The sequence below is a fragment of the Flavobacterium aquatile LMG 4008 = ATCC 11947 genome, assembly GCF_000757385.1.
GTDB classification, from domain to species: domain Bacteria; phylum Bacteroidota; class Bacteroidia; order Flavobacteriales; family Flavobacteriaceae; genus Flavobacterium; species Flavobacterium aquatile.
Map to the genome: position 1 here is coordinate 346,028 of NZ_JRHH01000002.1, position 115,343 is coordinate 461,370.

106 protein-coding genes and 1 tRNA gene (2 of these 107 running past the window's edge) are annotated in these 115,343 nt (G+C 33.0%); 49 read left to right on the forward strand and 58 right to left on the reverse strand.

The genetic code is table 11. The annotated features are described in order from the left end of the window. The 3 genes in view from LG45_RS04525 to LG45_RS04535 are tightly spaced (each overlapping or abutting the next) and all read left to right on the forward strand, a layout consistent with a single transcriptional unit that may run on beyond the window. Positions 1 to 380: the 3' portion of a DUF2752 domain-containing protein gene (locus tag LG45_RS04525; RefSeq protein WP_035124839.1), read on the forward strand. 25 nt of this gene lie to the left of the window's left edge; the window shows 380 of its 405 coding nt (coding positions 26–405); its start codon lies off the left edge, out of view; it ends in the stop codon at positions 378 to 380. Then, positions 377 to 817, forward strand: coding sequence for a magnetosome magnetite crystal formation protein family (locus tag LG45_RS04530; RefSeq protein WP_035124840.1), 441 nt, complete (start codon positions 377 to 379; stop codon positions 815 to 817). Before LG45_RS04525 ends, LG45_RS04530 begins: the two co-directional genes overlap by 4 nt. Next, entirely contained in the window at positions 807 to 1,613 is an 807-nt protein-coding gene (locus tag LG45_RS04535) for a M48 family metallopeptidase (RefSeq protein WP_035124841.1), read from the forward strand. The genes LG45_RS04530 and LG45_RS04535 overlap by 11 nt, the downstream gene beginning before the upstream one ends. Before the next feature lie 55 nt (positions 1,614 to 1,668). Here the strand turns inward: LG45_RS04535 and LG45_RS04540 are convergent, their stop codons facing one another. Beyond that, complete coding sequence (locus tag LG45_RS04540; protein WP_035124843.1) at positions 1,669 to 3,471, reverse strand: GNAT family N-acyltransferase; 1,803 nt, start codon at positions 3,469 to 3,471, stop codon at positions 1,669 to 1,671. A 165-nt stretch (positions 3,472 to 3,636) separates the two neighbouring features. On the opposite strand from LG45_RS04540, the gene LG45_RS04545 reads away from it, so the two are divergent. The 3 genes from LG45_RS04545 to LG45_RS04555 all read left to right on the forward strand — a co-directional run bounded on the left by LG45_RS04545 (position 3,637) and on the right by LG45_RS04555 (position 6,814). Next, on the forward strand, positions 3,637 to 4,398 hold the full coding sequence (locus LG45_RS04545; RefSeq protein WP_035124845.1) for an exodeoxyribonuclease III: 762 nt from the start codon (positions 3,637 to 3,639) through the stop codon (positions 4,396 to 4,398). Positions 4,399 to 4,698: 300 nt separating this feature from the next. Further along, positions 4,699 to 5,664: an OmpA family protein gene (locus LG45_RS04550; protein WP_035124847.1), complete on the forward strand. Its 966-nt coding sequence runs from the start codon at positions 4,699 to 4,701 to the stop codon at positions 5,662 to 5,664. A 109-nt stretch (positions 5,665 to 5,773) separates the two neighbouring features. Continuing rightward, entirely contained in the window at positions 5,774 to 6,814 is a 1,041-nt protein-coding gene (locus LG45_RS04555) for an aldo/keto reductase (protein ID WP_035124848.1), read from the forward strand. Positions 6,815 to 6,926: 112 nt separating this feature from the next. On the opposite strand, the gene LG45_RS04560 is transcribed toward LG45_RS04555, so the two are convergent. The 11 genes from LG45_RS04560 to panC all read right to left on the reverse strand — a co-directional run bounded on the left by LG45_RS04560 (position 6,927) and on the right by panC (position 18,540). Then, positions 6,927 to 7,310: a hypothetical protein gene (locus tag LG45_RS04560; RefSeq protein WP_052087485.1), complete on the reverse strand. Its 384-nt coding sequence runs from the start codon at positions 7,308 to 7,310 to the stop codon at positions 6,927 to 6,929. A gap of 6 nt (positions 7,311 to 7,316) precedes the next feature. Continuing rightward, positions 7,317 to 8,711: a PQQ-dependent sugar dehydrogenase gene (locus LG45_RS04565; protein WP_035125383.1), complete on the reverse strand. Its 1,395-nt coding sequence runs from the start codon at positions 8,709 to 8,711 to the stop codon at positions 7,317 to 7,319. A 138-nt stretch (positions 8,712 to 8,849) separates the two neighbouring features. Beyond that, positions 8,850 to 10,466, reverse strand: a complete 1,617-nt coding sequence (locus tag LG45_RS04570; protein ID WP_035124850.1) for a DUF4139 domain-containing protein — start codon at positions 10,464 to 10,466, stop codon at positions 8,850 to 8,852. A gap of 6 nt (positions 10,467 to 10,472) precedes the next feature. Continuing rightward, complete coding sequence (locus LG45_RS04575; RefSeq protein WP_035124852.1) at positions 10,473 to 11,234, reverse strand: hypothetical protein; 762 nt, start codon at positions 11,232 to 11,234, stop codon at positions 10,473 to 10,475. Between the two features lie 93 nt (positions 11,235 to 11,327). After that, a complete protein-coding gene (locus LG45_RS04580; RefSeq protein WP_035124853.1) occupies positions 11,328 to 13,274 on the reverse strand; it encodes a transglycosylase domain-containing protein in 1,947 nt (648 codons plus the stop codon). Beyond that, a complete protein-coding gene (locus LG45_RS04585) occupies positions 13,271 to 13,735 on the reverse strand; it encodes a gliding motility lipoprotein GldH family protein (RefSeq protein WP_035124855.1) in 465 nt (154 codons plus the stop codon). The genes LG45_RS04580 and LG45_RS04585 overlap by 4 nt, the downstream gene beginning before the upstream one ends. A gap of 43 nt (positions 13,736 to 13,778) precedes the next feature. Then, positions 13,779 to 15,137: a DNA repair protein RadA gene (gene radA, locus LG45_RS04590; RefSeq protein ID WP_035124857.1), complete on the reverse strand. Its 1,359-nt coding sequence runs from the start codon at positions 15,135 to 15,137 to the stop codon at positions 13,779 to 13,781. Further along, the gene (locus LG45_RS04595; RefSeq protein ID WP_035124859.1) at positions 15,137 to 16,291 is read right to left on the reverse strand and encodes an alpha/beta hydrolase; all 1,155 of its coding nucleotides are present in this window, start codon (positions 16,289 to 16,291) and stop codon (positions 15,137 to 15,139) included. Before LG45_RS04595 ends, radA begins: the two co-directional genes overlap by 1 nt. A 58-nt stretch (positions 16,292 to 16,349) precedes the next feature. Further along, positions 16,350 to 17,312, reverse strand: a complete 963-nt coding sequence (locus LG45_RS04600) for a lysylphosphatidylglycerol synthase transmembrane domain-containing protein (protein WP_035124861.1) — start codon at positions 17,310 to 17,312, stop codon at positions 16,350 to 16,352. Between the two features lie 4 nt (positions 17,313 to 17,316). Then, positions 17,317 to 17,667, reverse strand: a complete 351-nt coding sequence (gene panD, locus LG45_RS04605) for an aspartate 1-decarboxylase (protein WP_035124862.1) — start codon at positions 17,665 to 17,667, stop codon at positions 17,317 to 17,319. Between the two features lie 27 nt (positions 17,668 to 17,694). Further along, positions 17,695 to 18,540, reverse strand: a complete 846-nt coding sequence (panC, locus tag LG45_RS04610) for a pantoate--beta-alanine ligase (protein ID WP_035124864.1) — start codon at positions 18,538 to 18,540, stop codon at positions 17,695 to 17,697. 106 nt (positions 18,541 to 18,646) lie between these two features. Between panC and LG45_RS04615 the strand changes: the two genes are divergently transcribed. From LG45_RS04615 to LG45_RS04645, 7 genes are all read left to right on the forward strand, one after another. Beyond that, positions 18,647 to 19,450, forward strand: coding sequence for a glycogen/starch synthase (locus tag LG45_RS04615; protein WP_035124865.1), 804 nt, complete (start codon positions 18,647 to 18,649; stop codon positions 19,448 to 19,450). An 18-nt stretch (positions 19,451 to 19,468) separates the two neighbouring features. Next, on the forward strand, positions 19,469 to 21,124 hold the full coding sequence (locus LG45_RS04620) for a BamH family beta-barrel-assembly machinery protein (protein WP_035124867.1): 1,656 nt from the start codon (positions 19,469 to 19,471) through the stop codon (positions 21,122 to 21,124). Positions 21,125 to 21,139: 15 nt separating this feature from the next. Beyond that, positions 21,140 to 22,990: a glutamine--fructose-6-phosphate transaminase (isomerizing) gene (glmS, locus tag LG45_RS04625; protein ID WP_035124869.1), complete on the forward strand. Its 1,851-nt coding sequence runs from the start codon at positions 21,140 to 21,142 to the stop codon at positions 22,988 to 22,990. A 287-nt stretch (positions 22,991 to 23,277) separates the two neighbouring features. Further along, entirely contained in the window at positions 23,278 to 26,139 is a 2,862-nt protein-coding gene (locus LG45_RS04630; RefSeq protein ID WP_035124870.1) for a TonB-dependent receptor, read from the forward strand. A gap of 31 nt (positions 26,140 to 26,170) precedes the next feature. After that, positions 26,171 to 27,709: an SGNH/GDSL hydrolase family protein gene (locus LG45_RS04635; RefSeq protein WP_035124872.1), complete on the forward strand. Its 1,539-nt coding sequence runs from the start codon at positions 26,171 to 26,173 to the stop codon at positions 27,707 to 27,709. A 228-nt stretch (positions 27,710 to 27,937) separates the two neighbouring features. Beyond that, positions 27,938 to 29,449, forward strand: coding sequence for a F0F1 ATP synthase subunit beta (gene atpD / locus LG45_RS04640; RefSeq protein ID WP_035124873.1), 1,512 nt, complete (start codon positions 27,938 to 27,940; stop codon positions 29,447 to 29,449). Between the two features lie 76 nt (positions 29,450 to 29,525). Further along, positions 29,526 to 29,807 (forward strand): F0F1 ATP synthase subunit delta/epsilon, encoded by a 282-nt coding sequence (locus LG45_RS04645; RefSeq protein WP_035124875.1) that lies wholly within the window; start codon positions 29,526 to 29,528, stop codon positions 29,805 to 29,807. 225 nt (positions 29,808 to 30,032) lie between these two features. Here the strand turns inward: LG45_RS04645 and LG45_RS04650 are convergent, their stop codons facing one another. Both LG45_RS04650 and LG45_RS04655 read right to left on the reverse strand, forming a co-directional pair. Further along, positions 30,033 to 30,239: a helix-turn-helix domain-containing protein gene (locus tag LG45_RS04650; RefSeq protein ID WP_035124877.1), complete on the reverse strand. Its 207-nt coding sequence runs from the start codon at positions 30,237 to 30,239 to the stop codon at positions 30,033 to 30,035. Between the two features lie 4 nt (positions 30,240 to 30,243). Next, entirely contained in the window at positions 30,244 to 30,756 is a 513-nt protein-coding gene (locus tag LG45_RS04655) for a DUF2975 domain-containing protein (protein WP_035124878.1), read from the reverse strand. Between the two features lie 122 nt (positions 30,757 to 30,878). Between LG45_RS04655 and LG45_RS04660 the strand changes: the two genes are divergently transcribed. The 5 genes from LG45_RS04660 (at position 30,879) to LG45_RS04680 (ending at position 35,936) form a co-directional block, all read left to right on the forward strand. After that, positions 30,879 to 32,036 carry an aminotransferase class I/II-fold pyridoxal phosphate-dependent enzyme gene (locus LG45_RS04660; RefSeq protein ID WP_035124880.1) on the forward strand — a complete coding sequence of 386 codons (1,158 nt, stop codon included), beginning with the start codon at positions 30,879 to 30,881 and terminating at the stop codon, positions 32,034 to 32,036. Positions 32,037 to 32,215: 179 nt separating this feature from the next. Continuing rightward, the gene (gene bioD, locus LG45_RS04665) at positions 32,216 to 32,833 is read left to right on the forward strand and encodes a dethiobiotin synthase (RefSeq protein ID WP_035124881.1); all 618 of its coding nucleotides are present in this window, start codon (positions 32,216 to 32,218) and stop codon (positions 32,831 to 32,833) included. A 6-nt stretch (positions 32,834 to 32,839) separates the two neighbouring features. After that, entirely contained in the window at positions 32,840 to 33,295 is a 456-nt protein-coding gene (locus LG45_RS04670; RefSeq protein WP_035124883.1) for a GNAT family N-acetyltransferase, read from the forward strand. Positions 33,296 to 33,364: 69 nt separating this feature from the next. Further along, positions 33,365 to 34,636 carry an adenosylmethionine--8-amino-7-oxononanoate transaminase gene (gene bioA, locus LG45_RS04675; protein ID WP_035124885.1) on the forward strand — a complete coding sequence of 424 codons (1,272 nt, stop codon included), beginning with the start codon at positions 33,365 to 33,367 and terminating at the stop codon, positions 34,634 to 34,636. Between the two features lie 139 nt (positions 34,637 to 34,775). Then, positions 34,776 to 35,936, forward strand: a complete 1,161-nt coding sequence (locus LG45_RS04680) for a beta-ketoacyl synthase N-terminal-like domain-containing protein (RefSeq protein WP_035125385.1) — start codon at positions 34,776 to 34,778, stop codon at positions 35,934 to 35,936. Positions 35,937 to 36,026: 90 nt separating this feature from the next. Here the strand turns inward: LG45_RS04680 and LG45_RS04685 are convergent, their stop codons facing one another. Together LG45_RS04685 and LG45_RS04690 are read right to left on the reverse strand one after the other, a co-directional pair. Continuing rightward, entirely contained in the window at positions 36,027 to 36,557 is a 531-nt protein-coding gene (locus tag LG45_RS04685) for a DUF1648 domain-containing protein (protein WP_081932039.1), read from the reverse strand. A gap of 266 nt (positions 36,558 to 36,823) precedes the next feature. Continuing rightward, a complete protein-coding gene (locus LG45_RS04690; protein ID WP_240471806.1) occupies positions 36,824 to 37,261 on the reverse strand; it encodes a regulatory protein RecX in 438 nt (145 codons plus the stop codon). Between the two features lie 171 nt (positions 37,262 to 37,432). Here LG45_RS04690 and LG45_RS04695 point away from each other — a divergent pair, with 171 nt between their 5' ends. Continuing rightward, on the forward strand, positions 37,433 to 42,340 hold the full coding sequence (locus LG45_RS04695; RefSeq protein WP_035124890.1) for a choice-of-anchor D domain-containing protein: 4,908 nt from the start codon (positions 37,433 to 37,435) through the stop codon (positions 42,338 to 42,340). A 70-nt stretch (positions 42,341 to 42,410) separates the two neighbouring features. Here LG45_RS04695 and bioB read toward each other — a convergent pair whose 3' ends face one another. The 4 genes from bioB to LG45_RS04715 all read right to left on the reverse strand — a co-directional run bounded on the left by bioB (position 42,411) and on the right by LG45_RS04715 (position 47,253). Then, complete coding sequence (gene bioB / locus LG45_RS04700; RefSeq protein ID WP_035124892.1) at positions 42,411 to 43,496, reverse strand: biotin synthase BioB; 1,086 nt, start codon at positions 43,494 to 43,496, stop codon at positions 42,411 to 42,413. A gap of 84 nt (positions 43,497 to 43,580) precedes the next feature. Next, positions 43,581 to 44,039 (reverse strand): hypothetical protein, encoded by a 459-nt coding sequence (locus LG45_RS04705; RefSeq protein ID WP_035124894.1) that lies wholly within the window; start codon positions 44,037 to 44,039, stop codon positions 43,581 to 43,583. 117 nt (positions 44,040 to 44,156) lie between these two features. Further along, on the reverse strand, positions 44,157 to 45,086 hold the full coding sequence (locus tag LG45_RS04710) for a bifunctional riboflavin kinase/FAD synthetase (RefSeq protein ID WP_035125387.1): 930 nt from the start codon (positions 45,084 to 45,086) through the stop codon (positions 44,157 to 44,159). 88 nt (positions 45,087 to 45,174) lie between these two features. Further along, a complete protein-coding gene (locus LG45_RS04715) occupies positions 45,175 to 47,253 on the reverse strand; it encodes a M43 family zinc metalloprotease (RefSeq protein ID WP_052087486.1) in 2,079 nt (692 codons plus the stop codon). Between the two features lie 264 nt (positions 47,254 to 47,517). Between LG45_RS04715 and LG45_RS04720 the strand changes: the two genes are divergently transcribed. Further along, positions 47,518 to 50,214 carry a zinc-dependent metalloprotease gene (locus LG45_RS04720; RefSeq protein ID WP_052087487.1) on the forward strand — a complete coding sequence of 899 codons (2,697 nt, stop codon included), beginning with the start codon at positions 47,518 to 47,520 and terminating at the stop codon, positions 50,212 to 50,214. Positions 50,215 to 50,338: 124 nt separating this feature from the next. Beyond that, a complete protein-coding gene (locus LG45_RS04725; RefSeq protein WP_035124895.1) occupies positions 50,339 to 53,599 on the forward strand; it encodes a zinc-dependent metalloprotease family protein in 3,261 nt (1,086 codons plus the stop codon). A 52-nt stretch (positions 53,600 to 53,651) separates the two neighbouring features. On the opposite strand, the gene LG45_RS04730 is transcribed toward LG45_RS04725, so the two are convergent. From LG45_RS04730 to LG45_RS04745, 4 genes are all read right to left on the reverse strand, one after another. Continuing rightward, complete coding sequence (locus LG45_RS04730) at positions 53,652 to 54,197, reverse strand: hypothetical protein (protein WP_035124896.1); 546 nt, start codon at positions 54,195 to 54,197, stop codon at positions 53,652 to 53,654. 40 nt (positions 54,198 to 54,237) lie between these two features. Further along, on the reverse strand, positions 54,238 to 54,858 hold the full coding sequence (gene pth, locus LG45_RS04735) for an aminoacyl-tRNA hydrolase (RefSeq protein ID WP_035124897.1): 621 nt from the start codon (positions 54,856 to 54,858) through the stop codon (positions 54,238 to 54,240). Positions 54,859 to 55,062: 204 nt separating this feature from the next. Continuing rightward, positions 55,063 to 55,665 (reverse strand): 50S ribosomal protein L25/general stress protein Ctc, encoded by a 603-nt coding sequence (locus LG45_RS04740; RefSeq protein WP_035124898.1) that lies wholly within the window; start codon positions 55,663 to 55,665, stop codon positions 55,063 to 55,065. 67 nt (positions 55,666 to 55,732) lie between these two features. After that, positions 55,733 to 56,674 carry a ribose-phosphate pyrophosphokinase gene (locus LG45_RS04745; RefSeq protein ID WP_035124900.1) on the reverse strand — a complete coding sequence of 314 codons (942 nt, stop codon included), beginning with the start codon at positions 56,672 to 56,674 and terminating at the stop codon, positions 55,733 to 55,735. Between the two features lie 237 nt (positions 56,675 to 56,911). Between LG45_RS04745 and LG45_RS04750 the strand changes: the two genes are divergently transcribed. Beyond that, a tRNA-Leu gene (locus LG45_RS04750) sits at positions 56,912 to 56,991 on the forward strand. Here the strand turns inward: LG45_RS04750 and LG45_RS16725 are convergent. The 3 genes from LG45_RS16725 to LG45_RS04760 all read right to left on the reverse strand — a co-directional run bounded on the left by LG45_RS16725 (position 56,945) and on the right by LG45_RS04760 (position 59,694). Further along, the gene (locus LG45_RS16725; RefSeq protein ID WP_422717884.1) at positions 56,945 to 58,603 is read right to left on the reverse strand and encodes a recombinase family protein; all 1,659 of its coding nucleotides are present in this window, start codon (positions 58,601 to 58,603) and stop codon (positions 56,945 to 56,947) included. The two genes, LG45_RS04750 and LG45_RS16725, sit on opposite strands and share 47 nt — an antisense overlap. Further along, positions 58,560 to 58,751 (reverse strand): hypothetical protein, encoded by a 192-nt coding sequence (locus tag LG45_RS04755; protein WP_035124902.1) that lies wholly within the window; start codon positions 58,749 to 58,751, stop codon positions 58,560 to 58,562. The genes LG45_RS16725 and LG45_RS04755 overlap by 44 nt, the downstream gene beginning before the upstream one ends. Positions 58,752 to 58,815: 64 nt before the next feature. Continuing rightward, a complete protein-coding gene (locus LG45_RS04760) occupies positions 58,816 to 59,694 on the reverse strand; it encodes a hypothetical protein (protein ID WP_035124904.1) in 879 nt (292 codons plus the stop codon). Between the two features lie 72 nt (positions 59,695 to 59,766). Here LG45_RS04760 and LG45_RS04765 point away from each other — a divergent pair, with 72 nt between their 5' ends. After that, entirely contained in the window at positions 59,767 to 60,123 is a 357-nt protein-coding gene (locus LG45_RS04765; RefSeq protein ID WP_035124905.1) for a hypothetical protein, read from the forward strand. After that, the gene (locus tag LG45_RS04770) at positions 60,110 to 60,301 is read left to right on the forward strand and encodes a hypothetical protein (RefSeq protein WP_035124906.1); all 192 of its coding nucleotides are present in this window, start codon (positions 60,110 to 60,112) and stop codon (positions 60,299 to 60,301) included. The genes LG45_RS04765 and LG45_RS04770 overlap by 14 nt, the downstream gene beginning before the upstream one ends. Positions 60,302 to 60,880: 579 nt before the next feature. Here the strand turns inward: LG45_RS04770 and LG45_RS04775 are convergent. From LG45_RS04775 to LG45_RS04845, 15 genes are all read right to left on the reverse strand, one after another. After that, on the reverse strand, positions 60,881 to 61,093 hold the full coding sequence (locus LG45_RS04775; protein WP_035124908.1) for a hypothetical protein: 213 nt from the start codon (positions 61,091 to 61,093) through the stop codon (positions 60,881 to 60,883). 11 nt (positions 61,094 to 61,104) lie between these two features. Continuing rightward, positions 61,105 to 61,506 (reverse strand): hypothetical protein, encoded by a 402-nt coding sequence (locus LG45_RS16030; RefSeq protein WP_052087488.1) that lies wholly within the window; start codon positions 61,504 to 61,506, stop codon positions 61,105 to 61,107. Positions 61,507 to 61,574: 68 nt separating this feature from the next. Then, positions 61,575 to 62,384, reverse strand: a complete 810-nt coding sequence (locus LG45_RS04785; protein WP_035124910.1) for an endonuclease/exonuclease/phosphatase family protein — start codon at positions 62,382 to 62,384, stop codon at positions 61,575 to 61,577. Beyond that, positions 62,359 to 63,387 carry a hypothetical protein gene (locus LG45_RS04790; RefSeq protein ID WP_035124912.1) on the reverse strand — a complete coding sequence of 343 codons (1,029 nt, stop codon included), beginning with the start codon at positions 63,385 to 63,387 and terminating at the stop codon, positions 62,359 to 62,361. The genes LG45_RS04785 and LG45_RS04790 overlap by 26 nt, the downstream gene beginning before the upstream one ends. An 11-nt stretch (positions 63,388 to 63,398) precedes the next feature. Further along, positions 63,399 to 65,333: an ATP-dependent nuclease gene (locus LG45_RS04795; RefSeq protein WP_165570795.1), complete on the reverse strand. Its 1,935-nt coding sequence runs from the start codon at positions 65,331 to 65,333 to the stop codon at positions 63,399 to 63,401. A gap of 4 nt (positions 65,334 to 65,337) precedes the next feature. After that, on the reverse strand, positions 65,338 to 65,556 hold the full coding sequence (locus tag LG45_RS04800) for a hypothetical protein (protein ID WP_035124915.1): 219 nt from the start codon (positions 65,554 to 65,556) through the stop codon (positions 65,338 to 65,340). Between the two features lie 2 nt (positions 65,557 to 65,558). Beyond that, positions 65,559 to 65,849 (reverse strand): hypothetical protein, encoded by a 291-nt coding sequence (locus LG45_RS04805; protein ID WP_035124917.1) that lies wholly within the window; start codon positions 65,847 to 65,849, stop codon positions 65,559 to 65,561. A gap of 30 nt (positions 65,850 to 65,879) precedes the next feature. Continuing rightward, a complete protein-coding gene (locus LG45_RS04810) occupies positions 65,880 to 66,605 on the reverse strand; it encodes a GYF domain-containing protein (protein ID WP_035124919.1) in 726 nt (241 codons plus the stop codon). An 84-nt stretch (positions 66,606 to 66,689) separates the two neighbouring features. Continuing rightward, entirely contained in the window at positions 66,690 to 67,814 is a 1,125-nt protein-coding gene (locus tag LG45_RS16565) for a hypothetical protein (RefSeq protein WP_052087489.1), read from the reverse strand. An 83-nt stretch (positions 67,815 to 67,897) separates the two neighbouring features. Continuing rightward, positions 67,898 to 68,107 (reverse strand): KTSC domain-containing protein, encoded by a 210-nt coding sequence (locus LG45_RS04820; protein WP_035124921.1) that lies wholly within the window; start codon positions 68,105 to 68,107, stop codon positions 67,898 to 67,900. A gap of 242 nt (positions 68,108 to 68,349) precedes the next feature. Next, positions 68,350 to 69,360 (reverse strand): PorP/SprF family type IX secretion system membrane protein, encoded by a 1,011-nt coding sequence (locus LG45_RS04825; RefSeq protein WP_052087490.1) that lies wholly within the window; start codon positions 69,358 to 69,360, stop codon positions 68,350 to 68,352. A gap of 10 nt (positions 69,361 to 69,370) precedes the next feature. Then, positions 69,371 to 76,015 carry a PKD domain-containing protein gene (locus tag LG45_RS04830; RefSeq protein ID WP_035124922.1) on the reverse strand — a complete coding sequence of 2,215 codons (6,645 nt, stop codon included), beginning with the start codon at positions 76,013 to 76,015 and terminating at the stop codon, positions 69,371 to 69,373. Between the two features lie 82 nt (positions 76,016 to 76,097). Continuing rightward, the gene (locus LG45_RS04835; protein ID WP_035124925.1) at positions 76,098 to 76,766 is read right to left on the reverse strand and encodes a response regulator transcription factor; all 669 of its coding nucleotides are present in this window, start codon (positions 76,764 to 76,766) and stop codon (positions 76,098 to 76,100) included. An 11-nt stretch (positions 76,767 to 76,777) separates the two neighbouring features. Further along, the gene (locus tag LG45_RS04840; protein ID WP_035124927.1) at positions 76,778 to 78,436 is read right to left on the reverse strand and encodes a tetratricopeptide repeat-containing sensor histidine kinase; all 1,659 of its coding nucleotides are present in this window, start codon (positions 78,434 to 78,436) and stop codon (positions 76,778 to 76,780) included. 50 nt (positions 78,437 to 78,486) lie between these two features. Then, the gene (locus LG45_RS04845) at positions 78,487 to 78,696 is read right to left on the reverse strand and encodes a hypothetical protein (protein WP_035124929.1); all 210 of its coding nucleotides are present in this window, start codon (positions 78,694 to 78,696) and stop codon (positions 78,487 to 78,489) included. A gap of 343 nt (positions 78,697 to 79,039) precedes the next feature. Between LG45_RS04845 and LG45_RS04850 the strand changes: the two genes are divergently transcribed. The 20 genes from LG45_RS04850 to LG45_RS04945 all read left to right on the forward strand — a co-directional run bounded on the left by LG45_RS04850 (position 79,040) and on the right by LG45_RS04945 (position 96,285). Continuing rightward, a complete protein-coding gene (locus LG45_RS04850) occupies positions 79,040 to 79,915 on the forward strand; it encodes a hypothetical protein (protein ID WP_035124931.1) in 876 nt (291 codons plus the stop codon). 376 nt (positions 79,916 to 80,291) lie between these two features. Next, positions 80,292 to 80,918, forward strand: coding sequence for a TetR/AcrR family transcriptional regulator (locus LG45_RS04855; protein ID WP_035124932.1), 627 nt, complete (start codon positions 80,292 to 80,294; stop codon positions 80,916 to 80,918). After that, positions 80,908 to 82,158: a TolC family protein gene (locus tag LG45_RS04860; RefSeq protein WP_035124934.1), complete on the forward strand. Its 1,251-nt coding sequence runs from the start codon at positions 80,908 to 80,910 to the stop codon at positions 82,156 to 82,158. The genes LG45_RS04855 and LG45_RS04860 overlap by 11 nt, the downstream gene beginning before the upstream one ends. Before the next feature lie 17 nt (positions 82,159 to 82,175). Continuing rightward, positions 82,176 to 83,054, forward strand: a complete 879-nt coding sequence (locus tag LG45_RS04865) for an HlyD family secretion protein (RefSeq protein ID WP_035124936.1) — start codon at positions 82,176 to 82,178, stop codon at positions 83,052 to 83,054. Between the two features lie 20 nt (positions 83,055 to 83,074). Beyond that, positions 83,075 to 83,443 carry a cupin domain-containing protein gene (locus LG45_RS04870; RefSeq protein WP_240471807.1) on the forward strand — a complete coding sequence of 123 codons (369 nt, stop codon included), beginning with the start codon at positions 83,075 to 83,077 and terminating at the stop codon, positions 83,441 to 83,443. Next, complete coding sequence (locus tag LG45_RS04875) at positions 83,443 to 84,339, forward strand: ABC transporter ATP-binding protein (protein ID WP_174799558.1); 897 nt, start codon at positions 83,443 to 83,445, stop codon at positions 84,337 to 84,339. The genes LG45_RS04870 and LG45_RS04875 overlap by 1 nt, the downstream gene beginning before the upstream one ends. A gap of 99 nt (positions 84,340 to 84,438) precedes the next feature. After that, on the forward strand, positions 84,439 to 85,173 hold the full coding sequence (locus LG45_RS04880) for an ABC transporter ATP-binding protein (RefSeq protein ID WP_052087491.1): 735 nt from the start codon (positions 84,439 to 84,441) through the stop codon (positions 85,171 to 85,173). 47 nt (positions 85,174 to 85,220) lie between these two features. Continuing rightward, positions 85,221 to 86,327 (forward strand): ABC transporter permease, encoded by a 1,107-nt coding sequence (locus tag LG45_RS04885; RefSeq protein WP_035124940.1) that lies wholly within the window; start codon positions 85,221 to 85,223, stop codon positions 86,325 to 86,327. 96 nt (positions 86,328 to 86,423) lie between these two features. After that, positions 86,424 to 87,545 carry an ABC transporter permease gene (locus LG45_RS04890; RefSeq protein WP_035124942.1) on the forward strand — a complete coding sequence of 374 codons (1,122 nt, stop codon included), beginning with the start codon at positions 86,424 to 86,426 and terminating at the stop codon, positions 87,543 to 87,545. Between the two features lie 160 nt (positions 87,546 to 87,705). Beyond that, positions 87,706 to 88,320 carry a class I SAM-dependent methyltransferase gene (locus LG45_RS04895; RefSeq protein ID WP_035124944.1) on the forward strand — a complete coding sequence of 205 codons (615 nt, stop codon included), beginning with the start codon at positions 87,706 to 87,708 and terminating at the stop codon, positions 88,318 to 88,320. A gap of 361 nt (positions 88,321 to 88,681) precedes the next feature. Then, on the forward strand, positions 88,682 to 89,014 hold the full coding sequence (locus tag LG45_RS04900; RefSeq protein WP_035124946.1) for a four-helix bundle copper-binding protein: 333 nt from the start codon (positions 88,682 to 88,684) through the stop codon (positions 89,012 to 89,014). Positions 89,015 to 89,163: 149 nt separating this feature from the next. After that, entirely contained in the window at positions 89,164 to 89,640 is a 477-nt protein-coding gene (locus LG45_RS04905; RefSeq protein WP_035124948.1) for a c-type cytochrome, read from the forward strand. A gap of 57 nt (positions 89,641 to 89,697) precedes the next feature. Next, positions 89,698 to 91,683: a Sec-dependent nitrous-oxide reductase gene (gene nosZ / locus LG45_RS04910; RefSeq protein WP_035124950.1), complete on the forward strand. Its 1,986-nt coding sequence runs from the start codon at positions 89,698 to 89,700 to the stop codon at positions 91,681 to 91,683. 49 nt (positions 91,684 to 91,732) lie between these two features. Next, positions 91,733 to 92,317 carry a hypothetical protein gene (locus tag LG45_RS16350; RefSeq protein WP_035124951.1) on the forward strand — a complete coding sequence of 195 codons (585 nt, stop codon included), beginning with the start codon at positions 91,733 to 91,735 and terminating at the stop codon, positions 92,315 to 92,317. After that, positions 92,318 to 92,737, forward strand: a complete 420-nt coding sequence (locus LG45_RS16355) for a nitrous oxide reductase accessory protein NosL (protein WP_035124954.1) — start codon at positions 92,318 to 92,320, stop codon at positions 92,735 to 92,737. 1 nt (position 92,738) lies between these two features. Next, complete coding sequence (locus LG45_RS04925) at positions 92,739 to 93,965, forward strand: nitrous oxide reductase family maturation protein NosD (RefSeq protein ID WP_035124956.1); 1,227 nt, start codon at positions 92,739 to 92,741, stop codon at positions 93,963 to 93,965. Beyond that, the gene (locus tag LG45_RS04930; protein ID WP_052087492.1) at positions 93,962 to 94,705 is read left to right on the forward strand and encodes an ABC transporter ATP-binding protein; all 744 of its coding nucleotides are present in this window, start codon (positions 93,962 to 93,964) and stop codon (positions 94,703 to 94,705) included. Before LG45_RS04925 ends, LG45_RS04930 begins: the two co-directional genes overlap by 4 nt. After that, a complete protein-coding gene (locus LG45_RS04935; RefSeq protein WP_035124958.1) occupies positions 94,702 to 95,469 on the forward strand; it encodes an ABC transporter permease subunit in 768 nt (255 codons plus the stop codon). Before LG45_RS04930 ends, LG45_RS04935 begins: the two co-directional genes overlap by 4 nt. Position 95,470: 1 nt before the next feature. Further along, entirely contained in the window at positions 95,471 to 95,842 is a 372-nt protein-coding gene (locus tag LG45_RS04940) for a group III truncated hemoglobin (protein ID WP_035124960.1), read from the forward strand. Further along, complete coding sequence (locus tag LG45_RS04945; protein WP_035124962.1) at positions 95,842 to 96,285, forward strand: hypothetical protein; 444 nt, start codon at positions 95,842 to 95,844, stop codon at positions 96,283 to 96,285. The genes LG45_RS04940 and LG45_RS04945 overlap by 1 nt, the downstream gene beginning before the upstream one ends. Here the strand turns inward: LG45_RS04945 and nadB are convergent. Further along, positions 96,253 to 97,809 carry an L-aspartate oxidase gene (gene nadB / locus LG45_RS04950; protein WP_035124964.1) on the reverse strand — a complete coding sequence of 519 codons (1,557 nt, stop codon included), beginning with the start codon at positions 97,807 to 97,809 and terminating at the stop codon, positions 96,253 to 96,255. The genes LG45_RS04945 and nadB overlap by 33 nt on opposite strands. Then, positions 97,809 to 98,738 carry a quinolinate synthase NadA gene (nadA, locus tag LG45_RS04955; RefSeq protein ID WP_035124966.1) on the reverse strand — a complete coding sequence of 310 codons (930 nt, stop codon included), beginning with the start codon at positions 98,736 to 98,738 and terminating at the stop codon, positions 97,809 to 97,811. The genes nadB and nadA overlap by 1 nt, the downstream gene beginning before the upstream one ends. A gap of 160 nt (positions 98,739 to 98,898) precedes the next feature. On the opposite strand from nadA, the gene ric reads away from it, so the two are divergent. Genes ric through LG45_RS04975 form a run of 4 tightly spaced genes read left to right on the forward strand, consistent with a single transcriptional unit; the run spans position 98,899 to position 102,605 of the window. After that, complete coding sequence (gene ric, locus LG45_RS04960; protein WP_035124969.1) at positions 98,899 to 99,627, forward strand: iron-sulfur cluster repair di-iron protein; 729 nt, start codon at positions 98,899 to 98,901, stop codon at positions 99,625 to 99,627. Between the two features lie 41 nt (positions 99,628 to 99,668). Next, positions 99,669 to 101,783, forward strand: coding sequence for a ribonucleoside triphosphate reductase (locus tag LG45_RS04965; protein ID WP_035124972.1), 2,115 nt, complete (start codon positions 99,669 to 99,671; stop codon positions 101,781 to 101,783). After that, the gene (nrdD, locus tag LG45_RS16695) at positions 101,767 to 101,931 is read left to right on the forward strand and encodes an anaerobic ribonucleoside-triphosphate reductase (protein WP_131494639.1); all 165 of its coding nucleotides are present in this window, start codon (positions 101,767 to 101,769) and stop codon (positions 101,929 to 101,931) included. Before LG45_RS04965 ends, nrdD begins: the two co-directional genes overlap by 17 nt. Further along, positions 101,925 to 102,605, forward strand: coding sequence for an anaerobic ribonucleoside-triphosphate reductase activating protein (locus LG45_RS04975; protein WP_081932040.1), 681 nt, complete (start codon positions 101,925 to 101,927; stop codon positions 102,603 to 102,605). The genes nrdD and LG45_RS04975 overlap by 7 nt, the downstream gene beginning before the upstream one ends. Here LG45_RS04975 and LG45_RS04980 read toward each other — a convergent pair. The 14 genes from LG45_RS04980 to LG45_RS05045 form a co-directional block, all read right to left on the reverse strand. Beyond that, entirely contained in the window at positions 102,576 to 103,898 is a 1,323-nt protein-coding gene (locus tag LG45_RS04980) for a cbb3-type cytochrome c oxidase subunit I (RefSeq protein WP_052087493.1), read from the reverse strand. The two genes, LG45_RS04975 and LG45_RS04980, sit on opposite strands and share 30 nt — an antisense overlap. After that, entirely contained in the window at positions 103,888 to 104,325 is a 438-nt protein-coding gene (locus tag LG45_RS04985) for a c-type cytochrome (RefSeq protein WP_052087494.1), read from the reverse strand. The genes LG45_RS04980 and LG45_RS04985 overlap by 11 nt, the downstream gene beginning before the upstream one ends. Positions 104,326 to 104,334: 9 nt before the next feature. Continuing rightward, on the reverse strand, positions 104,335 to 104,772 hold the full coding sequence (locus LG45_RS04990) for an OsmC family protein (protein WP_035124975.1): 438 nt from the start codon (positions 104,770 to 104,772) through the stop codon (positions 104,335 to 104,337). An 82-nt stretch (positions 104,773 to 104,854) separates the two neighbouring features. Then, positions 104,855 to 105,094: a cytochrome C oxidase subunit IV family protein gene (locus LG45_RS16730; RefSeq protein WP_035124977.1), complete on the reverse strand. Its 240-nt coding sequence runs from the start codon at positions 105,092 to 105,094 to the stop codon at positions 104,855 to 104,857. A gap of 2 nt (positions 105,095 to 105,096) precedes the next feature. Continuing rightward, on the reverse strand, positions 105,097 to 105,672 hold the full coding sequence (locus LG45_RS05000) for a cytochrome c oxidase subunit 3 (protein ID WP_052087495.1): 576 nt from the start codon (positions 105,670 to 105,672) through the stop codon (positions 105,097 to 105,099). Next, the gene (locus LG45_RS05005; protein WP_035124980.1) at positions 105,663 to 106,631 is read right to left on the reverse strand and encodes a PAS domain-containing protein; all 969 of its coding nucleotides are present in this window, start codon (positions 106,629 to 106,631) and stop codon (positions 105,663 to 105,665) included. The genes LG45_RS05000 and LG45_RS05005 overlap by 10 nt, the downstream gene beginning before the upstream one ends. Position 106,632: 1 nt before the next feature. Next, the gene (locus LG45_RS05010) at positions 106,633 to 108,372 is read right to left on the reverse strand and encodes a nitric oxide reductase activation protein NorD (protein ID WP_035124982.1); all 1,740 of its coding nucleotides are present in this window, start codon (positions 108,370 to 108,372) and stop codon (positions 106,633 to 106,635) included. Positions 108,373 to 108,444: 72 nt separating this feature from the next. Next, positions 108,445 to 109,224 (reverse strand): CbbQ/NirQ/NorQ/GpvN family protein, encoded by a 780-nt coding sequence (locus LG45_RS05015; RefSeq protein WP_035124983.1) that lies wholly within the window; start codon positions 109,222 to 109,224, stop codon positions 108,445 to 108,447. 12 nt (positions 109,225 to 109,236) lie between these two features. Continuing rightward, complete coding sequence (locus LG45_RS05020; protein ID WP_035124984.1) at positions 109,237 to 110,499, reverse strand: alginate export family protein; 1,263 nt, start codon at positions 110,497 to 110,499, stop codon at positions 109,237 to 109,239. 4 nt (positions 110,500 to 110,503) lie between these two features. Next, a complete protein-coding gene (locus LG45_RS05025; protein ID WP_035124985.1) occupies positions 110,504 to 111,082 on the reverse strand; it encodes an SCO family protein in 579 nt (192 codons plus the stop codon). Further along, positions 111,079 to 111,927: a formylglycine-generating enzyme family protein gene (locus LG45_RS05030; RefSeq protein ID WP_035124986.1), complete on the reverse strand. Its 849-nt coding sequence runs from the start codon at positions 111,925 to 111,927 to the stop codon at positions 111,079 to 111,081. Before LG45_RS05030 ends, LG45_RS05025 begins: the two co-directional genes overlap by 4 nt. 11 nt (positions 111,928 to 111,938) lie before the next feature. Then, positions 111,939 to 113,372 carry a copper-containing nitrite reductase gene (nirK, locus tag LG45_RS05035; RefSeq protein WP_035125410.1) on the reverse strand — a complete coding sequence of 478 codons (1,434 nt, stop codon included), beginning with the start codon at positions 113,370 to 113,372 and terminating at the stop codon, positions 111,939 to 111,941. Between the two features lie 4 nt (positions 113,373 to 113,376). Then, positions 113,377 to 114,717 (reverse strand): cbb3-type cytochrome c oxidase subunit I, encoded by a 1,341-nt coding sequence (locus tag LG45_RS05040; RefSeq protein WP_035124987.1) that lies wholly within the window; start codon positions 114,715 to 114,717, stop codon positions 113,377 to 113,379. An 11-nt stretch (positions 114,718 to 114,728) separates the two neighbouring features. After that, positions 114,729 to 115,163 (reverse strand): c-type cytochrome, encoded by a 435-nt coding sequence (locus LG45_RS05045; protein WP_035124988.1) that lies wholly within the window; start codon positions 115,161 to 115,163, stop codon positions 114,729 to 114,731. Between the two features lie 170 nt (positions 115,164 to 115,333). Between LG45_RS05045 and LG45_RS05050 the strand changes: the two genes are divergently transcribed. Next, positions 115,334 to 115,343 carry the 5' end (the start) of an RrF2 family transcriptional regulator gene (locus LG45_RS05050; RefSeq protein ID WP_035124989.1) on the forward strand. 425 nt of this gene lie beyond the right edge of the window, so only the first 10 of its 435 coding nucleotides appear in the window; its start codon is at positions 115,334 to 115,336; its stop codon lies off the right edge, out of view.

Genomic DNA, 115,343 nt, shown 5'->3' on the forward strand with positions numbered 1-115,343 from the left:
TATTGATAATTGCTTCAATAGTTGGATTTGCTTACCTTTTTTACAAAATAAAGTTTTCCGAAAGTGCTCATGTAACGTTTTGTGTGATTAAAAATGTGACAGGTTATGCTTGTCCTTCTTGTGGTACAACTCGCGCGGTGCAACTTTTTCTTCAGGGAGATATTGTTGCATCATTTTTAATGAATCCTTTCGGAATAATTGTTGCCTTACTTATGGTAATTGCTCCAATCTGGATTTTATTTGATACAATTACTAAAAAAGAAACCTTCTATTTTTGGTATATAAAAACAGAAAAAATCATCAGAAACAAATGGATTGCTATGCCATTAATTTTATTAGTTATTCTTAATTGGATTTGGAACCTATATAAAGGATTATGATATACGACACTACTTTTCCCTACAAACCGTCAGAACACGAATCTGAAAAAGCATCCAACAGTTATTTGATGTCTTTGGTTGCTTTAGTTGCTGGTTTGCCACTGCCAATAGTCAACTTGTTGGCCACTTTTTTCTTTTACTTAGCCAACAGAAAAGGAACTTACTTTGTAAGGTGGCATTGTCTACAGGCACTTTTTTCACAGATGGCATTGTTATGCATGAATAGTTTCGGATTTTGGTGGACGATTTCAATACTATTTGACGGAAAAAAACCAACTAACTATTATTTTGCTTACTTGTTTACCATTATTTTTTTCAACTTATTAGAATTTATTTCTACAATTTATAGTGCGGTTCAAACTCGAAAAGGAATTCACGTACAACAATGGTTTTTTGGAAGTTTAACTAATTTAATTTGTAAGCCAAATGATAAATAAAGCGTTAGTTCAAGGATTAATTATCCTAGTTTTATTCTTCGGAATGTTCTTTGGATTGTCAAGAATTGACTTTGTTTCACTATTTGAAATTAAAGAAAGAACAGCTTCGGCAGAGAATAATATTGGTGACTTAATTTGGAATCAAATTCAGGAAACCGAAGATGTAATTCTAAATGATTCTATTGTAAAAACATTGGATAAATTAATTCTTCCTATTTGTGAAGCCAATAATATCGAACGTGATTCATTGAAAGTTCATATTATCGATAAAGACGAAGTAAATGCGTTTGCTTTACCAAATAATCACTTAGTAGTTTACACTGGATTGATTGAAGACTGTAAAAAGCAAGAAGCGCTTCAAGGTGTTTTAGGCCACGAAATTGCTCATATCCAAAACAATCACGTGATGAAAAAACTATCCAAGGAAATTGGATTGTCAGTAATTCTTTCTGCTGCAACAGGAGGAAAAGGTGGCGAGATTTTGAAAGAAATTTTAAACACTTTATCATCTACAGCCTACGACAGAACATTAGAAAAAGAAGCCGATATGGAAAGTGTAAAATATCTACTGGAAGCCGATATCAATCCAGAACCCATGGCCGATTTTATGTATGAATTATCACAAGCCCACGACATGCCAAATGCATTAGAATGGATATCAACACATCCAGATTCTGAAGCAAGAGCCAAATATATTTTAGATTATCTAAAAGGAAAGAAATACAAAAAAACACAAACCCTAACCCAGAAAGAATGGGGAGATTATAAGGTTTTGATTAGAAATAATAAAGAATAAATAAAAAAGCTAAACTGAAAAGTTTAGCTTTTTTTATAATTTTGAACACTGAACATTACTCCTGTTTCTCGTTCAACTTTCTCTCTAATTCTGCTTGAAATTCTTCCATTACGGGTTTCATTGTGCTTTCTGGAATATCTGCAATTCTAATGTACATCAATCCGTCAATGGCGTTGTTGAATAAAGGATCAACGTTGAAGGCAACCAAACGCGCATTTTGTTTTATATATTTTTTGATAAGCACCGGAAGTCGTAAACTACCTGGTTCTAATTCATCAATGATTTTATCAAATTTATTCAAATCGGCTTCTGCTTCATCGAAGATAAAATCTTTATCAGCATCTTTTAATTTTACTTTAAATTCCTTTTTAGGATGAACATATTGAGCAATATACGGATCGTAATAATTAGATTTCATGAACTCAATCATCAACGACTTAGAAAAATCGGTAAATTGATTACTGATACTTACGCCACCAAGTAAAAATTTATGCTCCGGATAACGCAAAGTGGTATGAATAATTCCGCGCCACAGCAGGAACAAAGGCATCGGTTTTTGTTGGTATTCTTTGATGATGAAAGCGCGTCCCATTTCTATGGAATTTTGCATCATTTCATGCAATTCACTTTCAAAACGGAATAAATCATTCAGGTAAAAACCTGCCATTCCATATTTGGGAAAAATCTCCGAACCCAATCCCATTCTATATGCTCCAGCAATTTGTTTGGTTTCGTCATCCCATAAAAACATATGATAATAATAATTGTCATACTTGTCCAAATCAATAGACTCATTTGTCCCTTCGCCAACTTCTCTAAAAGTAATTTCTCTTAAACGACCAATTTCATGAAGTATATTAGGAATCATGTTTGGCTTTGTAAAAAACACTTCGTAGTTTTTACTTTGCAATAATCTACTATCGGTTTCACGTAATTTTGCAACTTCTTCAACCATCTTGTCTTGATTGGCTGGCGTTACAATTTTCTTCGGGCTTTTCGGAATTTTTAAATTTGGAACTGTCAACAGTTTGCTTTCTTCGTTAAAAGAATTGGCTAACATATAGGTTTTTTTTCTTAAAAATTCTGAGTATTCCTCGATGGTTTTATGTTCATTTTGTTCGGCAACCGAAATTGGTTTTCCAACACGAACTTTAATCACACGATCTTTTTGAGTCAATAATTCTGATGGTAATTTGGCAGTTCTTAATGTGTCTCCAATTTTAGAAAGCAAATAAAACAAGCGACTATTTTTTGCATGAAAATATATTGGAACAACAGGAACTTGCGCTTTTCTAATTACTTTAATTGCACCTTCTTCCCAAGCTTTATCAACAACCAATTTGCCGTCTTTGTAGGTTGAAACTTCTCCAGCAGGAAACATTCCAAGAGGTTTTCCGTCACTTAAATGACGTAATGTTTCTTTTATTCCAATCACACTAGATTTTGCATCTTTGTGATTTTCAAACGGATTTACCGGCATGATGTATTTCTTCATCGGCTCAATTCTATGCAATAAGAAATTGGCGATAATCTTGAAATTAGGTTCTTTTTCCAACATCAATTTTAATAATAAAATACCGTCAATTCCACCAAGCGGATGATTGGAAATTGTGATATAAGCGCCGTCTTTTGGTAAACGTTTAAAATCTTCTTCAGGGATTTCAAATTTTATTTGAAACTCATCCAAAATAGCATTTAGAAACTCTAAATCACTAAGGTGTTTGTTTCTGTCGTAAATCTTATTAAGCGTAGAAATTTTTAGGACTTTCATCAGCATCCAACCAGCGAAAGTGCCAAAAACTCCATATTTATCAGCATGTATTGCTTTTGCAACTTCTTTAGCAGTGACTAAACCCATTCAGTTTTTTTGTTTATTGAGCAAAAACAAAGATAGTAATTCTTTCAAACGAAATTTTAAAAAAGTAAGAATTACGAAAATGGTTAAAAAACTATTATAATTCTGAATAAAATCTTCAATTTTTGCCGTTTTTAATTACTTTTGAAAAAACTATAAAACGCTACCATGAGAATCATATCCTATAACGTAAACGGAATTAGAGCAGCAATTAACAAAGGTTTTCTAGACTGGTTACAGCAAGCCAATCCCGATGTAATTTGCCTTCAAGAAATAAAAGCAACACAAGATCAAATTCCGACCGAAGAAATTACTAAAGCAGGTTATCCTTATCAATATTATTTTTCGGCCGAGAAAAAAGGTTATTCTGGTGTAGCAATTTTGTCTAAAACCGAACCCAAAAATGTAGTTTTCGGAACCGGAATTCAGCACATGGATTTTGAAGGAAGAAATCTTCGTGCCGATTTCGAAGACGTTTCCATAATGAGTTTGTACTTGCCATCTGGAACCAATATTGACCGCTTGGATTTCAAATTTCAATATATGGATGAGTTTCAAAACTACATCAATCACTTAAAAAATGACATTCCCAATTTAATTATTTGTGGCGATTACAACATCTGTCACGAAGCAATTGATATTCATGATCCAATAAGAAATGCAACCGTTTCGGGCTTTTTGCCTTCAGAAAGAAAATGGCTTGATGGCTTCATGAAATCCGGATTTGTAGATAGTTTTCGTCATTTTAACAAAGAACCACACAACTATTCATGGTGGAGTTATCGCGCTGGAGCAAGAGGAAATAACAAAGGTTGGAGAATCGATTACAATTTAATTTCCGAAAATATCAAACACCGAATGACGCGCGCCGTAATTTTACCCGAAGCCAAACATTCAGACCATTGCCCAATTGTGATTGAGATTGATTAGAAGCTAATCGCGCTGTTCGCTTCAATCTTTTTTACAAAAATTGGGTTTTTCTAATTAAAAAAAGAGCTTCCGTTGGTCGCTTTTCTTCAATAACAAAAACCACAATTTTCGATAAAAAAGGATTTCCACTTCCATCACGGCTAAAAACTTGTAAGATTTAATAAACTTAAAGTTGCAAATAAAAAAAACCAACTCGCAACAGTATAATTGTCAATAACAATGTCAATAACAAATAAAATCAACAGACCAAAAACCAATTTGATACTTTAAATTTGATTCGATTCAATAAATACAAATAAAATGATTAAAAGAATTTCCTTAGGATTATTAGTTTTAGCACTATCAACATCTTGTGTTTCTAAAAAGATATACAATGATTTAGAAACTAAATTCGCCGATTTAAAAAAAGAAAATAGATCTTTAGCCGATAACAACGAAGAATTAACAAAATCCAAAAACCAATTGGAAGCTGATAAATCCAAGTTACAATCGGATTATGACAAAATAAAAGCAGAACGCGATAAACTTCTTGCCGATTTTACAGCAGCAGATAAAAACCTAAAAACGCTTCAAGCTTCTTATAATGCTTTAGAAAAAGACAGCAATGCTGCACTTTCATCTAATATTGATAAAAATAGAGAATTACTTGCAAAGTTAGAAGCAAAAGAAAAATCATTGGCTGCAGAGCAAGAACGTTTAAACAAATTGAAAGCCGATTTAGAAGCAAGTTCTAAACGATTAAATGAACTAGAATCTTACATTGCTGCGAAAGAAGCAAGTATGAATAAACTGAAAGAAACACTTTCAAAATCGTTAAAAGCATTCGAAGGAAAAGGCTTAACGGTAGAACAACGCAACGGAAAAGTATATGTTTCTATGGAAAATAAATTACTTTTTGGAACTGGTAGTTGGGCTGTTGGCGCAGAAGGAAAAACCGCAGTTGTAGCAGTTGGAAAAGTACTTGCCGACAATCCAGAAATTTCTGTATTGATTGAAGGTCATACTGATAATGATAAAATTCTTGGCGCTATTGGTGGCGGAATTGAAAACAATTGGGATTTATCTACAAAAAGAGCCACAGCAATTGTAAACATTCTTTCAGAAAACAAAGCCATCAATAAAGAAAACTTAACTGCTGCTGGACGTGGTGAATTTGCGCCATTAATGAGCAACGACACTGCAGAAGGAAAAGCAAAAAACAGAAGAATCGAAATTATTTTGACACCAAAATTAGATGAGATTTCTAAAATGTTGAACGAACTATAAAAATGGTTTAAAAGCTTATTAAGTTTAAAAGTTCAGAGATATTTCTTTGAACTTTTTTCTTTTTAAAACGTAACCTTACTTTGTATCTTTGCACTTTCAAATTCTTATGATGAAATACACTTTACTTCCAAATACCGACATAAAAATTAGTACAATTTGCTTAGGAACAATGACTTTTGGTAATCAAAATTCTGAAGCCGAAGCGCATTCTCAATTGGATTATGCCGTAGAAAGAGGAATCAATTTTATTGATACTGCCGAGATGTATCCAATTGGCGGAAATGCTCAAATCGTTGGAAGCACCGAACGTCATATTGGAACTTGGTTACAAAAAATCGGTTATTCTGAACGCGAAAAGTTGGTTGTTGCTACCAAAATCGCAGGGCCAAATCGCGGTTTAGAATACATTCGTCAACCGTTGGATTTTTCTAAAAAAAATATTCATGATGCAGTTGAATTGAGTTTGAAAAATCTTCAGACTGATTATATTGATTTATATCAAATGCATTGGCCAGAACGCGTGATGAACATGTTTGGTAAACGCGGAATTACCGAATTAGATACCAAATGGCAAGATAATTTTTTCGAAGTTTTATCGGTTTATGATGGTTTGATTAAGGAAGGGAAAATAAAACATATTGGTGTTTCTAACGAAAATCCGTATGGTGTAATGCGTTTTCTGCAAGAAAGTGAAAAGCATAATTTACCAAGAATTGCAACAATTCAAAATCCGTATTCGTTGTTGAATCGTCTTTATGAAGTTGGACTTTCAGAACTTTGTATGCGAGAAAATGTAGGATTGATGGCGTATTCTCCGCTAGGTTTTGGAGTGCTTTCAGGTAAATATTTAAAAGGAATAAATCCAGAATACCGAATGGCAAAATTCCCTCAATTTACTAGATATATTGGCGAAAATGCGACTAAAGCTACAAAATTGTATAACGAGTTAGCCGAAGGAAATGGCTTGACAATTTCGCAAATGGCATTAGCATTTGTAAATCAACAAAGTCTTGTAATGTCAACAATTATTGGTGCAACATCATTAGAGCAATTAAAAGAAAACATCGATGCGTTTGATGTAGTTTTATCAAATGAAATTTTATCTGAAATAGAAAAAATTCAAGAATTGATTCCTAATCCAGCACCTTAGTTTAGTGCTCAGTAATCAGTAATCAGTGTTCAGTTTTTAAATTGTCAGTACAAATCACATTAGAAATTTACTTTGTGCGATTTCTCCTTCGTCGAAATGACAAAAGTCTAATTTACAGCTTAATATGAATTGCTTCAAGCGATTCGTCGCCAATTACGCTTGCTTTGTGTCCGTGAATTTTACTCTCGAAAAGAATATTTTCGGGTAAATTATCTTTTGCTATAAAATATTCTCCTGTTGAAAATAGTTTGTAATCGCCGTTTTGCAATTCTATTTTGAGAGTTCCTTTTAAAATTACGATAAAAGTGGCATCGCCAGATAAATGAAAATCGGTTTCATAACCAAGATTACTTTTTCTAATTCTAAAATTTTTTGAAGCAATTTGATCGGTTAAAAACATACCGCCACGTTGATTTACATCAAATTCGATTTCGTCAAAAACAGAAATTCCACTATCATTAGTAGTAATTGTTGTTACTATAAAAGGTTTATTCATTTTTATTTATTCAATAATCAATTTAGTAGTATAGTTTGTTCCGTTTGTAGCTTCAAGAGAAATTAAATAAATTCCTTTAAAAAGTGATGAAGTTGAAATAGTGTTTTCTGGATTATTTTCTAATTTTTTTGTCAAAAGTAGCTTTCCGGTTAAATCAAACAAATCAATTTTTGATGCTAAAATTTCAGTCGAACTTTTAATTGTAAATGATTCTTTTGCAGGATTTGGATATACCGAAAAACCATTTTTTTCAAAATCTGAAATTGATAATGAGGAGTCAATAACTTTAGAAATAGTTCCAGATGAAATTCCAGCCACATACAATTCACCATTAATATCTTCTCCGAAAGTAGCGATATTACCGCTAAAAGAGGTTGTTGTAGTAATTACACCAGCAGCATTTACAGTTCTAATTTTGCTATCGCAATAATCGGAAAAAAAATATTTATTTTGAAAATTAGGATAAGTTGTCCCAGTGTAAAAATAGCCACCAGTAACAGAACAAGCTCCGCCAGAACGGGCATATTGTGCAAAAGGAAATGTCATTGTATTTGCTGGAGCGCAACCAGATAAATCGTAGGTAGAATTTCCTTCGTAGCATCTCCACCCAAAATTAATTCCGGTATTTGGTAACGGGCTAACTACTTTATCAACTTCTTCGATAGCACCTTGACCAACATCGGCAATCCATAAATCGCCATTTAATCTGTTGAATGAAAATTTCCAAGGATTTCGTAAACCAATTGCCCAAATTTGTTCTTTCCCAGCTTGACCTACAAAAGGATTTGTTGGTGGAATGGTGTAAAAAGGAGCGACAGTTGAGTTTACATCAATTCGAAGCATTTTCCCAAGAAAAACTCTCGATGGGAACGAAGCATTTACGGTCATATTTTGGGCATAACCTTGCGGGTCACCGCCGCTTCCGCCATCGCCCAAAGCAATATATAAATATCCGTCAGGGCCAAATTTTATACTTCCGCCATTGTGATTAGAATAGGGTTGATCGATAGTCATTAATATTGTTCCTGTCGTGTTGGCAACATTTGGATTTGCACTTACAGAATATCTTGCAATAACAGTATCTCCAGAAGTATTGGTGTAATTCACGAAGAAAAATCCATTGGTTGCATAATTTGGATGAAAAGCTAAGCCCAATAATCCTTGCTCGCCACCACCATTTGTTAACGTAGATAAATTTAAGAATGGTGTTGGGTTTACAACTCCTGTAGAAGATACAATACGAATTAATCCGCCTTGTTGTACTACAAATAATCTAGAATCGCCAGCATGAGTAATTTCAACTGGACTATCAAAACCTGTTGCGAAAGATTGCAATGCGATGGTCTGCGAAAATCCTATAAATGAATATAAGAACGTTCCTAATAGTAATATTTTTTTCATAGCATAGTAGTTTAGTTGTTGTAAATTTAATAATTTTTTTTCAAACTTATTCATTAATAACATGTTATAGTTTTTAAACAAAAAAGCGCAAAGATGTTTTACTTTCTTTACGCTTTTTCTCTGCTTGAGTTAGTTATGTTATAAATTATCGATTATTTTGTCTTTCGGATAGCGAACTTTGTAACTTATTCTAATTTTCTTAGTTTCATTTGGCGAAAGCTTTAAATCCCAAGTTAATATTCCGGTTTCTTTGTTTACTTTGGCATTTCCATCATCAAGTAATTCTATAGAAATTTCTTTGTCTGTACTCAATGGATATTGATCTTTTAGCAACATTTGAATCTCTTCTTTCTTGTTATTTCTAACCGTTAAATCATAAGTAAAAGTTTGTTCTTTGTATGCCGATAAAAATTTAGTTCCGCTTTTATCAACCACTTTTTCACGTTTAATATTGATTTTTTTGTCTCTTCCCATACTTAAATTTAAAGTATCAGTTGTTTGATTTGGATTTATAGTTGTTTTTCCAACATACATTCCTTCAAAAATAATATTCGCCTCGCCTGGCAACAAATTGTATTTAGAATAGTCTTTAATTTCTGCCAATAAAAACGCTTCTTTATCAACTCTTGGCGCAGCATAATATTTGTAAGTTGCTGGTAATTTTAATTCTTTCAACGCAACAGAATGTACTTTTCCATTAGACAAAATATCATATGGAATATCAATATCGAAGGAAACGTTGAGTTGGTTTTCGTTTATGGAAGTATGTCTGGAAATTCCACTTGAAACTACAACTACTTCGTCTAAAGATACATCATCATCTTCTTTAGCTTTTGCACTTTGTATCGAGTTCATCTTTTTATCTGCATTATTGAAGTAACCATACTGTTCGCCATATCGTAAAAACCATGCGCCTAAAATTGGTGCTTGATTGTTCTGATTTGGATTTCCGCTAGACAAAGTTAGTTTAACTTTTTTCCAGTCGATACCAGAGTTTTGAACAGCTTGCGCTTTGTACATCATATCGATTGGTTCTTTCACACTTTCGGCTCTTAAATCGTAAAATGGTGTCCAAGATGCGGTGTTTGTAATGTAATTGATTTCAAAATTTATATTTCCTGCAACTTCATTCATCACCTGAAGTACAAGCTTTCCATCGGATGCTTTTTCCTCTTTTTGCGTATTTAGTTGTAATTTTTTGTTGAGGTTTTGTACCTGTAAAATTATTTTGTAATTCTTTTCGTTTAAAGCTACAATATTGGCTAAGATTTCGTTATTTTTTTCTTTGTAATAATCCATTAATTTGGATAATTCTGCAACATTCAATCCAGTATTTGAACCTGCAACAATTTGATTTCTATCAAGTATAGCAATCGTTTTATTTTCGGTAGCAATTTGATTTTGAATTTTTTGAGATTCTTTATTTAAGTATGAAATACTATCGCGTACTTTTTTAATTGCTGGGTTGGTTTCGTCAATTTCATATTCCGACATGTAATCATCAGAAAATTGTGCTGATAAAACGGTTACAGTATTTGGTACACCAATTTGAATTGTATTTTCATTTAATGAATTGGCAACATTTTTTATCACAATTTCACTTGTTCCAATTGGTAAATTGACAGAGGTTGTTTGTTGTAATTCGGCAGCATTAAAATAAACCGTTGCGGATTTTACTTTAGCTGTGGTAAAAATGGGTTTTTGCGCAAATGAAATTGCCGAAACTAAAAAAGTTACTAGAATTAGTTTTTTCATGATTTGTTACGAGTTTGATTTTTTACTATCAATATAATTCACACCTAAACCGCCAGCAATATGCATTTTAGATAATTCTGAGATGTCAATGCGAATATCTTGTAAAAGCACATTTTTCTTTACCGATTTCATATTGAAAGGTATCATTTTTGACAAATAATAATCGTCGCTGTTAACGCTTATCATCAAGTTTTTGCTTCCTTCTGAAACTAAAATTGGAATTGAAAATTCACCAGTTTTCGGATTTATTTTTATGGTACTTTGCGAACCATTTATTGTAAGAATCAAATTAGGATAGGTTTTGCTATTTAAAGGCTTATTGGTTTTTTGATCTAATAATTTTCCTTTTACGGTTATTGAAATTACTTTTTCTACCGTCGAATTATAGGCTACTTTTCCAAGAATATTTTGTTGTGGATTTGGTTTTGGGCAATTAATTTCTGTTTTTGCTGGCTGTTTTTCTTGGCCAACTGCATTTGTTGTTAATAAAACGGTTGCTGCAATTGCTGCATATTTGAAATTAGAAATTTTTGAAAGGGTATTGATTTCAAATTCTTCTTCCAATTGCGAAGTTTTCAATCGTGCACAAATGTTATTTTGATCTTTAGTTTCTGACAAGAATTTAGCTACTTCCGAATTGGTTTTTCGGCTTAAATCAATTACGTTTTTAGCACATGAATCACAGAAAAATCCATTAGCATTGGTTTTCATATTGCTAATTTTTTCTTCGCAAGGATTTTTTATTTCTAAGGTGAATTTCTTTTTCATGATATTCTATTTAAAATTAATTACAACAAATCTGCTGATTAATTATATAGAGCGTTTTTTTATGAAAAAGGTTGGAAAGCGATGAAAATAAATTTAAAAATCAAAATCGTCAGTAGCTGTCGAGTCAATCATAACTTCTACTTTAGGTTTTAATAAATTCGTTGCTGGACCAATTAAAGCTACAGGAAATAATCCAATGGTGTCGGTTGGAGTAATGATATTTCGTCGTAACATCAACCTTGTTAAAAAATCATTTTGCTGTTTTGCATAAGACTTTAACTGATGTTGAGCATCAAATCGTGACATAAATCCTTTAGGTTTCGGAATAATTGTTGCCAAAAACAAACATTCATTCAACGATAAATCTATTGGTCTTTTTTGGAAATAATAGCCTGCAGCTTCCCCAATTCCATAAACATTTGGACCCCATTCTATAACGTTAAAATAGACTTCCAACATACGTTCTTTACTAGAAATTCTATTGTTTTCTAGAACATAAACTAGCAAAATTTCTTCCAGTTTTCTGGACAATGTTTTTTCACGAGTTAGAAACACATTTTTCACCAATTGCATACTAATTGTACTTGCTCCGCGAGCAAATTTTTTAGTTCGAATGTTTTTAGCAATTGATTGTTTGAATGCTTCATTTATAAACCCACGATGATTGAAAAAAGATGGATCTTCGCTAGTTAAAACGCATTTTTGCAAATAAGGTGAAATCTCCGCTAAAGGCGTAAAATAGGGATTTGCTGGTCCAACAACAATTGGTCGTTGTGGAACACCATTTTCAATTGCTTGATAAACGAATTCTGAGTTTAATTTGTTTAAATCAGCCTGACCATATCTAGTGATTTTTAAACCCTCAGGTTTTAGTTTGCTGTCGAAAATGATGTTGTTTGGCTTGCTTTTTTTGTACTCAAAATTTAAGTTGTAACTGAAATTTCCTTGCGCTTCCATTCCTTTAAAATGGCTGAATAATCCGTCGGGTAACGAGGTTATAAAATCTTGTGCTTTCATTTTTGGAATTTCCAATTTCAAGGCGTAAATTTTATCATCATCATTCGTATAAGAAATAAAAGGAGTACATTTTATATCATTTATTTGAGCTCTTGATGTGCTATCAATGGCAATAAATCGTTCTCCTAATAGAAAATGATAATCGAATCGCGCCTTCTTAATCAACACGTCTTTTTTAGCAATTTTCGCGTGATTTACAGTAAAGTCATCAATAGAAGCGAAACCTTCAATGTGCAATTCACCACTGCTCATATCAAGATTTTCTAAATTAAAATGAATCGATTTAAAACTGGTTTTTAAGTTGAATTTTTTATCTAAATACGGAATTAATATAGTGTCATTTTTGGTGTTAAAAAATTTCAAATCGGCTTTTCTGTCTCGTGGATCGGCAAAACCAGTAATACTCCAATCTTGTGAAAAATCATCGGATTTTACATTGATTAATGAGGCTAATTTTTTGTTTTCCAATGCCAATTGTTTGAAATCAAATACCACTTTGTTGCCCATATCGTCCATCCTAAATTCGAATCCTTTTACACTCATATCTGTGGGAACTAAATTTAGTGTCTGAGATAGAATTCTATAAGCTAATCTGGCATAACTTGGTTTGTCATCCGATTTTTTTTCGTCATTGTTTTTTAGGAAAGCGTCAAAGTTTTTACCTTTTTTATTCTTTACTAATTGAATAAATCCTTCATTAACCTCAAGTTTGCCAAGCTGAATGTTTCCAACAAATAACTGCCAAAAATTGACGCTAGTTTTCAAGTTTTCAATGCTAACTAAGGTATCTGCATCTTTTGGAACAAGTGTGATTTTTTGAAATTCTAAATTGGATAAACCAATAAATTCCGCTTTTTCTATTGAAAAATCACATTGATAATCGTGGTCTAGTTTGGTTTCAACTTTGGAAATAACATTTTCTAAAATCGAATTACGGAACGCAAATAGAGCAACAACTCCAAGGAAAAGTACAAGGAGCAATAGTTTTAAATATAAGAATATTTTTTGCTTTTTGGTTCTCATTTTATTGCATCAACATCTAATCCAATTCCTAAAACATTTGGTAGGTATTCTTGTTTGAAACCATTGGAAATTGTAATTTTATAAGTTCCTTTTTCAAGTTTAGAAGCTTCTTTAATTTTATATTTCAAATCGCAAATATCAACCGAACATTCACCAAGTTCTTTTCCAGAATCATCTTTTATCATTAAATCTATTGAAAAATTTTCGGTTTTTCCAGATGGATTTTCGATAATAAAATTTATCGGAATGCTATCAAATTGGTAATCATAAATATGACTGAATTTAAACTCTAAATTGTATAATTTCGAATCATCATCTATAGAAAATTCATAGCTTTTCACATCCGATTTTTGCCATCGATTATCAGTCGGCATTTTATCAAATTCACTAAAAACGCTCGATTTATTACATGAAATAAATAATAGTAGACTTACAATTGCGAGTAAAATTTTTGATTTCATAGTAATTTGGATTTGTTAGATAACGATAAAATTCAGTGGTTTATTATCCAAATAATTCACTTGCAACTTCTTCAATTTTAGAAACTAAGACAACTTTTATTCCGGGATATTTAGTTGCAATTTTATTGTATTTGGAAACATAAATCGTTGCAAAACCTAATTTTTCTGCTTCTTGAATGCGTTGTTCGACTCTGTTTACGGGTCTAATTTCGCCCGAAAGGCCGACTTCGCCAGCAAAGCAAGCATCTTTATTTACCGCAATATCTTCGTTAGATGATAAGATTGCGGCAACAACGGCAAGATCAATCGCTGGATCATCAACCGAAATCCCACCAGTTACATTTAGGAAAACGTCTTTAGTTCCTAATCTAAATCCAGCGCGTTTTTCTAAAACTGCCAATAACATATTTAATCTTTTGGCATTGTAACCAGTCGTGCTTCGTTGAGGAGTTCCATAAACTGCGGTTGAAACTAGGGCTTGAATTTCAATCATCAAAGGACGCATACCTTCAAGAGTTGAAGCAATTGCAGTTCCAGAAAGTTCTTCTTCACGATGGGAAAGTAAAATTTCTGATGGATTAGAAACTTCGCGTAAACCTGAACCTTGCATTTCGTAAATTCCGAGTTCGGCAGTTGAACCAAATCGGTTTTTTAAACTGCGTAAAATTCGATACACATGATTTCTATCGCCTTCAAATTGCAAAACCGTATCGACCATGTGCTCCAAAATTTTTGGTCCGGCGATAGTTCCGTCTTTTGTGATATGTCCGATCAAAATTACCGGAACGTTGGTTTCTTTGGCAAATTTTATAAGCTCGGCAGTACATTCTCTAATTTGAGAAATACTTCCTGCGGTAGATTCAATATAATCGGTATGAAGCGTTTGAATCGAATCGATAATTACAATTTCGGGTTCAATTTCTTCAATTTGACGAAAGATATTTTGAGTTTTTGTTTCGGTTAAAATATAGCAATTGTCACCATTTGGTGTAATTCTTTCGGCACGCATTTTTATCTGCTTCTGACTTTCTTCTCCCGAAACATATAAGGTTTTATAAGGTAATTTTAGTGAAATTTGAAGTAATAACGTACTTTTTCCAATTCCTGGTTCGCCACCAAGAAGTATTAAAGAACCAGGTACAATTCCGCCACCAAGAACTCTATTTAATTCGCCGTCTAAAGTATCCATTCGCACTTCTTGAGTAGAATCGATTTCGGCAATTTTTAATGGTTTTGGAACTTTTTTTACTTCAGATGTTGGTTTCCAACTTGTTTTTTCCTCTTTCTGAACAATTTCTTCAACTATGGTATTCCATTCTTTGCAGGCGTTGCATTGACCTTGCCATTTAGAATATTGTGAACCACAATTCTGACAGAAAAAAGTTGTTTTAAGTTTTGCCATTATTTTTTAATTTGACCTCTAAGTTCGTCTGCTTTTGCAAGCATCATGTCTTTAGTTAAATCTCCAATAGGTTCAAGAGAAAATGCATTTTGATACGACTTCACGGCTCTTTTCATGTCGCCATTAAATTCATAATAACGTGCCATATGGTATTCACTAAGCATCGCTTTTGGATAGGATTTACTAGAAAGTTGTGCTAATTGTTCGAATTCACCGTAAGCTTTATTTTTTAAAATAGCGGCTTCAATTGCTTTGAAATCATTTACCCGAATTGGCATTTTTATTCCGATTGTTTTTTCTAAAACTTCATATTTATTTTTCAAATAATCTACATAACCTGATTCTAATTTTACAATTTTTTGCTGAAATTCATCTGTAGAAATTGGTTTGTAGGATGCAAAAAACTGGTACAACGCATTTGGAATTGAATACAAAACCAATGAATAATGTGATGCTCCTTTTATCTCATCATACTTGTAATTTAAGTTGGGATTGCTTACCGATTTTATGTTTGTGTCTAAAAGCGCTATGTTTTCACGCATTTTTTTAATATCACCATCTGCAGATGATAAATAGTAAAATATATTTTCTTTTTGAGCTGATAATCGGTCGGCAATACGAACTTCCATTTCGGTGGAAAGTTCTGGACTTAAATTGATGTATGCATTGAAAAGAGGTTGATCTTTGTATAAAAATAAATTCATAAAACCAGCAGTAACGTCATGTCCAGCGATTATTTTGAAATTTCCAACACGATATTTTGATTGAATATAAGGTAATAATTCACCTCCAATAAACTCGAAAAATTTCTCACCTTTTCCTTCTGGTAAACCTGTTGATTCATCAATTTTACAATCGTCGTAGCGTTCGTTATTGCCATTTTGATGCAAACCAACAATAATAGTTTCGGGCAAATCATCCCAATAATTTCCATAACTCAATGCGCCGTTAAAAGCATCAAAAAGGTAATCTCCGTCAAGTAAAACCAATAAAGGATATGTTTTTTTAGAATCTTTACTGTAAGATGCTGGAACAGAAATAGTCAAATCTCTGTATTTATCCATTTTTCTTGACAGTACACTATCTTTTACAATTTGAGAAAATCCGCTAAATGAGAAGCAAAAAAGGAGTAGAAATAAGAATAGTTTTTTCATATGATTGATTGAGTTTTATCTGTAAAATAGACGTTTTTTAACCCAAGCAAGATAATAATTATTTTCTATTTAATATAGGAAGAAAAACATAAGATATTATGCCTAAAATTATGGTAAAAATGGTTTGCGACGTCCAAGCTAGCCAGCCAAAAGCGGTTCCAACATCGTTAGAAATTCCGTACAAACCAAATATTAATGCTATTGAAAATGGATATGCACCCAAACCACCATTGGAAAAACCAACTGCCAAACTTCCGAAAATAAAGCCCATCACTACTATGTCAAACGACATTTCGGCAGTTTCAGGAAGCGCAAAAATGGCAACATAAAACATCATTAAATAAGTAAACCAAATGAAAAAGGAGTGAAAAATGTACTTCCATTTGTTTTCCATTTTAAAAATTGTAGTCATTCCTTCAATTAAACCGGAGAGTTTTTTTTTCAGTTTTAAAATGATTTTCCATTCGGCATAAATCCAAATTAGAACAAAAAGCACAAATAAAATCACACCACAAATTGCGGCAATAAGGATTGATTTTATCGAAACATTTTTAGTTAAAAGAAATTGATATAATGTATCAAATTGTGATATAAATCCGACGAAAACAAATATCAGGAAAATAGCAAAATCTACTATTCTTTCGGCAACAATCGTTCCGAAAGCTTTGTCAAATGGCACATTTTCATACTTTTTTAATAAAGCAGCACGCGTAATTTCACCCGATCTTGGAACTGTTAAATTTACTAGGTAAGATACACAAACTGTATAAAAATTATTGTAAAAATGAGTTTGATAGCCTAGATGATTTAAGGCAAATTTCCATCGATAAGCGCGCGACCAAAATCCTATAAACGCAAAGACAAGCGATAGGAGAATATAGTAGTAATTGGCTTTTTGAAAACTGACTTTTATCTTGTCAATTTCATCAGAAGTTAATGTTGTAAATTGATAGTATATAATTCCGATTCCAATAAATAACGGAATAAGAATGGTCAACCATTTTCTGATGAATTTTTTCAAAAGGTTATGTCAAAGTGTTATCAACTTCATTTGGAAAAACCAACCAAGGTTTGAATGTTTTTGCTTCTTCAAAATCTAAAGTAGCATAAGAAATTATGATTATGATGTCTCCAGCATGAACTTTTCTGGCTGCCGGACCATTAAGAGTAATTTCGCCCGAATTTCTTGCGCCTTTGATAGCGTAAGTTTCAAAACGTTCTCCATTGTTAATGTTTACTATAGAAACTTTTTCACCTTCAATAAGATTTGAGGCATCCATTAAAGCTTCATCGATAGTGATACTACCAATATAATTTAAATCTGCGCCAGTTACTTTAACGCGATGTATTTTTGATTTTACTACTTGAATTTGCATGTGGCAAAGGTAATTTAATTTTTTTATTTAGAATGAAATTGTATCAATCAATCTGATTTTATTAACAAAAACGGCAATAAAACCTCTGTACTTTTTGTTTTTACTTTTTCTAATACAAGGTAATAAAGTTGCTTCGTCGGCAATTTCAAAATATTCTAATTCAAATGTTTGATTGTTTTTAAACGTTTTAGAAACGAATTCAGAAACCTCCTTTGCAGATTTCGTGCCAAAAAGGATTTTTGCTTGGTTTATTGTTTTAAAAATAATGCTAGCTTTTGTCTTTTCTTCACTTGTAAGGCGTTCATTTCTAGAACTCATAGCCAATCCGTTTGATTCTCTAAATATTGGGCAACCTATTATATTTACTGATAATTTTTCTTTTTCGACTAACTTTTTTACAATTTGTAATTGCTGAAAATCTTTTTCTCCAAAGTAAGCATTGGTTGGATTTACAATTTCGAAGAGACGTTTTACAACCGTGCCAACTCCGTCAAAATGTCCGGGTCTAAATTTCCCTTCCATTTGATGTTCTAATCCGTCAAAATTGTAGTGATTTGATTTGGTATTTCCTTCATAAATATCATCTACAGTTGGGGCATAAACAATAATTTTGTTAGAAACAGATTTGATTTTTTCTACATCATTCTCAAGAGTTCGTGGATACTTTGCCAAATCTTCTTGATTGTTAAATTGTGTAGGATTTACAAAAATGCTTATTACAGTTAGCGAATTATTTTCAGTAGATTTTTTTAGCAAAGATAAATGACCATTGTGTAATGCACCCATTGTAGGCACAAAACCAATTGTAGAATTTAAACTATTATTGTTGTTTATGAAGCTATTTAAATCGGCTTTATTGTTAAAAACATTCATTGAGTTTTTATTAAAATAGGGTACAAACTTACTACTTTAGTATTTATCTGCATAAATTTTTGTAATTTTGCATGTTTTTTATAGCCAATAAATAAATAAATTCATAATGGAAGATAAGAGGATATTGTATGTATCATCTGAAGTGGTGCCGTATTTAGCAGAAAACGAGGTTTCTTTAATGTCGTATGATGTGCCAAAATTAATTAACGATCAAGGTGGACAAATTAGAATTTTTATGCCTCGTTATGGAAATATCAATGAAAGAAGACATCAATTGCATGAGGTAATTCGTTTATCGGGTATGAATTTAGTTGTTAATGATGTTGATATGCCACTAATTATAAAAGTAGCTTCAATACCTAAAGAGCGAATTCAGGTTTATTTTATAGATAATGACGAATATTTTAAGAGAAAGGCAACTTTTTCTGACGAAGATGGAGTAATGTATCCTGATAATGACGAACGTGCAATATTTTTTGCAAAAGGAGTTGTAGAAACAGTAAAGAAATTAAACTGGGTTCCAGATATTATTCATGTTCACGGTTGGATGGCTTCGATGTTGCCAATTTACATGAAACATTATTATAAAGATGAAGCTTTATTTTCTGAAACTAAAATAGTGAGTTCTGTCTACAGTCAATCTTTTGATGGTTCATTGGATACGGAAATGATAAATAAAGTGGAATTTGATGGAATTCCAAAAGAAGCGATTTCAGATTTAGCCAATCCTACTTATGAAAATATTATTAAAGCATCAATCAATCATTCTGATGCTGTGATTATTGCTTCTGAGAATCTTTCTGCAAGTTTAACAAAATTTATAGAATCTTCGGGAAAACCTTTTTTACCTTTCGCTCCCAAAGAAGAGTTTGCAAAGCTTTACACTTCTTTTTATAAAAATATGTTATAATAATTTTCAAAATTTAATATGAAATTGAATTCTTTTTTTAAAACCCTTTTATTAGGTATAACTGTGGTACTTTTTGCTTCTTGTGATAAAGATTTTAATGAAGTAGGAACAAACATTATTGGTGAAGATCATTATGATTTTGATGTAGATAGCACAAAAGCTGTTATTGCTTATAATCAACCTCTTGGAGCTGTGCAAACTAATAATTTACCTACAAATGCATTAGGTTATTACAATCATCCTGTTTTTGGTAAAACAAAAGCTAGTTTTGTTACTCAGGTAGAATTAATTGCTGCAAATCCTAAATTTATTAATCCAGCTACTGTAGATATTGACTCAGTTTATTTGTATGTGCCTTATTTTATTGATGCTAAGAAAACTGTAAAAAACACCGAAACAGGTGATTCAACTTATGAATTAGATTCAATTTATGGAGTTAATCCAATTAAACTTGAGATATTTGAGTCAAAATATTATTTAAGAGATTTTGATGCGTCGACAGGTTTAGAACAAGCGCAACGTTACTATTCTAGTCAAAAACAATTATTTGAAAATAATTATAATACTGTTCAAGGAAGATTAAACGATTCTACTGCTCAAATTCAAAATGATAAGTTTGAGTTTAAACCAAATGAAATAAAATTGCAATATTACGACTCCGAAAAAGAGGAAACCGTTGTTAAGCAGCGTTTGGCGCCAGGGATTTTTGTTAAGTTAAACAAAGAATTTTTCAGACAAAAAATTGTAAATGCACCCGAAGGAAAATTATTAAATAACAATACATTTAAAGATTATTTTAGAGGTTTGTATTTTAGAGTAGACAATTCAGACACATCAGTTCAACAAGGTAGTCTTGCATTACTTAACTTTAGAGCAGGGAAAATTGTAATGTCTTATCATGATGAAACATCAGCAACTAATGACGCAAAAATTAGAAGAGAATTAACTATAAACTTAGGAGGTAATACGGTAAATTTATTTGATTCGGAAGGAACAGCTACCAGTTCAAGTTATATTGCCGCAATGACAAATAATACTCCAGACACACCAACTGGCGACGAAAAATTATATTTAAAAGGGCAAAATGGCGCAATGGCTGTGATTGAATTGTTTGGTGAGGATTCAAATGATGATGATGATGATATTCCTGAAGAGCTCGAAACTATTAAAAACGAGGGCTGGCTAATTAACGATGCTAGTTTAACATTTTACATTGAGCGTACAGCGATGATCAACTCTACCTATGAGCCTTTGCGTATTTATTTATATGATTTAGAAAACAATGCGCCAATACTTGATTATATTTTTGATGGGACCGAAAGTAACTCAAATCCTAAGCTTAACAGAGTAGTTCACGGTGGAATAATTGAAAAAGAAGATGTTGATAATGGAAGAGGAACTCAATACAAAATAAGACTTACAAGATATTTAATGAGTTTGTTGGCAGATGAAAACGCAAGTAAAAATGTAAAATTAGGTTTAGTAGTAACTGAATCTATTGCTGCAATAACTAATGCCGAATTGCAAACACCTATAACTGATTACAATAACATTAAATTTTCACCATTAGCAAGTGTGATAAATCCTCTCGGAACTGTTTTGTACGGAAGTAGTTTAAATGTCCCTGAAAATAAAAGGTTAAAACTTAAAATTTATTACACAAAACCTAACTAATTTAACCAAAAGCTTATGTGCGGAATTGTCGGATATATTGGATATAGAGAAGCATATCCTATTGTTATAAAAGGTTTAAAAAGACTAGAATATAGAGGTTATGATAGTGCTGGTGTAATGCTTTATGATGGAACCGATTTAAAGGTTTCTAAAACTAAAGGTAAAGTATCAAATCTAGAAACTAAATCAGCCGAAGAGATTTCTACGAATGGAACCATAGGAATGGGTCATACTCGTTGGGCTACTCACGGAGTTCCTAATGATGTAAATTCGCATCCTCATTTGTCAAATTCAGGTAATTTAGCCATAATTCATAATGGAATCATTGAAAATTATGAGCCATTAAAGAAAGAATTAATTAAAAGAGGTTACGTTTTTAAATCAGATACTGATACTGAGGTTTTAGTTAATCTTATTGAAGATGTACAAAAGAAAGACAAATTAAAACTTGGAAAAGCAGTTCAAATAGCCTTAAATCAAGTAGTCGGTGCATATGCAATTTGTGTTTTTGACAAACAAAAACCAGACGAAATTGTAGTGGCTCGTTTAGGAAGTCCGTTAGCAATTGGAGTTGGCGAAGGAGAGTATTTTATCGCATCAGATGCTTCTCCATTTATAGAATATACGTCTAATGCTATTTATCTAGAAGATGAAGAAATGGCAATTGTACGTTTGAATAAACCTTTAAAAATTAGAAAAATTAAAGACGATTCATTGGTTGATCCGTATATTCAAGAACTGCAAATGAACTTGGAGCAGATAGAAAAAGGTGGTTACGATCATTTTATGCTTAAAGAAATCTACGAGCAACCAAATGTTATTAAGGATACTTACAGAGGAAGGCTTCACGCTAATAGCGGTATTATCCAAATGGCAGGTGTTGAAGACAATTTAGAAAAGTTTTTGAATGCTGATAGAATATTAATAATTGCCTGTGGAACTTCATGGCATGCTGGTTTAGTCGCTGAATATGTAATTGAAGAATTTGCTAGAATTCCTGTTGAAGTAGAATATGCCTCAGAATTTAGATATAGAAATCCAATCATCACTAATAAAGATGTTGTAATTGCTATTTCTCAATCGGGTGAAACTGCAGACACTTTAGCGGCAATAAAATTAGCTAAAGAAAAAGGAGCATTTGTTTTTGGAGTTTGTAATGTCGTTGGTTCATCAATTTCAAGAGAAACCCATGCTGGTGCATACACTCATGCAGGACCAGAAATTGGAGTGGCTTCAACAAAAGCATTTACAACTCAAATTACTGTTTTAACGATGATGGCACTTCGTCTTGCTAAAGCAAAAGGAACTATGTCTAATTCAGACTTCCATAGATATTTACAAGAATTGGAAGTTATACCAGAAAAAGTGGCCGAAGCTTTGCAATTAACAAATGATATTGCAAAAGAAATTGCCTCAATATATAAAGATGCTCCAAATTGTCTTTACTTAGGTAGAGGCTATAATTTTCCAGTGGCGTTAGAAGGTGCTTTAAAATTAAAAGAGATTTCATATATTCACGCAGAAGGTTATCCAGCTGCAGAAATGAAACACGGACCAATTGCTTTAATTGATGAAAAAATGCCAGTAGTTGTAATTGCTCCAAAACAAGGGCATTACGATAAAGTGGTTAGCAACATTCAAGAAATTAAATCAAGAAGTGGAAAAATAATTGCTGTGGTGACAAAAGGTGATACTCAAGTAAAAGAACTTGCCGATCACGTAATTGAAATTCCAGAAACTTCGGATGCTTTGTCTCCATTATTAACTACAATTCCTTTGCAATTATTATCATATCATATTGCAGTTATGAGAGGTTGTAACGTAGATCAGCCTAGAAATTTAGCAAAATCTGTAACGGTGGAATAAAAAACTAAATTATATTTAAAAAAGCGAGAAATTTTTCTCGCTTTTTTTATTTTCTTTCTTTAACATATTTTTGTGATTTATGTAATAAAATCCAAAATTTAGTATGTATGCATAATATTTTTTTGTTAAAATTACTATTATGTTATGATTACTTTAAAAAAATAAAAATATCATATAAATAATAAAACGTATCATTGATTATTAATGCCGAAAATAATCATCGGTTTTTTTATTAATATCAAAAATATTTGTAATTTGGCTACTTAAACCAACAAAATTTAAACCAAATGAAGATTTATTATTTTATTTTGACATTGTTTTTTTGCGGCATTTCATTTGCCCAAAGTACAATATCAGGTTCGGTAAAAGATGACAAAAACGAACCAATTCCCGGAGCCAATGTTAGGGTTGTTGGAGAATCTGACGGAACAGTTTCAGATGTTGATGGGAAATTCTCATTAAAAACTTCAAAAAAACCACCCTTTTCACTGGAAATCACTAGTATTGGATACGGAACTCAAACCATTCAAGTAACTTCTGCAAGCCAAACAATAACTTCAGTTTTAGCTTCAGAAGACACAAAGCTTGATGAAATTGTAATATCTGCCTCAAGAGCTCCAGAGCGAGTGAGAGAATCGCCTGTTACAATTGAAAGAATGAGTATAAAAGACATAAAGAAATCGGCTTCTCCAACTTTTTATGATGGTTTAGAAAATCTTAAAGAAGTACATATGAATACAAGTAGTATGTCTTTTAAATCAATCAATACTAGAGGTTTTGCAACTGTAGCTAATACACGTTTCATGCAGTTAGTTGATGGTATGGACAACTCATCTCCTTTGTTAAATTTCGTTTTGGGTAATCTAGTTGGTGTGTCAGAATTAGATGTTCAAAGTGTAGAATTGTTGCCAGGAGCTTCATCTGCTTTGTATGGTGCAAATGCATTCAACGGAATTTTATTCATGAACAGTAAAAGTCCTTTTACAAGTGAAGGAGTTACTGCCTACGCAAAATTGGGTCAAACTAGCCAAAAAGCGGCTGGTAATAATTTATATTATGACTACGGAATTAGAGTTGCAAAAGCATTCTCTAAACATTTTGCCGCCAAAGCCAACTTTACTTTTATGAATGGTACCGACTGGTTTGCAGACGATTATGATGATTATACAAACCCTGGAAGAGACAGAAATCACCATAATTATAATGGATTAAACGTTTATGGTGATGAGGTTTCAACAAACATTAGAGATGTTGGTACAGCTTTAGTAAATCTTGGAGCTATATCTCCAGCTCAAGCAAGTGTTTTACCAAACTATAATGTGAGTAGAACTGGCTATAACGAAACTGATTTAACAGATAATAAAGTTCAAAACGCTAAGGTTGACTTCTCGTTGCACTTTAAGCCATTTGCAAATGATTTCGAAATTATTTGGCAAAGTAAATTCGGATTTGGGAATACGGTTTATCAAGGTGCAAACAGATATTACCTAAACGGGTTTTTCATGCAACAGCATAAATTAGAACTTAAAGGTAAAAACTTCTTCGTAAGAGGATATACTACTACTGAGGACGGAGGAAAATCGTATGACATGTTATTTACAGGTATTAATGTAAATAGATCATGGAAACCAGATGCAACTTGGTTCGGTCAATATGCAGGTGCTTATATTCAAAATACTTTATTAGCAGGTGCAACCCCAGAACAAGCTCATGCTGCAGCAAGAATCGTTGCAGATACAGGAAGATTTCTTCCAGGTTCTCCAGAATTTTTAAATGCATTTAATAATGTAACAAGCGATGCTAGCGTATTAACAGGTTCAAAACTGGTAGATAATTCTAGAATATATCACTCAGATGCTAATTATAATTTTAAAGACATTATCGAATTTGCTGAAATTCAAGTTGGAGGTTCTTATAGATTGTATGAATTAAATTCGGGAGGAAGAATTTATACTGACGGCGATAGTCAAATTAATTATACAGATTATGGCGCTTACACACAACTTCAGAAAAAATTCTTAGACGACAGATTGAAATTTACAGGTTCAGTTCGTTACGATAAATCTAAAAATTTTGACGGAAATGTTTCTCCAAGAATCTCATTAGTATATTCTGCTGGACAACAAAAAAATCACAACTTTAGAGGTTCGTTTCAAACAGGTTTCCGTAATCCTACGACACAAGATCAATATATCGGATTTAATGTTGGAACGGCAGTACTTTTAGGTTCAGCTCCAGATAACTTAACTCGTTTTTCTGAAACGTTACCAGTTTCGGTAAATGGACAAGCTTTTTCTGGTTCACCTACAGTTGTAATGAATGGTATAAATGCTTACCAAAACTCATATACTGCTGCTTCTGCAACTGCTTTTGGTGCTGCTGTTGCTGCTTCTGCTCCAACAAATGCTGCACAACTTGCTGCTGCAATTGTAGCAAACTCTAACTTGCTTGTTAGAACAGATGTAGATTACGTAAAGCCAGAAACTGTAAAAGCTTTCGAATTAGGATATAGAGGTCAAGTAAAAGACTTTTCTTTTGATATTAATGGATACTATAATATTTATAATGATTTCATCGGAAACTTAACTGTTGTTGCACCATATTACGGAACAACAACTGATGGAGGTGGTGATTTTACTCCAACAGGTGAAGCTTTCCAATCGGCTTTCGCATTAACTCAAGGTGATAGAAGAGCTTACCAATTATATACAAATACTGATGTTGAAATTCAATCTTTAGGATTTGGAATTGGGGTTAATAAAAAAGTATTCAAAAACTTTGAATTAGGAGCTAACTATAATTACGCACAATTTGAATTTGATCAAGAAAAAGATCCAAGTTTTGAGCCAGGATTTAATACTCCTAAACATAGAGTTAAAGGAACTATCAGTAACGATAGATTATTTAAAAACTTCGGATTTAATGTAAGTGGAAGATGGAACAGCGAATATTTCTACCAAGCTTCTTTCGCAGATGGAACTATTAAAGCAGCAACTGTTTTTGATGCTCAAATTAGTTATGGTTTCCCTAAATTAAAATCAACTTTAAAAATAGGAGCAACTAATATAGCTGGAAAAGAATACAGACAAATTATTGGAGCTGGTTTAATCGGACAACAGTATTTTGCTTCATGGACAATTAATCCATAATTAAATCAAAATAACAAAACATTCAAGTATTATGATAAAAAATATAAAATGGCTACTATTAGTTTCTTTAACTTTTGTAGCATGTAATAGTGATGATGATGTTACAACGGCACCAGATTCTACAGATGGTTTGCCTTTAACTTCTGGTTCAGCAGACTTTTCTAAATATGTTGCTTTGGGAGATTCATTTGCGGCAGGTTTTAGTGATAATGCATTGTTTATGGAAGGTCAAAAAGGTGCTTATCCAAATATAATAGCAAGTAGATTTGCTCTTGTAGGAGGAGGAGAATTTACAACTCCTTTTATGGCAGACAACATTGGAGGGCTTTTACTAGGCGGAACTCAAGTATCTGGACCAAGATTATATTTTAATGGAGTTACTCCAGCCCCAGTAGCTGGCCCACCAACTACAGAAATTACAAATCATTTAACAGGTAGTTTTAATAACATGGGTGTTCCAGGTGCTAAAAGTTTCCATTTGTTAGCGCCAGGATATGGAAATCCAGCTGGTGTAGCAATGGGAACTGCAAATCCTTATTTTGCGAGATTTGCTTCTAGTACAACTTCTACAGTATTAGAAGATGCAATTGCTCAAAACCCAACTTTCTTTTCATTGTGGATTGGAGGAAACGATGAGTTAGGATATGCAACTTCTGGTGGTGATCCAAGTGTTAATCCATTAACTCCAACTGCAACTTTTGACGGTGCTTACAATGCTTTAGTTTCTCAACTTGTAGCTGGCGGAAGAAAAGGAGTGGTTGCAAATTTGCCATACGTAACTACATTACCTTATTTTTACGTAATAAAATACAATCAACTAACTCAAGCTAATTTAACCGTTGCAGGTGCTAATCAAGTAAATACTTTAAACGCTCAACTATATGGTCCATTACATAATGCGTTGGCTTTTTTAGGTCAAGGTGATAGAATTAATCTTCTTTCTACAACAGGGAATAATCCAATGTTAATGATTGATGAAAATTTGCCAAATTTAGCTACTTCTTTAACTGCTGTACTAGTTGGTGGTGGTTTAGACGTTCCTACAGCTACAGCTTTAGGTCAAGTTTTTGGTCGTGCTAGACAAACATTACCAACAGATTTAATTTGTCTAAGTGCTTCAGCAAGAATAGGTCAAACTCCATCTGTAGCTGTTGACGGAGTTGCATCTCCATCTCCATTATTAAGTCAACTTGGAGTTACATTTCCTCTGCCAGACAGATATGTTTTATTGCCAAGTGAAGTTGATGAAATAAAAATCGCTACTGATGCATATAATCTTACAATTGAGAATGCTGCAACTGAAAACGGTTTGGCTTTTGTAGATGCAAAAACCATTATGGATCAATTAGGAAGTGCGTCTGGTATTTCTGCAAATGGTTTTAATTTGACATCAGCTTTTGTTACTGGTGGAGCTTTTTCTCTTGATGGAGTTCATCCAAGTCCAAGAGGTTATGCTTTAATTGCTAATAAATTCATCGAAGCAATAAATGCAAAATATGGTTCTAATTTAAAAGGTGTAGATTTAGGAAACTATAGAATACTTTTCCCACAAAATCCAGCTAATTTTTAATAGAAAAATTATTTATTCACAAAAAAACCATCTATGAAAATAGGTGGTTTTTTGCTTTTAGAATAGCTCATTATTGACATAATAGCTTCTAAATCAAAAAAAAATCAAAATTTGAATAAAAAAATAGCGTTTTATTGTTGATTTTCTATTTAGAAAATTTACCTTTGCACTCTGAAAAAAGACATCATTTTTTCATTTCTAAAACGCTATTAAATAAATACATAAGCAATGTCAAAAGCAATAGGAAAAGTTTCTCAAATCATCGGACCAGTAGTTGACGTAGTATTCAACAGTAAAGATGCTGAATTACCAAAAATTTACGATTCATTAGAAATCACTAAAAAAGATGGTACACTATTAGTACTTGAAGTGCAATCTCACATTGGTGAAGACACTGTTCGTACAATCTCAATGGATTCTACTGACGGTTTAAGTAGAGGTACAGATGTAGTTTCTACAGGAAATCCAATTCAAATGCCAATCGGTGCAGATGTTTACGGACGTCTTTTCAACGTAATTGGTGATGCAATTGATGGTTTAGGAAATTTACCAAAAACAGGAGAAAACGGAATGTCAATTCACCGTACTGCTCCAAGATTCGAAGATTTATCTACATCTTCTGAAGTTTTATTCACAGGTATCAAAGTAATCGACCTTATCGAGCCTTATTCTAAAGGTGGAAAAATTGGATTATTTGGTGGTGCTGGTGTTGGTAAAACAGTATTAATTCAGGAGTTAATTAACAATATCGCTAAAGGTCACGGTGGACTTTCTGTATTCGCAGGAGTAGGTGAAAGAACACGTGAAGGAAATGACTTACTTCGTGAGATGTTAGAGTCAGGAATTATTAAATATGGTGACGATTTCATGCACTCTATGGAAAATGGAGGATGGGATTTATCTAAAGTTGATAAGCCAGGAATGAGAGAGTCTAAAGCTACTTTCGTTTTTGGTCAAATGAATGAGCCACCAGGAGCAAGAGCTCGTGTTGCTTTATCAGGATTGTCTATCGCAGAATATTTCCGTGATGGTGCAGGTTCAGATCAAGGTAAAGACGTACTTTTCTTCGTTGATAATATCTTCCGTTTTACACAAGCAGGTTCAGAGGTTTCGGCTCTTTTAGGGCGTATGCCATCTGCGGTAGGTTACCAACCAACATTAGCAACAGAAATGGGTGCGATGCAAGAACGTATCACATCTACTAAAAAAGGATCTATTACATCTGTACAAGCGGTTTACGTTCCTGCGGATGACTTAACCGATCCAGCTCCAGCAACAACATTTGCTCACTTAGATGCAACAACTGTATTGTCTCGTAAAATTGCCGAGTTAGGTATTTATCCTGCGGTTGATCCATTGGATTCAACTTCAAGAATCTTAACACCACAAATTTTAGGAAACGAACACTACGATTGTGCTCAAAGAGTAAAAGAAATCCTTCAAAAATACAAACAACTTCAAGATATCATCGCGATTCTTGGTATGGAAGAATTATCTGAAGAAGATAAATTATCAGTATCAAGAGCTCGTAGAGTTCAAAGATTCTTATCTCAACCTTTCCACGTAGCTGAGCAGTTTACAGGTATTCCAGGAGTATTGGTTGACATTAAAGATACTATCAAAGGATTCAACATGATTATCGATGGAGAATTAGACCACTTGCCAGAAGCAGCTTTCAACCTTAAAGGAACAATTGAAGACGCTATCGAAGCAGGACAAAAAATGTTAGCAGAAGCATAATTTAGTGTTCAGTGTTCAGTCACAGTATTCAGTTACTAGCTATTCACTAATCACTATTCACTAATCACTAAGAAATATGATTTTAGAAATAGTATCACCAGAAGCTACATTATTTAAAGGCGAAGTAACTTCGGTAACTTTACCAGGTGTTGACGGTTCGTTCCAAATACTGAACAACCACGCACCAATAGTTTCTATTTTAAAACAAGGAACAGTAAAAATCGCTGCTACAAGTTTTAAATTCGAGAAAGAAGTAGTAGAAAAGTTTACGAAAATAAACGACCAAAACTACACTCTTGAAATTTCTTCAGGAACTATCGAAATGAAAGACAACAAAGTAATTGTTTTAGCCGACTAAGACAATTCAAAATAAAACTAAAAAGCCAAGCAGTAATGTTTGGCTTTTTCATTTCAGTTTTAGAAGCTAATCCAGCTATACGTTGCAAGATTTTGCCATAAAAACAATTTTTCTACGGCGCAAAAAGAGCTTCCGTTGGTCGCTTTTTTACACCAAGAAAAATAAGTTTTTATAACAAAATGCTTTCCACTTCTATCTGGGCTAAAATCAGTGATGATAAGACTATTATTCTTTTACAAATTCCATTATATCACCAGGTTGACATTCTAATATCTCGCAGATTAATTCCAAAGTAGAGAAGCGAATTCCTTTTGCTTTCCCTGTTTTTAATATAGAAATGTTAGCCGTAGTAATTCCAACATGTTCAGCCAATTCATTCGAACGCATCTTTCGTTTAGCTAACATTACATCTAAATTTATTATTATTGGCATAATCCTATATTATTAATTCACTTTCTTCTTTAATATTCATTGCAATCTTAAAAATCTCGCTAATTACCATGAAAAATAATCCAATACTTACAGAAATTAAGAACGAATCATAACTTCCAAAATCTATTGATAAACCCACATTATTTCTTTCTACCATGTTATATATAAAGACAGAAACGTTACTTATTATAGAAGAAATAACAATTAGCTTTCCAATTAAATTAAATAATTTGACAACTTCGGTTTTAAAAATTTCTCTCTTTTGAAATAATCCAACCACTTTTCGTAACAAATAAATACTATAAAGAAAAATTAATGCACTAACCACATTGATAAATACAATGATTTTGGTAAAAGCGTTTTGATTTGGAATTTCCTGACCTTTAATTTTTACTGCAATATCCATATCAGAACTAAATAAATAAAAGGGTAAAAAAATTACAATTCCAATCGCAGCAATTAAAGAAAAGATCCAGAATAAATCCAATATCGTTTTCAAAATGTTCAGTTTTCTCATGTTTTATGTTTTAAGATTCCTGACAAATATATAAAAATTATTGTAAAACAATAATAAATTATCAAAAAACAATTATTTATTAAAAATTTCTATTCCGTCAACTTTTTCTACATTTGTAAACTATGAAGAACTTCCCAAAATCATTATCTCAAAAATTGCAACAACGTGAGCAAAATAACGCCTTACGTAAATTACCAGTTTTTAATAATTTAATAGATTTTGCTTCCAATGACTACTTAGGTTTTGCGCGTTCGGAAGAGATTTTCAATCAAACGCACACTTATCTTTTAGAAAACGATATAAAAATTAACGGCGCAACTGGTTCACGATTAATTTCTGGAAACCACAACTTATACCAAATCACAGAAGATTTTATTGCCAATTTCCACCAATCAGAAACTGCTTTAATTTTCAATTCGGGTTATGATGCCAATGTCGGATTCTTCAGTTCGGTTCCGCAACGAAACGATATTATTCTTTATGATGAATTATGTCACGCGTCAATCCGCGACGGAATTCAAATGAGCAACGCGAAATCGTATAAATTTCAGCACAATGATTTTGAACAGTTAGAAAAAATAATTTGTAAGCAACTCGAAACCCGAAACCCGCAACTCGAAACTTTTTACATTGTCACAGAATCGGTCTTCTCAATGGATGGCGATTCACCAAATCTTGAAGAATTATCTATTCTTTGCGAAAAATACAATTGCCATTTAGTGGTTGACGAAGCGCACGCATTAGGAGTTTTTGGTGATTTCGGACAAGGATTAGTGCAAAGTCAAGCATTGCAAAATAAAATCTTCGCAACAATCATGACTTTCGGGAAAGGATTGGGTTGCCACGGCGCAGCAATTTTAGGAAATCAAGAATTAAAAAACTATCTAGTAAATTTTGCACGAAGTTTCATCTACACAACCGGACTTTCACCGCATTCAGTTGCTACAATTTTAATCGCCTATCAACATTTAGAAGCTGAAAGAGAAGCTATTCAAAATCTTAGAAATAACATCCAATTCTTCAATCAAGAGAAATTGCAAATGGGTTTAAAGCCTCTTTTTGTGTACAGTAAATCGGCCATTCAATGCGCCATAATTCCAGGAAACGAAAAAGTAAAATCAATTGCACATCAATTGCAAGAAAACGGATTTGATGTAAAAGCTATCCTTTCGCCAACCGTTCCCGAAGGTCAAGAGCGATTGCGTTTCTGTCTTCATTCCTATAATTCTGAAAAAGAAATCTCGGAAGTTTTAAACTTGTTGGCTACCTTTGTTTTTTGATTGTTTCGCGAAGATTCACAAAGTTTTTTCACGAAGATTCTCAAAGTCTTTATGCAGATTTTCAATAAGTTTAGCGTATCTTCTTTTTTCTTTGTGAATCTTTGCGAAATTTTACTTAACGTTAACAGCAATTTTGTTTTTGTTTGAATTCTTTGCGAACTTTGCGGTAAAATAATACTATGAAACTATTCATCACAGGAATCGGCACCGATGTAGGCAAAACCATAACATCTGCCATTATAACCCAAGCATTAGAAGCCGATTATTGGAAACCAGTTCAAGCAGGCGATTTAGACAATTCTGATAGTCATAAAATTCAACGCTATATTTCTAACGATAAAACCGTTATTCACGAAAACAGCTATAAACTAAACACACCAGCAAGTCCGCATTTAGCTGCAAAACTTGACGGAATCACCATCGATTTAAAACGAATCATCGAACCAAAAACTAAAAATTATCTTGTAATTGAAGGCGCAGGCGGATTATTAGTTCCATTAAACGACAACGATTCAATTATCGATTTAATTAAAGAGGATTATAAAATAATTCTAGTTTCACGTCATTATCTCGGAAGTATCAACCACACTTTATTGTCATTTGAAATTTTAAAAAGTCGAAATTTAGAAGTTGCTGGCATCATTTTTTCTGGAGATGAAAACCAAGCTTCCGAAGAAATTATCCTCAATAAAACCAAAGCTAAATTCATAGGACGAATCGATGACGAACCTTATTTCGACCAAAATGTGATTCAATATTACGCCGATTTGTTTCGAGAAAATCTTCTAGCATTGTAGCATTTAATGAGAATAGAAAAAGCAAATAGCGACGACCATAAAATTCTAACAGAAATCACTAAAAAATCTAAAGCATTTTGGGGATATTCTGAGGAACAAATGGCTCAATGGGAAGATGTTCTCACAATTACCAAAGAATATATCCAAACTAATTTTGCGTATAAACTGATAAAAGAAAATCAAGTAATTGGTTATTATTCTTATTTCAATACAGAAACATATATAGTAAAACTAGACAACTTATTTTTACTTCCAGAGCATATTGGAAAAGGATTTGGAAACTATTTAATGGATGATTTTTTAAATCGAATAAAAGAAAATCGGGATATTAAAATAGTAACACTTGACGCAGATCCAAACGCTGAAAAATTCTATCAAAAGTTTGGATTCACAACTATCGGACAACTTGAAACTTCAATCAAAAATAGATTTCTGCCCATCATGGAACTGAAATTAATCTAATGAAATTTATATAACCTTTGTGAAACTCTGTGCCTTTCTCTGCGTATCTTTGTGTTATAATTTTACGGCATGAATTTATCTGAAAGAGACAAAAAACACAACTGGCATCCTTACACACAACATAAAACTGCGCAAGATTTTCCTGCAATTGTAAAAGGAAAAGACGCACTTCTTTGGGACGAAAACGGAAAAGAATACATCGATGCCATCGCATCTTGGTGGGTCAATCCATACGGACATTCCAACACAATTATTGCCGATGCTATTTACAAACAACTCACCACTTTAGAACACGTTTTGTTTGGCGGATTCACACACGATAAAGCCGTAGAATTATCAGAGAAATTGATGGAAATTCTACCATCCAATCAGCAGAAAATCTTCTATTCCGATAATGGTTCGACAGCTGTTGAAATTGCTATAAAATCGGCTTTGCAATACAATTACAATAAAGGAATTAAAAAAACCAAAGTCATCGCTTTCGAAGACGCTTTTCACGGCGACACCTTTGGAGCAATGGCTGCTAGCGGAATATCCTTTTTTACAGAAGCCTTCAAAGGATCACTTTTAGAAGTTGTTCGCATTCCGGTTCCAACCTTTGGCAACGAAGAGAAAGCACTTCAAGTATTAGAAAATCTTGTAAAAACTAACGATTTTGCTGCATTTATTTTCGAACCATTAGTCCTTGGGGCAGCAGGAATGGTGATGTACCAACCTGAAGTTTTAGACAAAATGATTGCCATTTGCAACCAAAATAATGTCTTCACAATTGCCGACGAAGTCATGACTGGTTTTGGCAAAACAGGTAAAACATTCGCCACAGATTATTTAGAAAACAAACCCGACATGATGTGCCTATCCAAAGCACTAACTGGAGGAACAATTCCAATGGCAATCACCACATTCACCCAAGAAATCTTCGACGGATTTTATGACGACGATACTAATAAAGCCTTGTTTCACGGACACACTTTTACCGCAAATCCTACAGGTTGCGCCGCAGCTTTGGCAAGTATCGATTTGTTGCACACCAACGAAATGCAAGACAATATCCAGCGAGTTCATCAATCGCATTTGACATTTGAAACTAAGATAAAAAACCATCCAAAAGTAAAAACTACGCGCGTTCTCGGAGTGATATTTGCATTAGAAGTAAAAACTGACACCGCCGAAAGCTATTACGGTACCATGCGCACCAAACTCTACAATTTCTTCATAGAAAACGGCGTAATTTTACGACCAGTAGGAAACATAATTTACATTTTACCGCCTTACATCATCACCGAAAATCAGTTGCAAAAAGTCTATCAAACTATCGAAAATGCTCTAGAAATAGTTTAATTTTGTAGCGAATCGCTTGGGCTTTATCAGCAATCCATTTTCCTGCCGCAGGAACTCGCTTTGCCATTTTTTAAAGAAAAAAATGCCAAGAGCTCAAACAATTCCAGCGTCAGGGCTAAACGATAAACTATTAGAACTTTTGAAAACTAAAATCGCCATAACATCATTAGCATCCATTTCTCCTTTAGGAAAAAATCCTGATGCTATTTGGCACAATTATCTTTCTAATAAATCCCTAATTTCAACCAAAGAATTCAACGGAAGCACTCAATTTGTAGCCACAATTCCAAAAGAAATCAGACAAGAAATTGAAGATTTAAGAAAAAGTGAAATTAAATACAAAGCCTTAGACGAAACGGTTTTACTTTCTATATTAGTTTCGCGTCAAGCCATAAAAAATGCAGGTTGGAAAAATGGCGACGACTTCGGAATCAACATTGGTTCGTCTCGTGGTGCCACACAATTATTTGAAAAACACCACCAAGAATTTCTTGAAACCGGTAAAACGGCAACTTTAGCATCACCAACCACAACTCTAGGAAACATTTCGTCGTGGGTAGCGCACGATTTAAAAAATAACGGACCCGAAATTTCGCATTCTATAACTTGTTCAACGGCTTTGCATGCCGTTTTGAATGCCGTCGCATGGTTGCAATCGGGAATGGCAACAAAGTTTCTAGTTGGCGGAAGTGAAGCACCATTAACCGCTTTCACAATTGCTCAAATGAATGCTTTGAAAATATATTCTAAAGAAGAATCTGAGTTTCCGTGCAGAGCTTTCGATTTTACCAAAACCAAAAATTCTATGGTTCTTGGTGAAGGTGCATCGGTGGCTTGTTTAGAAATTGGAGAAAACCTAAACGCATTGGCTTATATAGAAGGAATTGGTTATGCCACAGACGATATTGAACACAACATTTCGATATCTGACGAAGCCAATTGTTTTCAGAAATCAATGAAAATGGCGTTGCAAAACACCAATCTTGAAGATGTTGACGCCATAGTGATGCACATGCCAGGAACTTTAAAAGGCGACACATCCGAGTATAAAGCAATCGTAAAAACATTTGGCGAAAGCCATCCCATGCTTACAACTAATAAATGGAAAGTAGGCCACACTTTTGGCGCATCTGGAATGTTGAATATGGAATTGGCTATCTTAATGATGCAACACAATCACTTCATCGAAGTGCCATTTGCTGAAAAGCAAACCATTAGAAAAGACATCAAAAAAGTGCTAATAAACGCGGTAGGTTTTGGCGGAAATGCAGTAAGTATTTTAGTATCTAAAGAATTTTAAACTTCAAAATTCAATTTCAAAATTCAATTTCAAAATTCAATTTCAAATTCCGTAAATTTAAATTGAAAATTGAAAACTGAAAACTGAAAACTACTTTCTAATCTCTTTATTACTAAACGATTTGTACACAGAAAAAACTATTGGTATAAAAATCAATGCAATAGTAAACGGTAAAAACCATTTGCCCAATCCATCAGAATTACCTTTGGAAGTTGCAATGGTTTTGTAGTCAATTAGTATAAAAAGAAGTAGTAACGCTAATTTCATAAACCGAAGGAGTTTAGTTGAATTGGTGTATTGTTCAATAGCATTTTCTTCGGTAATTTCAACGGTATAATTAAAGGTTTCAGGTTTTTTAATTATAAATGTTAGAAATACAAAAAGTACTGTTCCTAAAACCGGCAAAAAGAAAATAGTAGCTTTTGGTCCGTAACCATCAACTTCACCCATGCTATTGTAGTGCGTTGGAATAGTTTCGGGCAAAGTAGTGAAAGCGAAAGCGTTCATGAGCCAGAAAGCAATCAAAGCAACATAACTAGTTACCTCAATTATTTTATCGAATGGAGAAAGAACAACTTTAGGAACAGGAACATTATTCATGATATTATTTATTAGAGCCATTATACACCGCTAAAAAAGTTGCCAATTAATACAATAACATTGCGTCTTACTACTTTAGCCTTACAACTTACCACTTTAGTCTTAATTATTACTATTTTAGCCTTATCTATTACTACTTTGTGTACTGTGATTACTACTTTAGTCTTATCAATTACTACTTTAGCCTTATCAATTACTACTTTTAGTACTGCGATTACTATAAAAGGTCAAATCAGTTCAAATTTATTGATTAATACACATTAAATGAAAATCACATTTCGTAAACTTTACAGAATACTATTCTCCAATTCTTTCACTTTTTCATAAATCCAGTCGCTTTCCCAACCTTTACGAAGTAAATAATCGCAGAATTTCTTGCGTTTTTTTAGTGCATTTTTTTCGGTTATGGTTTCCCAATGTTTTTCCGAAATGGTATCGAAAGTGGTTTGATATTCATCAGATGGGATTTCCTTGATAGCTTTTGTTATTAGAAAGTCAGATATCTTTCGTGCTTTGAGTTCGTTTTTAATTCGAATTTTTCCCCAATGTTTTTGATGGAATTTACTTATAGAAAAAACAGATGCAAATCGTTCTTCGTTCAGATAATTATTCTCAATTAAATGCACGATAATCACATCTATTTCATTACTAGATAAATAAAATGAACGCAATTTTTCTTGCACTTCGGTATGGCAGCGTTCTTGGTAGGCGCAATAGTATTCCAATTTTTGTAGAACTTGCTCTACAGAGTTTGTAGTATTTGGCTTAAGATTCAATTAAAAGTGATAAAAGTTAATAATTTATTAATGCAAAGATATTGAAAATGTGGTAATTAGAACTAATTTTGTAGTCCCAAGTCGCATTAAAATATTTACAAATATAAACCCCTTATACACATGAAAGTAAAACTACTTTTGTTAGCTCTATTTGTGAGCTTTTTTTCGTCTGGACAAATTATTTCTTGGAATTTTACTTCAGGAAACACACCAAATGTTAACTTACCTGGCGGAACGACGGCATTATCTTTTAATACTGGCGGAGTGATTGGCACTTCTGGTTGTTCAGGTAATGGTTATTCTTCAAATAACTGGACTGTTAATGAGTATTTACAAATTGTTGCACCAACAAATGGATACAATATTACTACAATGACTTTTAACATAGCCTCATCGGGAACTGGACCTAGAAATTTTAAGTTTCAATACAGTTCAACTGGAACAGGTGGTACTTTTACTGATTTAGGCACCACTTTTATTAGCCCAAATGGCACTCCATGTTCAGCTATTTCAGGCGATTTCACTGCTATTAACGCTTTAGACAATAATGCAAATACCGTAATACGATTAGTGTTTACAGGAGGAGAGGCAGATGGTGCTCCTGCAACTGGTAATCCTGCTAGTGGAGGAACATTTAGAATTGATGATTTAGTAATTAATGGTTCGGCAACAACTTCAACGCCAACACTAACCGTTTCAGAAACAGCACTAACTGCTATGGATTATGTTTTTGGCAGTGGTCCTTCTACTCCTGCAAAAACGTTTACGGTGGCAGGAAGTAATTTAGCTCCTTCAAACTCTGGAAACCGTTTTGTTTTTATTGAACCAGTAGGGACAGACTTCGAGTTTTCCTTAGATAATAGTACTTTTTACGCAGCAGGAGAGGTTATTCCTTTCCCAACAGGAGATGGTTTTTTAGCAACCACAGTTTATGTTAGACTAAAAGCAGGTTTAGCCGTAGGTACTTATACTGATGCTACTACAATAACCTATTATAATGCACCGACAGCAGATTTGGTTAGAAATATTGCTTTATCTGGTGCGGTTACTGCTGCTGCTGCAACGGTTACTACAACCGCTATCACAGGCAGTCCGTTTTGTGTAACTGCAACAACAGGAGCTTCGGTTTCAGTACCATTTACAAGTACAGGTACATTTACAGGGAATACCTATACTGCACAACTATCTAGTGCGACGGGTAGTTTTGCTTCACCTACAAATATTGGGACTTGGGTTAGTAATGCTAACTCAGGTACTATTTCGGCAACCATTCCTGTAAACACAGCAACAGGAACGGCTTATAGAATTAGAGTTATAGCAAGTAATCCAAGTACTATAGGTGGTAATAATGGCACTAATCTTATTATAAATTTAGCAAGTAATAGCATTGCCCCAGCGGCAAATCAAACCATTCCTATTGGAGTAAACGGAAATTCATTATCCGTTACCGAAACTTCAACACCAACATCAAGAGTTTGGAAATATGGTACAACCATAGGCTCATATACTACAACAACGGCTTCTACAGGATTAACGTATGTGCCAAATTTTGCAACCGCTGGCACTTATTATGTGGTTTGCGAAAGCACTTTTGCTTGTGGTACGCTTACAAGTAATTATGTTACCATAACTGTAAACACTCCAGTTATTACTGTTACTGGCACACCAACATTATTTACTTACGCACAAGGACAAGGACCATCGGCATATCAAACCTTAAATGTTTCAGGAACAAGTTTAACAGATAATATCACTATTACGGTACCAACTGCCAATTGGGAATTGTCAACTAATATTGCTTTTTCAAGCCCAACGGCTACAATTACTTTAACTAAAAATGCAACTACTCATGTAGTATCTTCAACCTCTGTATATGTTCGATTAAAAGCAGGATTATTAGAAGGTTTTTACGAAATTCCTACCGATACTGATTTTGTAGCAACATCAACAAATGCGGTTACAAGAACTGCCGATTTAGACGGACAAGTAACAGCGCCTGTACCCTTTATAAATGTAGAAGGAAATATAGGTTCTTTTCCAGATATTACACCAGTTACCAATACGCCTTTGTCATTAGACAATACATTATTTGCACAGCAAACAATTGGAGCTTCACAAACCAAATCGTTTAGAATTCAGAATTTAGGAGGTTTACCTTTAACCATTTCTTCGGTTGCAATTGTAGGAGCAAATCCTTTAGATTTTACAGTAAGCACACCGCCACCAAGCACTATTGCTGCTGGAGCAACAGTTACATTTGATGTAACTTTTTCTCCTACTTCATTTGGCGTAAGAAATGCAATAGTAAGAATTGCAAATAACAGCAGCAACATAACACCAAATTTCGATTTTAATGTACAAGGTACTGGTAACAACCCGGAGATTGCCGTAACAGGTGGTGGTAATGCAATACCAAGTGGAAATACAGCAACTAGCGCTTCTAATAACACTTATTTGGGTAATGCTAATGGTAATCCTACAAACCCAACTACAATTTCTCAAAATTTTGTAATTAGTAATTCGGGAAATGCTGCATTAAATATTACAGCAATTACTATAACAGGTGTCGATGCCTCACAATTTAGCGTATCGCCGACCACATCAACTATTGCAGCAGGAGCTACAGGAAACATAACAGTTACCTTTGCGCCAACTTCAATAGGTGTAAAAAATGCCACAATTAACATTGCAAACAATGATTTAACCGACAGCGAAAACCCATATACTTTTGCTGTGCAAGGAAATGCAGAAAGTTATGTCGCGTGTGCGCCAAGTGGTGATCAAATACTTACAATACAAAATTTTGATGGTATAACACCTGTTTGGGGTTATACGGTTGGAGCTTTAACATTCTATGATTTTGGAGGAACATCGTCTGATGGTTTTTGGGGTCTTACAACGAGTACTGGTGGTAAATCTTTAGCAAGTAATATTAACTATACTCCAATAACAAATAATTTTTTGTTTCTACAAGATTTACAGTGTGAAAGCGGAGATGGTTGTGCAAATACTACAGGTACTGGTATATTGACTTTTGATGCGGTTGATATTTCAGGAAAACAAAATGTTAGGCTTTCTTTTGATTATGATATTTATCAATTTGATACTGGGGATGGTGCTTTTTATGAATTATTTTATGATAATGTCTCACAAGGAGAAGTTCAGTTTATAACTGGAGCAGGTGATTTAACAACCGAAGGTACCATTAACATAAGTATTCCGAGTACAGTAAATAGTTTTCATTTTGTATTAAAAATCCAGCAAAATGGTAGTGACGCTGCTGGCTTTGATAATTTTAAGATACTATATTCTCAATTGGCAGAAAAAATATGGAACGGAACTGCTTGGTCAGGTGATGGTTTGCCGCCAACTTCATCACAAAAAGCTATTATTGATGGACCTTATATTACAGGAACCAATGGTAGTTTTAATTGTTGTAGTTTGACAGTAAATTCTGGGGTTGGAAGAACCTTAACAATTTCTTCAGGATTTCCTGTTATTGTTCAAAATAATGTTATAAATGACGGAATAATAGATATTTTGAACAACGGTCAATTAATACAAGTAAACGAAACCGACAACAATAGTGGTACCTACAACAGCACCTCTTTTAAAGTGGAACGCATTGCGTTAGTTAATGCGCAAGATTATGTGTATTGGTCATCGCCAGTATTCGGTTTTAATGTGGGTTCAATCCCAACGCAACAAAGGTATTTCTGGAATCCTGTTTTTGATAATAATAATGGAACTTTTGGTAATTGGAATAGTGCCACAGGAGCCAATTCAACTATGTTGACAGGAAAAGGTTTTATAGTGAATGCAGGAAGTGCGTATCCAGAACACGGTAATTTAATTTTACCTCCAGGTCAATTGACAGCGAACTTTTTTGGAAAACCAAACAACGGAACTATTCAACCTACAATTGAAAGAGGTAACTTGTCTGGTTCAATTGATGATAATTGGAATTTAATTGGAAATCCTTATCCATCGGCAATTGATGCAGTCGAATTTTTATTAGCTAATCAAACCAAAATTGATGGAGCAGTTTGGTTGTGGACACATGGTCAATCACCAACAAGTACTGTAGATCCTTTTTATTATGATTTTACTTACAACTATTACGCAACAGATTATGTTAAGTATAATATTTTGGGTTCTAGTGATCCAGATGTGTTTAGTGGAAAAATTGCTTCTGGTCAAGGATTTATGGTGAGTATGTTGAACGCAGCATCACTTCCTAATACGGTTACCTTTACAAATTCTATGCGTTTAGATAACTCTCAATTACCTTATAATAACTCCGACTTTTATAAAAGTGCAACAAGTAATACATCAGTTGAAGTAGCAGAAGAAAAGCACAGAATTTGGTTAGATATAATCAATACTACATCTGGACAGAAAGATAGGGCTTTATTAGGTTATTCGTCAAATTCAACTCTAGCAAGAGATCACTTTTACGACTGTGTTTTTGTTCCAAGAACTGAAGTTGCTTTTTATTCTTTAATTGGTGTTGATGGATTTGTAATTCAAGGTCGTCCATTGCCATTTCTTGATAGTGATTTAGTTCCTATGGGAGTGAAAATTGTAAATGCAGGAAGTCATAAAATTGCCATTAAAAAAGTAGATGGTTTATTTGAAGGCAATCAAGGGATTTATCTAGAAGATACGGTATTAGGTATTGTTCATGATCTAAAAGCTGCGCCATATACGTTTACTTCAGAAGTTGGTGTGTTTAATAGTAGATTTATTGTGAGATATACGCCATCGGCTTTATCAAATGATGATTTTGATTCACTTGATAACAATGTTGTTGTTTCTACACAAAATACGGCTGTTTCAATAAAATCTGCTAACGAATTAATGTCTTCAGCAATTGTTTATGATATTTTAGGAAGAGAACTAGCAAGAAAGAACAACATAAATGCTAATGACATTACTTTCTTAAATTTATCTGCTTTAAACCAAGCATTGATTGTTAAAATCACTTTAGAAAACGGTCAAGTCGTAACTAGAAAAATCATCTTATAATTATACATTAATTCAAATAAAAAAGTCCCAATCTTTATTAGAATGGGACTTTTTTTATGTTATTGAAGTTTTATTTTCCTTTGCCAGAAGCTTCTAGATTTCTTTCAATTTTATGTTCTGGGCGAGTCCATTTTGGTTTTTCTCCAAGCGAGTGAAATTGAGAATCTTCAGCTTCAACTGTTGTTGGTTGCATTAATTTTATGAAAGGTTTTTGTGGTTTTAAACCTAACAATTCAAACATTTTCATGTCATCTTCTACATCTGGATTAGGAGTTGTAAGTAATTTATCTCCAGCAAAAATAGAATTTGCGCCAGCAAAGAAACACATAGCTTGACCTTCGCGAGACATATTAGTTCTTCCCGCAGAAAGACGAACTTGAGTTTCGGGCATCACAATTCTAGTGGTTGCAACCATACGAATCATTTCCCAAATTTCTACTGGTTTTTCTTCCTCCATCGGCGTTCCTTCAACCGCTACAAGAGCGTTAATTGGCACCGATTCTGGTTGCGGATTTAGGGTAGAAAGTGCCACTAACATTCCAGCTCTATCTTCAATACTTTCTCCCATACCAATAATTCCACCACTACAAACAGTTACATTTGTTTTACGGACATTATCAATAGTTTGTAATCTATCTTCAAATCCTCGTGTAGAAATCACTTCTTTATAATATTCTTCTGATGTGTCTAGGTTGTGATTGTAAGCATATAGACCGGCTTCCGCTAATCGGTGTGCTTGGTTTTCTGTTAACATTCCCAATGTGCAACATACTTCCATGTCCAGTTTATTAATGGTTCTTACCATTTCTAAAACTTGGTCAAATTCTGGTCCGTCTTTAACGTTTCTCCAAGCTGCACCCATACAAACTCTCGATGATCCGCCCGATTTTGCTCTTAATGCTTGTGCTTTTACTTGTGAAACACTCATCAAGTCGTTACCTTCAACACCAGTATGATATCGAGCTGCTTGCGGACAATAGCCGCAATCTTCTGGACATCCGCCTGTTTTTATAGAAAGTAATGTTGATACCTGAACTACATTTGGATCATGTTGTTCTCTATGAATTGATGCCGCTTCATACAATAAATCCATTAATGGTTTGTTGTATATTGCTATAATTTCTTCTTTTGTCCAATTGTGTTTTGTGATGCTCATAAGTGTATTTTATGTTGCATCAAAAGTAGTCAAATTGTTTTGAAGTAAAAAATGAATTTATAAATGGTTGCTATCTTCAAAAAGTTAAAGCGTCACTTCTACGTCATCTTTAAATACATCTTTTGTTCTCCAATATTGCATATTTATAAAGGCAACAATTAATACCGATGCTATTCCTTCAATAAAAAGTCCAAAACTGTACTCTGCAATAGATGGTTCACCGCCAAACAAAAATGCTTCCGATAATTGGTTCATATATTGTTCTCCTCCGCGAATTTTTAAATAAGAAACCAATCCGATGATTCCTAATCCAATTCCGATAAAACCGGTTAAAGCTGAAGAAATTAGGTTGGGTAAATAACCTAGTTTACCATTTTTTAAATTCGTTTTTATGGTAAGATTCAATCCATAGATAACGATGAAAACATTTAGTATTCTTAAAAAATAAAGTTTAGACAAACCTAATGCTTCCATTAAGAGAAAGTAGATTCCGATTCCTAAAAATATTAAAATTCCGTATTTAAATTCTGTAGATAATTTCATAATTTTAAATTTTTAAGTTATTTACTAATAAAGACTTAATCAAATTTATGAAATATTAAATACAATAGCCAACTTTTAACACAATCTATATGAATGTTTAACTTTGGGATAATCTCTTTAAATTTTGGAAATATAATTTAATGAAGTTAATTGGTCATTTTTTAATTGCTCCTTTAAAGAGTTAAGGGAATCAAATTTTTGTTCATCGCGAACAAATTCTAAAATTTCTACAGAAATAATTTGGGTGTAAATATCTTCATTAAAATTTAAGAAATTTACTTCAATAGTCTGATTTTCGCCATTCACAGTAGGACGATTACCGATGTTCATCATTCCAAAAATAGTTTGTCCTTTATAATTACTCTTCACAATGTAAACGCCGCTTTTAGGGATTAATTTATACGATTCTTTTATTTGGATGTTGGCCGTTGGAAAACCAATGGTTCTACCAAGTTGTTTTCCTTTTACAACTTCACCCGAAAAAGTATAGTTGTAACCCAAATATTTATTGGCTAATGAAATGTTTCCTTCCAGAATAGCGTTTCTAATTTTAGTAGAACTTACGGCATTATTGTTGATTTCTTGAGCAGATATTTGTTCCACTTCAAAATTGTATTGTTTTCCATAAACAATTAAGTCATTAATATTGGCTGTTCTGTTTCTGCCAAATCGATGATCGTAACCAATAATTATTTTTTGAACATTTAAAACATCAACCAAAATGGTTTTAACAAATTCTTCGGCGGTAAGTCTCGAAAATTTTTGATCAAAAGGATGAATTATTAAGTTTTCAATTCCTATTTTTTTAATTAATTCCGATTTTTCTTCTATGGTATTTATAAGCTTTACGTCAGAACTTTCTTGTAAAACCATTCGTGGATGCGGAAAAAAAGTAAGCACTACACTTTCGCAGTCTTGCTCCTTTGTATTTTGAATTAATTTTTCAAGTAAAAGTTTATGTCCCATATGAACACCATCAAACGTTCCGATAGTGACTATAGATTTTTTTTCTGCTTTATATTCTGATAAGGAATGAAATAATTTCAATTTTAAATCTTTTTGCAAATGTAAATTAATTTAATAAAAAAAGGATTGAATATTTAAATTCAATCCTTTTAAGTAAGTTTTTTAAAGATTATTCTTTAATGAAACGTAGGGTTTTAGTATAGTTTTCATTCGAAATTGTAATGAAATATACACCATTACTTAATGATGAAGTGTTGATGTTTAAATTATCACTATTTTCAACTTTACTATTCAAAACACTTTGTCCTAAACTATTTGTAATAGTTAAATTTTTAGGTAATTCAGTGCCATCGGGAATAGAAATGTTTAATTCATTTTTTGATGGGTTTGGATATACATATATGCCTTTTGCAAAATCAAAATCTGTATTGTCTAAACTAGCATTGTTTGTAAAATAACTAACTTTTGTTATTACAGTATTTGGTGGATTTCCAGATACTACAAAATCAGGTACATTTACAACTGATGTAGCACCAGCATTAACAGTATAATATCCTTGTCCTGTACCGTCAAATAAACCGTCTCCGTAAGAATCTGTTACTGTTAAATAGTAACAACCGTTTGCAGGAAGTGTCCATGTTTGATTTGTTACTAATGGCTGAGTTCCACCTGCAGTTAGATCAGTATATGGTCCGCCACTGTATAATGTGAAACCTATTTGATTTTTTAAAGTCCATGAAATTTCAGAACCATAAGCATCACCAACTAGATTAAATGTAAATGAAGTTGCATTTGCATATGCCAAGCCTGAACCTGAACTTGCTCCAAAAGTTTTTGTAGCAGTATTGTTGGTTGCTCTTGCGTCAGCACCTCCATTAACATTGGTTATATTGACATTTAAAGTACCATTAGTGGCAGTATTGGCTAAAGTTACATATGCAAAAGCGTTTGGAGCTAATGAACCTGTCCAGCTGTTAGTATAAGTAGTTCCTCCGTTAATATTGTAACTTAATGTTGCAGAAGTTAACGTTGCAGTTCCTCTATTGTAAAGTGAAACTATTTTAAGAGGTGAGGCTGGGTTAGGATTTGCACATGTTGGACTTGCACCACCACATGAATTTTCAATTTTAACTTCAGCATCATTTGCAAAAAGAGGTATAGCAATATCTTTTACAGATGTTTTAAGAGTTGATCTTCTAGGGAAACTATTCATAACCGAAGTCATAATAGCTTTCTGATTTATTGTGAAAATATTCATACATGAATCATCTGTATAATCCATGTAATTTTCAATCATGTCTGGACTTCCTAATGTACATGAATCGTGGCCTGTTGGGCAACCATAATTTGGCGCATCTACAGAAGGTGTGTCGGCGCAATTATCTCCTGGAGCAGCACAACCACCCTGAAAAGTATGAGTTAATCCTAAGAAGTGTCCTACTTCGTGAGTCATAGTTCTTCCTTCGTCATAAGTAGTATCACCATAATTCCCTGCTGGATAAAGAGTTCTTGAACCAAAGTAAGAGTGTCCAGCAACAACACCATCGGTATTTGCGCTAGTAGTTCCGTTGCTTGGAAATTGAGCATAACCTAATAATCCAGAACCATCCCAATTAACACTCCACATATTCATGTATTGTGTTGGATCCCAAATTGTTTGAGGTTTTACTTCTGTATCAATTAAGACTTGAATTTCTGAAAATGACCCAGCATTATAATTGTCTCTGCAAAGATTAACTCTATTTATACCATTTGTTGGATTTCCATTTGGATCAACTTTAGCCAAAACAAATTCAATTTGAGTATCAGCGCCAACAGCATTTGAGTTGAAGCCTGGCGTATTCATCATCCTTCTGTAATCTTGTGTCATAACAGTAATTTGAGATTGAACTTGCGCATCATTAATGTTTTCGCTCACTCCATAGGCATCGCCATTGTGAATAACGTGTACAACAACTGGTATGTAAATTATGCCTCCACTTTGAGAAGCATTGTCATGAACAGTATTGTACTGCTCAATAAAAGGTGCAATAAAAGCATCAAATTGTTCTCTTGAGAACCTTTTTGGATCACGTTGACGAAGCAATTCCTCATATTCTGATGTAGCGCACCTAACCATTCCATTTTCTGGATTAATATTCTCAACTTTAATACCTTGTAATTGAGATTTCTTTTGCTTTTTTTCCTGAGCGTAATTGAATGAAGTTATCAGTAGAAAAATAAAAGTTAATAAAGTAGTTTTTTTCATTATCTTATAGATTAATTTTATAATAGGCTATAAAAGTAAATATTTTTTTTTAAAAAATATAATAAAACACTTTTTTCTAGTGTTAATTTTAGAGATTTTGTTTTTTAAATTGATTGAAGAATAGAATAATTATTTTTTTTAGAAAGTTAGAATAGAGAATATATTTTTATTGATTTTCTATACTTTAACTTTTTTGTGATTAAAACTGCAATAATAATTCATTTAAAATTAATAAATTTGTGTTCTATATTAAAATCAATTACTATGAAAAAACTTTTACTAACTTACATTATTGGTGTTTTCTTTTCTATAGAAGGGAATTGTCAATCAATATGGAACAAGACGTCTGAAGAACGCTTAAGTGCCTTGTCTAAATTTGATCGCGCAACAGTACCATCAGAATTCAACTTGTATTCTCTTGACTTAGATGCTTTCAAATCACTATTGCAAAATACTCCAAATGATCAATCAGGAATTATATCAAATGTTGTTGTTCCTTTTCCAAACTCTAATGGTGTTATTGAAAATTACGTTGTTTATGATGCCCCAGTAATGGAGGAAGGATTGGCAATTAAATTTCCCGAAATTAAGTCTTACATCGCAAAAGGTGTTAATAATCCAAATACTACATTAAGATTTAGTATAACTAATTTTGGATTACATGTTATGTCGGTTACTAGTGATTTAGGAACTTATTATATCGACACTTATACTAAAGACTTAAACAACTATATTGTTTACAATAGAAAAAATATAGCAAGCACTAGAAGTTTTGGTTGTCTTACAGATGAAAGTGAATTATCATTAGATCATGGTAGATTCTCTACAGATGAAACAATGATTAACGATGGTAATTTTAGACAATACCGTATAGCCATTGCATGTACAGTTGAATATGCAGCTTTTCATTTAACAGCAGCTGGAACTCCAGCTATTACACCATTGGCACAGAAAAAAGCAGTTGTATTATCAGCTATGGTGGTTAGTATGACTAGATTAAATGGTGTTTATGAAAGAGAAATGTCTTTAAGGATGAATCTTGTTGCTAACAACGATTTAATTATTTTTATTAATTCAGACAGTTTTACTAATTCTCCGGCTATGCTTGGTGAGATACAGCCTATAGTTGACGCTGCAATAGGTTCGGCTAATTATGACATGGGTCATGGTTTTTGTACAACCGACTCTGGAATTGCTCAGCTTTCTTCAGTTTGTAATAATGCAGGTTTACCTAACAATGGTAAAGCAAGAGGAATTACTGGTCAGTTAAATCCTGTAGGAGATCCATTTGATATTGATTATACGGCTCACGAAATGGGACATCAATGGGGTGCATCTCACACACAAAATAATCCATGTAATTCTTCTGCCGATTCAGCATATGAAACAGGAAGTGCAAGTACTATAATGGGGTATGCTGGTATCTGTGCACCAAACGTACAAAATAATTCTAATGATTATTTTCATGCAAGAAGTATTTTGCAAATGAGTGCGTTTGTTCTTGGCGGAGGCGCTTGCGGAATAGTTACTGCTAATGGAAATACAGCTCCTATAGTTCAAGCTGGTGTAGATTATACTATTCCAAGAGGCACTGCTTTTGTTTTAAAAGGCGCTGCATCAGACGCAAATGGTGATGCTTTAACTTATTGTTGGGAACAATACAATAATGAGATAACTTCGCAACCACCATTAAATACTTACACAACGGGTCCAAATTTTAGATCAGTATCACCAAGTTCTTCTCCTAATAGATATATGCCAAGATTTGAAGATGTTTTACAAGGAAACTTATTCCCAACATGGGAAGTAGTTCCTGATGTTGCACGAACATTGAATTTTGCATTGACCGTTAGAGATAATAGAGCTGGTGGTGGAATGACAAACAGAGATGATATGGTTGTAAATGTTTCAAATGCAGGACCATTCAGAGTTACAAATCCTGATGTCGAAAATACATCATGGAGTCCAGAATCGACTCAAACATTAACTTGGGATGTGGCAGGGACAACTGCAAACGGAATCAATACAGCCAATGTAAATATTTTGATTTCTACAGATGCTGGAGTTACATTTACTACACTTGTTGCTAACACTCCAAATGATGGAGCGCAAACTGTTACATTGCCAAGTGTTTCTGCACCTTATTGTAGAATTATGATTGAGTCTGTAGGTAATATATTTTATGCGGTATCAAAATCATTTTCATTAGGATATCTAGTAAATACAGTAGTTACTTGTAACAATTATACATCTTCACCAGCTACAACAATTGCTGCTCAAGATCCACTGACATGGCAAGTTGTAGGTCAGGTGGCAGTTCCAGATAATTTTGTAATTTCTGACATGAATGTTAGTTTAAATATTACTCATAGTAAAATTAATGATTTGTATATTGGCGTTTTGCCTCCAGGCGCTACAATGGTTGGACAGATCCGTACTTTATATCAACAAGGATGTTCGACATTAATTTCAAGTAATATGATTACTACGTTTGATGATGCTGGAGTGAATCTAAATTGTGCTGGTATTGGTGCCTCAAACACATACAAGCCATTAAACTCATTAAGCTTTTTTAACGGATTAAGTTCATTAGGAAATTGGAGAATTGTAGCTTTAGATGTTGAACCTGCTAACAACGGAACATTAAATAGCTTTACATTTAATATATGTTCATCTGTAACCACTGTTACACTTGCAAATGATGATTTCAAAATTAAAGATTTTGTTGTTTATCCAAATCCAAATAATGGAGATTTTAATGTTAAGTTTAGCTCTAACTCAAATGAAGAAATTAAAATAGGTGTTCACGATATAAGAGGAAGAGAAATCTTCAATAAATCATTTACTAATACTGGTGTAATTGATCAAAACTTACATTTAGACAATATTCAAGCTGGTGTATATCTAGTAACTGTTCAAGACGGTGATAGAAAAGAAGTTAAGAAAATAGTTGTAGAATAATTTTTTAAACTAAATATATTAGAAAAAGGTTCGCTTTGCGAGCCTTTTTTGTTTCAATTAATTTGATAAAAAAACATAATAATAGATAAATTATTATAAATTTGATAAACCAAAATATATAAAAATGAAGAAAAGATTACTTTTTAGTGTTTTATTGTGCTTTTTTATTTTTGTCAGTTATTCCCAAAATGCTTTTTGGAGAGAAACTTCTAGTGATAGATTAGTAGCAATCCCAAAATCAGATAGAGATGCCATACCATCAGAGTATAAATTATTTTCACTCGATTTTAATGCTTTTAAAGCGCAATTGCAGTTTGCACCATCAAGAGAAAATAGTGCGATTATTACTTCAAATGTAATTATTCAATTTCCAAATGCTGACGGAATAATGGAAAGTTACAGAATTTATGAAGCGTCTGTAATGCATCCAGATTTAGCAGCTAGATACCCAGACATTAAATCCTATGTTGGAAAAGGTATTGAAGATCCTACAGCTACAATTAGATTCAGTACCACAATTTTTGGTTTACATACGATGACAACTTCTGGACTAAAAGGAACTCAGTATATTGATACTTATACTAAAGATTTAAATAATTATATAGTTTATAAAAAAAGTAAATTGTCTTCTACGCGTGAAAGAACGTGTTTGGTTAATGAAGATTCTGAAAGCAGAGTAGTAGCTCAACCAACAGAACAATCGGCATTAATTGGAGACGGAACTTTTAGAACCTACCGTTTAGCTATGGCATGTACTATTGAATATGCAGCTTTTCACGTAAATGCAGCTGGATTAGCTGGTGGAACTTTAGCCCAAAAGAAAGCTGCAGTTTTGGCTGCTATGAATGTTTCAATGACCAGAATTAATGGTGTTTATGAAACTGATATGTCACTTACAATGCAATTAGTCGCTACTAATGAATTAGTAATTTTTATTGATTCTGATAATTTCAACAATACAGCTGCAGGAACTTTGATTAATCAGAGTCAAACAGTAATTGATGCCAATATCGGATTTGCAAATTATGATATTGGACACACTGTAAGTACTGGCGGTGGCGGTTTAGCTCAATTGTTTTCACCATGTAGTGGAAGTAAAGCTAGAGGAATTACTGGTTCTGGTGCGCCTGTCGGTGATCCGTTTGATATCGATTATGTAGCTCACGAAATGGGGCACCAATTTGGCGCAAATCATACTCAAAATAATGCTTGTAATAGAAATGGCGCAACCGCTATTGAGCCAGGAAGCGCATCAACAATTATGGGTTATGCCGGAATTTGTGCTCCAAATGTTCAAAGTAATTCCGATGCCCATTTTCAAGCTATTAGTATTGCAGAGATGACCGCATTTGTAACTAGCGGAGGAAATTGTGGTGTTAATATTGCGAATAATAATGCGGCTCCAGTTGTAAACGCTGGCCCAGATTATACCATTCCAAATAATACTGCTTTCATCTTAAAAGGATTAGCAACCGACTCTAATGGAGATGCTTTAACCTATTGTTGGGAACAAATGAATACCGAAGCTTCGACGCAACCACCATTGCAAACGGCTACCAACGGTCCAAACTTTAGATCTAATCCTCCTACTGCTTCGCCAGATCGATACATGCCTACATTATCTAGTGTGATAAATAATAATCTGGCTCCAACTTGGGAAGTTGTTCCAAGTGTAGCAAGAACTATGAACTTTGCTCTAACGGTTAGAGATAATAGAATTCCAAATGGAGGTCAAACAGGTAGAGATAATATGGTTGTTACCACAGCAGCAGTAGGTCCATTTTTAGTAAATACGCCTAATACAGCCGTTTCTTGGGTTGCTGGTACAAATCAAAATGTGACTTGGACTGTAGCAGGAACAACTGCTAACAACATCAATGCAGCTTTTGTCGATATTTTATTATCTACCGATGGCGGATTTACTTATCCAATTTTATTGGCTAGTAAAGTTCCAAATGATGGTTCAGAGACTATAACTGTTCCTAATAATCCAGGAACAACTAATAGAATTATGGTAAGAGGATATAGTCATATTTTCTATGATTTATCAAATGTGAATTTCACTATTACAGCACCAACAAGTTCTTTTGGAGCAGCATTCTCTGGAGTTGCAGAGCAGCAATATAAATCGGCTTGTCAAGGAACAAGTGTTTCTTACAACATTTCTTATACAGCTTTAGCCGGATTTTCAGGGGCAACAACATTTGCAGCAGCAGGATTTCCAGCTGGTTCAACAGTTACTTTTGCTCCAACTTCGATTACTGCGACAGGTACTGTTGTTATGACAATTAGCAACACCACTTCAAGTCCAGTAGGAGTTTCAAATATTATTGTTACTGCAACTTCTGGAGCACTTACAAGAACAGTTCCTTTTTATTTAGAATTGTTTAGCTCTAATTTTCCAGCAATGACTTTAACTTCTCCAGCTAATAATGCACTAGGACAAGGTACAGCTTTGAATTTAACATGGGATGCTAATCCGAATGCTTCTTCTTATGATGTTCAGGTTGCTACAAATAATACATTTACTGCAATAGTTAGCTCAGGAAACGTTACTACTACAAGTTACAGTGTCTCTGGACTTGTTCCAAACACAGATTATTTTTGGAGAGTTTTGCCTAAAAATTCAATTTGTGGTGACGGAATTTTTAGTAGTCCTTTCACTTTTAAAACTGGCTTAATCGCTTGCAATACAACAGTGTCAACAAATGTTCCTATTGTCATTTCAGCTACTGGTGCGCCAACGATAACTTCTACGATAACAATTGCTTCTGGAGGAGTGATTTCTGATTTAAATGTTTTAGCACAAATAACACATCCATGGATTTCAGATTTAACGGTTTCTATCACTAGTCCAGCTGGAACAACGGTTGAGTTAATTTCGGAACAATGTAATGATTCTGATAATATGAATGCTACTTTTGATGATGCAGGAGTTGCTTTAGTTTGCGGAACTAATCCTGCAATTTCAGGAACACTTATACCATCACAGGCTTTATCTGCATTTAATGGAGAAAGTTCTACAGGAACTTGGACATTAACGGTTTCTGACGGTTATAATCAAGATGGTGGCAGTTTAACAAGCTGGAGTTTAAATGTTTGTTCAACGGCTCCATTGGCTGTTAATGAAAATTTATTTCAAGATTTTGCTATCTATCCAAATCCAAATAACGGTAATTTCACAGTGATGTTTAATACGGTTTCTAGCGAAAATGTCAATGTTGATGTTTATGATATGAGAGGAAGACAGATTTATAAAAATGAGTTTACCAATTCTGGAGCTTTCAATCAAAACATTAATTTAGATAACGTTCAAGCTGGAGTTTACTTAGTTTTAGTTACTAATGGAGAAAGCAAAATTGTAAAACGAATTATTATAGAATAATCAAGTATTGATTTTAATGAAAAAGTCCTATTCGAATAGAATAGGACTTTTTTTATTTTATTGTAGCTTCAATTGATTTTATTGTTTGAGGAACTTCGGTGACAGTAAAATCTAATTTAAAATGGATTTGATTGTTCTTATTTTCTAACTCAAGATTGCCATTGCTAACTTTATAAAATCCAGTTTGACCGCGGCAGAAGCAGAATCTTCCATAAAGCATTTTGGTACTTTGCAAAGTGAAATCGTTTTTGTTTATTTTGGCTTCTGAATTATTAATTTCAAAAACTATTTCTTCACGATAGTCAGCATCTTGTAAACCTTTTGGAACATTTCTTTCGTATTTATAGATAATTATTGATGTGTTCGCATTGTCTTCGGCTCTGTAATAAACGGCTCCAATTTCATCGGTTAGTACGTTCATGCTCTTATTTTTTAAAACTGTAACAGTACATTTTCCATCTGTTGGACAATCTGAATTGATTGTTGACACCGCTTCTATAGTATTTAAATTAGCTTCTTTTTCTTTTGATGCTGTACTTTTATTTGTGCAACAACAAGACGTTAAAATTGCTATCGGAATAATAAGTAATTGTTTCATTTAAAATTATTTAGAAATTAAAGATAATGAAATTGGTTTATTATTTGCCATTAAATGTATTCATAGTTTCGTTTAATCCTGCTAAAGCAAATGAGGTAATGATTTCTGAAGCCAATTCTAATCGTTCTTTTAAGTTGGTTTTTTCTTCTTCGCTCCATTCGCCAAGAACGTAATTTACTTGTTGTCCTTTTTTAAATTGGTCGCTTATTCCAAATCTGAAACGTGGATATTCGGTTGAGTTTAAAAGTAATTGAATGTTTTTTAATCCGTTGTGTCCGCCGTCGCTTCCTTTGGTTTTTATTCTTATGGTTCCGAAGGAAAGGTTTAAATCATCGGTGATTATTAGTATATTTTCTTTAGGAATATTTTCTTTTTCCATCCAATATTTCACCGCTTTTCCGCTGAGGTTCATGAAGGTATTTGGTTTTAAAAGAAGTAAGGTTCTTCCTTTAATTTTGAATTCGGCTAGGTCACCCAATTTTGAGGTTTGAAAGGAAATACTTTCTTTTCTAGCAAAATGGTCTAGTATTTTGAAGCCGATGTTGTGGCGTGTATTTACATAATCGATGCCAATATTGCCTAAGCCAACGATAAGGAATTTCTTCATTGGGTCTATAATTTCTTGTTCTTTTTTATGGAATATTTTTGAAAACCAATTCATGTGGTAAAAGTAAGATATTTGTTTTAAACGTGAAACTTTGTGTAAATGGATTGCTAGCTAACCCTGATTGCAATTGAATCTCGTCTTTTGGGACGAGATGGAATGTAAAGCAGGAATAAGGATTCCAAGAAAGCCCGAGCGGTTCGTTCCTAAATAAAAAAAGCACCAGTTTCCTGATGCTTTTTGGTATTATATTTAAAGAAATTATTTTTTCTTTTTTGCTCCTTTTTCTGCTTTTGCAGCTTCTTGAGCAGCTTTCATAGCAGCACGAGAAATCTTCACTTGAGCTACAACTGTGTTGTCTGGGTGCATTAATTTGTAATTATCTGAAGCTAATCTAGTTACATATAATTTGTTACCCATTTGCAATTCTGAAATGTTAGCTTCTACGAAATCTGGAAGATTTTTTGGTAAAGCTTTCACTTTTAATCTACGTTGATTTAAGTTTAATACACCTCCTAAAAGTACACCTGGAGAAGTTCCTGTAATTTTAACTGGTACTTCCATAACGATTTCTTTGTCGTCACTTAATTGGAAGAAGTCAATGTGTAAAATTGCATCACTTACTGGGTGAAACTGAATGTCTTGAAGAATTGCGTTGTACGTTTTTCCATCCAAATCAATGGCAACTGTGTGCGCATTTGGAGTGTAAACCAAACTTTTGAAAGCTTTTGTTTCTGCTTGAAAATGTACTGGTTGACTTCCTCCGTAAATAACGCAAGGAACCATTCCAGCATTACGTACCGCTTTGGTTGCTACCTTGCCCACGCTTTCTCTTTCTGATCCTTTAATTGAAATTGATTTCATTGTAAAATATATAATTAATAAAAAATTACTTGTTGATCGCTAGATTTTAGTCCAGCTTTTCTTTGATTTACATCAAAAATTTTCCACTGATGGAATTGTTGTGTTGTACCATGTGCATTACTTCGGCAAAAAGTGGTGCACAACTCACTACTTTTATTTTTTTGGATTCTTTCTTTAACGGAATAGAATCGGTAACTATTAATTCTAATAATTTAGAATTTTCTATTTTTTCGTATGCTTCACCAGATAAAATGGCGTGTGTACAAATTGCTCTTACGCTTAATGCACCTTTTTCTATCATTAAATCGGCTGCTTTTGCTAATGTTCCTCCTGTATCGATCATATCGTCAACAAGAATGATATTTCTGCCTTTTACATCACCAATTAATTCCATTGAATCAATTACATTGGCTACTTTTCTTTGTTTGTAACAAATTACAACATCTGATTCTAAAAATTTAGAATAGGCGTAAGCTCTTTTAGAACCACCCATATCTGGCGATGCAATTGTTAAATTGTCTAAACCTAAACTCTTTACGTAAGGCAAGAAAATTGTTGATGCAAACAAGTGGTCTACTGGTTTTTCGAAGAAACCTTGAATTTGATCGGCATGTAAATCCATGGTCATAATTCTAGTTGCTCCTGCGGTTTCTAATAGTTTTGCTACTAGTTTAGCTCCAATCGGCACTCTTGGTTTGTCTTTTCTATCTTGTCTTGCGTATCCAAAGTAAGGAATTACAGGAGTTATGTGTCTTGCTGAAGCTCTTTTAGCAGCATCAATCATTAACAAAAGTTCCATTAAATTGTCTGCGCTTGGAAATGTAGAGCATACAATAAAAACGCGTAATCCTCTTATTGATTCTTCATAAGAAGGTTGAAATTCACCATCACTATATTTAGAGAACGTAACTTTACCTAACGGAATTCCATAGTTTTGAGCTATTTGTTCTGCTAAGTGTACACTTTGAGAACACGCAAATATTTTTGCTTCTGGTTCTAGATGTGACATTTTAATTTGTTGTTTTGTTCCGATGTGTTTTGTACAATTTTGCTTTTAATTATGACAAAAGCTTTTTGTGTATAAATACCTCGGATGTAGTTAGTTAGTTGTGCTTCGAATTAACGAGGTGCAAATTTAGAAATAAAATCCGAGTCTGAAAGGATATTTTTAACTATTTTCTTGAAAATGTGATTAAAAATTATTTACATTTGCAGTCTCGAAATGATAAATAGTCATTTTGTCCATGCCCGGATGGCGGAATTGGTAGACGCGCACGACTCAAACTCGTGTACGAAAGTGTGTGGGTTCGATTCCCACTCTGGGTACTATACTGGACTCACTGCTTTTTAAGTAGTGAGTTTTTTGTTTTTTAGAATCACAACCTTCTTTAAATGAGCTTGTTAGGCTAAATAAACTGTTGACTTTACTGGTTCGATAATCTCTATTTTTGATAGAATAATTAAAACCCTCTGGAAATAGCATTTCTTGAAACTTCCTTTTTTTGTTATAATCTAAAGAAGCATAGAATTTACTGGGGTTTTCGCTAATTTTTAAAAAATATTTTATCGCTTTTTCATGGTTCGATTTTTTTGTAGGCAAATTTTCTAATTCATACACTTTTTGCTTAATGTTATCAAGAATTTTTTGACTTTGTCTTTCAAAAATATCTTTCGATATTTCATTTATCGCAAATCTATATTCCATTTTATCAAGAGCATCTTTTAATTCATTTGCTTCTTTTGTAATAATTCTTTTTTTGTCAGATAGATTTGACATTTCATCTGAAAGAATTTTTTTTAATTGTTCAGAAAATAAATCATGTAGTTCTTTTGAAAATTTAAAATCATTTAGTTTGTTTTGAAATTCCTCATGTAATCCCATATTAACTGCTTTCAATGATGAATTAGCATTTACAGTTTTATTGCATCCATTACATTTATAGTAAAAGAGTTGTTTCTGTTTGTTAAGATAGGATGTCATTGCTACATTACAATCATTGCAAACAAGAAATTTTGGTGCTAATGGAGTTTCTTCCTTGCCTTTAATTTTTGCAACACCTAAATGTTTTGAACCGCCAAGTATCTTTTGAAGTATTTGAAATTCTTTTTTACTAATTATTGGTTCCCAATTACCTTTAATATAATTATCTTCTAATAATGAATTACAAACTTTACCTGCATAGAATTCATTTTTCCACATATTAGAAAGTGATTGGTATGCTATTTTTATTCCTTTGGTTTGTAACCAGTCAATTATTTCTTTATCGCTGTAAGATTTATAGATTTTCATCTTAAAAGCTTCTTTTATCAACTTCCCTTCTTCATTAAGTATTATTTCTTGAAATGCCTTTACTTTAGTAGGATCTGAAACTCTTGGTCCAAAATGATCATAACCTCTTGGCGTTTTTCCGAAAGTTTTTCCATTATTAAGAGAGTTTATTAGTCCAGGAATTATGGTGTCTTGTCTATTAAAATTCTCTTTTTGAGCATAAAGAAGTTGAGTAGAAAATTCATTTTCCGCTCGTTCATTAAAAGTGTTGTGTTCTGTACTTACAGAGTAGAGTAGGACGTTGAATTCTTTTCTGAGTTTAACGAATAATTGAATATGTTCTGCGCCAGCACGCCCGAATCTACTGGGTGACCATATTAAAATGATTTTTGGTCTTTTATTAATAGATGTTTTTTTAATTTTATCTATCAATTCTCTTAATGTACTTTGTGTATTTATTTTTTTCGAGCTTTCGTATTCGGCATCAAACTCCTCTGTTATTATTAATCCATGGTCTTTTGCAAAAGATTTTATTCTCTTGACTTGTGTTTCAATACTTCCATTGTTCATGAATTGTTCTTTGGTTGAAACTCTGGTATATGACCAAACTGTTGATCCATAAAAATCACTTAACGTGAGGTTTTTCTTTTTCATTTTTACCTTGCTCATGTATTAATTTTGTAAATTCATATAATTGCTTTGAAAATTCAAATGCGGTTTCTTCATTTAATTGTTTTGATAAATTGGGTGCAATTGCAATGATTTCCTCATAGCTTAATAAATGTTGAATATTTGAAACCTTTTCCTTCTGGTCCATATCTTGTCGTAGATAATACGGGCTGAAGTATCAGGAACCGAATGGATTTTACATGTTTCATAAATTAAGATTTTATAGTTACTTTATAATTGCCTTGAGATCTTTTTTCAATTTGTATGCTTGAACCTATCGGCAAATTTGTATTTAAGAAGAACTTTGCTAGTTCTTCTGATTTTTTATGACTTTCGGTAATTTTATATATTTTATTGTTTCCGCCATCGTCTAAACTTATTTGTAGGAGTTTCGGTTTTTCAAACTGAACTGATCTCCATATTTGATTTTCTATCTCAGTTAAATATTTTAAATCTTCTGTTGTACGATTCATTTCAATACCTATTAAACGAATTAAGTGGGGTATGTAAGGAATTGTTATTAAAGTTTCACCATAGAATAAATTATTTAATTCAGAACCAATTGAATTTGTAAAAGAAGATATTCTATATTCCTCGGTTTTCGGACAATATATAAAGGAAGCTATTTGTTTTGGAGAACGTAAACAAGACTTTATTGAATCCATGTAAGGCGTTATTTCTCTTCTAAAAATATGATGCATTGCAATCTCATCTTCAAGCAGAAATTTAAACCATTCCTTATCATCATGACTAAATTCGCCCTTAGGATCTTGTATAGCTTTTTTGATGACATCGTCAGCGTAATTACTAAATAATGGTTCAATCCAGATTTTACTTGAAAGGGATTGCAATTTAGTTGTTACAATTCCAATGTTTGATAATTCATTTATAATTAAAACCCATAAAGCTTCTGGCAAGGTCATTAGTGTCTTTCTATCTTTAATAAAAAAGGGAATAACATCTTTTTCTTTCCAATAATTAAATTGTCTAGATGTAATCTCTAAATCCTTTGCCGTGAATTGCTTTTTTGAAATTGCTTCACCAATTTGTTGATAGGATATTGATTTGCTATTTGAGTCTTTATTATTCATTTTATTTCTTAAAATTTTCGGCTGGGTAAATGTAATTATTTTTTATATATTTGACAAATAAATATTTAGATAATGAAAAAAATAGATCCGTTAACGTCAGAGGAGTTTATTGCGAAAAAGAAATCGCAGCGATTTGCAACGCCAGAAAATAGAATTAAGTATAATAATCAATTGGCAACAGACTTAAGAGAAAGTAGAGCAATTATTGATAAAAAGATAAACTTAAATCATAGAATTCTATTAAAAGAACTTGATGGTAAAGATGAAGTAATACTGCACGAAATGTATTTAGAAGGAAGAGGATTTAGTTTCCTTGTTTTTAATCATATTGTGGAACATCAAGGAGTAAATAGAAATTGCATCTATGAATTCATTATAATTATTTTAGAAAATAATCATATAAAAATTATTCGAAATGAAAGATTTTAGAAACTTACAGACAATTGATACCTCTTTAGATTATCAAAACCTCCAGGTGCAAAGTTTGCAATTGCAGCATAATAATAAACTATTAAAAAACATTTTAATAGGAACAGCTATTATTTGTATTGCAATACTATCTATTAACCATTACATAGAAAATAAAAAAGAAGAAGTAACGTATTAAAGCTTCCTTTTGAATAGATGAGCTATCTATTAAATAATAGAAAAGGCGTATTGTTTTCTATTGAAATAATTTAGACTTCAAATACATTTTATTTATCATATTAACTTATAGAAAACTATTGAAAAAGTAATAGAAAAAGCGTATTGTTTTGTATTGAAATAATTTAGACTTCGAATACATTTTATTTATCATATCAACTTATAGAAAACTATTGAAAAAGTGTATTGTTTTCTATTGAAATAATATAGATTTCAAATACATTTTTTCATCAAATCAACTTATAGAAAACTATTGAAAAAGTAATAGTAAAAATGTATTGTTTTGTATTGATTCGTTAGATAATTTCAATACTTGTCCTTGAATAAAAAATAACAACAACTTCTATTGAATAATAGTAAAATTGTTACTAGTAAGCACAAAATTAGATTCGGAAAAAAAATAAAAACAGAATTGATAGTACGACCTATTAAATAAGCAAATTAATTTGCATAAATGCAGCTAAATTTGAATTGACTTGTTAGGAATTTAATTGCAATTTGTAACGATTTACTATTTTTTTGTTACAAAATCTATAATAAATTAATCTTCCCAACCGCATAAAGTTAGTCCTATTGCTTTTGCATCTTTAATAGATTTTTTTACTACTGTATGTTTACATGCATTTAGTCCGCGACAGGTTTCTTTGTAATGATATTTTGTTGCTCCTTTGCTTTGACATACATATACCTCTTCTATAGTTTTTGTAAACGAAGTAAAAACCAGAAAAGAAAAAAGGATTATTAGTTTTTTCATACGTAAATGTATTAATTTTTTACCAGTATTTCATATTCGTTACTATCATGATCTTTTCCTAGAAGTTTTCCGTAGCCTATCCATTCGGTAGTTATTTCTATTTCGTTACCCTCTAAATCGGTTATTGTTCCTTTTCCGTATTTTCCTTCAACATTGATGTTTCCTTCAAATTCATTTTCGTCAACATCAGTAGCAATTACATCATAATTGTATTGATAATCTCCCGATTCACCTGTTCGGTATTCGTATTGATATGTTGTATCTTCATGATGATTGGTAATCGAGTCAATTGTTATTTCTTGCACTACTTCTTGAACTAATGGTTGTGCTTTAGCTGTTTCTTTTTTTCTACAAGTATTGAATAATAGTGTTGCTGCAATTAATGCGACAAGAAATTGTAGTGTTTTTTTCATGACTATTGTGTTTTTGTAAAAATAATCATAGCGACTGTTTAAATTTTACGGAAAACCGTAATCACTTATTAATTGATTGAAAATGTAATGGCAATAGGAATGTGATCGGAGATTGTTCTTGCTTGTTTTAGGGTTTCAAAATTGGTGTAGAAAAGGATGGCTTCTGTTTTTGATATTGTGATATTGGCAGTTTTGTACCAAATATTATCAAATTCTGATGCGAGGCAATTGTCGTTTTTACATTCTTGCTTAAGAGATGTTTTTTGATCCAAAAATGCCGATTGATAGCCCATCTTTCTTAACGGATTGAAAACGGTATGCGATTGCGGACAATTGAAATCGCCCACAAAGAGCAAGTTTAGATTTGGATATTGCGCAGGCAAATATTTGAAGTATTTGATTTCAGTTTCGGGTTGTTTCTTTTTGGTTATGGCGTGAAAGTTGACGAGTGTAAATTGCTTGTTGTTGTATTCGAATGTGCCATAGAATGGTTCTCTATCTATCTCCAGATGGTACTTTTTCTCTAGCCATGCTTTACCAATTTTCTTGACTTTGGCTGTTTTCCAGAGAAAGGCATACCGTTCTACTTTGTAGGCGCTACTGCTTGTAGCATTACTTATAACATAATCCCATTTTGCTCCTTTTCTATTGAGTTCGTCCGCGAGTTGTGCTACGGCTTGCGCACCACCATCGCCAGCCACTACTTCCTGTAAAGCAACAACATCGTAATTTTTAATTGTGTTGGCTATAAAAACAATAGTGCTGTCTGACTTGGAACTTCCCAAATTTTCTACGTTCCAGGAAAGGAGTTTTATTTGGGAGAAAGTGGTTGTGGAGAGTAGAAGTAAAAGACTAAATACTTTCAATATCTTTTTCAATCAATTTGTATTTGTCTTTAATATCTTCGCCCATATAAAAATCAAGTAAATCTTTTTTGGTTAATGTTCCTTGAATTAGGAAACGTTTTAAATATTCTTGATTGAATTCCATTAATAGCATTGATTTATCTAATTGTTTTAGAATTGTTTTGTTGTTATCAATGTTATTTAAAACTAGAGATTTAATTGACAAAATTTCATTGATGTCTTTAATTATTCTATTTACAATCATTGCTAAAACATTCTTGTCTAATTCGATTTCTTTTGCATTTGTCGCAATATCACGAGCTAACATATAAGCAATTGCAAGATTTGAATAATCTCCTTTTTGAGAATTGATAATTGCCACAAAACCAACTTCCGGAATGTAACCGACATTGTCAAAGTTCTTAAGAATGGAATTATCTACTAATGAAATATCAAAAACAATTATACTAACTTTTGAATCTCTGTTGGCTTGAGCTTCTATTAATTGACTCCATGCCGTGTCTGTTTTTCGAATGAAAATTTCTTTATTTTCAATTTCGCCAAAGCGAATACTTTTATCAAACTTACATTCAATGGCAATCTTTAAATCTGGTGAACCATTTACCTCACAAATAATATCTCCAGTTTTATTTTTTGGAAGATTACCAGCTGTGTTTCCAGTTAAGAAAGCTTTGTCTTTTAATCTTCTTTCAGAAAAATAGTTGTTTAAGAAATCAGCAATTTCATCTTCGGCTAAAGTTCCTTTGATGGTTGATTTATAAAACAACTCTTTTTTCATTTCGAAAATCATTTTTAGACTTTCTAATTCAGTACCCAATTCATTATTAGTTTTAGCTAAGAAAGCTGAAATTCGATCTTCCATTAATGCCAAAACACCAATGTAAATAGCACGAAGTAATTTTTCGTCTCGTTCATTAGCAGACAGGTTATCAAAGTAATTGAAAACGATTTGATTTTCGATTTCAAAACTTGAAATTTCAACACGTTTGAGTTTTTGGTTTAAGGATAATGACATGTAAATATTTATTAAATTGTAAATCTAGAATCTTTTATTTTATTTTTCTTTACCCAATCATTAAAATTTTTTTCAAGCGAAACATTAAAATCTTTATCAAAAGGTTCTTCTGATGATTGAGAGTTTAATAATTCATCAAATATTTTTTCAACTGATTTTTTCACATTAATATCTTCTTTAATTTCATTGTACATTATCCAAGGTTTTGATTTGGCTGGAGGTAACAATATATTTTGATCTTCATCAAAATAAACACCTAAGTGCTCTAGTTCAAAAGTAGATATTGAAATTCTGTGAATTACTTTGAGACCTACTTTTCTTGCCTCTTGTATCTGTTTATATATATTTTGATTTCCTGTCCAAACTCCGTTTACATGACCATTCTTGTTTTTTGGATAGTCTGAATCATGTAAAACAGAAAAATTAACTTTAAAATGCTGAAGCATTTTCATAATTGGGACAATAGTAAACTTACCCCTTGCTCTTATAAAAATAGGACGTAAAACAAGCGGATATTTCTCAGTTTCAATTTGCATGATCCTCTCAAAAGATGCAAATTCGGTATCTCCTTCAATAATAATTGGATACTGACCGAAAAACATTTCTGAAAGATTCTGATCAAAATTATTTAATAATTTTAATTCATCTATCTCTGTATCCTCAAACTTAATATTGTCAGATTTATATGTTCGTGGTGAAGGACTACCCTCGTTTCGTGACAATCTTACAATTGTTGTATGATCTTCAAAAGGATTAATAAAAAGTGGACTGTGAGTTGTCAACATTACTTGCCAAGAATCATCTTTTGCTAAATCATATAAATACTTTGAAGCTGCTCTAATTCCATTTGGGTGAAGTGCAATTTCTGGTTCATCGATTAAAAGCATATACCCAGGTAAAGCAACATCTTCCGAATTATTTTCATCATCAAGGATTTCTCCACTTATTAACTTAGATAATTCTGCGGTTTTTTCATCTATAGAAATTTGTTTTGCTTTAATTGTAGGCTCTGTTTTTGCTTTTTGTTTATCTGCCTCCAGTTTCTTAATCTCTTTTTCTAAAGCCTTAGCTTTCTTTTCTTTTTCAACTTTAATGTTATTCATTGATTGTAATCTTGAGCGTACTTGCAGTAGAGACCAGAAAAGTGCTCTTTGTGAACCAGTGCCTTGCTGATCCCAATCTACATTATCACCAAATTCTTTTATATTTAACTTTGAACCATTTATCAATGCTTGTATAGGGTCAACTTTAATTTCTGACATTCCAATATTTAAATCTATTATTAGGTTTGGAAAGATTTTGTTATGGCTTTTCGTTATTTCCTCATTATAACTTTCAATTTTAGCTTTATGTTCTTGTACAGGAATCTTTGCTTCATTACTAAAAACTTCTAAAGCCTTACTTAATTCAGAGTTTTCATCATCTAATTTTTCTTTAAGGCTTTCTGCTATAGGATCTACTATTAGTTTTAGTAAATGTTTTAATTCAGAATTAGAGCTATCCAAGGCACCAATTCTAAAAGGTATTGGTAATCTACTGTTAAAAACATTATCTAATCCAGCTGCATTCCCTTCATCTGCATAATCTTGAATTTCAGGGTCATAAGTTTTTCTAGTTTTTAAACCATTTAATTCCCATTCCCATTTACTTCTAACTATTGATAAATCTCCTACTTTTTCTTTCCATTTTTCGGCAATGTTTCCAATTCCATCAGGAATATGGACAGAAATTTCAACTGAGGTTTTTTCAGATGATCTTTTACAGTAATCTTTGTCAAAAGAATATGACTGTGTTCCAACGGCTAGTTCGTAAGACCTTAATATAGTTGATTTTCCAGAATTATTTTGACCAACAAGACATAAAATATTATCTAAATCAACAGTCAAACCTTCTTCTCCAATACATCCTAAATTTTTTATAGTTATATTTAATAGTTTTGATCTCATAATATTAATCATATTTAAATTTCACATAGCTATTAATATAACTATTCAATCCCGAACCGCTCCTCGCTAATGACTTCATTTTTTCAACATGATGACTTCCTGCTTTTCTGTAACTGTAACTGTAAATTTTAGAAGTGCCTGAAAATTTGACTCTAATATAGTCATTTCCTATTTCATAACCATACACTCCAGAATTTCCGCTTGAATTTCTATATCTTTCCATAGCTATAATTCAGCATAAATTTCATCCATTCCTTTATCGCCTCTTTTGTAACCTGTTCTCGGACCATCGAATGAATCTTCAGTAATAGATAAATCATCAGCTTTACCTAAATCATACATCTTCCAACCAAATTTGCCAGAGGAAGAATACCCATCAACTTGAAAGGCACGTAACCCTTCATTTCCTGCTGTAGTCAATCCATAACAATGTGGCTCAACTAATCTTAATTCACCTTCGTAATAGAATTCAATTATATTTTGATTTTCTATTGCTTCAATAATTTTATGGTTCATACTTTTTTGTTATTAAGGTTGATTAATTTATTATTTATTAGAATTGATCTTTTCATATTCCGTCTCTAATTTTTGTATTTCTTCTGTGTAATAATCAACATAACTTTGTGCGGTATTTATTTGTTGGTTTCTATCACTTGAAGTTCTGAGAAGCTTAAAAGCACTTACGTCATTTAGTTTCTGTTTTGCCTTCTCTAAGTTTTTGTAACTTGTGTTTAATTGGCTTGTTATTTCTGAAAGTCTGTTTTCTATTGCTTGTTTTCTTTCTCTTGCTATTCTTTCGGCTTCGATTTTCTCTTGTTCTACAATTCGTGCCTTTTGTTCTTCAATTTCTTTTTGCTGAAGTTCTAGCTGTTGATTGTGCGTTTCTGTGGCATTATTTATTTGTTGTAGTTGTTCTGCTTTATTTTGAAAACTATTTAAAACGATAATAACAATTGTTATTAGCATAAGAGTTAAAACAGTGTAGAAAATATTTTTACTGAGTCCCATAATCTTAACAGGCTCGTCTTCCTCATCTTCAATAGATGTTTGACTTTCATTTGTAGGCAAAGGTGGAACTTGCGTAAAAGTGTTAATTGGTGGTGGAATTGATTTTAATAAATCTTTTAATTCATCAATCTCGCTTGCTTTTTTCCAATCAGTTTGTCCTTCAAACCAAACCATGGTGACACTTGATATCTTCTTTTCTTTAAGTTCCTCAAACGATAGTGGACCAACTTGCTCGTTATTAATGGAAATGTAGTATTGTTTCATGCTTAAAAATAAAATGTTATTAGTTGAAGTTTATAAATCTAAATTTCTATTTAGGTTCGGTTCTTATAATCGAATAATGATTTTTTACTTCCACTCAAACCCATCAACATCAAATTCAATTTGTCTTAAACCTTCATTATAGAATTCTACTTCAATAATCATTTGTTTGGTTGTTTTCAGTTTTGAAATGATTGTTTTAGTTGAATTAATGAAAATTATGTCAGAGCTACCATCAGATGCGGCAGAAAACGAAAAGGTTTTTGGAGAATCATTGTCAAACTTAATTCTAATCGAGCCTCCATCGTAACTTGAATTAAATTGTCCTTTTGATACATTAAGATAGATATCAATAGTGCCATCTTTTTTTCTGATAGTAAGTGTAGCTACTGAACCTCCATCATAGGGAAAATTAAATTCTAATTCTTCATTGGCTTGAATGGATGCGTAGTTTACTGTTTTAGAAGTCATTTTATCAACATCTTCTGAAAACTGCCATTTTACTGTTGGCGCTATTGGCGTTTCTACAGTGACAGTGCCAATTGTTTGTTCAGTTTCTTCTTTAATTGTTTGTGTGGTATTAGTTGTTTTATCACCTCCAATATTTGCAATTAAAATTATCGAAATTAAGCTGGTAACAGCAATTTTCCATCCTTTAGCAATTGATGAATTTTTCCATAGAGCGTAAAGTCCGACAGGGAAAAATATTATGCATAAAAAAATAACTAATCCTGTTTTCTCATACCATTTATTATTTGTTGAGTGACTTTCTTGATTAAAGTTACTTGTGTTTTTAGTTTTATTAGGACTACTATTTTTTGCTGTTACTTTTGCAATTTGAGTGTTTTTCAGATTCTCGATTTCTTCTGGAGTTTTGGTAGTTAGGTTTGCTATACAATCGAAGATTTTGACTAAATGTTCATTTGCTTTTGTTACTTCGAATGATTGATCAAAAGTTCCAAGTTTTCTTCTGATTTCTACAGTTATTTCGGTTTTTTCTTCACTTATTTTATTTAAATTAATATCTATAAAAACACCTAAACTTAGAAATTCTGTAGCTTCATAAGTGTATTGATTGAATATCTCATTTGCTTTTGTAAATTTATATTTGTTGTTTTCTAAATTTATGTTGAGAACACTAAATTTAACTCTGTCAATAGGAAAATCAACTTGGGTTGTTTTTTTGGGATTGGGTATTGCGAATACTGCCATGACTATTTAGTTTTAAAGTTTTATCAAACTTAAAACCATTAGAATTATGTATTTTACGGAAAACCGTAAAAGGGTAAAAAAAATTAAAAAATATCAAAATGATAGTGGCATTGGATGTAATTGAAATAGAATTCTTCGCTGTCGCTTGCTTTCATAAAGGCAACAAACTCGTCTATTGGCACATTAAAATAATGGTGAATTACATTGAGTTTGAACTCAATTTCTAAAATTTCTTTTTCCTCATCAAATCCCACTTTTAGGATATTTTTGGCGTTTACTGGATATTTGGTCATGGTTTTATTATTGGCGGTTTTTGTACTTATTGTACAAAGTGTTTTACTAAAGTGAAACGTTATTTCTAAAATAATTTTTCAAACTTAGAACCAAAAAACAGGTATTCTTTACGGAAAACCGTAAAGTGATAAAAAAATAAACTGACCTAAAATTAGAATCGTTTAGGTTGTGGTTATTAGTGAGTTTGGTAACTCACATCTGTTGCGCTTGTGTCGATCAGGTAATTATAAAGAATTTGAGATTATTTATTGTAGTCGTAGTATTTGTTGACGGTAGCTACGCAAGATTCACAAAACCTTAATTGCCAAGTAAGCGAAAGCTCGTGTATGCCTTGAGTATGTCCTAGCTTGGAAGTGCTAATGTCGTAGGAATATCCGAAATTAAAATCGCCAAAATGTATTGAAACATAAGGATTCACGGAGGTTATTAAATGACTGTTTTTACTTTTTCCCTCTGGATTGGTGACTAGGTTGGCTCCGAGAAGTATTTGGTTGAATTTTAACGCACCTCCAATATCCAATCTGTTGAATTGCGATTGTCGCATGTAGTTGGCGGTAATTAGCACTTTGGATTCTTCGGGAAAAATACTAGACGGTGATCCTTCAATTTCGAGTGCATAACCACTGTGGATGCTTAAAAATAAATCTAGCGGCTCATTTCCACCATCTAAATAGGAAATATTAGGTCGGTTAAGGTGTTTAATGCTTGCGCCAAACCAACCAATACCATTATCTACTATAAATCCAGCCGAAATATCGATAAAATTGATGTTGTTTTTTTGTCCTAGAACTCCGGGATCTACTGTTCCTCCATCAATTTCACCTGTATTGCCGTTTATCTGATCTTCAAGAAGTAAGTTTCTAAAATTGTAACTTTTTGTTCCAAAACCCACTTCTAGTGCTGGTCTAATACTCCATTCATAATCCAATTCTACTTTATAGGAATAGGCAGCGTTTACTTGTAGGTAATTGTAATTTGTAAAGGCTTCGCGGTTGTTGAGAATTGTTATTCCTAGTGCGGCATGTTCGCCCACCATTTTGTTTAGAAATCCAAAATCGGTGTCGATGACTCTGTTTCCGTCTGGCCATTGTCGTTTGTGAATAATTCCAGCGCGCCAGTTGTATTGAAACCCAGTAAACCCAGGATTTAGTGTTTCAGGAATTAGAGAAAATTGTGTAAATACAGGATCTTGTGCCTTCACTTGAAAGCTAACGAAACTTAGTAGTACTAATAAAAGGTGTTTTGATTTCATGGGATGGCGTTTATTTTATAAGTACAAAAGTTTGATTTTCGTTGATGATAGTTCCGTAGAATGTTTCAGCGCTGACTTTTACATAGTAATTTCCATTTTCTGAAGGTATGTCTTTTATTTTTCCGTTCCAACCTACTAAAACATCGCCCACTTCCGAATATATTAAGGAACCCCAAGTATCATAAACATCCAAACGAATGTTTTTTAGACTTCTAGTTACTGGTCGTAGAGTGTCATTTAAACCATCATTATTGCTTGGAGTGAAAGCCGTTGGAACTACCAGAACATATCCTTTTTCTACGGTTAATGCCAACTGAGTGGTATAAACACAACCAAAAGGGTACGTTACAGTAAGTGTAACTAAATAGTATTCATTAGGAATTAAATAAGTATGGATTGGGTTTAATTCGTTAGAAAATGTGCCATCACCAAAATCCCATAAAACAGAAATATAGTCGCCCGAAATGGTGCTTTGAAACTCGATGGGGTCTAAAATAGAATACAATCCGTAAGAGGTAGAACCAATGGAAACAGCGGAAAAAGTTGCTGTGCCTAGTTGTGGTAAGTTTACATCAAAGGAGTAAATTGCTGAGCATCCGATGGCGTCTGTTGCTGTAAGTGTTACCAAACCATCTTGAGTTGTGGTCATCAATTCGTTATTTATTCCGCTAGTTGTTCCACTGGACCAATTGAATTGAAATGGCGGAACACCACCTGAAACTTGTGCTTCAAAATTCTGTGTAGCAGATTGTGCAGCGCAGTTGGCTGTTGTAGTAGTATTTACTGCAAGGACAATTGGGCTTGGTCTTGTAATGCTGTATTGTCCTGATGTTGAACAGCCATTTGAGTCGGTTACTATTACTGAATAATTTCCAGCAGGAATATTGGTTAAATCTTCGGTGCTGACTCCATTATTCCAAACGGTGGTAAATGGTGGCGTTCCTCCTGAAACCAATAAATTTATTGCTCCTGTATTGGCATTATTGCAATCTAATGCATTGGTTATATTAGCTGATAAAACTAAAAGTTGTGGTTCCAGAATTGTAAAAGTTCTTGAAATAGTACAAGGTTTAGCGTCGGTTATAACCACCGAATACGTACCTGGACCGAGGTTGTTTCTAATAGTTCCTGCTGGACTTCCGTCACTCCAAACTAAATTCACAGGAGCGATTCCACCCACGAAGTTCAAGGCAATACTTCCGTCATTAGCTCCAAAGCATGAAATATTGTTCACTACTGGATTTACATCAAAAATAGGTGGACTTGGAATGTTTATAGTTAACAACTTTTGACATCCAAGTGCATCAGTAACGGTAATTGTATAATCTCCAGGTGAGAGATTATTTTGATTTAATCCTACGGCGAGATTGCTCCATTGAGTTTGATAAGGAGCTGTTCCGCCCGATAGAGTAACTGCTATTGTAGCATCGTTATCACCATAACATTCTACAGGAGTTGTTATTGCGGTAATTACGATTTCAGTAGATTGTGTTATTGTCACAGCTAAGTTTTTTGTACAACCTAAACTGTCAGTAACAACTACATTATATTGTCCTGCTGAAATTGCAGCAATATCTTCGGTACTTGCGCCGTTTGACCACAAAAAGGTGTAAGGTGCTGTTCCGCCAACGACATCAATATTTATTGCTCCTGTTGCAAAACCAAAGCAATCCACATTGGTTTGAGTTGCAAGATTCACTTGTAACAATGGTGGTTCTGTAATAATAAATGTTGCTATTTTTGGTCCGCAATTGTTAGCGTCTGAAACCGTTACTACGTAGGTTGCAGGACTAAGATTGGAAATATCTTCTGTTGCTGCAAATGGCGTATTGTTTTGTGTCCAAGAATACGAATAGGCTCCAGTTCCGCCCGAAACTGTGATACCGATTGCACCATTTGAAGCACCAAAACAGGAAACATTATTGATAGTATCATTTGAAATTACAATATCGGTTGGTTCCGAAATTGTATAGGAATTTGTAAAAGGACAGTTACCAGCATCGGTAATTGTTAAATTATAATTCCCAGGTTGTAAATTAGTTATGGAAGTGGCTGCTGATGTAAAAGCATTTGGACCAATCCAAGAAATCGTATAAGGAGGAATTCCACCTGTAATGTTGGTCGTGATTGAAGCATTGTTTACTCCAAAACAACTGTTATTAGTAACTATTGTATTTGGATTAATGGCTGGATTTACAGTAACGGTAACTTGAAAACTAGTTCCAATGCAAGTTCCTGATGTTGGCGTTACGGTATAAGTTGCTGTTGCAGGACTTGTTGTGGTGTTAATTAATGTTTGACTGATTGATGTTTGCGGTAACGTTTCGCTAGAAGCTCCAGTAATTGCACCCGCAGGATTGATTGTTGGATTGGTCCACGTATAAGTTGTTCCACTAGGAATCGTATTTCCGTTGCCATTAGCTGGAGTTATCAAAAAGGTTGTCGTGCTGCATATTGTGGAAGTTTCGGCTGCAATGATTGGATTTTGATTAACAGTAACCTCAACTGGACTTGAAATTATAATTGAGCAACCACCAGTTATTGTTGGAAAGGTTACTTCACAATAATAATAGGTTGTTCCTGCTAGAATTGCTGGTGGATTAAATGTTGCATTTGTTGCTCCAACAATTAATGTTCCTCCAGAATTTGAGTTATTTACATTAGAAAACCATTGGTAGGTTGGTGATAATGCGTCGCTATTGGTTACCACTGTTAGTGGTGATGGCGTTTGACCTAAACAAATGGTACTTGAAGTAAGCGCGTTGGTAAAAGCTGGTGCTAAATTAACTACAACCGTTGCAGTAGCACTTGTAGCATTACAACCAGTTCCAGTTGCTTGGTTGATTATGCAGTAGTAATACAGCGTTCCAACATTTGCTGTTGATGGTGTATAGGTATCGTTAGTTGCGCCTGTTATTAAAGTACCAGTAGTAGTATTGTTGGTAGTATTGCTGTACCATTGATAGGAATAATTTGAACCTATTCCACCACTTGCGGTTACTGTCAAATTCGTTGGTGTTGCATTTTGACAAAGGGTTTGCGTTGCGAGTGGTTGCGTGAGTATTGTTGGATCATTTACAACGTCAATTTGGGCAAGTGTACTAGTGATGTTTCCACAACCATTTCCTGTAAAACTTATGATTACATAGTAGTAAAAACTTCCCACGTTTGTAAAAACTGGAGGTGTAAAATTGGGCGAATTTGTTCCGATTGGAGTTCCACCTGAGGTTGAATTAATTGTGTTGCTGTACCATTGGTAGCTTGCGGTTCCAGTTCCGTTTATGAAACTTACTGTTAGTGGATTTGTAATGGAGCCACCAACGCATATTGTTTGAGTCGGTAAAGGTTGCACGTCAATTGTGCTGGATTGGTTTATTGTAATAACCGCTACGTTTGTTGGAACGCTGGAGCAACTTCCGTTTAAATTTGGAAAAGTTATCACACAATAATAGTAAAAGATACCAACATTTGTTGATGATGGAATATAGGTTGGATTGGTTTCGCCAGGAATACTAGTTCCTCCACTATTTGAATTAGAAGTATTTGAAAACCATTGGTAAGTAGGAGTTCCTGAACCATTAGCATAGGTAAACGACAACGTTGTTGGTGTACCGTTTTGGCATATCGTACTTGAACTTGGTTGATTTATAATTGTTGGTGAGGCGTTGATTATTATGGTAGCAGAATCACTTGCAACATTACATCCTGCATTAGGTTGTGTTATATTACAATAATAATAAAAAGTTCCGATAGCAGTTGTTGGCGGAGTGAAACTTGGAGTGTTTGTCCCGACAGGAGTTCCTCCCGAATTTGTTGCTGTTGTGGTAGAAAACCATTGGTAAGAAAAAGTTCCAGTTCCACCACTAGCGGTCACCGTTAAATTTACTGGTGTTGCATTTTGACAAAGCGTTTGCGTTGCAATGGGTTGACTTGTAATTATTGGGTCAGGTACGACATCAATTTGAGCTATTGCACTTGTAGCGTTACCGCAACCATTTCCTGTAAAACTAACGATTACGTAATAATAAAAAGTTCCGACAGTTGAAAAAGCAGGAGGTATGAAAGTTGGGTTTGTAGCACCAGAAATTAAAGTTCCACCAGTTGTAGTACTCGTAGTATTGCTATACCATTGGTAACTTGGAGTACCTGTTCCTCCAGATGTGATTACAGATAGTGGTGTTGTAATTGTTCCACCAACACATATATTTTGGTTTGGAGTTGGTTGTGTGCTAATGGTTATTGAAGGAGCAACATTAATTGTAGCTACTGATGAGGTAATAGTGGAGCAACCACCTGAAGTGAAAGAAACTATACAATAATAATAAAATGTTCCAGATCCATTTGTTGGTGGTGAAAAGCTGGCATTTGTTTCTCCAAAAATTGCAGTTCCTCCTGTAGTTGAATTAGTGGTGTTGGAATACCATTGATAAGTTGGTGTAACTGCCGAACTACTCAAAGTTACTACAAGCGGAGTTACAGTTCCTCCAACGCAAATTGAATTTGAAACTGGTAATGGCGTTATGGTTGGTGAAGGATTTACCGTTATTACATAATTTATTGGAGTGCCTGTGCAACTACCGATTGATGGTGTAATTACGTAGGTAACAGTTCCAGTTGAGGTGTTTGTTGTGGTTATTGTTTGAACCGGAATTGTATTAGTTCCAAATGGTATAAATCCAGTAATTCCAGGGGTTGCTGTTGCAGTCCAAGAAAAGGTCGTGGTTGATGGGTTAGCTGTTAAATTTACAAGTGTTGTTGCTGTGCCAGAACATATAGTTTGACTTAGATTGGTGTTAGTTATTACTGGAGATTGGTTGACTATAAATGTTTGCGTAGCAGTATTTGATGCTCCACATTCGTTTGTTACTATTAATGAGACCGTATAATTTCCATCTACTGCATAATTTATTGTTCCAGGATTTGCAGAAGTTGAAGTTGACGGATTACCACCCGGAAAACTCCATGCATAGCTTAACGAACTAGTTGGTTGAACACAAGCTGGCACATTTGCAACTGGATTTATATTTGCAGTACCACAGAAGTTGCTAATAGCAGCAATTGATATTGTTTGGGGTTTTTTTACAATTACTGTTTGAGTTGCCGTTGCGCTTCCGCACGAATTTGTAGCGGTTAAGGTTATTGTATAGGTTCCTGCTTCTATAAAGTTGAACGTAGCATTGGTTGCGGTTTGGTTTGGAATTGGAGTTATACTTGAACCACAATTAGTTGCTGCATAACTTACGCTCCACGTATAAACCGTTGGAGTACATTGATTAATAGGTGAAGTAGTGTTGTTTGTGGTAACAGTTAATGGCGAACAACCACTGTTATTGTTTACTGTGAATGATGGTGTTAATGGGGGCTCAATGCAGATGGTTTTGGTAATTGTGTCTATGGCACACCTGTTTCCGATTTTCATCGTGATAGTGTAAGTACCAGCTACAGAAAAAATTGGGCAAATTGCATTTGTTCCACTTGACCATGTATTGGTATTGGTTGAACCAAAATCATTACCTAATGTTCCGCTTGCTAAAACATATCCTGTGTTTGGAGAAATTGACCAAATAATTTTAGGAGTAGAGCAACTCGTTGATGTGGCAGAATCACCACCGGTTGAACTATTGGTAAAACAAACTTGAGTGTTTGTGCATCTTATTGTCTGTGGGACTGTAAAATCAGCAATTGGCGGTGTTGAAATTCTAATTGGTACTACTGAAGCAGATGATTGATCACAAGGATTAACTGCGACGATACTTGCATAAAAAGAGTTTTGATATGTGGTGTTTGCTATACTGCTCGACGTACCACATGAAGTAGTTAAAAAAGTATGTGTTACAGATGGCGGTGGAGGATGACTGAAATTTACTGGAGCAGAGCCGTCATTAAAAGTTACAATATATGTGGTACCAGGTGGATTATTGTCGGTTCCTGTTATCGGGAAGGTTAAATCTGAAGTAATACAAATATCCGTATTTCCTGGGTTACCCAAGCCAACAGCAGGATTGTTACCCACGAATACTTTGTATATTTTCGTTACATTACATCCGTTTTGTGCAGTAATGGTATAAGTTAGCGTCCATAATCCAACTGCATAGTTATGACTTGTTGTTGTCCAATTCGTAGCTGTGAAATTTGGACTACTATCGCCCCAACTTATAGTATAGGTTGTATTTGTAGCAAGTGTCAAAGAGGTGTTAAAAAAATCAATTAATGTTGCTTGATTACTACATATTTTAAATACTGGAAATCCATTAAAAAAATCTGAAGTTGCGGTTGAGTTTAAGTCGGCATTCGCCTGAGTATTAATCGTGATAATTGCATTTCCTACTTGAGCAGTTTCCACAGTTGGCATTACAGCATCGTGTACACTTACCAAAGCATAGTTGAAACTTCCAGCATTTGCTGTGTTCACCGCAACTGTTACTGCATTATTCATTCCTACTGTCGAAATTGGCGGTTGGGCAACACCATTAATTGTATAGGTAAATGTATAAGGCGCCGTTCCACCACTTCCTGTAAATGTGATTAAAGGACTTGTTGCATTTTGACACACGGTAGTTGTTCCTGAAATGGCCGCGTTTGGAGGTAGAACATTGGTGCTAAAGCAATTAAGGCTGCATATAGCCATTGCTATTATTAGGTATAGTTTTTTCATTTTGGTTAATTTGGGGTAAGTAAAATTATATAAAATTTGTTAAATTCCACTATTTCAGGTAGATAAATAAATATTCCTGCCTTTAAGCGATACCCAAATCCTTTGCAATAGCAATAAGATGAACTGTGTTATTAGCTTTAAAATAGTCTTTTAGTTTGCCTAATCTTTTTTCGATGGCACTTTTACTGTTGGGTGTGATTCCTAGCTCTTTGAATTTGGTTTCTATTTGATCTTGGGCTACGCCAATCGAGAGTTGCTTGATGAGTTGCACATCGAAATTGTCTATTTCATGTATTACTTTGTCTTGTAGCAAGTGCGCGAAATCGGGAGAAATGTAGCTTTTGTCGTCTTTAAGTATTGTTTTTATTGCCGTTTTTAATTCGGTGATGCTTTTTCTGCCTTTGTGAACATAAGCATTGACGTTGAGGTTATGGAACAATGCTTTTACACGAAAATTCTTGTCCTCGATAGAATAGACGATTACTTTAATGTCGGGTTGTATTTGTTTTACTTTTTCTATTAAATCTTCTCCAGAAGTCAGTGTTACTTTACGATGATCTGTCTTGAAAGACAAATCACTAATTAGTAATTCGTAAGGTTCGTTGTCTTGAAGCGCCTTTTTTATTTTTAATAAGGCATCATCGCAGTATTTTGCGTGGTGTATTTCGGTTACGGCTAAAGTAGTTAAGGTTTGATTTACAGCAATATTAATGCTGTCAAAATCTTCGGCGACAAGAACTTTTTTAAACATAGCTTTTCTTTTTATTCGGGTACAATGATTTGTGCTTTGAATCCTTTTCCTGATTCTGTTTCAAAAGTAAGCGTTCCTTTAATGGCTAAAATACGGTTTTCCGCATTTTGGAGTCCATTTTTAAATTTTAACATTTCGGAGGTTCCAATTCCGTTATCCGAATAGTTGATTATGATTTCTTTTTTAGTGTTTTCAAACCTTATCACCACTACAGAACATTGACTGTGCTTTTTCATATTGACTAGTAATTCTTGTAGCGTTCTATAGACTGCAATTTTAACTTCTTTTTTTACGGAGAGCCAATTTATGGTGTTTTGATTTTGAATTAACACATTTACATCATTAGAAATGTAACTTGCAATCATACTTTGTAAATTATCTTGAAAATTACTTCCTGTATCAATATCACTGTTTTCTTTGGCAATGTTTCTGGTTCGAGTGTAAATGGCGTCTAGATTTTCTAGAAGTTGTTCTTTTTTAGCACTGTCTTGGAGGTCTTGTGTTTCTGCATAAGTTAGCGCATTAAAAACGTCATTGGCTAGTTCGTCATGAAGTCTTTTGGATATTCTGGTTTCGGTTTCGTAAGAGATAGTTTTTAGTTTTCTTCTGTTTCTTGAGCGAATTGTGAAGAAAATCAATAAGAATATAGTAGAGGCAAAAAAGAATAGGATTATATAGAGTTGTTTTTGTGTTTTTTGTTTCTCGCTTTCTTTCTGAGCAATGGAAAAGTCGTATTTGATTTTAGCAAATTGGGTTTTGGATGCTTGTCTTACTTTATTGATGCTATCAGAAATACCCATTTGCTTTAAGGCAAGTTTTTTTACATCATTAGAATTACCTGATGCAATTTGAAATTTTATGGCTTCAATCCGATCATCTGGAGTATTGATTGCCGTTGCAGAATTATAAGCTTTTTGTGCAAAATCTTGAGCTAGAGTAGGATTAGAATTGAGATAATATTCCGAAAGATGCATGTAGGATGCAATTAATTCGTAATTATCTTTGATGCTATCTCTTATTTGTAGAGATTCAGTAAGATGGTTGATTGCTTTAGGGTTGTTTAATTTGAAATAGGCGTAACCGAGATTGTCGAGAACTTTTGCGTAAGTAGGCTTATCTTTCAGAACAAACTTTTCTTGTAGAACTTCTGATAATTTAATTATTGCTTTTTTGAACTCTTTGTTTTCTATAAATACTACACCAATATTATTTTTTATAATTGATTTGTATTGATTGTCAGAAGTTGCAGTATAAGCCATTTGATAGTTTTTCAAGGCATCTGTAAAGTTAGCTTGTTCTTCATAAGCAATACCTAACATATTGTAAAGATTTGGATTGTAAACTGTAGAAGTAGATACTTTAAATGCTTCGATTACTGTTGCTTCACTTCCTGAGAAATCGCATTTAGCCTGCTCAATTGTTGCCATTCTAAATAAGCAGAAGATAGTTTGTTCGTTAGTTAAATTATCATTTATTGATTTTGCTTTGTTGTAGTACAAATAAGCACTATCATATTTTTCGGCTTCAAATAACTCCTCCGCTAAATTGTAGTATAAAGTAAATTCACTGCTTGATGATTTCTTTATTTCTTTATTATTTTTTTTACATGAAGAAAATATTGAAATTATCAGTAATGAAAAAATCAGGGAAATCAACTTTTTTTGTATCATTCCCCGAAATTATAGAAAAATAGTTATAATAAAAAACTATTGATAAAAACTTATGGTCTTGGGTTTGGAGGAGGAGGAGGTAATTGACCATTTTGTCCACCAGTATCACTTGGCAAAGTGTCACCTTCTTTTAATGAGAACGATTCGTCATTTCGAATTTCGTGAATTCCTTGAGATGGTGCGATTGCATCTGAATCATTTGTGCAGGATACTGCAAAAGTTGCTGTTGCCAATAAGGCAATAAATAATATTTTTTTCATTTTAATGAATTTTTAAAATTTGACATAGGTTTGGCTGTTCGAATGATTTTCGAAAGCATTTTGTAACAGATAATTCTGTTGGTTTTTGAGTACTCGGAATTTTTTTGGGAAGTGAAGTGCGCGACTACAGAACCTTTTGGTTATACTTCCCTGAATAAAAAATCAGTTCTGTAGGGCGTCACTTTTTTAGAATCAGTTTTGTACATTTGTTCCTATCGCGAAATAGATCAAGAACTAATTCTGAGGCAAAGGAATGACGTTTTTGTAGTAGTGTTTATAGGGAATTCCTATATTTCCGATAATTCCGAAGATTTCTTAAAAATTCATAAAACCCCTTTCCCTTATGAAGAAAATTACTTTTAAAGATTACAAGAAGGCTATTAAAAAACAGTATGAGATTGTAAAAAAAGATGATGTTTCTGGAATTTTAGCTAATCCTTCACCAGCACAAATGAGAAACTTGAGCTTGATTATTTTGGATAAAGGGATTAGTAGAAAAGATGAAGAATTGTTTCGATTATTTTTTGGAACTAAAGAGAATGAGTCCTTAAAAAAATCCATTGAAAATTGTAATGTTGATAAATTTAGACCCGTAATTTCGTTCCTTAAAGACGAGACTGATAGCGAAAATAGTATCAGAATAGAAATGTCTGCTTTATTGATTGATTTTAAGCCTCGACCTTATTCCGTGTTTTCCATTATGGAAGATTTAGAATTGGTGGCAACTTCTTCTGGAAATCAACTGATGTCAAATGTAGTTACAGAGCTTGATGTTAGTGAAAGTTCTTCTGATTTAACTAAAAGTGACGTGATAAAATCTAATAATAGCATTCCAAAAAAGAAAATTGCTATTGGATTGTTTAGTTTGGTTGGTGCTTTTTCTATAGCTTATACCAGTAAAGACATGATTTTTCCGAATAAAGAATGTATGGAATGGAAAGAAGATCATTATGAAATGGTTGATTGTATAAGTGATAAGATAGAATTGGTAAAGATTCAAGAACCTAAACCTTATGACGAAATTGAGTTTGGGAGAAAAAAAATTGAGGTTTGCGATACTACTACTTTCTTTATCGGCGATAAACCTATTGTTTGGTATAGTAAGAAAAATAATATGGTTGAATTTTTTAATATGGATGGCTTCAATCCTGAAAATGACGATGAATTAAAACAGATTACGCAATATATGATTGATAGATATGTGATGGCTTGTGATTAGGGTATATGAAGCTATTTTTATTTTTTGAATTTTAAGAATATAAGTTGATCTTTTATACAAACTTTCAAAAAATAACAATATTCACAACATCTGTATTAATTATTTTATTCATTTATACATGTTTTTTTAGTCAATTAAAAATTAATGAGTTTCGTTTAAAATGTATGTTGTCATAATTTTAGTTAATTAAATTACAAAATAATTGTAGTACTAGTAAGCTCTCAAATAAGATTAGCATTAAGGTTGAAGTGATAAATCGTATTTCTTTTTTTATACTATTAAATTAAAAGCGACAAATAAAAAAAGTATTTCACGATTGGTACTTTTTTTTACGTAACTTTGTTAACCAAATGGTTAAACTATATGATTAAATAATATGAATAAAGTGAAAGCAGAAAATACAGAAACAGAAATTTTAATTGCAGCCAAGGAGATTTTTCAACAAAAAGGGATGGCAGGTGCAAGAATGCAAGAAATAGCAGATAAAGCTAAAATAAACAAAGCATTGTTGCATTATTATTACAGAAGTAAACAACTTTTATTTGAAGCAGTTTTCAAAAGCGCCTTTTCGTTATTAGCGCCTCAATTAAATAAGGTATTAAATGATGATACTGATTTATTTGAAAAAATACGTAAATTCACGGAAAGCTATATCTCATTTGTCATTAAGCATCCATACTTGCCAAATTTTGTAATTCAAGAATTAAATAAAAATCCTGAATTTGTTTTAAAACTTCAATCAGAAAAACATTTTCCATCCATTGAAAAATTTAGACTCCAAGTGAGTGATGCTATAAAACAAGGGATTATTAGACCAATTGAACCAGAACAGTTATTTATCAATATAATCTCCTTGAATATTTTTCCATTTATCGGACAGCCTCTTTTAATGGCTCTTGTCAATGTTGATAAAGATAGCTATGGTAAAATAATAGAAAACAGAAAAACAGAAGTGGCTGACTTTATCATTAATTCGATAAAAATCAAAACAAATGAAAACTAAGTTACTCTTACTTTTAGTATTGATTTCATCAATAAGCACTAATGCACAGCAAACTTTGACCCTGGAAGATTGCTACACATTAGCCGCTAAAAATTATCCTATATCAAAACAAACCGAATTAATACAGCAAAAATCAAGCTATGAAAATGAAATATTAAACAAAGGAAAGCTGCCAAAAATCGATATCAACGCACAAGCAACGTATCAATCTGATGTAATAGGATTTCCTTCAACATTGCCCGGCGTTCAACCATTAAACAAAGATCAATATAGAGCAACTTTAGATGTAAATCAATTACTCTACAATGGCGGAACAATTGATGCAACTGCTAAATTAAAAGAAGCACAGAGCAAAACGCAACAACAACAAATCAATATTAATTTGTATCAATTAAAAAGTCGGATCAATCACTATTTTTTTTCGATTTTGTTACTTCAGGAAAAGGAAGCTTTATTGAAATCGAAGAAAGATTTGCTTACCTCAAAAATTAAAGAAGTGCAGTCTGGCGTGAAATTTGGCGCTATTCTTCCATCATCCGAACAATTGTTAGAAGCAGAAATCATTAAAATTAATCAACAATTAGTTGAAATTAGTTTTGAGAACATCAAATTACTAAACAACCTATCTAAATTAACATTTACAAAAATTGATGCCGAAACAACTTTAATTCAACCTCTCACATTCTCAAAGAATACAACGGTTACACGACCTGAAATCGCTTTTTATGACTTACAAAATGAACAACTAGAGTTTTCGAAAAGTGTCATCTCTACATCCAATCTTCCAAAAATAAATGCCTTTGCCCAAGCAGGTTATGGGAATCCTGGGTTAAATATGTTAGACAATTCTTTTCAACCCTTTTATGTTGTTGGCTTAAAAGCAAACTGGAATGTTTTTGATTGGGGTAAAACCAAAACAGACAAAAAAGTAGTTGATATTTCTAAAGATATTGTGACCTCCGAGAAAGAAACATTTGAATTGAATATTAAAATGCAATTAGAAGAGCAAGATTTTGAAATTAAAAAACTAGAACAACTGTTGTTTTCTGATGCTGAAATAATTCAAATCCGTGAAAAAGTTATTAAATCTTCGGATGCACAATTGAAAAATGGTGTAATCACATCATCTGAATACCTTGTTGAATTAACCCATTTATTTGAAGCAAAAAACAGTTTGAAAGCACATGAAGTTCAATTAGCCGCAGCTAAATCAAATTACGAAACAATCCAAGGAAAATAAAATTTATATCAGAAAAAATGAAAAAAATAAGTATCCTAATTTTAGCATCAATAGCATTAATTTCATGTAACAAAAATAACGACAAAGCAAATGGTTACGGAAATTTTGAAGCAACAGAAATAACGGTTTCATCAGAAGCAAACGGAAAAATTGATTTCCTAAAAGTAGAAGAAGGTGATGAACTAAAATCGGACTCACAAGTTGGATTGGTTGATACGTTACAATTACATTTTGCAAAACAACAATTAATTGCATCTAAAAGTACCATTTCCTCCAAATCAGCAAATGTAATTTCACAAAAAAGTGTACTGCAAGAACAATTAAAAACTGCCCATTTAGAGAAAAGTAGAATCCACAATATGTATGTTGAAAATGCTGCAACCAAACGCCAAGTAGATGAAATTGAAGGAAAAGTAAAAGTTATTGAAGCGCAAATAAAAAGCGTTGGAACTCAAAATACCCCGATTTTGAATGACTTAAAATCGATTGATGTTCAAATTGCTAAAATCAATGATCAAATTGCCAAAAGCAAAATTGTGAATCCAATAAATGGAACTGTTTTGACCAAATACGCCGAACCGGGCGAAATAACCGCATTTGGAAAACCACTGTACAAAATTGCCGACATTTCAGAAATGACGTTGCGAATCTATGTTAGCGAAAAGCATTTGTCAACCATAAAAGTAGGACAAAATGTGACGGTTAAAATTGATGCGGAAAAAGACATGAAATCGTATCAAGGAACTATATCATGGATTGCTTCTGCAGCAGAGTTTACTCCCAAAATAATTCAAACCAAAGAAGAACGTGTAAATCTGGTTTATGCAGTAAAAGTGAAAGTAAAAAACGATGGCAGTCTAAAAATCGGAATGCCTGCTGAAATGTGGGTACAATAACAAATTTAAAAATCTAAAAAATGAAAATGATTATCACAATGGCATCTCTATTTCTTGTAATCGGATGCAAAACAGTTCCAATCAACTCAAAATCAACGACAATGAATTTAAAAAATCTGCACACCGAAAATAAAGCGGTTCAAACTTCTGTATTGTTTCAACCTACCGATGGAAAAGTAATTTCGTTGCAAATTGCAAAAAACAAGCAATTAGCAGAACACATGACTAAAGTACCAGCTTTATTAGTTTGTGTTTCTGGAAATGCAACGTATAAAGATGAAAACGGAACTACTATAACATTACAATCTGGTGATTATTTCAACATTCCGGTAAACGTAAAACATTGGGTAGATGCTCACGAAGAAAGTAATTTCTTGTTGATAAAATAATGAGTATTGTCGTCAACAACATATCAAAATCGTATAAAAAAACAAAAGCAGTCGAAAACATTACTTTTGATGTAAATGACGGAGAATTATTCGGTTTAATTGGTCCAGATGGTGCAGGAAAAACAACTATTTTCAGAATACTGACAACGCTATTAGTCGCTAATGAAGGAAATGCTGAGGTAGCTGGTTTTGATGTAATCAAACAACTCAAAGAAATCAGAAACTCTGTTGGTTACATGCCTGGTAAATTCTCACTGTATCAAGATTTAACTGTTGAAGAAAACTTACACTTTTTTGCCACTATTTTCGGAACTACCCTTGAGGAAAATTATGATTTAATAAAAGACATATACATTCAAATTAAACCATTCAAAGACCGAAGAGCTGGAGCACTTTCTGGCGGAATGAAACAAAAATTAGCATTATGTTGTGCCTTAATTCATGCACCTAAAGTATTATTTCTTGACGAACCAACCACCGGAGTTGATCCCGTTTCTCGTAAAGAGTTTTGGATTATGCTCAAGCGATTGCAACAAAAAGGGATTACTATATTAGTTTCCACTCCATACATGGATGAAGCGTCGTTGTGCGATAGAATTGCATTGATACAAAAAGGTAAAATTCTAAAAATAGATACACCAGCAAACATCATTAGTAATTACGAAAAAGTAATTTATGATGTACAAGCAAAAAACACACACGGACTTATACACGATCTAAAAAATTACCCCAATCAATACAGTGTGTATGCTTTTGGTGAATACGTGCATTACATAGATAAAAATGCAGATTTTAATCCAAACGATTTAGAAACGTATTTGAAAAATAAAAATCATAACGACATCATTATAAAACCAGCAACAATAACAATCGAAGATGTTTTTATGGATTTGTAAATCAATTTTCAGATTTCAAGTCTTTGAGGTTTCCAAATCGTTTGAGATGCGAGTTAAATAAAAAATCGTTGCGACTTTGCGACTTCGTGACAAATAATTATGGAAAGAGAAAAAATTATATCTGTAAAAAACCTAACCAAAAAATTTGGCAACTTCTCGGCTGTCAAAGGGATTTCGTTTGATGCATATAAAGGAGAGATTTTCGGTTTTTTAGGTGCCAATGGAGCAGGAAAAACAACAGCGATGAAAATGTTGATTGGCATTTCAAATCCGACTTCCGGTGAAGCCAATGTCGCAGGTTTTGATGTACATACACAAGCCGATTTGGTGAAAAAAAGTATCGGATACATGAGCCAAAAATTCTCCATGTATGATGATTTAACCATCAAAGAAAACATCACTTTTTTTGGTGGAATTTACGGATTATCAAGAGTACAAATCAAACAAAAAATTGCCCACCTACTCGAAGAATTAGAGCTTCAAGAGGTAGCAAATAATTTAGTCGGTTCGTTGCCATTGGGTTGGAAACAAAAGTTGTCGTTTTCAGTTGCCTTACTGCATGAACCTAAAATTGTTTTTTTAGACGAGCCAACAGGCGGTGTTGACCCAATAACCCGAAGACAATTTTGGGAAATGATTTATACACAAGCCTATAAAGGAATAACCATTTTTGTAACCACACATTACATGGATGAAGCTGAATATTGTGACCGTGTTTCAATTATGGTTGACGGTACAATCGAAGCACTTGATACGCCTAAAAATTTAAAACAACAATTCAATGTTGATTCTATGAATGATGTGTTTTTAAAATTAGCACGGAATATTGAATAACTAATTAAAAAAGAGGCGAAGATTTTATCCTACCTCGCAATGACAAAATGAAACGATTCACCGGATTTGTAAAAAAAGAGTTTTATCATATTTTCAGAGACAAACGCTCCTTGTTTATTCTGTTTGGTATGCCAATTGCACAAATTTTACTTTTTGGTTTTGCTATTACAAACGAGATTAACAATGTTGACATTGCTATTTTAGACCAATCAAATGATGTAGAAACACAAAAAATCATCAATAAAATAAAAGCATCACCCTATTTTAATATCGAAAATCAAATTGAAAAAGAGCGAGATATAGAATCGGAATTTAAAAAAGGAAAAATCAAAGCAGTCTTAATTTTTGAACCAAATTTTAGTAAAAATTTAGAAACAAAAAAGGTAGCCGTTATACAAACCATTACCGATGCAACAGAACCCAATGTTGCCAACACGATAGCCAATTACACCTCAGCGATAATTCAAAATTATCAAGCTCAAAAAAAACAGCCCAATATTAATCAAATGAAGGTGCAAGTGCATTCGCGAATGATATACAATCCCGAACTCAAAAGTGTTTTTAATTTTGTCCCAGGAGTGATGACCGTTATTTTGATGCTCGTTTCAGCCATGATGACCTCTATTTCTATCACGCGAGAAAAAGAATTAGGAACGATGGAAATCCTTTTAGTTTCGCCATTAAAACCCTTTCAGGTAATTATCGGTAAAGTATTTCCGTATATTTTTCTTTCCATTATAAACGCAATCGTAATTTTGACATTAGGTTATTTTGTTTTCAAAATGCCCATCAACGGTAGTATTTTTTTGTTGGCATTTGAAAGTATTTTATTCATCATTTCTGCACTTTCGTTAGGCATATTAATTTCCACCATTTCTAATTCGCAACAAACGGCAATGATGCTGTCGCTAATGGGTTTAATGCTACCAGTAATCATTCTTTCCGGATTTATATTTCCGATAAACAGTATGCCATTACCCATGCAAGCAATCAGCAACATCATACCCGCCAAATGGTTTATTATTATTGTAAAAGCCATTATGCTCAAAGGTGTCGGAATTCAATACATATGGAAAGAAACACTTATTCTAATTGGAATGACCGTGTTTTTTATATCAGTGAGTATTAAAAAATATAAAATTAGATTAGAATAACTTTTAGGAGCTATTCCTGCTTTACGCTCCAATCTTTTCTTTTTTAAAGAAAAAAAGAAAAGGATTTCCACTGCAATCAGGGCTAAAAATTATACAATGAAAACAATACTATTCATCATACAAAAAGAATTCAAGCAAATTTTTAGAGATAAAAGTATGTTGCAACTGATATTTATTCTACCCATTTTGCAATTATTGATTTTGTCAAATGCAGCTACTTTTGACGTTAAAAATATCAGTATTACTTTTGTCGATAATGATCAAAGTCGGGATTCAAGAGAACTAATAAATGCTTTTAAAGCATCAACTTATTTTAAAGTTACAGAACCTTATTATTCTGAAAAAGAAGCTGTCGAAGAAATGCAAAAAGGGAAAACCGACATTATTGTTACTTTTCCCATTCATTTCAATCGTGACCTACAAAAAGAACAAAAAGCTAGTGTTTCAGTAAGTATTAATGCCATTGATGCTGCAACGGCTGGTGTTGAAAATGTGTATGTAACACAGATTTTAAATACCTATAATCAAAATATTCAAATGCAGTCAAAATACTTCTCTGAAAACAAAGAAGTTACTCAAAACATAATGGTTATTCCTTCTTTTTGGTATAATAATACCTTAAATTATAAAACCTTTATGGTTCCGGGCATATTGGTTTTATTAGTTACTATGCTTACATTATTTTTATCATCGATGAATATTGTTAGAGAAAAAGAATTAGGTACTTTAGAGCAAATCAATGTTACACCCATCAAGAAATATCAATTTATTATCGGAAAATTATTTCCGTTTTGGATACTAGGTTTAGTGATTTTGACAGTTGGTTTACTAATAGCCAAACTTGTTTTTAATGTGCCCATGTTAGGCAGTATTTTTCTTGTTTATGGATTTACATCAGTGTATTTGCTGTTAATTTTAGGATTCGGCTTGTACATTTCCAATCATACAGAAACGCAACAGCAAGCCATGTTTATTGCTTGGTTTTTTATGGTCATTTTTATTTTAATGAGTGGCTTGTTTACGCCCATCGAAAGCATGCCAAAATGGGCTCAAAATCTAACATTGTTAAATCCTATTCGGTATTTTGTAGAGTTTATTAGAATGGTTCTTTTAAAAGGCTCAGGAATTTCAGAAGTGCTACCAAACCTTTTAATTGTTAGCGGATTTGCAGTTTTTGTAAATGGCATGGCGGTTTGGAGTTATAAAAAATCAAATTAGAAAACTAGCTGAAACCTAAGATTTAATCAAAAAGCAACTGATTAATTGTAATCTTCATTCAAAGTAAAATAGTTTAAAGCACCAATGTATTAAAGACTTATATTAGCACAATGTTTATAAAATGGTTTAACCAAAATACACTGTTGTAAAGCATAACAATATGGAAAACAATAAATCACACTGGGAAAATGTATTTGCTACTAAAAACCCAAACGAAGTCAGTTGGACACAAAAATATCCCAAAACGGCGATGAAATATATAGAAAGTTTGGGGCTTTCTAAAACCGCTAAAATAATTGACGTTGGTGGTGGCGATAGTAATTTAGTAGATGCTTTAGTAGAAAACGGATATGAAAATATTTGGGTTTTAGACATATCTGAATTTGCATTAGAAAAAGCAAAGAAACGCTTAGGAGAAAAAGCAGCCAAAGTAAATTGGATTGTTTCCGACATTAATGAATTCTCTACCGACCTTAAATTTGATTTTTGGCATGATCGAGCTGTTTTCCATTTCCTAACAAACCAAGAAAGTATAGATAAATATGTAGCACTAATTACAAAAGCGATAGCTGATAAGGGCAATTTTCTATTGGGTACATTTTCAGAAAACGGCCCACTAAAATGCAGCGGTTTAGAAATAAAACAATATTCAGAACATCTAATGCGGCAAACATTTTACCAAAACTTTGATGCTTTAAAATGTTTTACTGAAAATCATATCACACCATTTAATACAATCCAAAATTTTCAGTTCTGTGGTTTTAGAAAGCGATAGAAAAAGTATGAATTTAATAAAAAATGTTTGCTGATTTTAGCAAACATTTTTTATTAATACAATTATCACACTAGTCTATTTGCTAATAGTCACATAATAAATTATTTATAAATTTTTTTCTTTATTTTTCGTTTCAATCTTTTAATTGTCTTTTCAAATCTATTCTTAAAAAAAGCGCAATTTTTTATTTTATCAATGTTCTCTTAAAAAGTAAATTTTAGTATTTAAATTTTACAATTGCTATGAGTATTCGAATGATTTTGAATGCTTATCAAATATTTATGCAAATAATTACTAAAGTTATGTAACAAAAAAATTGTAGTGCAAAATACCTTTGATGTATAACTAAAATAAAAAAATTATGAAAAATTATAATACTTACAAAAGTTGCATTGAAGCTTGTTTAAAATGTGCAGTGCTTTGCAATTATTGCGCTTCATCCTGCACAAAGGAGGAAGATGTGAAAATGATGTCTCTGTGCATCCAACTTGATATGGAATGTTCAGCAATTTGCTATGCTGCAGCACAATTAATGAGTCTTGGCAGCGAAAGAGCTAATGAAATCTGTAAAATTTGTGCAGGTATCTGTGAAGCTTGTGCAAAAGAATGTGCTAAACACGACAATGTACACTGTAAAGAATGTTCTGTAGCGTGCGAAAATTGTGCCATTGAATGCAGAAAAATGGTTGCTTAAATTTCTAAATTATTATTCGCATACAATTTAAACCGCAGATAAACATCAACTTTAATCTGCAAAAAATAATTTGCTTTATGATTCCAGTCATAAAATTCAACCATATTCTATTCAGACCTTTGAAGTATTATTTTAAACAAAATCATATTATGAAAAAACTTGTATTATTAATTACCACAGCGTTTATATTGTTTTCATGTGGCAAAAAAGAAAAAGAGGGCGAGGAATATAATCCGTCTCCAACTACCGAAGAAACCGCCGCAACGGATCCATCTTCTTATGATCCTCAAAGAGGTGAAGGTAAATTTACAACTGTTGAACTTGGAGATGCCCTAGATGTAGCGATGGCTTCAAAAGGAGAAGAAGTTTCAAGTGTAAAATGCACCTCTTGTCATAAAACTACCGATGAAAAATTAGTAGGCCCAGGTTGGAAAGGTGTGACAGAAAGAAGAAAGCCAGAATGGATCATGAATTTTATTACCAATCCTGATCCAATGATTGACAAAGATCCAGAAGTACAAGCGCAACTAGAAATTTGCCTTGTTCGTATGCCAAATCAAGGTTTGGTTGATGATGAGGCTAGAAGTATTTTAGAATTCATGCGTAAAAATGACGGCGTAAAATAAAAATAACAAACTGTCATATTGGGTGAAAGCGATAAGACGGTTTTTAATTTCAATAAGATGAAAAATAAATTTATAAAAGCAGTTGTAGTTCTAATTTTAGGAAGTTCATTAATCACTTCTTGCAAACCTAAAAATTCAGGTGATGTTGTAAGTGGCGACGCAGCACAAAAAGTATACGTTGCTCCAGGAAAATATGATGAATTTTACAACTTTGTTTCCGGAGGTTTTAGTGGTCAAATGAGTGTTTACGGTTTGCCCAGCGGTAGAATGTTGAAAGTTGTCCCTATTTTTTCGGTTGATCCTGAAAGTGGATGGGGTTTTAGCGAAGAAACCAAACCAATGTTAAATACTTCTGAAGGATTTATACCTTGGGATGATCAACATCACTTAGAGTTATCTCAAACTAATGGTGAAGTTGATGGTCGTTGGATATTTGCAAACGCAAATAATACACCTCGTATAGCTCGTGTTGATTTAAAAAGATTTAAAACTGCTGAAATAATTGAGTTACCTAATTCTGCAGGAAATCACTCCTCTCCATTTATTACTGAAAATACAGAATATGTTGTTGCAGGTACGCGTTTTGGAATTCCAAGTGATTATGAAGATGGAGATGTACCAATAAATACCTACAAACAAAATTTCAAAGCTCACATAAGTTTTATCAAGGTGGATAAAGAATCTGGTAAAATGGATTTATCGTTCCAGTTGCGTTTACCAGGTGTAAATTTCGACCTTTCCCATGCAGGTAAAGGGAAATCGCATGGTTGGTTTTTCTTCACTTGTTACAATTCTGAACAAGCAAATACGCTTCTCGAAGTAAATGCTTCTCAAAATGATAAAGATTTTATTATGGCAGTGAATTGGAAAAAAGCCGAAGAGTACATTAAAGCGGGTAAAGGTAAAATTGAAAAAACAAAATATGCACACAATACTTGGAACGATGAAACGCACACAGGAACTTCTGTAATAAAAGATGAGGTTTTAGTTTTAGATGCCATGGCAATGAAAGACATCTGCTACTTAATGCCTTGTCCAAAATCGCCTCATGGTTGCGATGTAGATCCAACAGGTGAATATATTGTTGGTTCAGGAAAATTAGCCGCTTTAATTCCTGTTTTTAGTTTTGATAAAATGACTAAAGCTATTGCGAAAAAAGATTATGAAGGTAATTATGAAGGAATTCCTGTTCTAAAATACAAATCTGTTCTTTATGGTGAAGTTCAAAAGCCAGGTTTAGGGCCATTGCACACCGAATTTGACGGAAAAGGAAATGCCTACACAACTTTCTTCGTATCTTCTGAAGTAGTAAAATGGGATATTAAAACATTAAAAGTTTTAGATAGAGTGCCAACATATTATTCTGTAGGTCATTTGTGTATTCCTGGAGGTGATTCTAAAAAACCGTTTGGAAAATATCTAATTGCTTATAATAAAATTACAAAAGATAGATATTTACCAACTGGCCCTGAGTTAACACAATCGGCTCAATTATATGATATTAGTGGAGATAAAATGAAATTGTTGTTAGATTTTCCAACTATTGGAGAACCGCACTATGCTCAAGCAGCTCCAGCCGATTTAATTCGAAATAATGGACAATTAAAATTCTATGACATTAAGAAAAACAACCACCCACGAGTTGCCAAAGGCGAAAAAGAAACTAAAGTAGTTAGGGAAGGAAATAAAGTACACGTTTATATGACAATGATTCGTTCTCATTTCTCTCCGGATAACATTGAAGGAATTAAAGTAGGTGATGATGTATATTTTCATATTACAAATCTAGAACAAGACTGGGATGTTCCTCACGGTTTCTCAATTAGAAGAGCTCAAACGGCAGAATTACTAATAATGCCAGGAGAAACCGCTACATTAAATTGGAAACCTACCAAAGTTGGAATGGTTCCTTTCTATTGCACCGATTTCTGTAGTGCATTACATCAAGAAATGTCAGGATACATTAGAGTTTCTCCTGCAGGAAGTAATGTGCCAATCAGTTATAGTTTAGGTACTAATTTACCTGCTTCTTCTACAAAATAAATCATAAAAGGGAGCAATTCAAATTGCTCCCTTTTTTACATCTCAAAAAATGAAAATTTCAAATTTAACGGCTTTATCAAAAGTGATGCTTTTGGTTGCTGGATTGCTTTTTATAGGTTCATTATTTGTTCCAATGTGGCGCATTGAACTCGAAGCACCTCAATATCCAGAAGGTCTTGTTCTACAATTGCACGCCAACAAAATTGGCGGAGATGTTGACATCATCAACGGATTAAATCACTACATAGGAATGGCAACTTTACATTCCGAAAACTTTCTTGAATTCACTATTTTGCCCTATATTTTTGGTGTATTTGCGATTATTTCGCTAGTATTAATCTTTATAAATAATCGTAAGGCTGTTTTAGTATTCTTTACTTTTTTTGTTCTTTTTGTTATTCTTGCAGGAATTGATTTTTACAGATGGAATTATGAATATGGACACAATCTTGATCCAAATGCTGCTATAAAAGTTCCTGGAATGGCTTATCAACCTCCTCTAATTGGTTACAAACAACTATTAAATTTTGGAGCATATTCTATTCCAGATATTGGTGGATGGATGCTAACTGGTGCAGGGGTTTTATTATTCTTAGTAATCTTAAAAGAATTTAAATTTAAAAAATCTATATAAATGAAATGGTTATCCTTTTTTTCAATCTTTTTTTTATCAATTTCTTGTGCAAATAAGGAAGTAGTCCCTATCAATTTAAATACAGATGGTTGCGATTTTTGTAAAATGAAAATTGCGGATGGAAAATTTGGTGCCGAATTGATAACTTCAAAAGGTAGAATCTACAAATTTGATGATATGCACTGCATGGTTAACTATCACAAAGAAAATAAAGATGTTCAAGTTCACTCGTTTTACATTCATGATTACAACCAGAACAACGGATTAATTCCAGCAGAAACAGCTTTTTACATAAAAGGAGGAGAAATTAATAGTCCTATGCACGGAAACATCATTGCTGTTAAAACAAACAAAGAAGCACAAATAATAGCTCAAAAATTAAAAGCTAATCCAATTTTGTGGCAAGAAATAATCAAATAAAATGAAATATCTAGTAGCGTTTCTTTTTTTATCCTTTTCACTACATGCAACAACTATTCATGTGGGAAAAAAGTATACGGTAAAATCAGTAAAAAAAGGTATTGCATTAGCCAAAGTTGGTGACACAGTCATAGTACATGGCGGACTTTACAGAGAAGGAAATATATCAATTAAGAAAAAGATTGTTTTTCTCGGCAAAAATTTACCAATATTAGATGGCCAAAAAAAACATGAAGTTTTATCAATTTATGCTGATAGCGTGGTGGTTGATGGTTTTAAAATTATCAAATCGGCTTATGCAACAATTACTGATCCATGTGGCATAAAAGTGTATAACAGAAATCATGTGATTATTCAAAATAATGTTTTGGACGACAATTTTTTTGGTATTTATTTACAAAACTGTCAAAGCTGCACCATAAAAAATAATTATCTACGAGCATATGGCAAAGAAGAACAGCAACTTGGTAATGGAATTCACTGCTGGAAATCGAACGATATTTTAATTATTGCTAATCGAATTGATGGGCATCGAGACGGAATTTACTTCGAGTTTGTTTACGACTCTTTAATTTGGCGCAACATAAGCGTAAATAATATTCGTTACGGTTTACATTTTATGTTTTCACATAGTGATACTTACATCACAAATGTTTTTAAGAAAAATGGAGCAGGTGTTGCTGTGATGTATACGAAAAATGTAAAAATGTTCAACAACTATTTTGAAGAAAATTGGGGTGATTCTGCCTATGGTTTATTGCTAAAAGATATATCAGATAGTTATATATTTAATAATCGATTTGCTCGAAATACTTCAGGAATATACATGGAAGGTACTTCAAGAATCAAGGTTGAGAAGAATATTTTTGAATCGAATGGTTGGGGAATGAAAATTCAAGCAAGTTGTATGGATAACGAAATTGTGAATAATAATTATTTAAAAAACACATTTGATATTAGCACAAACGGAAGTTTGGTTTTAAACTCGTTTAATTCAAATTATTGGGATAAATATGAAGGATATGATTTAGATAAAAACGGAATAGGTGATGTTCCTTATCATCCATTAAGTTTGTTTGCAGTTTTGACAGAAAAAACACCTTCTGCGATGTTACTATACCGAAGTTTTATGATAACTCTTTTAGATAAATCAGAGAAAGTTTTACCAAGTATAACACCAGATAATTTTATAGATAAAACGCCATTAATGAAATCGCTGCCATTATGATTGAAATTAAAAATATAAACAAAAAGTTCGGAAAATTAGAAGTGCTGAAAAGCGTCAATCTTTCATGCAAAAGTGGAGAATGTATTGCGCTAATCGGACCAAATGGTTGCGGAAAAACAACATTGATAAAATCAATTCTCGGAATGGTTTTACTTGATAAAGGTTCGATTGAATTTAACGGAAAATCGATTTTAGGAGAATATATATATCGAGAAAATATTGGTTATATGCCCCAAATTGGACGTTATCCTGATAATATGACCATAGGACAAATCATCGATATGATTAAAAAAATCAGGAATTCTAATCATGATTTAGATGAAGATTTATTAAATGCATTTGAATTAGAAAAAATGTTCGACAAGCAAATGCGAACACTTTCGGGTGGAACAACTCAAAAAGTGAGTGCTGTTTTAGCTTTTTTATTCAATCCCGAGGTATTGATTTTAGATGAACCAACGGCAGGTTTAGATCCATTGGCTTCCGAAATTTTGAAAGAAAAAATCATTAAAGAAAAAGAAAAAGGAAAACTCATTTTTATAACATCGCATTTATTAAGCGAATTAGATGATTTGGTTACCGAAATTATTTTTATGCAAGATGGCGAAGTTCATTTTCATAAAAAAGTGGCTGATTTAAAATCTGAAACCAATGAAACTAAAATTTCTAAAGCTATAGCAAGTATTCTAAAACAAAGACAACCCGGAACTCCAAATCCGAAACTCGAAATTGTATCATGAACAGAATAATAAAAATCATATTACTCGATATTTTAAAAAGCAAAATAGTATTAGCTTACACTTTCATTTTAGCTATTCTGTCATGGAGTTCATTTGCATTAGAGGACAATTCCGCCAAAGGAATATTAACTATTTTGAACGTAATATTATTCACGGTACCTTTAGTTTCAATACTTTTCGCAACTATTTATTTATACAACAGTTCCGAATTTATTGAGCTTTTATTAAGTCAACCCATCAAACGAAGAAAAATATGGATAAGCTTATTTCTAGGACTTTCCATCTCAATGATTATTGCTTTTTTTGTTGGTGCCGGAATTCCGTTATTAGTAAATTCACCAGATAGTGTAGGAATTATAATGTTGCTTAATGGTTGTTTGATAACAGTAATTTTTACAGCATTAGCATTTTTAAGTTCCATTCTAACAAGAGATAAAGCTAAAGGAATAGGAATTGCAATTATGACTTGGTTGTTTTTTGCCTTGCTTTTTGACGGATTGGTTTTGTTTTTATTATTTCAATTTCAAGATTATCCAATCGAAAATGCAATGGTAGGAATCACAGCTTTTAGCCCAATTGATTTGGCACGTATTCAAATTTTGTTGCATCTTGATGTCTCTGCAATGATGGGTTACACGGGTGCGATTTTTAAAGACTTTTTCGGAACTTCAACAGGATTGATTGTTTCTTTCTTATTGTTAAGTTTATGGGCAATTATCCCGTTTTTTATTTCTTTAAGAAAATTTAATAATAAAGATTTGTAAAATGAAAACAGATATTAGAAATAGAAAAGACATCGAAAAACTAGTAAATGCTTTCTACGAGAAAATAAAAACAGATGAAGTTATTGGCTATCTATTTACCGATGTTGCCAATGTAAATTGGGAATTACATTTGCCAAAAATGTATAACTTTTGGGAGAATATTCTTTTTTATACAGCAAATTATGAAGGCAATCCAATGGCGAAACACAAAGCATTACACGAAAAAAGCACCATGACTAAAGCGCATTTTCAGCATTGGATTGATGTTTTTAATAAAACTGTAGATGCACTTTATGAAGGGACGAAAGCAGAAGAAATAAAAAATAGAGCCATGAATATTGCCACAGCCATGATGTATAAAACTCTTTCTTGATGCTTCATCAAATCTATTTAATATTGCATTTATTAGCCGCTAGTATTTGGATTGGCGGACATTTGTTTTTGTCAATTCGATTTTTACCCGAAGCTTTTAAAAAGAAAGATATTTCAATTCTGACTGATTTCCGTCTTAAATTTGGTAAAATCGGAATGCCTTCTTTATTTATTTTAGTCATCACAGGAATTCTTTTGGCTTATGATTATGATGTTCCAATTTCTAAATGGTTTTCCTTTTCAAGTCCAATTGAAAAGATTGTTTCTATAAAATTACTATTGCTTTTTACTTCACTGGCTTTGGCGGTTCATTCCCAGAAATTTGTTTTCCCAAAGTTAACTTCAGAGAAAATGATGCCTGTAATTATTGAAATTATCACTATAACTTTAATTGGAGTTACTATGCTGATTTTAGGAAGTTTGGTTCGAGTAGGAGGAATTTAATTTTTTATTTTTTACAAAACTACCGCGGTTTTCCATTCTATCCATTGATTGCGTAACAATTAAAATTGCAACGTCAATCATGTTTTTTAATTCATAAAAATCTTTGTTGATTATGTGCCTTTTTTGTATTTCATCACATTCTTTTTTCCAAATTTCAAGTTGGGTTCTGGCGTGGGATAAATTATAATCATTTCTAACAATTGAAACTTTTTGCTGCATTAGAAGCAGTAATTCAGGCTTTATTTTGGAAATATATTCTTGAGATATTGGTTTAGACTTATTGGTTTTCCATTCAACAATTTTGATTTTAGGACTATTATTTTCAAAAGTGGCATTAGCCAAGAAATTATAAATTCTTTCCGAATAAACTAATGCTTCTAAAAGTGAATTTGAAGCCAGCCGATTGGCACCATGCAAACCTGTTTGGGAACATTCGCCGCAGGCAAGTAAATTTTCAATAGATGTTTGTCCGTTCGTATTTACAGAAATCCCACCACATAAATAATGTTGCGCCGGAATGACGGGAATCCAATCTTTTTCAAGATCAATCCCAACGGCTTTGCAACGAGCATAAATCATTGGAAAATGTTTAATAAAAGCCGACATGTCCAAGTGTGTACAATCTAAAAAGACACATTCGTCACTTGATTTTTTTAATTCAATTTCAATACTTTGCGAAATTACATCTCTTGATGCTAAATCGCCTCTTTCATCATAATTAAGCATAAATCGATTACCTTTTTTTGTTCTCAGGTAAGCTCCAAAACCTCTAACCGCTTCTGAAATTAAAAAAGCTGAACTTAACTTTTTATCGTACAAAGCCGTTGGGTGAAACTGTATAAATTCCATGTCTTTAATTTTGGCTTTAGCTCTGTTTGCCATTGCAATTCCATCTCCGGTGGCTACCGTAGGATTGGTTGTATGTCCATAAACTTGACCGATTCCACCAGTTGCCAACAATGTAAAATCGGATTGAAAAGGTATAATATCGTTGGTCTTTTCACTTAAAACATAAGCGCCATAACAGTGATTTTTTTCTGTTATTAATTCCAAAGCAAAATGAAAATCAAAAATTTCTATATTCTTTTTTTTATGAGCTTGTACTAAAATTGCACGTTCAATTTCATAACCCGTTTGGTCTTTATGATGAACGATTCTATTTTTGGAATGACCGCCTTCTCTTCCTAAATCGAAATTTCCTTTGTCATTTAAGTCAAAATTGGCCCCCCAATTTATTAATTCCACTAAACGCTTCGGACCTTCCGTGATTACCATTTTCACCACTTGTTTATCACATAAACCATCACCGCAAATTAAGGTATCATCGATGTGTTTTTTAAAATTATCATCCAACTGATTTTGAACCACAGCAATTCCGCCTTGCGCGTATTTAGTATTGGATTCGTCTTCACTGGATTTGGTTACAATAGTTATTTTTTTACCTGGAAATTTATCTGCAATTTTTATAGCAAAAGTTAATCCTGCAATGCCCGAACCTATGATTAAATAATTTGTTTGTATCATTATTTTGATAATTCAAGCATTCGTTCAATAGGGACTAATGCTTTTTTTCTGATATCATTTGGAACAATAATCTCTGGACTTTCATTGAGCAAACAATCGTATACTTTTTGAAGTGTATTCATTTTCATAAACCCACATTCGCTACAAGCACAAGTGTTATCTTCGTACGATGGCGCCGGAATAAGTACTTTTTCAGGAACTTCTTGTTGTGCTTTGAATAGAATTCCTGCCTCGGTAGCAATAATAAATTTGTTATAAGGACTTGTTTTTACATAATCAATCATTTCAGAGGTTGAACCAATGTAACTTGCTGTTGCTAAAATGTGTGTTTCCGATTCGGGATGCGCAATGATTTTAGCCTCGGGATGTTTTTTATGAAGCGCAATCAATTTATCCAAAGAAAATGCTTCGTGAACCACGCAAGAACCATCCCAAAGCACCATTTTTCTACCTGTTTTTTGATTGATATAATTGCCTAAATTCTTATCGGGAGCGAAGATGATTGGAATCTTTTCAGGAACAGATTCTACAATTTTTACCGCATTTGAAGATGTACAAACAATGTGACTTAGCGCTTTTATCTCGGCAGAACAATTTACATAGGTAATCACAATATGATTGGGATGCGCATCAATAAATTTTTTAAATATGTGTGGAGGACAAGATTCCGCTAGGGAACAGCCTGCTTTCAAATCGGGTAGGATTACTTTTTTATTTGGATTTAAAATTTTTGCAGTTTCCGCCATAAAATGAACTCCTGCAAATAGGATAATAGCTGCCTTTGCTTTTGCCGCTTCTTGCGATAAGCCTAAACTGTCTCCTACATAATCGGCTATTTCCTGAATTGCTGGTTCCTGATAATAATGTGCCAAAATGATTGCGTTTTTTTCTTTTTTTAGTTTGAGTATTTTCTCTTTAAGCGTTTTCATTTTTTTATAGCAAAGCTGTTAATTAATTGAATATCAATACTAAAAAACCTGTATTGATTTTAAACAAAGGAAATGCTGAAAATTAAGTTATACTATGATTTAAGTCATATATGCAGAGCTGTATTCTTTTGTAATATTGAAGTACTAAAAAAATAGAGAAATGAAAACACTGCAAAAAATGACAATAGGAGAATATGTAGCGGAAGATTTTAGAACAGCCGCTATATTTTCGAAGCATGGAATAGATTTTTGTTGCAAAGGGGATAGAACTTTAGAAGATGTTTGTCATAAAAAAGATCTTGAACTGGAGGTTTTGGAAAATGAGATTGCATCAATTTTAGAATCAAAAAATGACACAGGAATCGATTTTAAAGCTTGGCCAACTGATTTGTTAATTGATTACATCGAGAAAACGCATCATCGTTATGTTGAAGAAAAAACACCAGTTATTTTACAATTTTTAGACAAGCTTTGCAAAGTTCATGGGGAAAGACATCCTGAACTTTTTGAAATCAACACTTTGTTTAAAATAGGTTCCGGTGTTTTGGCACAACACATGAAAAAAGAAGAATTGATTTTATTCCCATTTGTAAAAACAATGTTTAAAGCATTGGAAGAAAACGCCGAAATTGAACAACCGCAATTTGGCACCGTCAATAATCCAATTGCAATGATGATGGATGAGCATGAGAATGAAGGGGAACGTTTCAGAAGAATTTCAGAATTGTCAAATCATTATGCGCCACCAGAGGATGCTTGTAATACTTACAAAGTAACATTCTCTATGCTGCAGGAATTTGAGCAAGATTTGCACAAACACATTCACTTGGAAAACAATATTCTTTTTCCAAAAGCCAAAACAATGGAAGAACGATTTTCTGTTTTATAAATAGGAAGTAATTATAAAAACTCAAAAAACATCAAAACACTATGGAAAAATATGTTATAAAAAGAAACGGTGATTACAAACCTTTTGAGAGTTATAAAATAAAGGACGCCATAGTAAAAAGTTTTGAGAGTGTTTCTCTTTCATTTGACGAAAATATTTTTGCAATTGTTATTGCAATTATAGAAAGTAAAACTACTTGGGCTGTTGAGGAAATTCAGGATGTAATTGAAAAAATTCTTTTTCAAAAAGGGTATTTTACAGTCATGCGTTCGTATATGTTATATCGCCACACCAGAAAACTGCAGCGTGAACATATTCAGGGCTTAAATGATGACACAACATATGTAAACAGTACACAAACCATAGAGGAATATATTTCGCAAACCGATTGGAGAATCAATGCCAATGCCAATACTTCCTATTCCAACGCGGGTTTAGTAAATAATGTTGCTGGCAAAATCATAGCCAATTATTGGTTGGATAAAGTCTATTCAAAGGAAGAAGGTTATGCGCATCGAAATGGCGACATCCACATTCATGATTTGGATTGTTTGACAGGATATTGCGCGGGATGGAGTTTGCGTGTTTTGCTAAATGATGGCTTTAATGGCGTTCGTGGCAGGGTAGAAAGCAAAGCACCGTCTCATTTCAGGGAAGCATTAGGACAAATGGCAAACTTTCTTGGTATTTTACAAAGCGAATGGGCAGGAGCACAAGCATTCAGTTCGTTCGACACCTATTTGGCACCTTATGTTTTCAAGGATAATTTGTCTTTTGATGACGTGTTGAAAGCGGTTCGCAGCTTTGTTTATAATTTGAATGTTCCGGCGCGTTGGGGACAATCGCCGTTTACTAATATTACTTTGGATTGGGTTGTTCCCGATGATCTGAAAACTCAAATTCCAACTAAAAACAACCATCATTTTTTTGAAGGAAATTTTAATCACGATATTCTTTCAAGAGCCATTCTGCGCGGTGTTGATTTGCCAACGGATTTGCGTTACGAGCATTTTCAAGAAGAAATGAATCTTATAAATAAAGCATATTATACCGTAATGACTGAAGGCGATGCTAACGGTCAACCATTCACTTTTCCTATTCCAACGGTTAATATCACCGAAGATTTTGACTGGAATGGAGAAAACACAGAAATTCTTTTTGAAAACACAGCTAAAATTGGCTCTTCCTATTTTCAAAATTTCATTGGAAGTCAATACATTTTGGATGAAAATGGCAAAAAAGTAGAAAATGAAAGTGCTTATAAACCTAATGCTGTTCGCAGTATGTGTTGTCGTTTGCAGCTCGATTTAAGAGAATTATTAAAACGTGGCAACGGACTTTTTGGAAGTGCCGAAATGACCGGAAGCATTGGTGTTGTTACCATAAACATGGCTCGATTAGGTTATTTATATGAAGGAGATAAAGAGGCACTTTTTGCACAATTAGAAAAACTGATGGGGATTTCTAAATCAACATTGGAGAAGAAAAGAGTTTTTATTCAAGACATGTATGATAGAGGATTGTTTCCTTACACGAAACGATATTTGCCTCATTTCAGAAACCATTTTTCAACGATTGGAGTAAACGGAATGAACGAAATGGTGCGTAATTTTACTAATGATAAAGATGATATTACGACTGTTTTTGGAAATGATTTTTGTATGGAAATTTTAGATTACATTCGAAACAGAATGCGAGAATATCAAGAGGAAACTGGAAATTTATACAATCTTGAAGCCACACCAGCTGAAGGAACAACGTATCGATTTGCCAAAGAAGATAAAAAAAGATTTCCAACTATTCTTCAAGCCGGAATGGGAGAAAATATTTATTATACCAATAGTTCGCAAATTCCAGTTGATTTCACACAAGATCCTTTTGAAGCATTACTTATGCAAGATGAATTACAATGTAAATACACAGGCGGAACGGTTTTGCATTTGTATATGAACGAGAGAATTAGTTCGCCAGAAGCGTGTAAAAACTTTGTGAAAACAGTTTTAACCAAGTTCAGATTACCTTATATTACAGTCACTCCGGTATTTAGCGTTTGCCCGGTTCATGGATATTTGAACGGCGAACATGAATATTGCCCAAAATGTGACGAACAAATTATTGAAAATCAAAACAACACAAACTATGAAAACAAAAATTAATGAAGTTTCAGAACAAAATCAAAATTTAAGAACTAAATGTTTGGTTTACACTCGAGTAATGGGTTATCACCGACCTGTTGAAAGTTTTAATATTGGAAAAAAAGGCGAACACAAACAGCGAGTACATTTTAAAGAAAATCAGTGTTAGCAAAACCTATTCACAGTATAACACCATTTACATTATTAGATTATCCCAATAAATCGGCTTGTATTCTTTGGTATGCGGGCTGTAATATGCGGTGTTTGTATTGTTATAATCCCGAAATTGTTTTAGGAAAAGGGGCCATTGCTTTTTCTGAAACAATTTCTTTTTTAAAAACCAGACAAGGTTTGCTTGATGCCGTTGTTTTCAGCGGTGGTGAATGTTTGATGCATAAAAATATTGTGCAGCAAATACAAGAAATAAAAGCTATGGGTTTTTTTGTAAAAATTGACACCAATGGTTCCAATCCAAAAGTTTTGGAACAATTGATAAACGAAAACCTAATTGATTATGTAGCGTTAGATTTTAAAGCCACAAAAGATACGTTCCAGAAAATTACAAAATCAGAGTTGTTTCAACCATTTGAAAAATCATTTGAAATTCTTTTGGATAACAGCATTCAATTTGAAATTAGAACCACGTACCATTCTGATTTGATTTCAAATATAGAAATGAACGAAATGGTTAGTTATCTTGATGCGAAAAAATATACCGGGAATTATTATGTGCAATCATTTAAAAACAATGTAGCAACACTTGGAAATTTAAACTCATCAATAAGAATTAAAGAAACTGAATTTTCTAGTGCATCAAATTTCAATGTTATTTTTAGAAATTGATTTCAATCTTTTCAGAAATTCAAAAATAACAACATACAATCCTACCAAAATTCCAATTCCAAAAGAGGTGAATACTACATACATCCAATGCAATGAATCCTGAAATTTACCGAAAGAAATGTGTTGACTAAAAAATGTCCAATATCCTTTTTTTACTCCCAAAATGAGAAGCGTTATCCAAAATAACACAAACGAAATATGAAATATTTTAATTCCCAAAGTAAGCTTTTTTAGTGAAGATTTTGTAAACGGATTTTCAGTTTCTATAATATAAGCAATTGACGATAAAAGAATTAAAGTGTTAATTCCGATAGTTGTTCCCATAGAATGCGCCACCGTAATGTGCGTTCCGTGAGTGAATAAATTGATTGACGGAATTGATATTAATAAAGCTAAAATAATATTCAAAAACACCCAAAAATCAGCTATAAGCATCAATTTGTAAGCAAATGAGAATTCGATTTTCTTTTCTTCGGATAAACTTTTTTTCCAATCATAAATAATCGAAAATAGAATAATCCATTCGGTCATGCTTATTGCGTAAGCTAAATATCGAATCCATGGCGCGGTTGGAATAATGTAAATATGATGTGCCCATCCAAACATTAAGTTGGTCAGTCCAAGAAAATAAAAGAAAAATGCTTTTTTAGATTGAGCATAACTTTCATTCTTGCTGATTTTCGACATTACAAAAAGCGCAGTTCCATACACCAACATGTTCCAAGAACCAACATACGAACCGCCTGATTTCCATTGCATTGCAATATTTTGAATAAAATTATCCCTAAAATAAGGTAGCATCCACAAATGCGCTTCGGTAAAATGATAGATCATAAATACAATTCCGGTTGCCCACATCCAGTAATAAACTGGCCAATTTTTAAAGTTTGGCAACATGGTTTTAAAATAATTTATACCGAATATAATCCAACCTAAAACTATTGGAAAATAGAAATAGCTCGGAAATTCTAAATATTCCTTTCCTGCAAAATTCTTTGATAAATACGAGAAAATAATTCCAATTCCAGTTACAATAAACAACCAAAAATGGACTTTTATAAGGTTTTGATTGACTGGTTTTATGTAATAATAAATGCCTCCAATGGCTGATAGTAAAATCCACGAAACTACAAAAAACGTGTGTAGAGGACGGATTGCATTAAAAGGCAACACTTCTTTTATAAAACTAGGAACGATATACTGAAAGCCAGCTAATAATCCGCAAAGTAGTCCAAGCATTAATGAAATTAAGCCAACAGTAATAAAGTAAAAAGGATATTTATTATTTGTCATGGTTTTCATTTTTATATTTTATTGAAACCCAACCATTAGGTTTTATTTCTGTTTTTGTATTTGGATAATAACCTGTTTGATCTACTTCTTTTAAAAATTGAATTAGTGCCTCTTTTTCAGTGTTATTGAACTTAAATTTTGGCATCGATTTTACACCACTGTTTAACATGGCTTTTAAGTAATATTCGTTTTTATTTTTATTGGAATATACGTTGGTCAAATCCGGTCCAAGATAACCGCCAAGACCATAAAGTTGATGACAAGAATTGCAGTTGTTTTTTAGCCAAATGTTTTCGCCTTGAATGGCTTTTTTAGAAAGATGAATGGTGCCGTAATCAGTTTTGGAAGTATAAATGGTAAAATTATAAATTGAAAATAGACTAATCAAAAGTAGTAGAAAAAGGAGCTGTTTTTTTGAAGGAATCATTTCAAAATATTAGTTTTCAGTATTAATAGTTGGTTTTAATTCAACGTCACTTTTGATAGAATTTGAAATTAAACAAGCGGCTTCCGATTTTTCTAAAACACGTTGTGCTTTTTCTATTTTGTCAAGTTCAGCAATGGTTAAAGTGGGTTTTAATATAATTTTTGTCATTAAATATTTGCCGTCAATTTTTTCTAAAATTCCTTCAGCATTGCATTCAAATGAAATGAAATCTAATTTTGAATATTCTGCAATTGCTAAAAAAGTTGTCATAAAACAACTTATTACTGAAGCTGTAAATAAGTGTTCTGGCGACCAAATATTAGGGATTCCTTTATCAAATTCAGGAGGTGTTGCAACTTCAATTATTGTAGGTAATTCAGGTGATGACATCATTCCTTTTCTGTCATTTTCCCATTTTAAATGTATGTTGTAACTATGATTTTCCATTTTTGATTTTATTAAATTATATTTTACAAATAGACTTTTTTTACAGTGATAAATTTATGATTGCAATCATGGTTTTCCTTTTTCAGGAAATAATTATGATTAAATTGATTAGTATCAAAATTGAGATTACCGATGCTTTCCAAAACACATGCGCTTTTTTTAATTCCATAAACTGAAAAGCCACCGACAGAAATTTTAATGAAAACAAGACCAAAATGAGGATTACTTTGAACGAATGAGCAATTGGTAAATTGAAAATAATAATTGTTGCAAATGTCAAAAATAGTAGTAACACAAATGTTTTTGATAATTCAGTTTTCATGATTAAAAAATTAAATATAAAACAGGAAATAGGAGCAACCAAATCAAATCGCACATGTGCCAAAATGTTGCGGCTGCTTCAACATCTTCGATGCTTGTTTTTGTAATGTTTCGGTTGATAATAAATAAAATCACCAATCCAACCATGACATGTAACACATGAAATCCTGTTAAAAGCCAGTAAAAAGTAAAGAAAGTATTGGTGTCTAATAAAAAACCTGCTTCGATTTTGGTATAATATTCAACACTTTTTAATGCAATAAATAGCAAACCACCCATCATTCCAATTTTGAATTGAAAAGAAGCTTTGTTGAAATAATTTTCTTTATAATTATGAACAGCATTAGCAACAAAAAAGCCACTTGCGAGTAAAAAAATAGTATTTATTGTTCCAAAAGTTCTATTGAGATGCAAACTAGATTCGTGAAAAAGTTCCGGGTTCTCTCTGGAACTAAAAGCCAACGCAACAAGAGCCATTCCAAAGGTAAAAAGTTCTAAAAAAATAATTATCCACATCAAGATTCCTCCTGGTGGATAATAAAAATTTTTGTAATTTATTTTTAGGGTTTTTATTTCCATTCTAACAATCTTTTTTCGCCATCAACTTGCTTAATATCTGTTATATCTTGCGACATTTCAATGACGCCTTTATATTTTTTTTCTGAATCGCGCACTGCAAAATAGCGGATGTATATTAATCTTTCTTTATAATTTATCCAAAAAGACGCCTCGGTTTGTTCCCCTTTTCGGAATGCTTCTAAAATTTTTAATACCGTATCTACGCTTTTTGGAGGATGACAGAAACGAACTTCTCTTCCAATTATTCCGGCGCTTCTCGGAAAAACTCTTTCATCGCCTCGATTATAAAAAATTACTTTATCATTTTCATCTACATAAGTCAAGTCGATAGGTAACGTTTTGAATAGCAAATTGACCTGTTCTACAGTCATATAACCTTCGTCATAATGGGCTGCTTTTTCATCATAAACCACATCAGTTCTTATGTCGGTATCTTGAGATGGATGAAAATATTCGGGCTCTTTTGGGTATTTTGGAGGAGCATCGGTTAACATCCAGCCAATTTCATCTTCTCCTTTTCGCATTACTTTCCAATCATCGTCGGATAACATTTCTAACGCATTTGGAAAAAGAAAGGTTTCTTCAACTTCTAATAATCTGTTTATATTTTGAACGGCTAATTCTGTATTGTGTTTTGCTGAAGTGAAATTTTTATCTTCAATATTTTGTCTAATAATTCTAAATATTTGTCTTATAATATCATGGAATGACCACATGTTTTGTGATGGTCCAGTCCAACCTTTTTTTTCTAAAAATGGAAAAAGTTGGTTTTCTTTACGTTCAAATCGTCTTTCAATTGTTGCTAATTGATTTAAGGCATTGTAAAATTTTTGATACTCATTTTCTATATCAATTTGGATGATTTCATCAGCTATTTTATGAATTAAATCGGTTTCGTCAAGGTAATTTTGTATCGGATGCCCTTTTTTTAGAGCTGTTTTTTTAAATTCTGTTTCCATTTTATTGTTGTTTTATTTTTTCATACAATTTGACCATCGATTGCAATAATTCGATAGGAGTTGTTAGAATTTGATAATGATTTTGCCCAAACATTTGCGGCAAATAATATTTTGCTTGCGCTTCGATAGCCAATGCGTAGGAGTTTATATTTCGTTGGTTTAATTCTCTCAAAGCTTGTTTTACATCGTTAATTCCGTATTTGCCTTCGTATTTATCATAGTCGTTTGGCTTTCCGTCAGAAATCAGAATAATCCATTTATTTTTTGTACTTCGCGTGTCTAATCTTGCTCCGGCATGACGCAAAGCAGCGCCAATTCTTGTGTATCCTGAGGGTTCTATGGCGCCAATTTTATGCTTGGCGGTTGACCAGTTTTCATCAAAATCTTTAACAGTTAAATAAGTCGAAAAATTTCGTGTTTTGGAGTAAAAACTATCAATTGAAAAATCGATATTGAATTCGTTTAATATTTCGCCAAACAAAATAGAAACCTCTTTTTCTACATCAATTACACGATTTCCAGCGGCATAACTATCGCTTGACAAACTGATGTCTAGCAATATTAAAATAGATAAATCTTTTTCTTTTTTTCTATTGGAAAGGTAAATTTTATCCGAAGGAGTTTTATTAGAATGCACATCAACGTACAAATCAGTAATGGCATCAATATCAAACTCTTCGCCTTGCGTTTGTCGTTTTTGTTGCTGCATTTTGTTGTTCAAATTGGTTAAAATCTTACGAAGATTTATGAGTGTTGAATTGTTTTTTGAAATGGTCTTTTTATAATAATTTGCATCTGTTTTTAGTTGCGCTTTGGGGTAAACTTTACAATAATTCTCTTTGTATTTTCGTTTGTCAAAATCCCATTCGTTATACGTAAGATGAAAACCATTGGTGTCTGTTTCGGCACTTTCTGAAATGGATGTGTTTTCAGTAAATTCGGCTTGATAAACCGAATGTGCTGTGTCGTCAACCCGAACGGTGAATTTCATATTAAGATCTTCAATGGCATTTTCGTGTTTTTCTAAATCGTCTGAGCCATCAAAATCGCGCCAATTTCCGTTGAATTCTTCGGCGGTTTCTACTTTTTCAAAACTATGTAGTAACACATAATCTTCTTGTTGCTTTTTGTCAACTTCAACCGTAATTATTTCTTCAACTGCTTTTGCTTGTAAAGTGGTTAAAATTTCTTCTGCATTGGATTTTTTAACCAAATCAGAAAAATTTTCAAGTATCGTTTCGGTGTTTTCTTCTTTGTCATTTTGCATCAATTTACCATAAATCCATGAGTAATCTGCTGGCTTTTTTGGAGTTGCGCTGAGTTCAAAATGTGTTTTTAATTCCTTATAAATTTCTTCAGTATTTGGATATTTTTGAAATAATAAATCTAAAATCTGTTGCTTTTTTTCTTCTGAAAAAACTTCGTCAGCAATCAAGTTAATATTCAATTCGGATTGCACACTCAAAAATAAAATTCTGAAAAAGTAAAGTGCTAAATTTTTCCCTTTTGATGACAGTTCATTAAAATAAATGGGAAGAAAAAAGCTGTTATTTTTATAGCCACCTTCACGTTCTGCAGGAAAAATTTCGATAGGATTTCCTGAAATGGCTCTTGCTAAAATAGTCAAACGCGATTTTACATCCTTCAAGAAAACAGCATTGTTGTCTAAAAGAATTTTTTTCTTATTTCTTTTTTTGAAATATTTAGAAACGGTTCCGAAAAGTAGTTCGTCTATATCCATAATAAAGGCATAAAGTCAAAAGGCGAAAGTCATAAAGCAACAAGACTTTATGACTTTCGCCTTTTGGGCTAATTATATCATCAAATCGCACAAATCCTTTAATGATTGAACGATTTGCAAATCATCGGTAAGCGGCTCAACGATTGCAATGTGAGTGGAAAGTCTTTTTGGCAGTCCGCTTTTAATTAAAGTTGCAGCGTTTACTAAAAGGCGAGTTGAAACGGTTTCGGTTAATCCTAGTTCGGTTAGATTTCTAATTTTAGTGCCAATTGCAACTAGTTTTTTAGCATTATCTGCATCTATTTTAGTTTCATTGATGAGAATTTCGATTTCTTGTTTTGCTTCTGGGTAATCAAACGAAAGTGCCGAAAAACGTTGTTTTGTTGACGGTTTCAATTCTTTAAAGCCACGTTGATATCCGGGATTAAATGACGCTACAAGCATAAAATCTTCGTGTGCTTTTATGGTAATTCCTAACTTGTCAATAAACAATTCTCGTCTATGATCGGTTAGCGAATGTATTGCCACAATAACATCAGGACGAGCTTCTGCAATTTCATCTAAATAAATTATAGCGCCTTCTTTTACAGCTAGTGTCATTGGTCCGTCAACCCAAACAGTTTCTGCACCTTTAATGATAAATCGTCCAATTAAATCGGTGGAAGATGTTTCTTCGTGGCAGGCAATTGTGATGAGTTTTTTATCCAATTTATGCGCCATATATTCGATAAATCGAGATTTTCCTGTTCCAGTTGGGCCTTTTAAAAGCAACGGAATTTTATTGGAATAGGTGTGAGAAAAAATTTCTTCTTCTTTTCCTATGGAATGGTAGTATGGAATAGTTTTTGTCATTTTAATGGAGAATTATAGTTTGGTTTCCACTTTTTTTGAAAATAAATTGGGATCAATTTTTATGGAAATAAACGCCCAATTATTGCCAGCATTTTTGTTTCCAGCTTTTAAAACTTCCATTGATGAAGTGGCAAACATTTGTGAAAATCCGGCATCGAAAGTCACATTATCATACATTTTATATCCTACTGTTATGTCTAATTCAGTGCCTAGATAATTTTCTTGTTTTTCTCCAGCACTATAAATTGAAGCTGCTGAAGCAAAATAATGAGGTGTTAATTTGGCTGAGAATTTATTTTTTTCGTAACCGATATTTACATAAACATCCGTTAACCCAACGGTATTCATATGATTTCCAACATAAAAATAATCCATATAACCATTGAATTTATGGTTTGTTCCATACCATGGATTAAACGATTTCGTATCCGTTGAAGTATCATTTTGATCTTTTCCAGAAAGCACTTCAAAACCAACGCTGGTATTGAAATTTGTTGTTGCTTTATAATTGATGTTTGCTGAAAAATAAGCAGCATTTACTGAATTGTCGGCAATTTTCCCAGTTTGTAAATAAGCCGCGCCATCAATTGAAAGCACAGCATTTTTGAAAACCAATCTTGAACCTAGCGTTTGATTATAATCTACTTTTTCTTCCGTTCCAACTAAATAAGGCATTCCGTTATTTAATGCTAAAACACTTAAATTTAGTTTATCAAAATCGGCATGATACCATAGATATTGTAATGATTTGTATTGTGGAATAGCATAGTTTTCATAAAAATTAGTTTCTTTATTAGCATTTAATGCCATTCCAAAATGAATTTGATTTTTAGTGTTTGGATTAAATTTTAATAAAAACGCATCATGACTTCTAGCTTGCATAGTCCAATCTACATTTCCAAAAATCCTTGCGTCGTCATAATTAATTTCTTGTCTTCCTAATTTGAATGACAATTTTTCGTTCATTTTAATTTCGCCATACGCTTCATGAAGAGCACTGTTTGCATCTGTTTTTGAGTTAGTTGCTACGTCGCCCCAAGTTTTCACATTTTGTGGAGAAACTCGTAATTTGATGTTTTTAAAAGAGTAATCAAAGACTAATCGAGTTCTTTGAGATATAAAAGAAGCGGCTTTTTCAGTATCTGGTTTTAATGTTCCATAACCGTTTCGGTTTTCAAATCGTGCACGTAAATCTGCATTGATATCAAATTGTTGTGCTGAAATTGTAACTGTTCCTAAAAGGGCAATTAGTGCAGTATAAAAATATTTTGTCATTTTGTTAATTATTAACGGTTTCAATTATTTTATCAACAGTTTCTTTGTTATTTACGCCCAATCCTTCTTGTTGATGCAATAATTCGCCTTCTTTATTAAAAACACTGATGATATTAGAATGAGAAAAATCCATAGGAGCAATTTGTTTGTATTTTACGGCCAACACATTAGCAAATTCCTGAACTGTAGACTTTGTTCCTTGCAGAAAGGTCCAATGTGGCGCATCCATATAATTCGCTTTCGCAAAAGCTTTTAATCTTTCTGGCGTGTCAACTTCGGGATCAATACTTACTAAAACAAAGTTTAATTCGGATAGTTTGTCTTTGGGCATTTTAGATTCAATGTCGCGCATATCGGCAACCAATCTTGGACAAGCGGCTTTGCAACTGGTATAAATCATTACCATTACGGTCACTTTCCCTTTTAAATCTTTTAGTTCTATGGTTTTGTTATCTTGAGTTTTCCATTTGCTCGTTAAGTTGTAAATAGATTCTTGAGAGATGGAAGTATTTTTTGTTTCTGTTGTTGTTTTTTTACAGCCAAAAAGTGTTATGGCAATAAAAAAGAGGATTATTTTTTTCATGGTTTTTTTGTATTTAAAGTGTCTTTGACACATCTAAAACCTAAATTTTTTACTGCATAATCTGCTTTTACACTTCCTCTAAAAGCGTATCTTATGAATGCAGCATAATTCATTAAATCGGAAGCATTTAGAGAACCACTTCCACAGAATAAATCTTTATCGGTAGTGACATCGCTTCGGGATTCGCCTGTTAATAAAATCGAATTAAAATCGGATGTCCATTCCCAAACTAAACCATGTAGGTCATAAACTCCATAATAATTTTTAAAGGTTTTCCCAATTTCGTTATTGAAAGTTTTTGGTTTTTCATACCAATCTAAAATGTATTGATTGTAGGCTTCAACTTTTCTAGCATCGGCCATATCTTGATTTGCCATAGCTACAAATTCCCATTCGTCAACAGTTGCAAGTCGTTTGCCTTGACATTCGCAATAAGCATTTGCAGCATACCAAGAAACATTTGTAACTGGACTATTTGGCTTCATGTCTGTTGCCAAAAGAGTGTCGTTTTTCCAAAAGTTTAGATAATTATCATCTGCAAAAAGTTTTTTTACTTCAGATTTTCTCCATCTTTTGTTTTTTTTTACAAAAGCTAGATAGTTGGCGTTTGAAACTGGATAAACATCCATGAGTAAATCATTTACTGTTATAGCTTCATTTTTTTTCCCGTATAGTGGAATATAATTTTCACCTTTTGCAAAAACCATCGGTGTTTCCACTCCAAAAGAAACATCATTTGGAGTGGAAACTGATGGAATAGTTATATTTTCTAGAGTATTCAAATCCTTGTCTTTAGAACAAGAAACAAACACAATTACGACAAACAGAAAATATAGCTTTTTCATGGAAATACTATTTATTTTTTACTTCTAACAGCTTTAACCATTGCTGGTGTAACTTCTTTTTTAGAATTGCCCCAAGTACTATACACATAGGTTAACACATTGGCAATTTCATCATCGGTAAGCGTTTGAGCGGTCATAACACTGTTGTATTTTTTACCATTTACAACAATTTCACCTGTTTTACCTTTAAGAACAAATTCAATGGCTCTATTCACATCGGCATTCAAATAATCTGATTTTGCCAATGGCGGAAAGGTGTTTGGTAATCCTTCACCAGATTGTTGATGACAAGCAAAACATGTTTTAGCATAAATAGATTTTCCATCTGCAATTCTTTCAACAAGCGTTACTGCTTTTGGCGCTTTTGCACTTACATCATTTGGCATGGTTTGGATAGTTCCACCTTCAGGATGATAAACTTGATCAGATTGAGTTCCAGAATACACTTTTTTATTATCTTCTCCAGTTACGTTTAGTAACCCTAAACTTCCTTTGTTGAATGTTCTAAATATAGAATGGTCAACAAGAACAAGTGTTCCAGGCGCTTCGACTTTAAAATCTACAATTGCTGCTCCACCGGCGGGAACTAGTGTGGTTTGCACATCGTGGTTGATTAAAGTTCCGCCTTCAACATGAACATTATCAAAGATTTCTCCAATAACGTGGAAAGAAGAAACCAAGTTTGGTCCACCATTTCCAACATACAAACGGACAGTTTCACCAACATTGGCAGTAAGCGCATTATCACCAGTTAAAGCCCCAGTTTTCCCATTGAATACTACATAATCTGCATCTTCTTTAATGGCTTTTGCCATGTCGAATGGTTGTAATCCTTTTTCACCATTAGCTCCTTTAGTATAAAAATCACCTTGCATAATGTAGTACTCTTTGTCAACTGGCGGCAAACCACCTTCTGGTTCTACCAAAATAAGTCCATACATACCGTTTGCAATATGCATTCCAACAGGAGCTGTAGCACAATGGTAAACAAAAAGCCCTTGATTTAACACTTTGAAAGAGAATGTAACCTCATGTCCTGGAGCTACAAAAGACGATTTTGCACCACCACCGGGACCAGTTACTGCATGTAAATCGATGTTGTGTGGCAATTTATTATCAGGATGATTTTTTAGGTGAAATTCAACTTCATCACCAATTCTGGTTCTGATAAAACTACCAGGAACAGTGCCACCAAATGTCCAATAAACATATTTTACACCGTCGGCCATTTCGCCTTCTTTTTCAATTATTTCAAGATTGACAATTAACTTTTTAGCGGCTCTATCTCCAACTGGTTTTGGTACAAATGGAGGTGAGGTCAATTCGGCTATTACTGCTTCTCCTTCTACTTCTATTTGAGTAGCATCAACTTTTTCGTATTCATCGTTTTGCTTACAACTTGCTAATGCGGTAAGAGCAAAAATGGTTAAAATTATCTTTTTCATGAAATTATTTGTTTTCAATTTCTAAGGCTTCATCTGTTGGTCTTCCATATTTTATAAAATCATATATGAAAAGCCCAATTCCAATGGTAAACATAGTAGCACAGATTAGTAATACAATAAAGTGAATTTCAATTTCTTTTTGAACCTCCATAAATTCCATTTTCAGTTTACGTTCCATATATACTTGAACCACACCTGCAACTCCGAAAGCTACCGTCATACCTAATATTCCAATATTAGAAAGCCAAAAAGCCGCATTTCCCTGGACGCTGTTGTAGCGTTTTCTTCCAGTTAAATTTGGTAGAGCGTAACTAATAATTGCTAAAACAATCATGGCATAAGCACCCCAAAACGCATAGTGTCCGTGCATTGCGGTAACTAATGTTCCGTGTGTATAAAGGTTTGTTTGTGGTAATGTGTGTGCAAATCCTAATAAACCAGCACCAATAAAGGAAACAATAGCAGAACCAATAGTCCAGAATAAAGCAATTTTGTTGGGATGACTTTTTTCACCTTTTCTATACATGTTGACTGCAAATAATGCCATAGCAAGGAAAGCTAAAGGTTCAAGCGCAGAGAATATTCCACCAACAATTAACCAAATTTTATTTACTCCAATGTAATAGTAGTGGTGACCCGTTCCTAAAACTCCAGAAAGGAATGTTAAACCAATGATCACGTACAACCATTTTTCGATAACTTCTCTATCAACGCCAGTTAATTTGATTAATAAATAGGATAAAATACCACCCATTATTAATTCCCAAACACCTTCAACCCATAGGTGAACTACCCACCAACGAAAGAACGAATCTGTTACTTGACTATCAAACCAAATCATTCCTGGTAAGTAGAGTAATGCAGCAAATAATAATCCCATAGAAAGGACTAATGCGGTTGTTGTTTTGCGTTTCCCTTTGAATAAAGTTCCTAGAATTAATCCTAAAAACAGTAAAACATTTACAACTACAAGAAAATCTAATTCCCTTGGAATTTCAAGAAATTTTCTACCTTCCCAATGGTTCAAGTGAAAACCAATTATAGCTACAACACCTACAGCAGCTAACGATATAAGCTGGACGTAAGCCCATTTTACACTTATTAATTCTCGTTGCGCTTCTTCAGGAATTATATAATAAGCGGCACCCATAAATCCTGTTAACAACCAAACTACCAGTAAGTTGGTGTGTACTGCTCTTGCGGTGTTAAAAGGGATTATATTGTGAAGACCTTGTAAACCAATGCGATCAAAGCCCATGATAAAGCCGTATATTATTTGCAAAGAGAATAGTAGCATGCAAAGTGCAAAAAACCAATAGGCTATCTTTTGTGATTTATATTTCATTTTTGTTAATTTTATTGTTTGTCTTTAGCTAATGGTGAAACGATTCTATCAAATCCATTCAAATCAATTTTCCCAATCCATTTGAAGTAAGCAACAACGGCTTCAGCTTCAGCTTCGGTCATTGCATAAGCAACCATTTTTCTCCCTCTTGGTTGCCAGGGTTCTTTGCTCATTAAAACTGCTTTTACATAAGCATCACCTCTTCGGTCTATTACTTTTGTTAATTCTGGTGCATAGTAAGCACCTTCGCCAAGAATAGTGTGACAACCCATACAATTATTAGATTCCCAAATTTCTTTACCTTTTACAACTTGAGCATCAATTTTGATGTAGTTGGTTTGATCATTTTTTGGCATGAACGAGTAAATTGTTAGCCCTATAAAGACTAAAAATGTGACTAATGTTCCACCTAGAAAAAATGCCCTTGCTTGTGATTTTGATAGCATAAATTTTAGTTTTAGTTAGTGTTTTTAATAAAAGACATAAATGTCTTTTATTGATTTAAGGCAAAATTAAGAATGGACATAGTCTTAAAACATGATAAAAATCATAAATGTTAAATAAAAGATAAAATTATCTTTTATAGATTAAGTTTTATAAATTTGAAATAAAAAAGATGTTTTCAA

Excerpts from the sequence above, each read along its gene's own strand:
- LG45_RS04530 (WP_035124840.1), top strand. The coding sequence starts at position 377 with ATGATATACGACACTACTTTTCCCTACAAACCGTCAGAACACGAATCT.
- LG45_RS04535 (WP_035124841.1), top strand. The coding sequence starts at position 807 with ATGATAAATAAAGCGTTAGTTCAAGGATTAATTATCCTAGTTTTATTC.
- LG45_RS04540 (WP_035124843.1), bottom strand. The coding sequence starts at position 3,471 with ATGGGTTTAGTCACTGCTAAAGAAGTTGCAAAAGCAATACATGCTGAT.
- LG45_RS04545 (WP_035124845.1), top strand. The coding sequence starts at position 3,637 with ATGAGAATCATATCCTATAACGTAAACGGAATTAGAGCAGCAATTAAC.
- LG45_RS04550 (WP_035124847.1), top strand. The coding sequence starts at position 4,699 with ATGATTAAAAGAATTTCCTTAGGATTATTAGTTTTAGCACTATCAACA.
- LG45_RS04555 (WP_035124848.1), top strand. The coding sequence starts at position 5,774 with ATGAAATACACTTTACTTCCAAATACCGACATAAAAATTAGTACAATT.
- LG45_RS04560 (WP_052087485.1), bottom strand. The coding sequence starts at position 7,310 with ATGAATAAACCTTTTATAGTAACAACAATTACTACTAATGATAGTGGA.
- LG45_RS04565 (WP_035125383.1), bottom strand. The coding sequence starts at position 8,711 with ATGAAAAAAATATTACTATTAGGAACGTTCTTATATTCATTTATAGGA.
- LG45_RS04570 (WP_035124850.1), bottom strand. The coding sequence starts at position 10,466 with ATGAAAAAACTAATTCTAGTAACTTTTTTAGTTTCGGCAATTTCATTT.
- LG45_RS04575 (WP_035124852.1), bottom strand. The coding sequence starts at position 11,234 with ATGAAAAAGAAATTCACCTTAGAAATAAAAAATCCTTGCGAAGAAAAA.
- LG45_RS04580 (WP_035124853.1), bottom strand. The coding sequence starts at position 13,274 with ATGAGAACCAAAAAGCAAAAAATATTCTTATATTTAAAACTATTGCTC.
- LG45_RS04585 (WP_035124855.1), bottom strand. The coding sequence starts at position 13,735 with ATGAAATCAAAAATTTTACTCGCAATTGTAAGTCTACTATTATTTATT.
- radA (WP_035124857.1), bottom strand. The coding sequence starts at position 15,137 with ATGGCAAAACTTAAAACAACTTTTTTCTGTCAGAATTGTGGTTCACAA.
- LG45_RS04595 (WP_035124859.1), bottom strand. The coding sequence starts at position 16,291 with ATGAAAAAACTATTCTTATTTCTACTCCTTTTTTGCTTCTCATTTAGC.
- panD (WP_035124862.1), bottom strand. The coding sequence starts at position 17,667 with ATGCAAATTCAAGTAGTAAAATCAAAAATACATCGCGTTAAAGTAACT.
- panC (WP_035124864.1), bottom strand. The coding sequence starts at position 18,540 with ATGAATGTTTTTAACAATAAAGCCGATTTAAATAGCTTCATAAACAAC.
- LG45_RS04615 (WP_035124865.1), top strand. The coding sequence starts at position 18,647 with ATGGAAGATAAGAGGATATTGTATGTATCATCTGAAGTGGTGCCGTAT.
- LG45_RS04620 (WP_035124867.1), top strand. The coding sequence starts at position 19,469 with ATGAAATTGAATTCTTTTTTTAAAACCCTTTTATTAGGTATAACTGTG.
- glmS (WP_035124869.1), top strand. The coding sequence starts at position 21,140 with ATGTGCGGAATTGTCGGATATATTGGATATAGAGAAGCATATCCTATT.
- LG45_RS04630 (WP_035124870.1), top strand. The coding sequence starts at position 23,278 with ATGAAGATTTATTATTTTATTTTGACATTGTTTTTTTGCGGCATTTCA.
- LG45_RS04635 (WP_035124872.1), top strand. The coding sequence starts at position 26,171 with ATGATAAAAAATATAAAATGGCTACTATTAGTTTCTTTAACTTTTGTA.
- atpD (WP_035124873.1), top strand. The coding sequence starts at position 27,938 with ATGTCAAAAGCAATAGGAAAAGTTTCTCAAATCATCGGACCAGTAGTT.
- LG45_RS04645 (WP_035124875.1), top strand. The coding sequence starts at position 29,526 with ATGATTTTAGAAATAGTATCACCAGAAGCTACATTATTTAAAGGCGAA.
- LG45_RS04650 (WP_035124877.1), bottom strand. The coding sequence starts at position 30,239 with ATGCCAATAATAATAAATTTAGATGTAATGTTAGCTAAACGAAAGATG.
- LG45_RS04655 (WP_035124878.1), bottom strand. The coding sequence starts at position 30,756 with ATGAGAAAACTGAACATTTTGAAAACGATATTGGATTTATTCTGGATC.
- LG45_RS04660 (WP_035124880.1), top strand. The coding sequence starts at position 30,879 with ATGAAGAACTTCCCAAAATCATTATCTCAAAAATTGCAACAACGTGAG.
- bioD (WP_035124881.1), top strand. The coding sequence starts at position 32,216 with ATGAAACTATTCATCACAGGAATCGGCACCGATGTAGGCAAAACCATA.
- LG45_RS04670 (WP_035124883.1), top strand. The coding sequence starts at position 32,840 with ATGAGAATAGAAAAAGCAAATAGCGACGACCATAAAATTCTAACAGAA.
- bioA (WP_035124885.1), top strand. The coding sequence starts at position 33,365 with ATGAATTTATCTGAAAGAGACAAAAAACACAACTGGCATCCTTACACA.
- LG45_RS04685 (WP_081932039.1), bottom strand. The coding sequence starts at position 36,557 with ATGGCTCTAATAAATAATATCATGAATAATGTTCCTGTTCCTAAAGTT.
- LG45_RS04695 (WP_035124890.1), top strand. The coding sequence starts at position 37,433 with ATGAAAGTAAAACTACTTTTGTTAGCTCTATTTGTGAGCTTTTTTTCG.
- bioB (WP_035124892.1), bottom strand. The coding sequence starts at position 43,496 with ATGAGCATCACAAAACACAATTGGACAAAAGAAGAAATTATAGCAATA.
- LG45_RS04705 (WP_035124894.1), bottom strand. The coding sequence starts at position 44,039 with ATGAAATTATCTACAGAATTTAAATACGGAATTTTAATATTTTTAGGA.
- LG45_RS04715 (WP_052087486.1), bottom strand. The coding sequence starts at position 47,253 with ATGAAAAAAACTACTTTATTAACTTTTATTTTTCTACTGATAACTTCA.
- LG45_RS04720 (WP_052087487.1), top strand. The coding sequence starts at position 47,518 with ATGAAAAAACTTTTACTAACTTACATTATTGGTGTTTTCTTTTCTATA.
- LG45_RS04725 (WP_035124895.1), top strand. The coding sequence starts at position 50,339 with ATGAAGAAAAGATTACTTTTTAGTGTTTTATTGTGCTTTTTTATTTTT.
- LG45_RS04730 (WP_035124896.1), bottom strand. The coding sequence starts at position 54,197 with ATGAAACAATTACTTATTATTCCGATAGCAATTTTAACGTCTTGTTGT.
- pth (WP_035124897.1), bottom strand. The coding sequence starts at position 54,858 with ATGAATTGGTTTTCAAAAATATTCCATAAAAAAGAACAAGAAATTATA.
- LG45_RS04740 (WP_035124898.1), bottom strand. The coding sequence starts at position 55,665 with ATGAAATCAATTTCAATTAAAGGATCAGAAAGAGAAAGCGTGGGCAAG.
- LG45_RS04745 (WP_035124900.1), bottom strand. The coding sequence starts at position 56,674 with ATGTCACATCTAGAACCAGAAGCAAAAATATTTGCGTGTTCTCAAAGT.
- LG45_RS16725 (WP_422717884.1), bottom strand. The coding sequence starts at position 58,603 with ATGAGCAAGGTAAAAATGAAAAAGAAAAACCTCACGTTAAGTGATTTT.
- LG45_RS04755 (WP_035124902.1), bottom strand. The coding sequence starts at position 58,751 with ATGGACCAGAAGGAAAAGGTTTCAAATATTCAACATTTATTAAGCTAT.
- LG45_RS04760 (WP_035124904.1), bottom strand. The coding sequence starts at position 59,694 with ATGAATAATAAAGACTCAAATAGCAAATCAATATCCTATCAACAAATT.
- LG45_RS04765 (WP_035124905.1), top strand. The coding sequence starts at position 59,767 with ATGAAAAAAATAGATCCGTTAACGTCAGAGGAGTTTATTGCGAAAAAG.
- LG45_RS04770 (WP_035124906.1), top strand. The coding sequence starts at position 60,110 with ATGAAAGATTTTAGAAACTTACAGACAATTGATACCTCTTTAGATTAT.
- LG45_RS04775 (WP_035124908.1), bottom strand. The coding sequence starts at position 61,093 with ATGAAAAAACTAATAATCCTTTTTTCTTTTCTGGTTTTTACTTCGTTT.
- LG45_RS16030 (WP_052087488.1), bottom strand. The coding sequence starts at position 61,506 with ATGAAAAAAACACTACAATTTCTTGTCGCATTAATTGCAGCAACACTA.
- LG45_RS04790 (WP_035124912.1), bottom strand. The coding sequence starts at position 63,387 with ATGTCATTATCCTTAAACCAAAAACTCAAACGTGTTGAAATTTCAAGT.
- LG45_RS04795 (WP_165570795.1), bottom strand. The coding sequence starts at position 65,333 with ATGAGATCAAAACTATTAAATATAACTATAAAAAATTTAGGATGTATT.
- LG45_RS04800 (WP_035124915.1), bottom strand. The coding sequence starts at position 65,556 with ATGGAAAGATATAGAAATTCAAGCGGAAATTCTGGAGTGTATGGTTAT.
- LG45_RS04805 (WP_035124917.1), bottom strand. The coding sequence starts at position 65,849 with ATGAACCATAAAATTATTGAAGCAATAGAAAATCAAAATATAATTGAA.
- LG45_RS04810 (WP_035124919.1), bottom strand. The coding sequence starts at position 66,605 with ATGAAACAATACTACATTTCCATTAATAACGAGCAAGTTGGTCCACTA.
- LG45_RS16565 (WP_052087489.1), bottom strand. The coding sequence starts at position 67,814 with ATGGCAGTATTCGCAATACCCAATCCCAAAAAAACAACCCAAGTTGAT.
- LG45_RS04820 (WP_035124921.1), bottom strand. The coding sequence starts at position 68,107 with ATGACCAAATATCCAGTAAACGCCAAAAATATCCTAAAAGTGGGATTT.
- LG45_RS04825 (WP_052087490.1), bottom strand. The coding sequence starts at position 69,360 with ATGAAATCAAAACACCTTTTATTAGTACTACTAAGTTTCGTTAGCTTT.
- LG45_RS04830 (WP_035124922.1), bottom strand. The coding sequence starts at position 76,015 with ATGAAAAAACTATACCTAATAATAGCAATGGCTATATGCAGCCTTAAT.
- LG45_RS04835 (WP_035124925.1), bottom strand. The coding sequence starts at position 76,766 with ATGTTTAAAAAAGTTCTTGTCGCCGAAGATTTTGACAGCATTAATATT.
- LG45_RS04840 (WP_035124927.1), bottom strand. The coding sequence starts at position 78,436 with ATGATACAAAAAAAGTTGATTTCCCTGATTTTTTCATTACTGATAATT.
- LG45_RS04845 (WP_035124929.1), bottom strand. The coding sequence starts at position 78,696 with ATGAAAAAAATATTATTTATTGCCTTATTGGCAACAGCAACTTTTGCA.
- LG45_RS04850 (WP_035124931.1), top strand. The coding sequence starts at position 79,040 with ATGAAGAAAATTACTTTTAAAGATTACAAGAAGGCTATTAAAAAACAG.
- LG45_RS04855 (WP_035124932.1), top strand. The coding sequence starts at position 80,292 with ATGAATAAAGTGAAAGCAGAAAATACAGAAACAGAAATTTTAATTGCA.
- LG45_RS04860 (WP_035124934.1), top strand. The coding sequence starts at position 80,908 with ATGAAAACTAAGTTACTCTTACTTTTAGTATTGATTTCATCAATAAGC.
- LG45_RS04865 (WP_035124936.1), top strand. The coding sequence starts at position 82,176 with ATGAAAAAAATAAGTATCCTAATTTTAGCATCAATAGCATTAATTTCA.
- LG45_RS04870 (WP_240471807.1), top strand. The coding sequence starts at position 83,075 with ATGAAAATGATTATCACAATGGCATCTCTATTTCTTGTAATCGGATGC.
- LG45_RS04875 (WP_174799558.1), top strand. The coding sequence starts at position 83,443 with ATGAGTATTGTCGTCAACAACATATCAAAATCGTATAAAAAAACAAAA.
- LG45_RS04880 (WP_052087491.1), top strand. The coding sequence starts at position 84,439 with ATGGAAAGAGAAAAAATTATATCTGTAAAAAACCTAACCAAAAAATTT.
- LG45_RS04885 (WP_035124940.1), top strand. The coding sequence starts at position 85,221 with ATGAAACGATTCACCGGATTTGTAAAAAAAGAGTTTTATCATATTTTC.
- LG45_RS04890 (WP_035124942.1), top strand. The coding sequence starts at position 86,424 with ATGAAAACAATACTATTCATCATACAAAAAGAATTCAAGCAAATTTTT.
- LG45_RS04895 (WP_035124944.1), top strand. The coding sequence starts at position 87,706 with ATGGAAAACAATAAATCACACTGGGAAAATGTATTTGCTACTAAAAAC.
- LG45_RS04900 (WP_035124946.1), top strand. The coding sequence starts at position 88,682 with ATGAAAAATTATAATACTTACAAAAGTTGCATTGAAGCTTGTTTAAAA.
- LG45_RS04905 (WP_035124948.1), top strand. The coding sequence starts at position 89,164 with ATGAAAAAACTTGTATTATTAATTACCACAGCGTTTATATTGTTTTCA.
- nosZ (WP_035124950.1), top strand. The coding sequence starts at position 89,698 with ATGAAAAATAAATTTATAAAAGCAGTTGTAGTTCTAATTTTAGGAAGT.
- LG45_RS16350 (WP_035124951.1), top strand. The coding sequence starts at position 91,733 with ATGAAAATTTCAAATTTAACGGCTTTATCAAAAGTGATGCTTTTGGTT.
- LG45_RS16355 (WP_035124954.1), top strand. The coding sequence starts at position 92,318 with ATGAAATGGTTATCCTTTTTTTCAATCTTTTTTTTATCAATTTCTTGT.
- LG45_RS04925 (WP_035124956.1), top strand. The coding sequence starts at position 92,739 with ATGAAATATCTAGTAGCGTTTCTTTTTTTATCCTTTTCACTACATGCA.
- LG45_RS04930 (WP_052087492.1), top strand. The coding sequence starts at position 93,962 with ATGATTGAAATTAAAAATATAAACAAAAAGTTCGGAAAATTAGAAGTG.
- LG45_RS04935 (WP_035124958.1), top strand. The coding sequence starts at position 94,702 with ATGAACAGAATAATAAAAATCATATTACTCGATATTTTAAAAAGCAAA.
- LG45_RS04940 (WP_035124960.1), top strand. The coding sequence starts at position 95,471 with ATGAAAACAGATATTAGAAATAGAAAAGACATCGAAAAACTAGTAAAT.
- LG45_RS04945 (WP_035124962.1), top strand. The coding sequence starts at position 95,842 with ATGCTTCATCAAATCTATTTAATATTGCATTTATTAGCCGCTAGTATT.
- nadB (WP_035124964.1), bottom strand. The coding sequence starts at position 97,809 with ATGATACAAACAAATTATTTAATCATAGGTTCGGGCATTGCAGGATTA.
- nadA (WP_035124966.1), bottom strand. The coding sequence starts at position 98,738 with ATGAAAACGCTTAAAGAGAAAATACTCAAACTAAAAAAAGAAAAAAAC.
- ric (WP_035124969.1), top strand. The coding sequence starts at position 98,899 with ATGAAAACACTGCAAAAAATGACAATAGGAGAATATGTAGCGGAAGAT.
- LG45_RS04965 (WP_035124972.1), top strand. The coding sequence starts at position 99,669 with ATGGAAAAATATGTTATAAAAAGAAACGGTGATTACAAACCTTTTGAG.
- nrdD (WP_131494639.1), top strand. The coding sequence starts at position 101,767 with ATGAAAACAAAAATTAATGAAGTTTCAGAACAAAATCAAAATTTAAGA.
- LG45_RS04980 (WP_052087493.1), bottom strand. The coding sequence starts at position 103,898 with ATGACAAATAATAAATATCCTTTTTACTTTATTACTGTTGGCTTAATT.
- LG45_RS04985 (WP_052087494.1), bottom strand. The coding sequence starts at position 104,325 with ATGATTCCTTCAAAAAAACAGCTCCTTTTTCTACTACTTTTGATTAGT.
- LG45_RS04990 (WP_035124975.1), bottom strand. The coding sequence starts at position 104,772 with ATGGAAAATCATAGTTACAACATACATTTAAAATGGGAAAATGACAGA.
- LG45_RS16730 (WP_035124977.1), bottom strand. The coding sequence starts at position 105,094 with ATGAAAACTGAATTATCAAAAACATTTGTGTTACTACTATTTTTGACA.
- LG45_RS05000 (WP_052087495.1), bottom strand. The coding sequence starts at position 105,672 with ATGGAAATAAAAACCCTAAAAATAAATTACAAAAATTTTTATTATCCA.
- LG45_RS05005 (WP_035124980.1), bottom strand. The coding sequence starts at position 106,631 with ATGGAAACAGAATTTAAAAAAACAGCTCTAAAAAAAGGGCATCCGATA.
- LG45_RS05010 (WP_035124982.1), bottom strand. The coding sequence starts at position 108,372 with ATGGATATAGACGAACTACTTTTCGGAACCGTTTCTAAATATTTCAAA.
- LG45_RS05015 (WP_035124983.1), bottom strand. The coding sequence starts at position 109,224 with ATGACAAAAACTATTCCATACTACCATTCCATAGGAAAAGAAGAAGAA.
- LG45_RS05020 (WP_035124984.1), bottom strand. The coding sequence starts at position 110,499 with ATGACAAAATATTTTTATACTGCACTAATTGCCCTTTTAGGAACAGTT.
- LG45_RS05025 (WP_035124985.1), bottom strand. The coding sequence starts at position 111,082 with ATGAAAAAAATAATCCTCTTTTTTATTGCCATAACACTTTTTGGCTGT.
- LG45_RS05030 (WP_035124986.1), bottom strand. The coding sequence starts at position 111,927 with ATGAAAAAGCTATATTTTCTGTTTGTCGTAATTGTGTTTGTTTCTTGT.
- nirK (WP_035125410.1), bottom strand. The coding sequence starts at position 113,372 with ATGAAAAAGATAATTTTAACCATTTTTGCTCTTACCGCATTAGCAAGT.
- LG45_RS05040 (WP_035124987.1), bottom strand. The coding sequence starts at position 114,717 with ATGAAATATAAATCACAAAAGATAGCCTATTGGTTTTTTGCACTTTGC.
- LG45_RS05045 (WP_035124988.1), bottom strand. The coding sequence starts at position 115,163 with ATGCTATCAAAATCACAAGCAAGGGCATTTTTTCTAGGTGGAACATTA.